This is a genomic window from Pseudomonas sp. 05N431 (assembly GCF_056397005.1).
In genome coordinates this window covers 288,358-403,700 of the sequence record NZ_JBFTMN010000001.1, presented here as the reverse complement: position 1 = coordinate 403,700, position 115,343 = coordinate 288,358, and the positions used below count along the sequence as shown (strand labels likewise).

Below are 115,343 nucleotides of genomic sequence, written 5' to 3'. Positions count from 1 at the left end.
AAACCAAACGGTATCCACCGTTTGAAATGCATGGGTCAGCATTAAATTTTTCAACTCTTTATTGGTTTCGCCTCCCCATTTATTGCGAGCCAGGAAGGTGTATCCGATAGCGACTTCTCGTTTTTCTTCATCGAACTCGTAGTAGCGAGAGGAGCCAATCACCTGGTTGTTGCTGCGCTCGATAACGATAAGCGCGCACTGTGAAGCAAGTGCCTCGTTAAACCACTCGCGAAAAACGGGTTCTTGATAGCGCATGGGGCTTGGATGCTGAACCCAAATCAGGGGATCGGATGCGACGCTGTACAGCGATTCGAAGTCATCAGCTTCTAGTGGGCGCAGCTCTAGCGACTCACCAATAATTGACGGGAGGACAGGTAGCAGTTGCATCATTTTTCCCTTTGCGCTGGATACTTGGTTTGCCCGTTCACTGTCACGTTGGTGCACTCATTGGCTTGATTACCTTAACAGGCATTTATGCAATTTCAACTCATCGTCGGCCGCAGTTGTCACTACTGGCACTTCACTGTTCCAAGCTCAAGATGACAGCGTGATCCGGCCGCACCCATCGAAAGGCCGTGAATATGCGGTCGCTTGCCCTGTTTCGCCTGAGTGAGCAGAAGCTGCTCAATGTAATGCTGGATGGCCAAAGGACGACGTATAGGGGGGTATTCACAATAGTTGGTAAAGCCGTTCCCGCTAGCTTTTGATTGAACGTCAGAACACACTTGTTTTCCAGAACCTGAACGGCTGCCTTAGCCGTTTGCCAGCGTCGACAATCAGCTCAAAGTCAGCGATAAACATTTATCCGCGCAATGCCTTAAAACGTTGCATCGCTTTATTGAGCAATCTATGCCTCCCTATGGAAGCGAACTTATGCAGACCGACAAGACTGAATCACTTCTTCACATAGCCCGCAGCATCGTTGCCAAAGTACCGTATTGCATGGCAATTACCGTTACCGAAGCGGGCCATGCGAATGCTCGTATCGTTGAACCCTATTCATTGAGCGAACACTGGTCGGTGCGTTTCCTGACGGGGCGGCAGTGCCGCAAGGTACAGGAAATGCAACACGCTGGGCGGATGACCCTGTCTTACCAATGTGATGAAGATCATGCGTACGTGACACTGCTTGGACAAGCAAAAGTGCTGGATCACGATCCGGCACTCAAGAGCACGCTGTGGCGGAAGAATTCAGACTTGTGGTTCCCAGACGGACCATTTGACCCGGACGTGGTGGTGATCGAATTGCTGGTCGAGCAGATTGAATTGTGGTGTCTAAAACTCGGCGTGGCCCCACCTCCGCTCGGCTTGCAAGCTGCAATCCTGAAACGCGACGGCGCCAAATGGATTACGCTGGTGGGCTGAACACAGAGACCGTACTCAATGGGCGAAGCATCGAGCTGACCCATCTCGAGAAGAGCGTGCTGACGTGCCAGATCGACGGCGTTCAGTCGTGTACTGCGCGTTGTTCGAACGCCGCCAGTTGCATCGAGTTGGAACGGTTGGATACAGACATGTTCGTCAAAGTCGCCCTGATAATTTTGTTTGTATTCGCTGTTTTCTTCGCCGTGCTGTCCTGGGTGCAACACCTACGACGTAAGCCATTGAATGTTCCGGGGCCTTGACTCAGCAGCCATCGGGCCCACCGGTTGACCTTTTCGTATCTACAACCAAGCCATCACGCCACCATGCCGCGAGCACGTGCCGCGTCGGTGCTGGCTAAAACTGTAGGAATTGTCGCGACACTTGGCGGTAGCGCCCTCTGGGGCACGATTTGATTTCGTATGGGCGGGGCTGTGTACGGTATTTCCATCGCTATTTATGTACGAGCCATGCTCGATCAGTTGCGATTCGTCAGGGGTTACTGCTTGAGGATCAGTACCGGGCTTTGCGAAAGCGGGCTGGAAGATCAAGCAGGCAGTAAGAGCTAGCCAGGCGAGTTTCATTTGGTGACCAATCCTTGGTGTGCGTAGGAAGAGTCTAGCCTAGTACTGGGCTTTTTCGTTTCCAGCTACCCACCGCTAAAGTCGCGCCAAATCTCTATGAGGGAACGACATGAAATTGTTCGTAGGAGCTTTGGCTGTGGCGATGCTGGCAGGGGCGCCTCGTCTGCTATTTCAGTGCGATCCATGTCAATAATTGCAAGATTTTCGTTGTTTAACTGATTTGAGACAAAACCTTCATGGCAATGCGCACCGCTCACTTACAGTGATTCGAAAGTCTTGCGATAGCACTTCATTTGTCGCGTCTGGAACTTCCTCAGGTATTTGTATATTTCGAATGGTTTTAGGCGACTACCAGATTTGGTAGTGGCAGATTATGGCAGGATGTACTACACATCAGCCTCTCTGGAGCTGGATGGTCCGAAAGGCTCAAGCGCCAGTTGAAGTTCATGGGGGGTTAATGTTTAAAAATGTTTTGGTAGAAGTGTTTGTTAGTCACGGCCGCGGGCGGAGTGTCATTTTTCGGTTGTTTTGGGTGGAGGAGGTGATGTGCTGGGTGTTTGTATTTGTTTTTTATAGTGGAAAATCTAAAACGTTGCGCTAGCCTAAGAACTCTCCTCAAGAGGGAGTTCAATCAAAGGAGTGAATGCGATGAACAAACCAGAAGCCAGGCCACAGCTGAAACATGGTCGTGTGATTTCTCCTCCCAGTCGTTCTGCTATTGCTACAGAGGAAGGGCTTATCCTTGACTGGCAAGCTAATGAAATGGAAGGCGGAAAGAACTTTCCATCATTGACGGCTGGTCCATTCCCCAGGCCTTATGAGACTGATCACGGCAGCGATACGCCGCCGGCTGATGGTTATATCCTCAGTGGTGGCAGGACCGATGCTCGTGAGTGCGTTAACTTCACCAATGAAGAAGTGAGCCAGAAGTTAAATCGCCCATTTGCCTGGCCACTGTTGGATGTCGTTCCAGGCCAGACGTTTCATGTCAAATGGGTATACGCCATGCCTCACGTGACTCGGGGTTACCGCTGGTTTATTACCAAGGACGGCTGGGATCCGAAGAAGCGTATTAGTCGTGCTCAGCTTGAGCCAGAACCCTTCTATGATGATTTTTATGCTCAAGTGCCGTTCTACGAGCATGCCGCCGAATTGAAAGCAAAGATTGAGCATGAAGTAAAGTTGCCGAAGGGCAAGCAAGGACATCATGTCATTGTCCTTCTTTGGGTTGTTGCCGATACCGGTAATGCGTTTTATCAGGCGTTTGACGTGAACTTTAAATAACGCTGGGCCATGTAGGGCTCCTTGTACAGTTCTGAAGGAATAGAACAATGTCTAAAATTAATTTTGCATTGCTGAAGTCTAAAGTAAGTGATTCTGCATCGTTGATGCCTGGTATTGCCAATAAAAAAATCCTGATGGGTTTCTGGCACAACTGGCCGGCTGGCCACAGTGACGGCTATCAAGGTGGACAGTTCGCGAATATAGATCTGGTGGATGTGCCCAATGACTACAACGTTGTTGCTGTGGCGTTCATGAAAGGCCAGGGCATTCCTACCTTCAAACCCTATAACCTCTCCGACGACGAGTTTCGTCGTCAGGTGGGTGTGCTGAACAGCCAAGGAAGGGCGGTGTTGATCTCGTTGGGCGGCGCCGACGCTCATATCGAGTTGCACAAAGGGGACGAGCAGCCATTGGCGAATGAAATCGTTCGTTTGGTTGAGGTTTACGGTTTCGATGGGCTGGATATCGACCTCGAGCAAAGCGCCATTGATTTTGCTGACAACAAGACGGTGTTGCCTGCAGCCTTGAAGCTGGTGAAGGATCACTACAAGGGCGAAGGGAAACATTTCATCATCAGCATGGCGCCGGAGTTTCCCTACCTCAGGGTTGGCGGCAAGTACGCTGGCTACATTCAGGCGCTCGAGGGGTACTACGACTTCATCGCGCCTCAATATTACAACCAGGGTGGCGATGGGATCTGGGTTCAGGAAGCCAATAGCGGTCAGGGTGCCTGGATTGCGCAGAACAATGACGAGATGAAAGAGGACTTCCTCTTCTATCTGACCGAAAGCCTGGTAACCGGCACTCGGGACTACATCGCCATTCCTGCGGATAAATTTGTCATCGGCTTGCCGGCCAACGTTGACGCCGCGGCCACGGGGTACGTGATTGATCCTGCTGCGGTGGTCAATGCGTTCAAGCGTCTCGATGCTGCCGGCCACTCCATCAAAGGACTGATGACCTGGTCGATCAACTGGGACGATGGTGTTAGCGCACACAATGTCCCCTACGATTGGGAGTTCTACAATCGCTACGCCCCGTTGATTCACGGTGAGGCAGGTAATGGTGACCGGCCAACGGCTCCGGTGAATCTGTCTTCCAGGGACGTTACCGAAACCAGCGTGGCCTTGAGTTGGGGGGCGTCAGCCGGTCCTCGTCCGATCGAGACATACACGCTGTACCGAAATGGAACTGCAATAGGCCATACGGCAGCTCTAACGCTGAAAGACTCAGGTCTGACGCCGAACACTCAGTACAGCTACTTTGTCACGGCAACAGACTCTTCCGGAAAAGAATCGCTTCCGAGCAAGAGCCTGAGCGTTAGAACCGCTGGAGACATCACCGAGCCAGAGTACCCTGAGTGGCAATTGAATCACCGGTACCACAAGGACGATGGCGTGACTTACGAAGGCAATAGGTACTTGTGCCAGCAAGAGCACACATCGAACTCAGGCTGGACACCACCAGTCGCCTTTACTCTTTGGTCGAAGGTCGCAATCCAGCGGCGCGCATAGAGCGGTATGTGGAGCCCGGCAGAAATGCCGGGCTTTTCTTTGCTGAAGTAGCGTGGCGGTTAGCGGTGGGCTATCAAAGCTAAATGACTGAAATTAAAAAGAAACATTTCTGTTGTAGGGTACAGGCCAGATTCATGAGGGCTAATGAAGTGAACCGATCAGCACGAAACCTGCGTAAAGCACTGGACGCGGCAGCTGCCAATAACGAGGCCGCAGCAGTTGATGTCATGCGGGCGATTGATCAGCTTGGCGACGAATTGCTGCGCCAGCGGTTGCTGGGTGTCGTCCATCGCCTGAATCAGGATGCAAGCGAGTTGCGGCTAGCCAGAGATAATGTCTCTGGTGCGCTGATGAAGTTGGCCTGACTCCGCTGAGGTGTTGCTGCACTCCTGGCTGGATGTGGTGCAGCGGAAAAGGTCAGGCGCAAGCTCGATGATGGTCAGGGCAGCGGTTGTAGACTGGTCTTGATGGCAGTGACCACACGATTACGGCCTTGGTGTTTAGCGTGATACAGGCGTTGATCGGCTACGTGCAGAATTGCCTCGATGGTGTCTCCGTCGCGGCCAGATTGCGATATGCCAATGCTCACTGTGACCACGGTCAACCGCTGAAAACCGCTATTAAAAGAAGTATTTGCAACGCTGGTTCGCAGACGCTCAGCGATTACATGCGCGGCCTCTAGTGAAGTATGAGGTAGCAGTATCATGAATTCTTCGCCTCCCACTCGGGCTACACCGTCATACGGCCGGATCGAATCGAGGCATTTCTGCACGAACTCTTTCAGGATGTCATCGCCAACCTGATGCCCGAAGCGGTCATTGATGGACTTGAAATTGTCCAGATCAAGTGCCAAAACGGAGAACGGCTCACCGCCGCGGTTGGTCCGGCCAATTTCGGCTTCGACCCGCTCTATGAATCGACGCCGATTGTCAGCGCCTGTCAGTGGATCGGTCGCCGCGAGGTGTCCGAGTTCCTGATTCGTGCGCTGGAGCTCCACCAGAGCGTTCTCGGTGTACTCCATAGCCTCGGCAAGACGCACCATCAGTTCCTCTTGGCTGTAAATTGTCGAGAAAGATCGCGTGGTGAGGAACGCTTGCACGACCCCATAGCTCAACAGGAAGAATCCAGCGGCGAAGATCGCATGGGCGAGCCACCACATGTGGTTCCAGGGACGTGCAAGGATGAATGCAACAGATGACAACGCGAACGCCGTGACCGAGATGACAAAAATCACCATCAGTTGCGAGCGGATACGGCGCAGCAGGAGCATTGCCACGTTCAATGTGGAAAAAACCAGGGCGCCACCTTCCAGCGAAAGGCGCACCGCAAGTTCGCCGGCGATTGCCGAGTTGGCGACGAACGCTACTACCAGGTCAACCAGCAGGAACAGTCCTATCCAGGTCAACCACCGGCGGGGCTGCATTCGTTGGTCCGCAGCATCAGGTGGGCGGTGGTAGGACAGCATTCCGACTAACAGCAGTATCGACATGACCAGTCGAGAGGCTGGTCCATAAAGCAGGAAGAGCCAGATATTGTGGTGTGCGAGCCCGGTGAACGCACCATGCAATGCATAGATCAGTACAAAACCAAGGAAACCAAGCGTCATCCATCGCAGCAGCGGCTCTCCCGATGACTGATAGCAGCGCCACGTCACGTAAGTCACAAACAAACCTTCCAGGGTGGCTGCCGTGATCGCAATGATATGGAACGCGTGGTTCTCGAATAGAACGGTGGGGTCCTGGAAGAAGTACAAGTAGCTGATCAGGTAGGCTGGAATAAACGCAAATCCTGCGAGCAGCAGGCAAGCATAAACCCTGATGATGAGACGGATGGCTTCAGGTGGCTCGCCGGTGGCGACGATATTGCTCATGGTTCCCTCCAATGTTGAGTCTACGTAGCAAACATCGGACCGGTATTGGCTCCGAAGCCGCTTACACGCTGCGTTGGATTTAGATTATAGAGCGCGAAATAAACCGGACTCCGGTCTCCCATGGCTTTGGCTCCTGTGGCGATTTATAGCCTAGTCGAGTAATGACAGAGCTGCAGAAGGAGTGGTCCGGATTTGGCATCGAATTCTTTTGTGAAGGTTGCAGCGCAGCAATAGGACATCTTGAGGCAGCAGGAAGGGCTTTCGTTCGGTCGGCAGGACGCCGGGGAGGGATTATGCGTGGCCGGTGCGGTTGAGTCTGCGCATGATTTGAGCCAGCAGGCATACGTCTATTGAAACGATCGTCGGCAGCTTTCCAGGGTGTCCCGTGTTCAGATCAGCCGAACAGGCGCGTTTCTGGCACAACGCCGGCACCGTTTTTCACAAATGTAAGTTAACCCTTGATTACAAAGTATGACTAAAATACGCCCCAGTGGCCTTGAGCTAGCTTTCTGCTCAGGCTCCCGTGCTTGACCGATTCATTTGATAGTTGGATCTCGGACGCTGCGTTCAAGTCAGGCTTGTGGCGCGCGGCATGTACTCTTCTGAACTGTGACGAATTCCCGTGAAACTCATCATTGTCTCCCTCTACGTTTTATCCATTGCGTATGTGCATCTACGTGGTCGCATCCGGCATAAACTGAGTCGTCAGCTGAGTGACCATTCGACGTTTCTGGCGCCGATCAACTGCTTTCTGTACCTGTTTTCGAAAATCCCCAACAAGCCTTACCTGAATCCGGCCGACTTCCCGGACCTGAGTCCCTTGCAGGCCAATTGGCAGGAAATCCGCGCCGAGGGCCAAAATCTGCTCAGGGCAGGGGAGATCAAGCGCTCGGATCAATATGACGATGTGGGCTTCAACTCGTTCTTCAAAACCGGCTGGAAGCGCTTCTATCTGAAGTGGTATGGCGACAGCCACCCGTCGGCCACCAAGCTCTGCCCGCGTACCACGGAACTGGTGCAAAGCATCGGCTCGATCAAGGCAGCGATGTTCGCCGAATTGCCACCAGGCTCGAAACTGGTCCGTCACCGCGACCCATATGCCGGTTCGTACCGCTATCACCTGGGTCTGGAAACGCCTAACGATGAGGGTTGCTACATCGACGTCGACGGCGAGCGCTATCACTGGCGTGATGGTGAGGCGGTGATGTTCGACGAGACTTACATTCACTACGCCGAGAACACCACCCAGCAGAACCGCATCATCCTGTTCTGCGACATCGAGCGCCCGCTGAAATACCGCTGGGCCACAGCGTTCAATCGCTGGTTCAGCCGCAACGTGATGTCCGCTGCTGGCGCGCCAAACGATGCGGGCGATAAAACCGGTGGCATAAACCGGTTTTTCGGCAAAATCTACAAGATCCGTTTGCGCGGCAAAGAACTGAAAAAGCGCAACCGGACGCGTTACTACCTGGAAAAATGGGCGATTTTCGGCGGTTTGCTGGCCATTATTGTATTGATCTGAGCACGATCCACGCGCCAGCAGCCTTTGCTGGCGCGGTGAGGTTTACCGGCCGGTCTGCAGCGCGGTCAATTGGTGTGATATCTGCGCGGGAATATTGTCTTCACAGGGGCGAATCCTGCGCGTAGCGTGTTATCGAAGACCCTATCTGCATGTCCTGGAGGAACTCCACCATGAACAGGTTTGTGCTCGGTACCAGCGCGTTGGCGTTGAGTGGCTTGCTTGGCACTCTGACCCAGGCCGGCGCAGACATTGGCATGCTGGCTGCGACGGTGGAGCATCCCGAACTGCTTGCCCAGAATCTCCCCGACAACTCCGATAATCCCTACAACAACCCGATTCGCCGAGTAAATCCCAACAGCATGCAGGGCACCCAGCCCAGTGCACCGGTCATTCGCGGGCCGAACACCGTGCCGGTTCCCCGCCCACCAACCCTTGAAAACGGCGGGATCGGCAATGGCTACCCGCGCAGCGGCACTGCGCCGGGTGCAGTCAAACCGTATGTCCCGCCCAAGCCAGCCCCCCGAGATCCGGACACCAGCAGTTATTGAGCGGTATTGAGCGTATTGCAGGCGCTGGCTGAGCGGATCCGTTTTTCCAGCCGCAAGGCGTCGGCATGATCCTCGTAGTAGTCGTGAATCAACGCGAAACGCCGGTAGCCGTTACGCTCGTACAGCGCAATCGCCGTCGGGTTGTCAGTACGCACTTCCAGCCGCAGACAGCCACAATTGTGCTCCAGCGCGCAGGCTTCGATTCGCTCCAGCAACTGCTTGCCCAGACCAGTACCTCGGGCCTGAACCGCGATGGCAATCGAGTACAGCCGCGCCCGCGAGGTACCGCGGCGAAACAGCACCAGGGCGTAGCCGAGCAATTGATCCACACGCTCGGCGACGATCAACTGCCCGTGAGCACGCTTGATCATCCACCGAAAGTTACGGCTGTTGAGCCGGTCGCTGGTGAAACAGTGCTGTTCAAGTTCCAGGAGTGCCGCCAGGTCATCCAGTACTGCAAGGCGAAAGACAAGATTCATATGACCACCGTAAAAGTTGCGTAACGAAACGGGACTTTCGAAAAAGTTCGTGCTTAATAGGAAAGGTCTTGTTCTCCAACGGATCAATCACTATGTCAGCGCTACAAGGTCATTGGCGTGAAGTATCGGAGCAACGTTTACCGACAGCAATAACCAAGGCAACTTATTTATCGGAGGCTGCCAGAGCATCCAGTCAGTTGATTATTATTGTCGAGCGCAAGGAAGACTGGGCATCTTACTTTCCCAGTGAAGACATCGTCAGTGCCCAGGAATATCTCGAGCAAACCCGCGGCAGCGAGCAGGGCAAGCGGGTACAGGTGATCAACCTGTGCCGCAGCTACAAGTACCTGGGACACGGTTACTACTGCTCATTGCTGGCCGAAGCCCGCGGGCACAAGGTGATTCCTTCGGTGCGAACCATCAGCGAACTCACTCGTAAGTCTCTTTATGGGTTGGCACTGGATGACCTGGATAAAGCCTTGGATAAGGCGCTCAATAACAATCTTTACAGCGATACTGAAGGCTTTACCCTGACACTCTATTTCGGCAAGACCAATATAGAGCCGTTGCAGGATTTAGCGCGTCAGTTGTTTGAAGTGTTTCCCTGTCCGATCTTGTTGGTAGAGTTTCGTCGGCGTAACGGCTGGCACATCGAAGGCGTAAAGTCTGGCGCGCTACATAAGTTGCGAGAAGATCAGGAAGATCACTTCGCCAACGCTTTGGACAACTTCAGTCGCAAGATCTGGCGCCAGCCGCGTTCACGCCGGCTGGCCCGTTATGACCTGGCAATCCTCCACGATCCGCAGGAAGCGCTGCCGCCATCCAATGCCAGGGCTTTGGAGAGTTTCGTCCGGGTGGGCAAGGGGCTGGGCATCGACGTCGAGTTGATCGAGCGCAAGGACTACGCGCGTATCGCTGAATACGACGGGTTGCTGATCCGCGAGACCACTAACGTCGATAACCATACCTACCGATTTGCGAAAAAGGCCGAAAGTGAAGGCTTGGTGGTGATGGACGACCCGGCATCAATTCTGCGTTGTACCAACAAGGTCTACCTGACTGACTTGCTCAACAGCCATCAACTGGGCATGCCGGCCACAGAAATTCTCTACAAGGAGCGACCGGAAGATTTTGAGCGGGTAGGCGAGCGACTGGGTTTTCCATTGGTACTGAAAATTCCTGACGGCTGCTTCTCGCGAGGAGTGATCAAGGTCGAAAGTCAGCAAGCCTTGCTCGAAGCCACCGCTGAGTTGTTCGAGCACTCGGTGTTGCTGCTGGCTCAGGAGTTCTTCTATACCGAGTATGACTGGCGTATTGGCGTGCTTAACCGCAAACCGATTTTCGCCTGCCAATACTTCATGTCCAAAGGCCATTGGCAGATTTACAACCACAAAGCCAAGGGCCAGGACATCAACGGCGAGTGCCGCACCCTGGCGGTTCATGAGGCGCCCAAGGCCGTGGTCGATCTTGCCGTGAAAACCGCCAACCTCATCGGCGACGGCCTGTACGGCGTCGACCTCAAGCAGTCCGGCGACAAAGTGGTGGTGATCGAGGTCAACGATAACCCGAACATTGATGCCGGTATCGAAGACGCCTATTTGCAGGACGATCTGTATTCGCTGGTACTCGAGGAGTTCGTGCGCAGACTCGAACTCAAGCGTCGTGGGCAGGCCTGGTGAGCTATTGCGTACGCCGATATTGTCCTTAACGAATATGGCGCTGTTAGCAATCTCCTGCTCACGCTCGATGCCCGGAAACAGCACTGATTCTGTTGCTGCGAAGCCCCCGCACTACCAAATACAGCAGCGGCCCAACGGAAACGAATACTGCGGTAATCAGCAGGTATGGCAGCACTGACAACGCTGACTGACCACGGCTCCGGGCATCCTTATACATCCAGATGCCTGCCAGGGTGGCTAGCAGATAAAGGTCGATCACCACTTGGGCAGTATCGGGGCGGGACATCAGGCTGATGCCGAATGCGATGAGTGATTGCTCGGCCTGGAGCATCACCGAAACGGTATAGCCAGCAAAGGCGAGAAGGGCGATCAACGGGAGTGCGACAGACTTCATGCTTTCCTTCCTTGGGACGATGAACGGTTTTCGAAGACTATCGCATTCGACAGAAAACTGGCCATTGACTTGTCTTTCGCGCGCCGCTAATTTCGAGCCATGACTTCCACCGTATCGCTCCGCCAGCCAAGCATTATTACCGCCATTCCTTATTTGGCGGGCTAGCTGACGACTGCACCCAACCCGCCCTAGAGGCGGGTTTTCATTTTCTGTCTCCGGGGCCGTGAACAAAGCCAGGAGACGTTGATGGACACCAACACCGACACGGTCACCGCCAAGCAGGCCCTGCTTGAGCACTACGTGAAAAAAATCCTCGCCGCGCCGGTTTATGAACTGGCAGTGCGCACGCCTCTGCAAGTGGCTCCAGCGCTGTCCGAGGTATTGGGTAACCAGATCCTGCTCAAGCGTGAAGACCTGCAGCCGACCTTTTCCTTCAAGATTCGCGGCGCCTACAACAAACTGGCCCAACTGAGCGACGAGCAAAAGGCTCGCGGTGTAATCACTGCCTCGGCCGGCAATCATGCCCAAGGCGTGGCACTGGCGGCGCGGGAGCTGGGGATCGAGGCGAGTATCGTCATGCCCACGTCAACACCGGAGCTGAAAGTGATCGGCGTGCGCAGTCGTGGCGCGAATGCGGTGTTGCATGGCGAGAGTTTTCCGTTCGCCCTGGAGTACGCATTGAACCTGGCCCGGCAAACCGGCCGGACCTTTGTTTCGCCCTTCGATGATCCAGACGTGATCGCCGGGCAGGGCACGGTGGCCATGGAAATCCTGCGTCAGCATCAAGGCCCATTGGACGCAATCTTCGTCCCGGTGGGTGGTGGCGGTTTGATCGCGGGCATTGCCGCCTACGTTAAATACCTGCGGCCAGACATCCGTATCGTCGGCGTCGAGTCGGAACACTCCGCGTGCCTGCAAGCGGCAATGCTCGCAGGAGAGCGAGTGGTGCTGCCAAGCGTAGGCACCTTCGCCGATGGTGTAGCCGTTGCGCAGATCGGTGAGTATGGCTTTGAAATCTGCCGCCATCATGTCGATGAAGTACTCACGGTCAGCAACGACGAACTGTGCGCGGCGATCAAGAACATCTACGACGATACCCGCTCGATCACCGAGCCTTCCGGCGCGCTGGCCGTGGCCGGAATCAAGAAGTACGTGGCGCAAACCGGTGTCCGGGGGCAGACCCTGGTGGCGATCGACTCAGGGGCCAATATCAATTTTGATAGCTTGCGGCATGTGGCCGAGCGCGCCGCATTGTGCGGCGCTCCGGTGTAAGTCGCTGAAAGGGATTCAGGCGAGCAGCGGACGCAGAAACGTCCGCTCGTAACTGAGGGGCGAGCGCTTGCCCGACTTATTCCTGACGGGCTTTCTCGACCTTGGCCGACGCCGACCAGATCCGGTAGCGCACTTCGACGTCCTTTGGCACGTAGACCACAATCGGCAGTTTGCTGTTGTAACGCAGCCGGAAACCCTCACCGACGACCGGCACGAAGTCCTGTTTGCTCTTACCGTCCGGGCAGGCCATCAGGGTGCTCATCGGGCCGATGACTTTCTCCAGTCGGTAGAACGGATAACCCCAGCCTTCGAGGTTTTTCTCCTCTAACGCGCCACCCAGACGCTGGTGGTTGCAATCTACGGTCAAGGTTTTGCCAGCGAGGATTTCGACCTGGTAGTTGTCTTCACGGGGTTGCGGCGCCAAGTGAATCACCTGGCGGGTAAAGCCGTTTTCAGCCTTGGGGTAGGGGGCAACGTCTTCGAGTTTCGCGGCGCTGGCCAGAGCGGACAGACCGGACAGTAGCACCGCCGACGCGGTGAGAATAGATGAGCGCATGATGCCTCCTTGCTCTTGGTTGAGTCAGTGACCGCGAGCATTCTCACTGCGCTGGCCGCTCAATGCAAACCACGACGGCGAAGCTGGCAACGTGCGGGATGATGAGTGGCAATCATGCGTTTTGCATGAGGCCATCCAGCAGTTCGTCGCAAATCGATGATTTACTGACGGCCCGTCGTGCGAATTCCCGGGCATGACTTATGCTTCATTCCAATGCATGAAAAACACGTAGGAAAAACCGCGAGAGAAGGATAGGCAAGACTGACGGCGGTTAACCCGACGATTGATCGATGGTCCTATAAAAAGGGAGGGTTGTAATGTTTCTTTCTGCCTTGGAACTTCGCAATATCATTGAACACAGCTTTTTGCCTAAACGTTGCCAATGCACCTTGTCACCGGACCTGTCGATGACCGTCAAGGTCTACGACAACCACCAGACGGACCAACTGGATCTGGTGGTGACCGGCATCGACGCGACCGCTCTTAACGGCTGTCGTGAAATCAACGATCTGATCGCTGAATTGCGCCACGACCTGGAGGATCACACCCCCGGCAGCCATGTGCTCGCGTCAAAGGTCCGCGCGCATTAATCCACGGTTTCTGCGAACTCGACGGATACACGCTGGGTCTGGAGAAATGCCAGGCCCAGCGCAATCTCCACTGTCACTGCCAGCAAGATGCCTGGGCCGGCGTGGCCACTGAGCCATTCGCCGACACCCAGCGTGGCCAGCCCGAACCCCCCCACCACGAGACCGCTGCTCAGCGCGCTACGTGAAACGGATGGCGGCGCGTTGCGAGCCAGATAAAACATTACGCCCAATGCCACAAACAACACCGCGCCGCGTCTGGCCACCAACCCGGTTGCGTCCGAGTACCCGACACTCCAGGTCGACAGCATCACCTCGGGCATAAAGCCCCAGACCAGCGCCAGAACAAAACACAGACCAGCGGTAAACGTCGACAGTGTGCGAAACGACAACTGCATGGCGAATCCTTGCGGCAGTAAGGGGGAGGCCAAAGCATAACCTTTGGCCTGGCTCACGCCCATCGCCAAATGCCTGCCGCTGCGCAGCGCCATGACTCAGTTCTGATAGTTACAGGCATCCGACAGCTTGAGGTAGCTGATGTCCTCCTGTTTACCCACGTTGTCGATGAACTTCATCTCTGCCGTCACCACCTTGCAGTCTTGCGTTGTGGGCTCGGTCATCGAAACCACTTTCTTGACGTGCAGCGACATTCCGTAGTGATACGGCACAGGCTGGGAAGGTGCGGAGTCGGCCAGCGCCAGCCCGGTACACCCGGTGCAGGCGAGGGCAGAGGCCACCAGAAAAATACGCATGTTCATGAGAAATCTCCGGTGCAGACGTGAAGTCAGCGCGACACCTGACGATGTCGGCCCTGCCGCGCAGGGCGTCAGAAGATTCTGCGCGAACGCGGTCCAGTTAATTTTAGACCGCAGGATTAACCGGGGGTTAAGCTCGGTGGGGGTTCAGGTGATGGAGCGGTTATTGGTCTCTATCGCCTGCGGTGGCGCCCTGACACCGTTACGATAAAAACCTGAGCGAGCTTCGGCTGCTTCCTACAACGTCATAGGCATCGTCGCCTTTCGCCAATCAGCGGCAAGGGATTACTGTTTGCCGTCGCTGCAAAATCAGCGAACGGGTTTGGTCACCTGATAACAACCGTGCATATGTGTGCCATCATTCGCGCTGCGGACATCTATGTCCTCGTAGTGCGTTGTTATGGCGGCTGTGTGCGGGACGCCTTTAGGCGAGCCGATTGGTTGTTTCGGTTGACCAAGCCTGTACACAGTCCGCCTCCCATCGTTTGGTCACGATGCGGCGGTTACTTATCAAACAACCGAGTAATCCTAATGCCTACGTTAAATCCATTTCCCGATCGTTACCGCGCCATCAAAAGCAGTGTTACCGACTCAAACCCAATGGTCATCGACACCGAGGCCAATCCCCAAGACATACTTGAAGCCGCTCTGAACCGAATCCGTGCCTCCAGCGACCTGTTGGAGACGCTGCACTGCCAGTGCTTCAAACACGGCGATGTCCAGGACATTCCACACATTACTCATGCGCTGTATTTGCTGACTCAGGATGGTTGCGACCTGTTGAAGGTGGCTCAGCAGCGGATGTTGGGGTGGACAGCGCCAGTCTGACTTAACCATTGCACAACAAGCCCATCTCCCGAAAAAAACGGGCTTGTTTGTGCGAATCTTTTTATTGTGTCGTACAGCTTGGTTGATGGCCGTTTGGCGATCCTGAAGTCCTCTGTCTTTCTACTGCACCAACTGCATGAGACGGGGCATCAAAACATCAGTGGGATGCCAATCACGCAACGTCGGCAGCAACCCCTTGTTCCGACTCTTTTCGTAATCGTCGGCACCCTCCGGAACAATCAACTCATCCCACACGAAGTAGACCTTCGCGATGACGCCCGTTTGCACGTAGTACCTGGGCGACTCTCCTTGCACATCCGTCTCGAAATAGGCAGGGAGCGGACTATTTGAAAACACCACCGCCATGTTCACGCGCGTCACAGGACTGTCCGGACCAGCAAGAATCCTTACTTGAACTAGCGAAGTGGGAGGAAACATAGCCATCCAAAGCTCGCCAACTTTCCAAAGATCAACGATGCCCGGAAGGTCCGGTGCGAGCAGAATGATATCGGCTAAGTCCCATTCGTCTCCACCGGCCCGAATAGGCATAATGGGTGTCTGATCAGAGAAGTCGGGAAAGTCTTCACCATACAGCATGGCATCATTTTCGGAGTGGGCTTCTACCTTGGTAGACTCTGTTACAGCGACAGAACTCTGGTTAGCGTTATCACATCCCGCCAACACCAGAAATATTAATACCCATAAATATGCTATAAAATTTGCTCAAACTTAAATTTTAAAAGAGAGGGAGGGCACTTAACTACCCCTCTCTCTCAATGAAGAGTAATTTATTTTAGCGCTTTAATAGGCGGGTCTTGATAGCTACTGTCAATCTCTATACCTGCTTCAATCGCCTTTTTTTCACGAGCATCACGAATGGCTTTGTAGTTCTTAAGAAGGCCCGGCAACAACTCATTCCAGCGTGCCTTGTCTTTTGAGTCATTAAACTCAGGTGTCCAGTATTCGCGCTCTGTTGTAAAGTTCAAACTTACCAAATATGCTCCACGTTCATTAGGGGCGTCATCAGAGTCGCGCCGCTGTGCCCTCAGGGTTAGGTAATTTCCATTATTATAAAAATGCCAATCATAAAAATCGTCTACTTTCAACCACCGATCTAGATCCAGGTGATAGTCAGGATCTAACCATGGATGACTCAGGACATAGTCTCCAAGCACCTTACCAGGCGAGCTAATCTTATCATTTTGCGAACCTGATATCCGCGGATCGGACGGCGCATAATAATGAGTCCAGCCTGCTGATTTTATTTTTTCTAACAGGCTGTATAAGAAAGCCTGATATTCTTTATGCTTACTGCTGTCAGGGAGAGATCTAACGAACAAATCAAGGCTTTCTATGTTGTTCCCTACATCTTTATCAATCGCAATACTCACAGCTGCAACATCATCAAGTATCAAGGCCCCATTGACCTTCACAGAAGGTAGATCAGCATCGCCAAAGGACTTGTCAATTTTGTACCAGCACATGTTCACCTGCGACATGCACTCTTCAGAAAACTTCACAGGGCTTGTGGTCAACAAGCTGTCGATAGATTCCTGCAGTTGAATCTCGACTAACGACTTCTTGCCAGCCATAGAACCACTCCCAGTGTCTGCATCACCACAGGCACCAAGAAAGAAAAATAGTAAAAAGCAGTAAAGCCTCATGCTGCGATTTTCCAAATAGAAACAATTTCGATGGGACAAAAGTGGGGGGCATCGCCGAGCATCAGCTTATGGCCGCTGGCACTGTGCTGGAAGTGAAAGTGAATGATCACAGGTTTTATCGGTGCTCGTACAAAGGGCGAGTGAATTCGCCCTTTTGCAGGTAACGCGAAAGCAGGGCGGGTTTATTGGTCCGACCAGTACCAAAGCGTATCGCCCCAACTGGAATCACTGAAACCAGGCATTATTTCGCCCTGTTGGAAATAACGGCGCGAATTGGCTTGTGCAGGGGTGAACCAATAACCCGCTTTGCTGCAGGGTTGGCCAGACTCAATACGAGAAGGGTGGTTTGTCCTGTCCTCATCTTGATCAAAACGTGCGTACCAACGATCGGTACTTTCCTGCTCGAAGCAATCGCCATATGGCGAGTAGCTGTGAAGCTGGTCAGGATTCGGGATGCGGACATGCTTCACTACGTTATTGACTGCTACGTATGGCACAGGGAGACCATCCTCCAAAGCTCCCAGCTCGGGGAACTGGCCTGCACGTATTATCAAACCATTGTTGTAGTTGATAACTTCAATATCCCCACGACCACTGAAAGCGTGGCGTATAGCGTTTTCGCCGCCCAGACGATCCATAAAAAGCGAGCCCAATACGGTGTACCAGTTCACGCCCTTAATGTGATTAAGCAGCTCCCGCTTGGAGTTATGCACCATGGAGTCCACTTCCAACCCAGAAAACTGCTGAGCCAACTGGTATTCCATAGGCATGTAACTGTCGTAGTCAAAAGGTAATACACTAGAAAGCCCGCTGTAACCGTGTTCGGCCTTGACCTGTTCGCAAAGGTAGACGAGCCATTGCTGAAAGCGGGTTGGGCCATCAGCTTCTTTGAGGATGGACCAAGGCAGCACGAGTTTCAGGTACGAGCGCTTCTGCTCTCCGTGAATCTCAAAGGAATTCAGTGCTGAAAGACTGTATTCAGGTGCTTCTCCGGCAGTCGTGGCACTGCTGATATGCCACTCATATTGTTCGTTAGGACCCGTATTGAGGATTTTGTCTGTCGTTTTCTCAAAACTGCTGGGGGTTAGCTTTTTATATGTCTTATCAAATTGTCCAGTGAGATGAGAGCCGAACTCATTATTGAATCGAGCGAAGCACTCCATCACTTTTTGCTTGCTTTCAGGCGTGTACCCCTCTTTAAAGTAGAGCGTGGCGATCAGTCCCAGCCTAACTACAGGGGTTCCATCGGGTAGCTCAAAGGACAAGTCCGGAGCTCGATCAGTTAGTTTTTCCAGTACGTTCATAGTGACTCTCTTCTAACCGGCAGTGACGGCTGCGGAAACTGCTGCACCGCTCAAAATACTTGCCAATAAGGCCCAAGAAAGCTGGGCTAACCGAATGATTACTAATAAACCTGCGACGATAGTGGTCGGAATGCCCGCTGCTACAACCGCTGCGCCTATAGCGAAAGCCACCACAACAGTAGCTGCTGCGATCCCTAGATCAATGAGGACCTGAAGCCAGTCGACTTGACGCAACAACTCCAGTGACAGATCGGTGTAACGCTGGACTTCTTTCCAGACCGCACGCAGTTGCTCATCAGTCCAGCGAACCACTTTTGCGCCCGTTTCACTGATCCACTCCCAAGCTTTTTGCGACTCGCGACGAACCCATTCCTGGCAGGAGTGCGCTCTTGGCTGTGCCATTAGCTGTGTTACTGTTTAGGGTTGTTCAGTTCAATCAGCTCTCCGTCACTTGTACTAGAGGTTGTTGGTAACTCATCTACTTCAAGATAAGTGTCATTTTTTCCGTAGATCAAATATTTGTGGGAGCTCTCATTGCCCGTGTTCTCAAAAATCACTTGAGTATCCTGTTTGGATATTCGCACCCAGCGAGGACGATTTCTTTCAGCGAAATCGATGCGTGCTATCTGGTCAGTGGTTGAGTCAAAATAATATAAAGCGCCTTGTAGGAAGTTTGAAGTGAACTCACCAGAAATCACTAGTGCTTTTATGTTCGAGTGATTTGAAACGCACTGCCACTGAACTGCGGCACCTCGAGAGGCATCTAAACCTTTGAAGATGAATCGGGTTTTTTGGGAGTGGCGGACTTTATAGATGTAAGAGTCAACGATAGGTGAGCTGCGCAGCAACTCAACCGTGTTTTTGGGGCCTGCCAGTTCGCAACTGACTACAGTTTTTAAAAGAGGTTGTGCGGCAAAGGCCTCAGCACTAAGTGCAATAAGTGCAATACCAAGTAAGAACTGTCTCATTTGACCATGTCCCTCAAAATCTGCATTGAATCGGGGGCTGCATGAAGCTTCTCCGAGGCAGCCTTTATCTTGCGGTAATACACACCGTTCTGTTTGTCACGATAATCCTTGTAGGCCTCAACGATCGGCTCTGCTGCGCCTTTACGTTTTTGCCGTTGGATAAGTATCTCAAGGTATCTGGTGCCAGCGCGTATGTTCGTCCCCTCATCCACAAATTGAGCGCTGTCATGAAATTTATCAGCTTCACGGTATAGCGTCGCTTCATCCGAGCGTTGCGCTTTCGGCTTGCGCAAATTTTCAACTCGATATAACTCACGTACAGCCCCCTTAAGAAGCTGTAGTAAACCGCGAGCGCTGCTGCCAGACGCATGTGCATCTGCGTCAAAGCGGGACTCCATGTAGATGTGACAAATTATTGTGTCGGTGTCGACGGATGACTCATTATTAGCCTCTACCAGCTTTCTGATTTCTTTCAGTCTCTTGCTGTCATCAATGGCCACCAATGCGGAGTTTTTATCCGCCGTAGGAGTCAAGGTTTTCTGGCTGGTGGTCAGCGGTTTTTTTTTCGGCACGTTAAGCATCCCACTGAGGGTTGATTGGAGGGACGTCATCGTAAATTTCAATTACCGCCGTTTCAGCCTCGACGCTCGTTACCTTTCTCGTCCGTCCGTGCTCATCGGTACGGCCTACGAGATTCTTTCCCGATGATGTTTTGATGACATAAGGGAAGTTACTCAGAGGTAAACCGCTGTTCTGGTCAGTAATTAAGAAATCCATGTCGTAATCTATAGTCTTTGGGACTTCTTTACGGGCGAGAAGATTGCCGGATTTTTCACTGGGTGCTGGTATGGGGATCAATGGCGCGAGAATCTGAATACCAGAGCCCGATCCCGGCCCACCCCCGGAATTCACCTTCACCTCAGCCCCACTAATCGTCACACCCCCCGCATCAACCTTGACGAAACTCCCCCCAGCCTTGGCCGTCAGTTCCATCCCGCCTTCCACCACCACCTTTTCACCGGCGTGGTAATGAATCTCCGTCCCCGCTTCAACAAACTGTGCCGTGCCGACCTTCACATGCTGGGTCACGCCCACCGTCAGGTGATCATCGGCTCGGGCCTCGGTCTTGCGATCCAGATGAGTGATGCGATGCTCTTCGGCCTTGAGTTCGGTGAGGGTGTTGGCTTCGACGGTGTCGTGGCGTTCGTTGCCGACGCGGATTTTCTGGTCGTGTTCGACGTTTTCGTCCCAGTCGCGTTGGGCGTGGAGGTAGATCTGTTCGGCGCCTTTCTTGTCTTCGATGCGGAATTCGTTGTAGCCCTTGCCGCCCGGTGAGCTGAGGGTTTTGAAGGTGCTGCGGGTTTTGTTCGCCGGCAGGTCGTAGGGGACGACGTTTTCCTTGTGGTACAGGCAGCCGGTGACCAGCGGCTGGTCGGGATCGCCTTCGAGGAAGGTCACCAGCACTTCCATGCCGATGCGCGGGATGGCGATGCCGCCGTAGGCGCTGCCGGCCCAGCCGGTGGCGACGCGAACCCAGCAGCTGGTCTTGTCGTCGGCCTGGCCGTCGCGGTCCCAGAAAAACTGCACCTTGATGCGGCCGTATTGATCGCAGTGGATTTCTTCGCCTTTGGGGCCGGTGACCACCGCGGTCTGGCTACCCAGGACTTTCGGTTTCGGGTGTTCGAGGGCAGGGCGGAAGTGCGCGTCCCACGGGGTGGCGAGGAAACGGTTGCGGTAACCCTGGTGGAAGTCATCCTTGTTCTGGGTGACGTCGCTGGTGACATTTTCGCCGAGCACTTGCGGCTGTTTGCCTTCGTGAATGACTTCCAGCAGCAGCCAGAGGTCGTTCCACTCGGCGCGTGGGTGTTCGCTCAAGGCCAGGAAATGCCCGCTGACCAGGATCGGTTGATCGCTTTTGCCTTCAGCCAGTTGGTAGTCGCTGCGATGACGTTCGAGGGCGCGGGTTGCCAGTTGCTTGCCGCGTTCGCGGTCGGTGAAACGTCCGGGATAGTCGTAGTCTTCCAGGTCTGGCAGGAATGCACTGCTGGCCGCGCCTTCAGGCAGGATGCGCGGCTTTTCGAAGTCGTAATCGCGGCGGCTGACACGACTGGTGCGGGTTTCCAGGCGCAGGTTGAAGCGCTTGATCACCGGTTTGTCGGCGCTCATGCCGGAGTCTTGCTGATAGGGCACCGGCGCCAGTTTGCGGAACACCGTCTGGTCATCGCCGAACACCAGCTTGTGGCCGCTGGCACTGTGCTGGAAGTGAAAGTGGATGCCTTCTTCTTCGCACAGACGCTGGATGAAATGCAGGTCGGACTCGTCGTACTGCACGCAGTACACGCGCTCGGGGTAGATCGCGCCCAGCTGGAAACTGTAGGCGTCGGACAGAATGCCGCGGGCTTCGAGGACCTGAGCGATAATCTTCGGCACGCTCAGTTGCTGGAAAATCTGCTGGTCATGGTTGTGTCGCAGGTAGTTGAGCTGCGGCGTCAGGCTGATGCTGTAACGCGTCAGGCTTTTGCCCGAATCGCCTTGGGCGATGCGGTAGACCAGGCCATGAATGACGCCTTCGCCGGTAGCGCCGAAGGTCAGGCAGGCAGGTTTGTGCAGCAGCTCTTCAAGCTTCAGATCGGGACGGGAACTGACCAGTTCGATGTCAAAACAGAACGGCTGATTGAGGGCTTCGCGGCCAACGAAACTGAGTACCTGAAGGTCAGTGGAAACACCTTCGAGGGTAAGAGAAATATGGGTAGCGTTAGCATCCAGCATGCCTTTGATTCCGTCCTTTGAATAACCAGGCGGCGATGGTGCAGGATTAAACCTGCTGGTTCAAGGCGCAAATGGACTAGAGGCGGGCTGTGGCAGGTATGGGGAAAACCCCTATTTACAGGGTTCAGGCCAATGAATTCGGGCGTTCGGTAAACAGTGCGAGGTCGTTAAGCGCTATGGGTAACTTATCGGTGGGCAGCAATTGGCAGTCATTTTCAGACTAAAGTCGCCTGTGTCAGCTAGCAGCCATCTGCCACCATTGGCAATCACCCCCGTAACTTTTCACTTCATTGCGGCGAACCCTTTCGCTGGATGAACGCTATTTGTGTTGGCTGATTGTCCTGTCGCAAAGATGCACTGTTGGAGCTTTTTTTCATGCGTCCCCCGTTTCCCCTCATCACACCGTGCCCGGTTCTGGGCTTCGGCGCTTTACTGCTGTGCGCAGGTTTTACCGCGCAATCCCAGGCCAGCGGTTTTATCGAAGACAGCAGCGCCAAAATCGAATCACGCACGGTGTATTTCAACCGCGATTTCCGTGACGGGCATACCTCGAACCAGCAAGGTGCGTCGAAGCGTGACGAGTCGGCCCAGGGGTTCATTCTCAATCTGCAATCGGGCTACACCGACGGCACCGTAGGGTTCGGTGTCGATGCGTTGGGCATGCTCGGGCTCAAGCTCGACTCCAGCCCCGACAGCAGCAACAGCGGTCTGTTGCCGTCCACCGGCGAGAATCCGCGTGGCTCGAAAGACCAATACGCCAAGCTGGGTCTGACGGCCAAAGTCCGGGTTTCGCAAAGTGTCCTGAAGTACGGCGCGTTACTGCCTGACTTGCCATTGCTGAAGTACAACGATGGTCGTCTGCTGCCGACGATGTTCAACGGTGCGATGCTCACATCGAAAGAATTCAAGGACCTGACCTTCACGGCCGCGCGCCTCGACAAGTACACCGCCCGGGACTCCACCGACGCCCAGGACATCCGCGTGCACTGCAAGAACAAGCGTTACGCCTGCAACGTCACGGCTGATCACTTCGATATGTATGGTATCGATTACAAGATCAACGAGCGCCTGACCGCTCAGTACCATTACGCCGAACTGGAAGATATCTACCGTCAGCACTTTGTCGGTTTGCTGGCCAATCAGCCATTAGGCTCGGGCCTGTTGAAGGCTGACTTGCGCGTATTCGATAGTGCCGACATCGGCGCAGCTCGCGCTGGCTCCATCGAGAACCGCGCCTTGAGTGGCATGCTCGGCTACGCCATCGACGGTCACACGCTGAGTGCCGGCTGGCAGCGAATGATCGGAGACAACTCGATGCCGTATCTGGATGGCAGCAACCCGTATTTGGTCAACTATGTGCAGGTCAACGACTTCGCTGCGGCCCAGGAACGCTCCTGGCAGCTGCGCTACGACTACGACTTCAAGGCCATCGGCCTGAATGGCTTGAGCTTCCTGACCCGCTATGTGAATGGCGATCACATCAAGGTACCGGGCAGCGAGCAGGAAGGCCGGGAATGGGAACGCGACAGCGAGCTCAAGTACGTGGTGCAGAGCGGGACGTTCAAGGATCTGAGCCTGCGGTTGCGCAACGCGACGTACCGGACCAACTACGAGAAGTTCGCCCGGGATGTGGATGAGACCCGGTTGATTGTGAGTTACAACTTTTCGATTCTGTAGAGCCTGACAGAATGCCATCGCGAGCAAGCTCGCTCCCACATTGGATCTTCATGTGATGCAAATTCTGCATACACTCAGATCCCCTGTGGGAGCGAGCTTGCTCGCGATGAGGCCCTCACAACTGATGCCGATACGGCAAATCCGGCCCGGTCTTGCTGCAGGTCAGGGCCGCAGCGCTGATGGCAAACCTGAGCATCGCGTCGATCTGTTCGCGGCTCAAGCGCTGCAAGCCGTCGACCGAATCGAGCTGTTGCTCGGTCAGCCAGGTAATCAGCGCAGCCTGGAAGGTGTCGCCGGCACCGACGGTGTCGGCAATGACCACCTTGCTTGCTGGCGCGGACCAGCTGCCGTGGCGGCGGCTGAACACCGTCGCGCCCTGGCCGCCACGGGTCAGGAACACCAATTGGCAGCGATGCTCCAGCCAGCCGTCGATCACACTCTGTGGCTCTCGGCCCGGATACAGCAGGCTCAAGTCTTCGTCGCTGACCTTGATCAGGTCGGCATGCTTTACCAACTCGGCAATCCGTGAGCGCCATAACTCGATGTTCGGCTCGGGATTGAGCCGCACATTCGGGTCGAGGCTGATCAGGCGTTTGCCGCTTTCCCGGCGCACCAGTGCCAGCAGCGTATCGGCAATCGGTTGCACCACCAGCGAAAACGAGCCGATGTGCAGACCGCGCACCTCGTCGTTCAACTCCGGCAGATGGCCAAGCGTGAGCTGGCGATCAGCGCAGCCTTCACCGCGAAAGCTGTAATGCGGTGAGCCGTTGGCCCCGACTGCGACCATCGCCAGGGTGGTTGGCGCGTCGAAGTCCAGCAAATAATCCGCACGTACTCCTTCGTCCGCCAGCACTTGCTGCAAGCGACGGCCGAGGTAGTCGGTGGACAGCCCGGCGAACAGCGCCGAGTCCACCCCCAATCGGCGCAAGCCGACCGCCACGTTGAACGGTGATCCGCCGGCAATTGCCTTGTAATTCACGGTCGAGGCCTGACCGCTGGCCGCGTTTTCGCTGAAGAAATCGAACAGTGCTTCACCACACACCAGATACATAGTTGTTCACTCTTTAAAGGGTTGCGACCTGTTGTCGATAGCGCTCATAGGCCTGTTGGTAGGCCGCTACATTCGCCGCGACGGGTTGGGTTTCGCTGCTGGGGTCGAGGCTGACACAGCGCTCGCACAACGCCAACAGACTTTGCTGGGTGCCGGTCCCGGATTCGCACCACGCCGCTTGAATCGCCGCACCGAGTGCTGCGGCCTCGCTGTGTTCGGTGCACACCACCGGGGTATTCATGATGTCCGCGACGATCTGCCGCCACACCGGGCTTTTCGAGCCGCCACCGGTGAGACGAATGCTGCGGCTCTGCAATCCGTTGTGACGCAGCAGGTCCAGACCATAACGCAAACCGAAGGTGGTGCCTTCAACCACCGCGCGGCAGAGGTTGGCCTGGGTCAGGTTGCTCATGTTCAGCCCCAGCAGGCTGCCGCTGGCATGGGGCAGGGCAGGGACGCGCTCGCCATTGAGGAACGGCAGCATGCTCACGCCTTCGGCGCCAATCGGGGCCTGTTCGACCCGGGCATTGAACTGTGAGAGGTCCAGTTCGAACAACTCACGCACTGCGCTGGTCGCGTTGGTCAGGTTCATCGTGCAAATCAACGGTAGCCAGCCGCCACTGGAGGAGCAGAACGTTGCGACTGACGCGTCCGGGCTGACGTTGGGCTGTTCGGCGTAGGCATACACGGTGCCCGAAGAACCCAGGCTCATGGTGATTGCACCCGGCTGGATATTGCCGGTGCCGAGGGCGCCCATCATGTTGTCGCCGCCACCGCTAGCGACCAGCGCCTTTGGGTTGATACCCAAGCGTTCGGCGATGTTTGGCAATATCGTGCCGACCGCTTGATGCGCCTCCAGCAGTTCGGGCAGTGCCGCTTGCAAACGGCCACTGGGGTCGATGTCGGCCAGTAGCTCTGCGTCCCATTGGCGACTTCGCACATTGAAGTAGCCGGTACCCGAAGCGTCGCCGAACTCGCTGCAGCAGCGCCCGGTCAGCCAATAGTTGAGGTAATCGTGAGGCAACAGAATGTGAGCGATGCGGGCGAAAATCTGCGGGTGCTGCTCTTGGGTCCACAACAGTTTGGACACGGTATAGCCCGGTGCGATGGCCACGCCGAGACGTTCCAACGAACCGCTTTCACCGCCCAGATGCGCCAGCAACCGACCGTTTTCTGCGGTGGTTTCAGTGTCGCACCAGAGCTTGGCCGGGCGCAGGACCTGGCCTTGTTCATTGAGCAGGACCAGCCCATGTTGCTGACCTGAGACGCCAATGCCGAGAATCTCCTGGCCGCTGATGTTGGCGGCAAGCAAGGCCTGGCGAGTGGCGATGGTCAAGGCCTCCAGCCATTGGGCCGGGTCTTGTTCACGACGGCCATTGGCGCTGCTGATCAGGCTGTGGGCGGCGGCGCCTTGACCGAGAACTTTACCGCTGCGCGAATCGAGGATCAGCGCTTTGGTGCCCTGGGTACCGCAGTCGATGCCGAGGAATAATTGCTGGTTTGCCATGGAAGATCCTTGGTGTGTCAGGTAGATCTCGGTGAACCCATTCGCGAGCAAGCTCGCTCCCACAGTAGATCTTCAGTGAACACAGATTTTGTGCTCGACAACGATTAATGTGGGAGCGGGCTTGCCCGCGAAGACGGTAGCAGGTTCACTATCGTGCTTACGCCAACACCCGCTCCAGCGTCCGCGTCACGCCATCTTCACGCAAGCTGTTACAGCACCACTCGAACGCCGCAACAAATTCCGCGGATTGGGGGATCGCCGTGCCAAAGATCTCCTCAACCTCCAGCAACCGCTGAGTGATCAACGCATCATCGGCCACCAGCGCCTGACAGAGCTCGGCACGCGGGTCGGGAATCGGGTAGGTATCGCCATTCTCATCCACGCCCTTCAAATAGATCGCCCACGCTGCCACCACCAACGCCGCACGCCGGGTCTCGCGGCCATCGGCAATCAAGCGGTTGATGGTCGGTACGGTGAACTTGGGAAACTTCGACGAGCCGTCAGAACAAACCCGCGCCAGTTGATCGGCAATCGCCTGATTGGAGAAGCGTTCGACCAGGGTGTTCTTGTACTGCGTCAGGTCAATGCCCGGCACCGGCGCCAATTGCGGCGTTACGTCCAGGTCCATGTAGGCGCGCATGTAACGCACGAACAGCGGATCGTTCATGGTTTCGTGGACGAAGCGATAGCCCTTGAGAAAGCCCAGGTAGGTCAGGGCCAGGTGGCTGCCGTTGAGCAGTTTGATTTTCATCTCTTCGTAAGGCGTGACGTCGTTGGTGAACTGCACGCCGACTTTTTCCCAGGCCGGGCGACCGTTGACGAAGTTGTCTTCCAGCACCCATTGCACGAAGGGTTCGCAGACCACCGGCCATAGATCGTCGATGCCGTGCTCGTCGTGCAGGTGCAAACGGTGAGCCGAGCTGGTCATCGGGGTAATGCGATCGACCATGGCGTTAGGGAAGCTGACGTGTGCAGCGATCCAGTCCCGCAGATCGGCATCACGCAGGGCGGCGAAGGCCAGCAGTGCCTTGCGGGTGACCGCGCCGTTGTGTGGCAGGTTATCGCAGGACATCAGGGTGAACGCTGGAATGCCGGCGGCGCGGCGTTTGGCCAGGGCCGCGCAGAGGAAGCCGAACACGGTTTTCGGTGTGTTCGGATGCGCCAGGTCATGCTGGATCTGTGGCAACTGGGCCATGAACTCGCCCGTGCTGTCGTCGATGCAATAGCCGCCCTCGGTGATAGTCAGCGAGACGATGCGAATGTCCGGGTTGGCGAGTTTGTCGATCAGCGCCTGGGTGTCGTCTTCGGCCAGCAGCATGTCGCTGATGGCGCCGATGACTCGTACTTCGGTGTCGCCGCTATCGCCCAGCTCGAACAGCGTGAACAGGTAGTCCTGGCTGGCCAGGTCATCCCGGGCGCGGCGATCTTCGGCACGCAGGCCGACGCCGCAGATGCTCCAGTCCAGGCCTTCTCCGGTGTTCATCAAGGCATCGGTGTAATAGGCCTGATGGGCGCGATGGAAACCGCCGACGCCGATGTGTGCGATACCGTGGCGAGCCGCACTCAGGGCGTAGGCGGGTAGAGCCACTTCAGCTGCCAGACGGGTGAGGTTGGGTTTGTTCAGTTTCATGTCGGATCTCGGCAATCAGGCAGCGGCGCGCAGCGGTCTGGCCACCGCCACCCCGTTGGCATCGAATAAGTGGCAGTGTTCGGCATCCAGGTGCAGGCTCAGCTGTTCGCCATAACGGCTCGCCAGATCCCCGCGAATGCGCATGGTCAGCGCTTCACCGGAGGCGGTCAGGACGTGGCAGAAGGTGTCGCTGCCCAGGCGTTCGCTGACGTCGGCAGTGACTTGCAAGGTGCAGTCGCCGGGTTGCGCCAGTTCCAGATGTTCCGGACGAATACCCAGTGTCACCGCGCCGCCAATGCTCAGGTTGGCACCGCTCAGCGGCAATGTGATGCGAGTGCCGGCGTCCAGTAGCACTTCACAGTTCTGGCGTTCGACACGGGTGACCTTACCCTTGAGAAAGCCCATTTTCGGGGTGCCGAGAAAGCCTGCGACAAACAGGTTGGCCGGCTGGTGATAGAGCTCCAGCGGCGAGCCGACCTGTTCGATCCGGCCGCCGTTGAGCACCACGACTTTGTCAGCCAGGGTCATGGCTTCGACCTGGTCGTGGGTCACGTAAATCATCGTTGCCTGCAGTTCTTTGTGCAGCCGCGCCAGTTCCAGGCGCATCTGTACCCGCAGGGCGGCGTCGAGGTTGGAGAGTGGTTCATCGAACAGGAAGATTTTCGGGTTGCGCACAATCGCCCGGCCGATCGCCACGCGCTGACGCTGGCCACCGGAGAGCTGTTTCGGTTTGCGTTCGAGCATCGGCCCGAGTTCGAGAATACGTGCCGCTTCGCTGACCTTTTTCTCCACCTCGGCCTTGTTCACCCCGGCCAGGTCGAGGGCGAAGGACATGTTCTTGCGCACGCTCATGTGCGGATACAAGGCGTAGGTCTGGAACACCATCGCCAGGTCGCGCTTGGCCGGGCTGACTTCGGTGATGTCGCGCCCATCCAGTTCGATGGTGCCGGCAGTGACTTCTTCCAGCCCGGCGATCAGTCGCAGCAGAGTCGATTTACCGCAACCGGACGGGCCGACGAAGACCACGAACTCGCGGTCGTTCACTTCAAGGTCGATGCCTTTGATGATGGAAAAGCCTTCGAAACCTTTTTGCAGATTCTTGATTTTCAGGTGGGCCATGACGGGCCTCCGCTTTTAATGATTCGAAAGGGGCGTTATTTCACGGCGCCGAAGGACAGGCCGCGGACCAGTTGTTTCTGGCTGATCCAGCCAAAAATCAGGATCGGTGCGCAGGCCAGCGTCGAAACCGCCGACAACTTGGCCCAGAACAGTCCTTCGGGACTTGAGTACGAGGCGATCAACGCGGTCAGCGGCGCGGCTTTGGAGGAGGTGAGGTTCAGCGACCAGAAGGCCTCGTTCCAGCACAGGATCAGCGACAGCAACACGGTCGATGCCAGTCCGCCCTTGGCGATCGGCAGCAGCACCCGGAGCATTTCCTGCCACAGGGTGGCGCCATCCAGGCGGGCGGCTTCGAGGATGTCTTTGGGAATGTCCTTGAAGTAGGTGTAAATCATCCAGACCACAATCGGCAGGTTGATCAGCGTGTAGATGCTGATCAGCGCGATCCGCGTATCGAGCAGGCCGAAACTCTTGGCCAGCAGATAGATCGGCATCAGCACGCCCACCGGCGGCAGCATCTTGGTCGAGAGCATCCACAGCAGCGTGCCCTTGGTACGCTGGGTTTCGTAGAACGCCATGGAGTACGCCGCCGGCACCGCGATCAGCAGGCACAGGGCGGTGGCGCTGAACGAAATCACCACCGAGTTCCAGGCAAAACTGAAGTAGCCGCTGCGCTCCTCGATGTGCAGGTAGTTTTCCAGCGTCGGTGTGAAGATAAACTGCGGTGGCGTGGCGAACGCGTCGATCTCGGTTTTGAAACTGGTCAGCACCATCCAGAAGATCGGGAAGAAAATCAGGATCGCGATGGCCCAGGCCAGGGTGCCGAGCAACAGGCTTTGCAAGCGGCGGGATTGTTGAAGAGTCATGGCAGGCCTCAGGCTTTGTCAGTCAGGTTTTTGCCGAGCATCCGCACCAGGATGATCGCCGCGATGTTGGCAATCACCACCGCGATCAAGCCACCGGCCGAGGCCATGCCGACGTCGAACTGCACCAGCGCCTGGTTGTAGATCAGGTAGGCGAGGTTGGTCGAGGCGTAGCCGGGGCCGCCGTTGGTGGTGGTGAAGATTTCGGCGAACACCGAGAGCAGGAAGATGGTTTCGATCATCACCACCACCGCAATCGGTCGCGCCAGGTGCGGTAGGGTCAGGTGCCAGAAGATCGCGATGGGGCCGGCGCCATCCAGGCGTGCCGCTTCTTTCTGTTCCTGGTCGAGCGACTGCATGGCGGTCATCAGGATCAGGATCGCGAAGGGCAGCCATTGCCACGAGACAATGATGATGATCGACAGCAGCGGGTAGTGCGCAAGCCAGTCCACCGGTTGTGCGCCGAAGAGCTTCCACACGGCCGCGAGAATCCCCGAGACCGGATGGAAAATCAGGTTCTTCCAGATCAGTGCGCCGACGGTGGGCATAATGAAGAACGGCGAGATCAACATCACCCGCACGATCCCGCGGCCGAGGAACTCACTGGCCTCCAGCAGGGCACTGATCAACACACCGAACACCACGCTGATCAGCAGCACGCTGCCGACCAGCAACAAGGTATTGGTGGCGCCCGGCAGGAAGCCCGAGTCGGTCAGGAAGTAGCTGAAGTTCTCCAGCCCCACGAACGCGTTGTCGCCGGGGTAGAGCAGGTTGTAGCGGATCAGCGAAAAGTACAGGGTCATGCCCAGCGGCACGATCATCCACAGCAGCAACAGTGCCACTGAAGGGCTGACCAGAAACCAGCCGGGGTTGGCCAGCCGGCTTTTCCGCAGTGGCACCGGGATATCCATTTGTGCTTTGAGAGTCGAGGTATTCATGGCGATCAGAACCGATTGAGAACAGGCAAATGAAGATCAAATGTGGGAGCGAGCTTGCTCGCGATGGCGATTGATCAGCCGACATCGATGTTGAATGTCATGGCCTCATCGCGAGCAAGCTCGCTCCCACAGGGGGGCGTGGTTACTTGGGATAACCCGCGCGCTTCATTTCACGTTCGGTGGTTTGCTGGGCCGCCGCCAGGGCCTGGTCGACGCTGGTCTGGCCGATCAGCGCGGCGGAGAACAGCTTGCCGACCTGGGTGCCCACCGCCTGGAACTCAGGAATGGTCACCAACTGGATACCGATGTAGGGCACTGGTTTAAGGGTCGGTTTGCCCGGATCGGCAACCTTCAGCGATTCCAGCGTGACCTTGGCGAATGGCGCGGCATTCATGTAGGCCGCGCTGTAGGTCGAGGCGCGAGTGCCCGGTGGCACGTTCGCGATGCCGTCTTTCTCGGCCACCAATGCGCCGTACTCTTTCGAGGTGGCCCAGGCGCTGAAGGTTTTTGCTGCGTCCTTGGCTTTGGAACTGGTGGGGATCGCCAGCGCCCAGGAATACAGCCAGGCCGAGCCTTTGTCGGTCACTTGATGGGGCGCGTAGGTGAAGCCGACGTGGTCGCTGACTTTGCTTTGGGTCTTGTCGGTGACGAACGAACCAGCGACGCTAGCGTCGACCCAGATCGCGCATTTGCCACTGTTGAACAGCGCGAGGTTTTCGTTGAAACCGTTACTGGAAGCACCCGGCGGGCCGGATTTTTTCATGGTGTTGGCGTAGAAGCTCAGCGCGTTCTTCCACTCGGGACCGCTGAATTCCGGCTGCCACTTTTCATCGAACCAGCGTGCGCCGTAGGCATTGGCGATGGTGGTGATCAGCGCCATGTTCTCGCCCCAACCAGCCTTGCCGCGCAGGCAGATACCGTATTGTTCCTGGTCGGGTTTGTTGAGTTTGCCGGCGAATTCGCCGATCTGCTCCCAGGTCGGATGCTCGGGCATGGCCAGGCCGGCGTCCTTGAACAGGTCGGTGCGGTAATAGGTCATGGAGCTTTCGGCATAGAACGGCAGGGCATAGAGCGTGCCCTTGACCGACAGGCCTTCACGCACGGAAGGGAATACGTCGTCGAGCGCGTAACTGGCGGGCAGATCCTTCATCGGTTCCAGCCAGCCCTTGGCGCCCCACAGTGCAGCTTCGTACATGCCGATGGTCAACACATCGAACTGGCCGCCCTGGGTGGCGATGTCGGTGGTCAGGCGTTGGCGCAGGACGTTTTCTTCCAGCACCACCCAATTGAGCTTGATCTCCGGGTGCTCGGCCTCGAAGGTTTTCGAGAGCTTTTGCATGCGGATCATGTCGCTGTTGTTGACGGTGGCAATGGTCAGGGTTTGTGCGCCAAGGCTGACGCTGCTGAGGGTCATGCAGGTGCAGGCAAGCAGAGCTTTTACAGTGGGTTTCATCGCGCACTCCTCTTCTGAGCCCTGGGGGCAGCAGAAGGACAGTTATTGTTTTTGTGTCTTCCGGAGGTAGGAAGAATCTGAGGCTGATTACAGCCTTCAACACACGCGATGACAAATCGTTGGTAGCACTTGCGCTGATACTTTTTTGCACTGCAAAACCAGGGTCGCAGCTTTAACCGAGATTTTGTTCGGTCAAACGCTGCACCGCCAATCGACGGTAATGGGAGGGCGTCATGCCTTTGAGTTGCTGAAAACGCCGGTTGAAGTTGGAAATATTGTTGAAACCTGACTCGAAACACACATCGGTCACCGGTTTATCGCCATCGGCCAGCAACTCGCAGGATTTGCTGATGCGCAAGCGATTGACGAACTCAATGAAACAGCGCCCGGTCGCCTGCTTGAAGACTCGGGAGAAGTAGGTCGGTTTCATGCCCAGGTGTTCGGCGACTTCCTCCAGTGGCAGTTCGCGAGCGTAGTGGGCAAAGATGTAATCCACCGCCCGGTTGGTGCGGTCGATGTTGTGTTCGTCGGCCAATTGCGGCGTGGTGGCGCCGGACAGCAACTGGTAATCGTCGGTGGCCGCCAGCAACTCCAGCAGAATGAAAAAGTACCCGAGGCGGGTAACGCCTTTGGCGTCGGCAATCCGCTGCATCAGGTCCATGGCCTGGCGGATCGTGTGTTTACAGCGAAACTCGATGCCGTACTGCGCGCGCTCCAGCAGGGGCGTCAGGCTTTTGAGCTCGGCGAACACCTGGTGGCCACTTTCGAACAACTCATCGGTGAAGTTCACCAGCATGTCGCGCTTGGGCACCACTTCGTCTTCGGCCACCTGGCTGATCCAGTTGTGGGGCAGGTTGGGGCCGGTCAGGAACAGGGTTTCGGGATAAAAGTTGCCGATGTAGTCGCCAATGAACACCTTGCCGGAGCTTGCGACAATCAGGTGCAGCTCGTATTCCTTGTGGAAATGCCAGCGTACCAGCGGGCAGGGGAATCCGTGCTGGCGATAGATGATGGACAACCCGTTGTGGTCATCCATCAATTCGTATGAGGGGTCGGTAACTCGGGTGGCTCGGGTCATGGCAGGGCGCTTTTCTTGTTATTGCCAGCCGATCATGCCTGTTTCTTCGCCCGCTACGCCACCTCGGCGTGTCGTGTTGTCTGAAGGGCTCGTATACGGGCTTTCTCCAGGTTCACCGCTCGACAGTAGGAAACAATCCGGCTCTCTTCCAGGAAGTCGACGTTGATAATGTTGCACTTCATCGCCCAGTCACTGTGGTTCGGATCAAACCATGCGTTCAGTTCATCATGAATATCCCTGGGGCCGCCCAGCTTGCTGTAACTGGTGGCCGATAACGACCAGGGCGCCCAGGAGCCTGGAGGTGTTTTCAGGACCTCCCCGATGAACTGTTTCAACTCATCGGATCCGGTAATGCCACTGCCTGTCCATTTATGTCTGATTTGACCGAGAAAGACCTTTCCATCAAGTTCCCTGTGATATCGGGCTGCGGCAAACACTCGTTGTTCAGGGCTGATGTGTTTGAGTTGACCAAGGCTAAGTGACAGGTTGTTGCTGGGAATAAGACGGTGACCCAGCAGGTGGAGCATCATGTTATTGAAATAGACGTAATCGAAGTCATCGCCGTCAAGGCTGTGGAAGTCCAGAATAATGAATTCGTCGGGATTCTCCTTCAGGAAATTGTTTACGTCGGTTATCAAATCTCCCAAGGTTCGAGAGTTTCGGTGGTTATTATGGTGAACACGAAACTTTCCAAGTCCCTCTGCCCCGGATTCATAGACCAGGCGAATGTCGAGGACTCTGGAGCCGCGGTTCAGCTGAGCGTAGAAAGAGTCGTGCTGACAACACAGCCAATGACGGGGTGGGCCGAGCAGCGGATAGGAGGCGCTCCAGTCGCTGCCAGCGTTATGCGTACCGGGTAGAGTCAATTCACAGATGGTAAATGCATCAATGGATGGCGTGGCGGCCATCCAGGTGTTGAAGTGGTTTGAAGTGTCGATCATGACGATGTCCTGCATCAGTGGATAAGTAGCGCCACTTATTGTCGGCTTGATTAAAGTGGCGCTTGCAGGAGGGGTATAAGGCTTGGGGGTTGAATTGCCAATATATTGATTGATGCAAGTTGTTGGTTACTTGTTGTTTTTGGCTTCGATCCATTGCGCCATGTACTGCGTACTTTTGTGAGCGTGATGACGCAACATGCTACCCGTGAAGTTATGACTTCTAAGTTGCGACAAGTGTTGTCGGCAGTACTGCAGTTGCTCGATCAGTGCGGGTCCATGTTCCGCTCGCTGATAACGGTCAGCCAGTAATGCCAGGCCCTTCGACTGGGCCTCGCGCCACAAGGCTTCATCCTTATAAAGCTGGACCGCGCGATCGGCGAACTCTTGCGCTGTACGGGCAATGGCGCCCGGCCATGGATGATCGCTGTGCATGGCTTCAGCGCCGATCGGAGTGGTGACACTCGGTGTACCGCACAGCATTGCGTCAACCAGTTTGCCCTTGATTCCGGCGCCAAAGCGCAATGGCGCCAGACAGATGCGAGCATCGGACATCACCTGCAACGCATCTTCCGCCCAGTTCATGATGTGAAAACCTTGTGCAGCGTTGTGCAGCGCAGTTGCCTTGGGCGGCGTATAGGCGCCATAGAGATGCAATTGTGCCTTCGGGAGCTGTTCGCGGATCAACGGCCAGACCATCGTCTTCATCCATAACACAGCGTCCCAGTTCGGGGCATGGCGGAAATTGCCGATGCTGAGGAAGTGCGCACGGTCCTCGAAGGGGGTGAACGGCTGAGTGAGCGGGTCGATCATCAGCGGGCACCAGTGCAGCAGTTGGCGTGGCAGTTTGAACTGCTCGACCAGCAGCTCGATTTCCACTTCCGAGATCATCAGGTTCAGGTCGCAACGGTACAGCGCGGCAATTTCACGCTTGGCCAGATCGGTATCGGCCATGAGTTCGAACTCTTCACGCAACGCCGGGGCGAACAACTCGCTGAAGTCATTGGCGTCGTCGCTGACCTTCAGGCGATCCTTGAGCCGCTGGTGGCGGGCATGTCGCAAGCTCTGCAGGTCAGAGGTCTCCAGTACGCGCAAGGCGCCGGGGCAATGTTTCTCGACACGCCAGCCGAACTGTTCTTCCATCATGAACTGATCGAACAGCACGATATCCGGCGCCAGATCGCTGATGAAGGCATCGAAACTGCTATTGTTCAGCTCAATCGGAACTTCACGAATACCCAACTCCGCCAGGTCGGCCTTGTGTTCGCCCGCACCTGCCGGGCTGCTGAACGTAATGTCCCAGCCTTGCTGTAAAAACGTTTCAAGGATTTGCATCACGTGTCCGCTGGCTGCGGATGAGCGCGGCTCGGGCCAGACGTAACCAATGACCAGGACTTTGGTTGCGCGGGGCTGACTCATGAACGGGATTTCCTTGATGCAGGCAGAAGACGGGGGAGAAACGAGGGGCGCAATTAAACCACAGCTGATGATGTTTATTGTGCCCGGCAATCGCCCAGCGGTGCCTTATGCGCTTGTATTGACTGGAAGTTTCCTGATTCATGAGTTAGCGTCTGACAGCTGATTCATGGACGTTTTTCGATGACCCAACCCACCGCACTTCAGACCAAAGTCGCCTCGCAGATTCTCATGGCGATCCGGTCTGGCGAGTTAACCCCCGGCAGTCACCTCAAAGAGGTCGAACTGGCCGAGCGCTTTGGCGTGTCTCGCTCGCCGATTCGCGGGGCGCTGGTCTATCTGGCGCAAGAGCAGGTGATCGGACGCTTGCCCCATCAGGGTTACTGCGTGCTGGAAACACCGCTCAGCGATGAGTTGGCCAAGGTCAGTCTGCCGGTCGGTGAGGATGAGGAGCTGTATCAGCGGCTGATCGATGATCGACTGGCCCAGGCGATTCCCGATCAGGTGATGGAGAGCGATCTGCTGCGTCGCTACGGTGCCAGCAAAGCGGTATTGCGCCGTTGCTTGCTGCGGTTGTCCGACGAAGGCGTCATGCAGCGCAAACACGGTCACGGCTGGATGTTTTTGCCCACGTTGAGTTCGGCCGAAAAGCGCTTCGAAAGCTATCGCTTCCGCATGCTTCTGGAACCTGCGGGCTTGCTCGAGCCGACCTTCAATCTACCGCGTGAACGTCTACAGCGTTGCCGTGAAAAGCAGCAGGCGCTGCTCGAAGGCACTCCTGACAGCCTGAGCTTTTTCGAAGCCAACGCCGAATTTCACGAGTTACTGGCTGCAGCGTCCGGCAACAGCTTCATTCTGCAAACCGTGCAGCAGCAAAACCGCCTGCGCCGGCTGACCGAGTTTCATACCGTGTCGAATCTGGAGCGGGTTCGCACCTCCTGCCGTGAACACCTGGAAATTATCGACGCGCTGGAGCAGGGCGATCGAGAATGGGCGTCGACGTTACTGTACCGGCATCTGAAGGTGGCCAGCACCTTGAACGAAGTGCGCAAGCAAAGCTGAACTCAGGCTGCGAGCATGCTCAGGACTTTATCGCGCAACTGCTCGATAGAGAACGGCTTGCCAATCACCGACATGCCTTCCGGCACTTCAATACTTTCCGCATAGCCACTGGCAAACAGTATCGGCAACGCCGGGTGCAGTACACGCGCCTGAGCGGCCAGCTCCCGGCCATCCATCTCCGGCAATCCCACATCGGTCATCAGCAGATCGATGATTTGCGCGCTATCGTTGAGCAGGGCAAGCGCTGCCTTGCCACTGTCGGCCTCCAGCACCTTGAACTTGAGTTCTTCCAGTACGTCGACGATCAGCATGCGCACGATGCTATCGTCTTCGACTACAAGGATGGTGGGCGCTGTGGCGGACATGGTGGCGGCTCTCGGAAGAAGGCGGTCGGTCACGGGTTGATTGTAGTTACCGGCGTGAGTCGACAGAGTAACCGTTCTCTCTGAATCATGCAGAGCGATGCAGGAGATTGCCGGCAAGGTTGTCAAAAAAACGATCCAGGATGCGTTTATGGAGCAAACTCCTTCACTTACGACGGTTCACCAAGGCCATCCAATGACTTCTTCGTCTTCGGTTGATGAGCAAGGTTTTCGCAAACTCCTTAGCCGCAATATCAGCTTGCCGCTGGGTATGGGCGTGCTGAGCGCGGTGTTTTTTGTCTCTTTGATCACCTATCTGTTGTCGGTGATCCAATGGGTCGAGCACACGGACCGGGTGATCAATAACGCCAACGAAGCGTTAACGCTGACGGTCGACCTGGAAACCGGGATGCGTGGTTTTCTGTTGTCTGGTGACGAGCATTTTCTCGATCCCTACGAAACGGCTAAACCGAGAATCATCGCTGCGCTCAAGACCTTGCAGGAACTGACGGCCGATAACCCGCCGCAAGTTGATCGTCTGCGCAGGCTCGAGGCATTGCAGGTCGAGTGGAACGATTACTCGCAGACCATGATCGATTTGCAGCACCGCAGCGGTGATTACCGAGCCGCCGTGAAAGCCGGCCGGGGTAAGCGACTGACCGATGAAATCCGCAAGCAGTACGAAGATGTCATCGATATGGAGCAACAGTTGCGCATTACGCGCAACGAAGAGGTTCGACGCACGACGATCTGGAGCATTTCTCTGTATTTGCTGTTGGTTGCCGGTATCAGTGGTTTGCTGGCTTATGTCGGCCGTCGCGATTTGCTCAGTCTGTCGAAAAAATACAGCGCCAATCTCGCAGCGCAACAGAACAGCGCACAACGTCTGGAACAACAAGCCTGGCTGCGCAATGGCCAGACTGAATTGGCGGAACAGGTGCTTGGGCAACTGACGTTAAATCGGTTGGGCCGCAATATTCTGCAGTTTTGCGCGCAGTACCTCGGCACCGCTGTCGGCGCAATGTACGTCAAAGAAGAGCACGGAGGCCTCACGCGCATCGCCTCTTATGGTTTCTCCCGCGAGCAGGAAGGGCGCGAGCAAGCGATCGACAGTGGCGAGGGCATTACCGGGCAGGTGGCACAACAAGGCCGACTGATTCGTCTGAATGAAGTACCTGCCGGCTATTTCAAAGTCAGTTCCGGGTTGGGGGAGGGCGTGCCGTGCAGTGTGCTGGTGGTGCCGACCCGTGATGACGACCGGGTCAACGGAGTGATCGAACTGGGTTTCCTGCGTGCCCTGACCGAACGCGATGTCGAGTTGCTGGAGCTGATAGCCGGGAATATCGGCACCTCCATCGAAGCAGCGCGTTATCGCCAACGATTGCAGGAAGTACTCGCCCAAACCCAGCAACTCAATGAAGAGCTGCAGGTGCAGCAAGAAGAACTGAAGACTGCCAACGAAGAGCTGGAAGAACAGTCGCGGGTGCTCAAAGAGTCGCAGTGGCACCTGGAGACGCAGCAGGCCGAGCTTGAGCAGACCAATGAGCAACTGGCCGAACAGGCACAGTTTCTGGCCGAGCAACGCGATGCAATGGATCGCAAGAACGGTGAGTTGAACCGGGTCCAGGTACAACTTGAAGAGCGTGCTCAGGAGTTGCAGCGCTCCAGCCAGTACAAATCCGAATTCCTCGCCAATATGTCCCACGAACTGCGCACACCGCTGAACAGTTCGTTGATTCTCGCCAGATTGCTGGCAGAGAACCCACACCAAAACCTCAGCGCTGAACAGGTGACGTTTGCCGAGTCGATCTACTCGGCCGGCAACGATTTGCTCAACCTGATCAACGACATTCTCGATATTTCCAAGGTCGAGGCCGGCAAGCTTGAAATACGCCCGGAGAACACCAGCGTCGCGCGGTTGGTCGATGGCTTGTGCGGCATGTTTGAACCGCTGGCAGCGCACAAGCATCTGGCGTTCAACGTCGAGCTGCAAGCGGATGCGCCGTTGACGGTGTTCACCGATCGTCAACGTCTGGAACAGGTGCTCAAGAACCTGTTGTCGAACGCGATCAAATTCACTGAGAAGGGTAGCGTCAGCCTGACGGTCGCCAGGCAGCCGGGCGAGGGCATTGCCTTTATCGTTCGGGATTCGGGCATCGGTATTGCCAGCGATCAGCAGGAAGGCATTTTCGAGGCCTTCCGTCAGGCCGATGGCAGTACCAACCGTCGTTACGGCGGCACGGGGCTGGGCTTGTCGATTTCGCGTGACCTGGCAGCGTTGCTCGGCGGCTCGATCAGCCTCATCAGCGAACCGGGGCAGGGCAGTTCATTCACGCTGGTGTTGCCTGTGCAGTATGTCGAACCCGGCGATGAGCCGCGCGAACTGCTGAAGATCGTACCGGTCGTTGCAGCTCCCAAGGTGACTGTCGCGCCTGCACCGCTGATTGTCGAAGCGAAGATTCCGCGCTTTGCCGATGACCGTGACAAAGCACCGTTCACCCGCCGTTGCATGCTGGTAGTGGAAGATGAAGTGAACTTTGCGCAGATCCTCTTCGACCTGGCCCATGAACTGGGCTATCAATGCCTGGTGGCTCATGGCGCCGATGAAGGTTACGAGCTGGCTACACACTTCAAGCCGGATGCGATCCTGCTGGACATGCGCCTGCCGGACCATTCCGGGCTGACGGTATTGCAGCGCCTGAAAGAACATGCCGAAACCCGGCACATCCCGGTTCACGTGATTTCCGTCGAGGACCGCGTCGAGGCCGCCATGCACATGGGCGCCATTGGTTATGCGCTCAAGCCGACCACCCGCGACGAGCTCAAGGACGTGTTCGCGCGACTGGAAGCCAAACTGACGCAAAAGGTCAAACGCGTGTTGCTGGTGGAAGACGATGACCTGCAACGCGACAGCATTGCCCGGCTGATCGGTGACGATGACATCGAAATCACCGCTGTCGGCCTGGCCCAGGAAGCACTGGACCTGCTGCGCGAGACGATCTATGACTGCATGATCATCGACCTGAAACTGCCGGACATGCTCGGCAATGACCTGCTCAAGCGCATGTCCACCGAAGATATCTGCTCGTTCCCGCCGGTGATCGTCTATACCGGGCGTAACCTGACCCGTGATGAAGAGGCGGATCTGCGCAAGTATTCACGCTCGATCATCATCAAGGGTGCACGCTCGCCAGAGCGTCTGCTCGACGAGGTGACGCTCTTTCTGCACAAAGTCGAATCGCGGTTGTCCCATGAGCGGCAAACGATGCTCCAGACTGCCCGCAGCCGCGACAGGGTTTTCGAAGGCCGCAAGGTGCTGTTGGTGGATGATGATGTGCGCAATATTTTTGCCCTCACCAGCGCACTGGAGCACAAGGGCGCTATTGTGGTGATTGGCCGTAACGGTCGTGAAGCGATCGAAAGGCTCAATGAGGTGGATGACATCGATCTGGTGCTGATGGACGTGATGATGCCGGAGATGGACGGTTTTGAAGCCACCCTCGAGATCCGCAAGGACCCGCGCTGGCGCAAACTGCCGATCATTGCGGTGACGGCCAAGGCCATGAAGGACGATCAGGAGCGCTGCCTGCAAGCAGGTTCCAACGATTACCTGGCCAAGCCCATTGACCTGGACCGCCTGTTCTCGCTGATTCGCGTGTGGTTACCGAAGATGGAACGTATCTAAGTGCAGAGAAATGCCGACATTGAGCTGCGGTTGCTGGTCGAAGCGATCTACCTCAAATACAGCTACGATTTTCGTGATTACTCCAGTGCTTCGATCAAGCGCCGGGTCAATCACGCCCTGCATCAGTTCGAGTGCAAGACCATTTCTGCGCTGCAGGAGCGGGTGCTGCACGACCCGACGGCGTTCATGCAGTTGCTGCAGTTGCTGACGATTCCGGTCAGCGAGATGTTTCGCGATCCGGCGCACTTCCAGGCCATTCGCCAGGAGGTGGTGCCGCTGCTCAAGACCTATCCTTCGATCAAGATCTGGATTGCCGGGTGCAGCACGGGCGAAGAGGTCTATTCGATGGCCATTCTGCTGCGCGAAGAAGGCTTGCTGGAGCGCACCATCATTTACGCCACTGACATCAACCCACGCTCGTTGGAAAAGGCCCAGCAAGGGATCTTCTCGCTGGCGAACATCCGCGCCTACACCCATAACTACCAGCAGGCCGGTGGTCAGCGCTCGTTCGCCGACTACTACACGGCAGCGTATGACCACGCGATTTTCGACAAGACCCTGTGTGAGAACGTGACCTTCGCCGATCACAGCCTGGCGACTGACAGTGTCTTTTCAGAGACTCAATTAATTTCTTGTCGTAATGTTTTGATTTATTTCAATAAAAAATTACAGGATCGTGCCTTCGGGCTGTTTCATGAGTCGCTGTGCCATCGTGGTTTCCTGGTGTTGGGCAGTAAGGAAACCCTGGACTTCTCGACCTATGGCAAGCAGTTCGAACCTTTGGTCAAACAAGAACGGATCTACCGCAAGCATGCTGAGTAATATCCAGGCCAAATTGTTGATCGTCGACGATCTGCCAGAGAACCTGCTGGCGCTCGAAGCGCTGATTACCCGTGAGGACCGCACGGTGTACAAGGCGCTATCGGCGGACGAAGCCTTGTCATTGCTGCTGCAACACGAGTTCGCCATCGCCATCCTCGATGTGCAGATGCCCGGCATGAACGGCTTCGAACTGGCCGAACTGATGCGCGGCACCGAGAAAACCCGGAGCATTCCGATTATTTTCGTCAGTGCGGCAGGGCGCGAGAGCAATTACGCGTTCAAGGGTTACGAAAGTGGCGCGGTGGACTTTTTGCATAAACCGCTGGATGTCCACGCGGTGAAAAGCAAGGTCAACGTGTTTGTCGACCTGTACCGACAGCGCAAGGCGATGAAGCTGCAGGTCGAGGCCCTGGAGCAAAGCCGTCATGAGCAGGAGGCGTTACTCAAGCAATTGCAGGCCACGCAGAATGAACTGGAGCAGGCCGTGCGCATGCGCGATGACTTCATGTCGATCGTCGCTCACGAGGTTCGTACACCGTTGAACGGGCTGATCCTCGAAACCCAGCTGCGCAAGATGCACCTGGCCCGGGACAATGCTGCGGCGTTTACCCTGGACAAGATGCACGCGATGGTCGATCGCGATGAGCGGCAGATCAAGAGCCTGATTCGTTTGATCGAGGACATGCTCGATGTGTCGCGGATTCGCACCGGCAAGCTGTCGATTCGCCCCAGTCGTTTTGACCTGGCGCAGTTGACGGGTAACCTGTTGCAGAATTTTGCACCGCAGGTGGAGTCTGCCGAGTCGTCGGTGACGTTTGTCGCGCCGCAACCGGTGGAAGGCAATTGGGATGAATTTCGCATCGAGCAGGTGGTGTCCAACTTGCTGACTAACGCCCTGCGTTACGGTGCCAAGCGTCCGATCGAGGTGCGCGTGTACAGCCAGGACGGCGAAGCGCGGATGGAGATCAGGGACCAGGGAATTGGCATCAGTGAGGAAAACCAGAAACGTATTTTTCAGCAGTTCGAGCGTGTGTCGGCGAAAACCGTGGTGGCCGGACTGGGTTTAGGGCTATTTATTTCCGAGCAAATCGTCGCCGCCCATGGCGGATCCATCACCGTTGAGAGCAAGATTAATCAAGGTTCGTTGTTTCGTGTTTGCCTACCGCTGCAGGAAAACAGACAAAACAACGCAACCTCTGCGTGACCGAAGGGTCGTATCAGCAGCTATTGACCGAACAAAGGCTTCCCATGAGTGAAGATGCACAAGACGTCGTATTGATCGTTGAAGATGACCCCTCGATCCTGATGGTGCTGGTCGCCTATCTGTCGGGTGAAGGCTATCGGGTTTTGCAGGCTGTAGATGGCGAGCAGGCTTTCGAAATTCTCGCGAGCAAACCGCACCTGGATATGATGATCACCGATTACCGTCTGCCCGGTGGCATCTCCGGCGTACAGATTGCCGAGCCTGCGGTGAAGCTGCGACCTGAACTCAAGGTGATTTTCATCAGCGGTTACCCGCAGGAAATTCGTGAGTCCGGCAGCCCTATCGCGCAAAAAGCGCCGATCCTGGCCAAGCCGTTCGATCTGGACGAGTTGCAGGTCTTGATGCACGAAATGCTTTCGTAAGCCCCATTCAATACCCCGAGCTGCCGAAGACTGCGATCTTTCCAGGATCAAAGATCGCAGGCTCAGGTGTATCGAGGTGATCCAGTGCACGATTCACCGCGTAGGCAAGCTTAAACACCCGTAGCAGCTGCCGAGCCTGCGAGGCTGCGTTCGAGGACGAAGTCCTCGCCAATCCTGCGCACGCGGTTTACCTGACAGAACGTGTTGCATGATTTTACGACTGCTTCGCCCGAGCGCGGACCGAGCCGAACGCAGCCTCGCGGGCTCGACAGCTGCTACGGGGGCGGCCCTGTAATTGGCTGTTTGATCGTTCCCACGCTCCCGCGTGGGAATGCAGCCCGTGACGCTCCGCGTCACTGGACGCGGAGCGTCCCTAGAGGCATTCCCACGCAGAGCGTGGGAACGATCAGTGCTTTCCTGTCGAATCTTGTGGTCTTTTAGAGTCCCTGCTGCAACGCCGGATCATCCGGATTCATCTGCTCAAGTTGTGCCAGCAGCACCTGAACGTTCTGCAGCTGGCCACTTTCCTTCCAGTAGTTGATCAGTAGCACCCGGGCCTTGCGGTCGGCCGGGTGGCGCTGAACGATTTCCTGAAGCTGCTTTTGTGCGGCTTCGAGTTCTTCCTGGCCGTGCAACGTGGTGGCCAGGTCGTAGCGGTATTCCTTGTTGTCGGGCGCAAGTTCCACTGCTTTTGAAAGGCCGAGCAAGGCAAACTCGCTTTGCCCGTGATGCAGCAGCCACAGCCCCAAGGCATGTTGCAGATAGGCGGAGTCAGGTTGGGCCTTCAACTGCCTGGCGAGCATTTGTTGGGCAGCATCGGCCTGGCCCTGTTTATCCAGGACCTCGATCTGCATCACCAGCGCCGGCAAGTTGCCCGGGTCCAGGCGCAAGGTCTGATCGAGCGCTTGTTGTGCTTCTTTCAATTGGGCGTTGTGCAGGTGCAGGCGAGCCAGTTGGTATTGGGTCTCGGCGGTTTCTGGCTGACTGTTAAGCGAGTGCTCATACTCGTCGATGACCTGCTGCAAAGGGCCGAAGTACAACCCCAGATCATCCGGCGAAAGCCCCAGCAACGCGTTCGCGGTGGCAAAACGCACGACTTGCTCGTGGTCGTCGAGCAATGGCCCGAGCAACAGGCTGCGTTGGCCGTTGGGCACCAGCCCGACGATGCTTTTGATCGCCGCCTGGCGAACCTCGGCCACAGGGCTTTGCAGGTCGGCGTCTGCCAGTTTCAGTGCCTGCGGGCTCGGGTAATTCGCCAGTTCGGCATGCAACAGGACACGGCGCGTGTCCGACAAGTCCGGACGTGCCAGTTGCTGATAGAGCACTCGCGCCGCACCGGGTTGGCCGTTGCGGGCCTTTTCCATGGCGTCGTGATAGCCCTGCTTGATGGCGGGGGGCACCTCTGGCGTCGTACTGCGCAGAGAAAACCAGGCAATGCCGACGGCAAACAAAACAAGCAGGCTGATGAGCAGGTAGCGGCGAGGCATGGGCATGCAGGAGTCCGGAATCTGACAGCGTTTGCAAAGCTGCCAGCATCGGTCAGCTGGCGCTGCGAGTCAAACCCGGGAAGTGGTTCAACGCATACTGGCGTGTTCAAGCCGAGCTGAAACCTCTCCACGTGGCATTGCAGTGACTACGCTTGCTGGAGATGGCTCGACGAGCATTCTCATGCAAGCATTGTTGCAGTACTTCAAGGCGATTCTCCACCCCGGCCCCGGGGTGTTGCTGTTTGCCATGAGAACGATCACCGCCGGGTTGTTGACACTGTACCTGGCCTTTCTGTTTGACCTCGACCAGCCCAAATGGTCGATCATGGCCGTGGTCATCGTCAGCCAGCCACTGGCCGGCATGGCGCTTGCCCGCAGTTTTGGCCAAGTCATCGGCACCACGCTGGGCGCGGCCGTGGCCGTGGTGATCATGGCGATCTTCCCTCAGGCGCCGGTGCCTTTCGTGATGACGTTGTCCCTGTGGCTGGCACTGTGCACCGCCGGTGGCACCTTGTTGCGCTACACCAGTTCTCAGGCGTTTGTGCTCAGCGGCTATACGGCGGTGGTGGTGGGGCTGCTGGCGGTCCCTGATCAGGACGGCACCTTTCTGCTGGCCGTGACCCGCGTGACCGAGACGTTGCTGGCGGTTGCCTGTGTCTGTGTGGTCAGCCTGCTGACCGCGCGTCCGGAGGCCGTGGCCAAGGATTACTTTGCCAGGATCGATCAGGTGATCAAGCTGCTGGCGACCCATGCCAGCGCCGTCATTCGAACCGAAGAAAGCGAGGCCGACTTCCACCGTCGGCAAATGCAGTTGCTTGGGCAGATCAGCGCGCTGGAGGGGGTACGCCGGCATTTGTATTACGACGCGCCGCGTTTGCGCAGTGCCGACGACCTGGTGCAATTGCTTGGCAATCAGTTGCTGTTGCTGACCGCGCGACTCACCGCATTGCGCCATCAGCGCGAGCTGTTGCTCGAGCGCTGGGAAGGCGAGATACCTGGCGAAATCCAGCATTTGCTGAACGAAGAGCTGACCTTTCTCGATGAACTGGCTCGACAGGGGCGCGCGCTGTCCAGCGAAAAGCGGCACCAGTTTGCGGCGTTGCAACAGCGTTTCGATGCACTGGCCTACCGCTCGGAGCAACTGACCGAGCCCTTGAAGGCCACCTTGCGCTCGCTGTCGTGGTCACTGCGTTGGGAACAGGCGCGAATGCTGCAGCAGCTTGAAACGATTCTGGAATTGAGCGACGCGATCCAGAGCGGACGCAAGGCCAGTAGCGTTTTTCGCGGTCAGGCCAATCCGCTGCACCTGGATTTCACCCTGGCGACGATGAACGCCATCCGCGCGTTCTGCGCACTGATGGTGGCTGGCCTGATATGGATCGAAACCGGTTGGGATGGCGCCCGGGCCGGGATGATTGTGGCGGGGATCCTCTGCTCGTTGATGGCGACGTTTCCGCGCCCATTGTTGGCTGCCCAGAGCTATGCCCGGGGCTTGGGGCTGGCGGTGGTGGTGTCGGCGGTGCTTGAGTTTGCTCTGGTGCCGATGATCAGTAACTTCGAACTGTTGGCCCTGTTGCTGGCGCCATTGCTGTATGCCGTCGCGGTGGGGTTGTCCAGTCCGCCGACCACGGGGACGGGGATCGGGCTGGGATTGTCGACGTTTCTGTTATTGGGCCCGCAGAACACCGGGTTGGGGCAGAACACCGCGATCCAGTGGTTTGAATTTGCTGGCGCTTACACTTGCGCCACCGTTCTGGCGTTGAGTGTGTATGCCTTGATCTTCCCCTTCAGGCCTGTTCTGCGTATTCGCCGACTGCATCAGGAGAATTGCGAGCAGGTCTATGCCTTGCTGAAAAAACCGGCCACCGATGAAAACCAGTTTGCCTTCGAGAGTCGTCTGGTCGACCGTCTGACCACGATGCTGGGACTGTTGCCAGCCATTCAGGACAAGCCCGCGCGCGACCTGTTCGAGGTCAGCCTTGGCTGCCTGGCCCTGGGCATTGCCTTGAACCAGCTCAGGCAGCAGGGGCAGAACAACGTGCTACTGAGCTCGCAGACGCAAACCCGAATGTTCGACACCGTTCAGGAAACCGGGCGGCTGGTCGCCGGTCGGCCGAACATCGAAGTGGATCGCGTGATCGACAGCCTGCACGCCTTGGGCGATGAACTGGACGCGCTGCACTGCAGCGTCCATGAACACCTGTGGTCAGTGTTTCGCATGCGCGTGGCGTTGTTGATCGTGGTGTCGTTCCTGGAACGCCACCGTGGTCACTTTGAGCCTGTCACCTTGCAAGGAGTACCTGCGCTTGACCATTGATCTGGAAATAGGTGGTGTCTATCTGCCGCCGATTGCCCAGGCGCTGCTGCTGGGCTTGCCGATTTTCCTGGTGCTGGACTGGATCCTGCGGCGCCTCGGCGTGTTGCAGTTCGTCTGGCATGAAGCCTTGTTCGAAGGCGCGTTGTACGCCTGCGTGTGCGCGATGTTGATTCTGGCGATGGGAGCCTGATGCCTTGAAGAAGATCCTTGCCCAACTCTCGACACTGGCGGTAGTCGTGCTGGCTCTTGTGCTCGGCTGGTTTGCCTGGGAGCACTATACCCGCGCACCCTGGACCCGGGACGCACGGGTGCGTGCCGATGTGGTGACCTTGTCCGCCGATGTTGCGGGACGCATCGTGCGCCTGGGTGTGCAAGATAACCAACATGTGGAGAAGGGGCAGTTGCTGCTGGAAATCGATCCCTCGCGTTACGCCCTGGCGGTGGAACATGCCAAGCGTTCGGTGGAAGTGGCGAAGGCCTCACTGGGGCAATCGCAAGCCACCATCGTTGCCAGCCAGGCGCTGCTCAAGCAGCGTCAAAGCGAGGAGCTGCGTCGACGGACCCTCAAGGAGCGCATGGCGGTCTCTGGCGAAGAGTGGGAAAAATCCAGCACCGAGGTGTCGGTGGCCCAGGCTGATTTGCTGCGCAACCAGGCCAACCTGGGTTTTGCCCAGGCCAACGTGCAACTGGCCATCGCCGCATTGGCCGAGGCTGAACACGATCTGGAGCGCACCCGGGTCGAATCGCCGGTCAGCGGCTACGTCACCAATCTGCTGACCCGGCAGGGCGATTACGCGACCGCGGGCGGTCCGCTGGTGGCGTTGGTAGACAGCGACTCGTTTTATGTCAGCGGCTACTTCGAAGAAACCAAACTGCCACGAATCGCGGAGGGTGACCGGGTCAATATCGAATTGATGAGTGGCGAACATTTTGGCGGCACCGTGCAAAGCATTGCCTTCGCCATTGCCGACCGGGAAAACCTGCCCGGTGGTCGTTTGCTGGCCAATATCAACCCGAGCTACACCTGGGTCAAACTGGCGCAGCGAGTGCCGGTACGGATTCAGATCGACACCGACTACGCCGGCAAAAACACGCTGCGTGCCGGGACCACTGCTACGGTGACTGTCCAGGAAACCCGCAAGTCCGACGATCACCGCTAACACAGGGGAGTGTGGGGAGTCACCAAAGTTTGCAGGCAAAAAAAAGCCCCGCGACCGAATGAGGCACGGGGCAAAGAAATTGGTTGGTTGCGGCCAACCAAAGGAGCTCTTGAAAAGGGGTTACCTGCTGGCGACCGTCTCGGGTTGCCAGCCACCGCCGAGGGCCTTGTAGATGGCGACGATGCCACGGTAAAGATCAACCTCGGCCTGGGCCTGGGAATCTTCAGCGGCCAGGCGCTCACGTTGCGCGTCGAGCAGCACCAGGAAATCCACGGTGCCTTCGCGGTAGCGAATTTGCGCGAGGTCAGCTGCGGCACGGCTCGACTCACTCTGACGAATCAGCGAGATCAGGCGTTGCTGACGTTTACCGTAATCGGAGAAAGCGTTCTCCGATTCTTCCAGCGCTAACAACACTTGCTGCTCGTAGGTTGCCAGGGCGCCTTCGGCGTTAGCATCGGCTGCCCGCAAGCGAGCGCGCACGCTGCCCAGGTCGAAGGCTGCCCAGGTAATACTTGGGCTGAGCGCCCAGGCGCTGGCTGCCGACGAGCCGATCTGCGAACCACGCCCGGCGGTGAAGCCGAGGAAGCCACTGAGGCTGACCCGTGGGAACAGATCGGCCTTGGCCACACCGATTCGCGCAGTGGCGGCGGCCAGCTTGCGTTCGGCACTGCGGATATCCGGACGGCGTTGCAGCAGTTCACCGGGGTCACCAATCGGCAAAGCCTTGGCAATCGCCGGCAAGTTGGCCGGGCTGAGGTCGACGGTCAGTTTGTCTGGCCGTTCACCCAGCAAGGTGGCGATGCGGTTGCGTTGACGCACCTGCACCTCTTGCAGCTGCGGCACGCTGGCTTCGACGGAGGCGAGGCGGGCATCGGCGCGAACCACATCGAGCTGATCGCCGACGCCGGCATCACGCAGGCTCACGGTGATCTTGCTCGACTCTTGCTGGTTCTGCAGGTTGGCCAGCGCGATTTTTTCCCGCAGTTGTGCACCGCGCAGTTGACCGTAAGCGTCCACCAGTTCGGCAATCATGCTGACTTGCAGTTGGTGCAGATCGGCTTCGGCGACTTGCTGATCGGCATCGGCGGCTTCCAGGTTGCGCTGGATACGCCCGAACAGATCCACTTCCCAGGCCATGTCCAGGCCCAGGTCATAGCGCTCGCTGTTGACGCGCTTAGTGGTCTGGCCGGGAATCTGGCCCTTGGCCAAATCGCTGCTGGCACGGCTGGTGACGTTGGGCGTGGTCTGGGTGGCCGCGTCATCACGAAACGCACGAGACGCTTTCAAGCGGGCATACGCCACTCGCAGATCACGGTTGCCCTGCAACGACTGGGTCACCAACTGATTGAGGACCGGGTCGTCGAACTGCTTCCACCAGATACCTTCGAAGCGTGCGCGGTCGAAGTTCTTCTGACCGTTGGCGCCGTCGGTGGCGGCCGTGATGTTGGCCGCCTCGGTAGCTGGGGTCTTGTAGTCCGGGCCGACGGCACAGGCACTCAGGGCCAGTACCAGCAAGCTCGGCAGGAAGGCTTTCAGACTCATTGTTGCGCCTCCAGTTTCAGGGCTTTGGCCGCTTTGCGGGCATCGCTGCGCTCCACAAAACGACGGATCAATACGTAGAACACCGGTGTCAGCAACAGGCCGAAGAAGGTCACCCCGAGCATCCCGGAGAACACCGCTACACCCATGGCGTGACGCATTTCTGCACCGGCACCGCTGGAGAACACCAGAGGCACCACACCCATGATGAAGGCGAAGGAGGTCATCAGGATCGGCCGCAGACGCAGACGGCAGGCTTCCAGTACCGCGCTGAGCGGGTCCAGGCCTTCCTCTTGCTTGTCCTTGGCGAACTCGACGATCAGGATCGCGTTCTTGCAAGCCAGTCCCACCAGTACGATCAAGCCGATCTGGGTGAAGATGTTGTTGTCGCTACCGGACAGAATCACCCCGGTAATCGCCGACAGCAGGGTCATCGGTACGATCAGGATCACCGCCAGTGGCAGACTCCAGCTCTCGTATTGCGCGGCCAGTACCAGGAACGCCAGCAGTACGCAGAGCGGGAACACGAACAGCGCGGTGTTGCCGGACAGAATCTGCTGGTAGGTCAGGTCGGTCCACTCGTAGGTCATGCCGTTAGGCAGTTCGTCCTTGAGCAGTTTTTCGATGGCCTGTTGCGCTTGGCCGGAGCTGTAGCCAGGGGCGGCGGCACCGTTGATTTCAGCGGTGATAAAGCCGTTGTAGTGCATCACGCGGTCCGGGCCCGAGGTGTCGCTGACCTTGATGAAGGTCGCCAGCGGGATCATCTCGCCTTTGTTGTTGCGCACTTTCAGCTGGCCGATCTGATCCGGTTCGAGGCGGAACTGCTGCTCGGCCTGAACGTTGACCTGATAGGTGCGACCGAAGCGGTTGAAGTCGTTGGCATACAACGAACCCAGGTAGATCTGCAGGGTGTCGAAGATGTCGCTGACGGCCACGCCGTGGGTCTTGGCTTTTTCGCGGTCGATGGCAGCATCGACCTGTGGCACGTTCACGGTGTAGCTGGTGAACAGCCCGGCCAGTTCCGGCACGCTGCGGCTCTTGGTGATGATGTTCATGGTTTCTTTGTACAGCTCGTCATACCCCAGGTTGCCCCGGTCTTCGATCTGCAGGCGGAAACCACCGATGGTGCCCAGGCCCTGTACTGGCGGCGGCGGGAAGATCGCCATGTAGGCTTCCTGAATCCCGGCGTACTGGCCGTTCAAGGCACCGGCAATGGCACCGGCCGACTGGCTCGGGTCCTTGCGCTGATCGAACGGTTTCAGGGTGACGAACACGATGCCGGCGTTAGGGCTGTTGGTGAAGCCGTTGATCGACAGGCCAGGGAAGGCCACCGCGCTTTCTACGCCCGGCTGTTTCAGGGCCAGGTCGGACATGCGCTTGATCACATCTTCAGTGCGGTCCAGGCTCGCTGCGTCCGGCAGTTGGGCGAAGGCCACCAGGTATTGCTTGTCCTGGCCTGGCACGAAGCCGGTTGGCGTGTTCGAGAAACCGAGGAACGTCAGCGCCATCAGGCCGGCGTACAGCAACAGGGCGATGCCGCTGCTGCGGATCACACGAGCCACGGTGCCCACGTAGCTATGGCTGGCACGATCAAAGAAGCGGTTGAACGGACGGAACAGCCAGCCACCGAAGATCCCATCGAGGACTTTCGAGAAGCGGTCCTTCGGCGCGTCATGGCTCTTGAGCAACACGGCCGCCAACGCTGGCGACAGGGTCAGCGAGTTGAAGGCCGAGATCACCGTGGAGATCGCAATGGTCAAGGCGAACTGTTTGTAGAACTGCCCGGTCAACCCGGAGATGAAGGCCGCCGGGATAAACACGGCACACAGCACCAGCGCGGTGGCGATGATCGGTCCGGTTACTTCACGCATGGCACGTTTGGTCGCTTCGACCGGTGTCAGCCCGAGGCCAATATTCCGTTCGACGTTTTCCACCACCACGATGGCGTCGTCGACCACGATACCGATGGCCAATACCAATCCGAACAATGACAACGCGTTAAGCGAGAAACCGAACAGGTGCATCACGGCGAACGTACCGATCAACGATACCGGTACTGCCACCAACGGAATGATCGAGGCGCGCCAGGTTTGCAGGAACAGGATCACCACCAGCACTACCAGAATCAGTGCTTCGAACAGCGTGTGCACCACAGCTTCGATGGAGCCGCGAACGAAAATCGTCGGGTCATACACGATGCTGAAGTCCATGCCTTCGGGGAAGCTCTTCTTCAGCTCGGCCATTTTGGCGCGCACTTCGTTGGAGATCTCGATAGCGTTGGAGCCCGGACGCTGGAAGATCGGGATCGCCACGGCCGGTTGGTTGTTCAGCAGGGAGCGCAAGGCGTACTGGCTGGAGCCGAGTTCGACGCGAGCAATGTCCTTGAGGCGAGTGATTTCACCGTTTTCGCCAGAGCGAATAATGATGTTCTCGAACTCTTCCTCGGAAACCAGGCGACCTTGGGTGTTGACCGAGAGTTGGAACGCGGTGGCGTTCGGCGCAGGCGGCGCGCCCAGGGCACCGGCGGCGACCTGACGGTTCTGCTCACGAATCGCGTTGACCACATCGGTCGCAGTCAGGTTGCGCGAAGCGGTTTTGTTCGGATCGAGCCAGACCCGCAGCGAGTAATCGCCCATACCGAACAGTTGTACGTCACCCACGCCGCCCAGCCGCGCCAGTTCATCCTTGATGTTGAGCAGGGCGTAGTTGGACAGGTAGAGCATGTCGTAGCGTTTGTCCGGCGAGGTCAAGTGCACAACCATGGTCAGGTCAGGCGAGGCCTTGTCCACCGTGATACCGATCCGGGTCACTTCGGCCGGCAGCTTGGGCTCGGAGCGGGTGACGCGGTTCTGCACCTGCACCTGAGCGTTGTCCAGGTCGGTGCCCAGCGCAAAGGTGATGGTCAGGGTGATCTTGCCGTCAGCGGTGGACTGCGAGGACATGTACAGCATGTTCTCGACGCCGGTGATGGCTTGCTCCAGCGGAGCGGCCACGGTTTCACCGATGACTTTAGGGTTGGCACCCGGGAAGTTGGCGCGGACCACCACAGTCGGTGGCACGACTTCCGGGTATTCGCTGATCGGTAACTGGAACAGCGAGATGCTGCCGGCGATCAGGATCAGCAGCGAGAGCACCGCTGCGAAGATCGGCCGTGAAATGAAGAATTGGGAAAAATTCATCGGAGTTGTCGTCCCTTAACCGCGTGGAGTCGCAGCGGCGAGTTTCACAGCCGTACCCGGCGCAACCTTGGCAGGTGCGACTTGGGGCAGGTTGCTGGCTTCAAGCGCTTGGCGTTGTTGAGCGAGGGCCGCGAGGGTTTCCTGGCTGGCCATCGGGATCACTTCAGGCGTCACCGGGGAACCCGGACGCACCCGTTGCAAGCCCTTGACGATGATCGTGTCGTCCTTGTTCAGGCCGCTGCGCACAATGCGCAAACCTTCGATCTTCGGTCCCAGTTCGACGGCGCGATAAGCCGACTTGTTGTCGGCGTCCATCACCAGCACGAACTTTTTACCCAGGTCGGTACCGACGGCTTCGTCGTTGATCAGCACAGCGGAATAGGTCCCGCTGCCCACCAGTTTCAGGCGAGCGTAGAGGCCGGGGGTGTATTCGCCCTTGCTGTTGTCAAACACCGCACGACCACGGATGGTGCCGGTTTTCGGGTTGACCTGGTTGTCGACGAAGTTCATCTGGCCCAGGTGTGGGTTGCCTTCTTCATTGGACAGGCCGAGGTAAACCGGAGTGGTTTGACCGCGTTGGCCCTGGCGGGCGAGCTGGGTGTACTTGAGGTACACACGCTCATCGGCGTCGAAGTAGGCGTAAATCTTGTCGGTGGAGACCACGCTGGTCAGCGCGGTGACATCCGCAGTGACCAGGTTGCCGGCGGTGATTTCCGCACGGCTGACACGGCCGCTGATCGGTGCGGTGACGCGGGTGAAACTGAGGTTCAGCTTGGCCAGGTCCAATTGCGCCTGGAGGGCGCCGACAGCGGCACGGGCTTCTTGGGCGGCGCTGCTGCGCGAGTCGGCCAGCTCGGCAGAAATCGCATTGCTGGTGCGCAGGCGCTCACCGCGTTGGGCTTCGTTTTCGCTGCGGGTAGCATTGGCGCGGCTCTGGGCAACCAGGGCTTCGAGGCGGCGGACCTCAGCCTGGAATGGTCGAGGGTCGATCTGGAACAGCAAATCGCCCTTTTTCACAAGGGCGCCTTCGGTGAATGTGACTTCGTCGATCTGGCCTGACACCCGAGGACGAATCTCGACGGTTTCCGGTGCTTCGAGGCGGCCGGTGAAATCGTCCCACTCGTTGACCGGTTGTTCCAGCACCTTGGCCACGCTGACTTTGGCCGCAGGCATGGCGGCAGCGGTGCCTGGGGTTTTGCCGCAAGCGCTCATCACCAGCATGGCCAAAACGGCCAAGGGGAAGCGCAAATGTTTGAATGACTGTTCCATGGATGCATCCGCCACTGTATTGAGATGGGCGGATGATGCTCGGAGGGGCTGTATCAAACGAATCGAATGAGGCAAAGGTAACTATCATTCGGAATGATATAAGCGCGAAGTAAGCCCTCTAGCATGGGGTTTTTGTTAGGTGGCTATCAATTGGCTCAAGCGCAATTCAGTGTTGCGGGGAGTGCAAAGATCGGACGGATTGTCAGGAGGGTCAACTGATATAAGCAAAGAGACGGCCATTGCGGCCGTCTCGATAAGCGTCTTGTGTACCAGGTTCAGTTGATCCCTTTTGGGTTCGGCCCGAAACGGTTGTCGCCAGGCTGACTGTCCTGGGCCATGAAGACAATGTTCACGATAGGTAGCAAGATCCACCAGCCACTACGGTTAGTGTCGTGCATCCGGCGAACGGCTGCCGCCAGACCAGGAAGAAACACGGCAAGGCTATAAAGGTTGTAAATGTACCCTTTACCACCCAGCAAGGCCTCAATAACGATGAGCCCTAAAGAGACCCCGAGGTTGATCAGAATAAACATCCAGTATTCGCGACGGCTGGCGCGGCCTTTAAACTCGGCATATTTCTTGAGCACTTCAAGGTACGGGTTGCCGGTTTCCGGTACAGCGCTTGACGCTGGACGTGTTGGCTGGAACGCCTGAGGTGCGCCACATTGCGGGCAGGTCGTAGCAGTGCTGTGAATTTCCTTGGCGCAACCACGACAAAAAACCATGCTCATATTTTTTCCCTAAAATTAGTCAAACGACAGTCCAACAAAAATAAACGTCGCAATAGCCGATAAGACGACACCGGTGATCGCGAGGTTATTTCCTGATTTTTTTTGGTTAATGCTGATGATGCCGCAAATCAGACCTGTGACGGAGAGGGTTCCCAGTCCAATGAGGGTATCTCTATCCCATTCAGAGTCATCAAGCAGGCTGAGTACGCAGAGGATGCCTAATATTAACGAGAGGATGGCCAGCCACGGTGAACCAACGTCACTCGTTGCAGCTATGGCAACGTGTTGGCTCGCGCCGCATTGGGGGCACGTTGGGGCCGTCTCGTGAATTTCCTTGGCGCACGCACGACAAAAGACCATTGCCATCGTTTTCCTTAACGTCTAATGCTAAATACCCGCCTCATTATCGACCAGACCTGGAAAAAATTTAGGATTATTTAAAATAAATTTTGGCAGGGTTTACTCACTGCTACTGGAGGCTGTCCAGCATCCCCGATGCTGATTGAGCAAACCGTCGCGATCCAGCTCGGCGCTGCCTTGATGGCGTGGTCACAAGCCGGCCAGAGAACGCAACATTGAAAGTGCAGGGCGCCCCTCTCTGGCGCCCTGTCAGAAGCACAAACTCTGAAACGTTTACACAGTAGACCTGGTCATACGCTCATCAATGGGCTTATGCGGTATTTCGGTCGGAATAGGTTTCTTGCCAGTGCAGAATCTGCTGTTGGATATTCCAATGAATAATGTGCTTGTAGAGTTTCTCGACGAAGGCCACTTCGAACCCGGCGGCGACTGCCCACTCGCGACGGTCTTCGAGCATCGCCGCGACCCGCTCTGGAGCGGGGATAGCCCGTTCATTGGCTTTGAATTGCGCAGCGGCTTTTACATAACCCAGGCGTTGTTTCAAGGACTCAAGGATCTGGCGATCATAAAAATCGATGCCTGCCCGAATATCATTGAGGTTTTCGCAGGCTTCAGGTGTTTTAAGTGGCGACATGGTGCTTGTCTCAAGGTGTGTTGAAAATAGCCAATTTCAGATGACGTCGAATCGGGGGCAGGTCTCCCTGACGGAGTTTGAAGGTCGTCGCTCATTCCCCCCTTGTTTGACATGCGCCCTCCCAAATTGCCAGGCATCTGTCTCAATCTCGGTAATGACCTCATCGATCAATGTGTCGATCATTAAGTTGTCGTGATGATGGGGTGTCGTTATCAAGTGCGCTGTATCGCCAGATACCGCCAGGCAATATTTCTTCGCAATCCTCTGCGACGGACAAGGGAACACGACGGTGATGGAGTTCTCGTTGCGCCAGGCATCAATGCCCGCAGCCTGGAATCGATCCACCGCATACTGCGCTTTTTCCAGGCAGTGGTGGATACGCTGGCGCCAGTCAGCGAACGAGTGGCTACGCAGTGCCGCCCACATCATCAACGGTGTATGGCCATTGCGCGAGCCGCTGATGGTTTTGTCATGGGCCAGGATGTAGTCCACTTCCACCGAGATGCGCGCAACGTCCTTGCGTTTGGCCACGACGATCCCGCAAGGAATGGGTGAGCCGATCATCTTGTGGCCGGAAACGCAGATCGAGTCGATGCCATCGGCGAACGAGAAGGGCTGTGGGTGATCGACGAAGGGCAGGATCATCCCGCTCAGCGCCGCGTCTGCGTGCAGGTAGTAGTCATGACGGGCAATGCCCGCCTGCTGCAGACGCTGTTGAATGGTGGCGATATTGTCGATCGCGCCGCGCAGGGTGGTGCCGATATTGGCGAAGATGATGGGGTGGCGTTCCTGGTCGGCGGTTATTTTTGCCATCAGGTCGTCGTAGTCGATCTCACCATTGGCCAATGACTCGACTGCACGGCATTTGATCCGTAGCAACTTGACGATCTTTGCTACGGAGTAATGGGTGTCTTTCGAGTAGTACAGGGTGCCGTTCGGGAACAGTTCGCGACCCAGGTAGCAGCCAAACATGTTGCCTTCGGTCCCCCCGTTGGTGACGTAGCCCCAGCTGTCTTCGAGCGCGATGTTGAACAGCTCGGAGAAGTACGTCATGACGTCCTTCTCAAAGTCGAATGAGTTCAACAGGTAGTTGCTGTACTCGTTCCAATCCCCGCAGTTGTTGATCGAAAAGCGCAGGAAGCGATGCAGCTGGGAGTAATCGAAGTCCGCTGATTCGGGGTACCCGATATTGAAGTACTGATTCGTCACGCAGTGCTGCCAGAAGCGCTCAAGCCTGCTTTGGTCGGCAGTGGATAAAGTCATTCCTAACTCCTTTTAGAGGCCGCCCGGTCAGGCGACTTTTTGCTTGGTGTCTACCAGCGACCACCAACTGGCGAGCGTGGGCGAGGTCGCCAGCTCTTCGAAGCTCACCGCGATGCCGCGCTCTTTGAGCTCCGCAGCGAGCTTCATCACCCGCAAGGAATCAAGGCCGTAGAAAATCAGGTTTTCCTCCGGGTCCAGGTCTTCACAGTCCTCGACAAGTTGCAGTACGCGGGTGTGTAACCAGGCACGGGTGGTTTCCGCCGCCAGGAGTTGGCGTAGTTGCTTTTTGTCGATCTTGCCGACTGCGGTCAGGGGCATGGTCTCGATGAGCCGGATGCGATCGGGGAGTTTGTATTCGGCGATGCCGAGTTCCATCAGGTGGCGTCTCAAGGCGGGTGGTTTGAGATTGGGGTTGCGGGTGACGACGAAGGCGCAGCTCTTTTCCCCCAGTCTGTCGTCGGGCATGGCCACCAGGCCGGCGTGGGTCACGTCCGGGTGGAGGACGATGAGGTTTTCGATTTCCTCCGAGGCGACTTTTTCGCCACCGCGGTTGATCTGATCCTTGACCCTGCCGACGACCCGTAAATCGCCTGTCGGTGTGAGTTCAACGAGGTCGCCGGAATAGTAGTAACCCTCATTGTCAAACGCCTGGGCATTCTGCTCGGGGCTTCGGTAATACCCGCAGAACGTGTAAGGACCGCGAGTGGCGAGCATGCCAAGCTCGCCGTGGGGGACGGGAATGCCTTGTTCGTCGACGATTTTGATTTCGTCATCCGGGCAGATCGGACGGCCTTGAGTGGTGAAGATCTGTTCGTCAGAGTCGTCCAGGCGGGTGTAGTTGATCAGGCCCTCGGCCATGCCGAACACCTGTTGCAACTTGCAGCCGAGCACTGTGGGAACCTGGCGCGCCAGCGAGTCGGCGAAACAGGCGCCGCCGACCTGGAGGAATTCCAGCGATTGCAGTTGCTCTTTGTGCTCCGGCGCGGCCTGCAACCACAAGGCGACCGCACTTGGAACCAGGGCCACGGTATTCACTTCATGGCGCTGAATGATCGAAAAGCAAGTCGTCGGCTCCGGGCTCGGAGCCATGACAATAGTGCCGCCGGCATACAGGACACCCAGGGCGCCGGGCGAGCTGAGCAAGAAGTTGTGCGCCGCAGGCAGGGCGCACAGAAAGCGCGTTTGTGCAGTGAGCTCGCATACTTGCGCACTCGCCCGAGCGTTGTAGTGATAGTCGTTATGGGTGCGCGGGATGAGTTTGGGGGTGCCTGTACTGCCGCCCGACAATTGGAATAGCGCCACTTCGCCCGGTTCGCTGGGGGAGAAGTCCACGTGGTGCTCACTCGGGGTTTTGATCCAGCCGGCGAGGTTGTTTTCGTGACGCGGCTCGCCCAGCAGCAGGGTGATTTCGGGGCTGGAACCCACTTCCTTGAGGTCTGTGATGTAGCTGTCGTCGCGAAAGACTTCGTGCTCGCGAGAGGCGATCAGCAACCTCGGCATGATTTGTTGGGCGTAGCTCTTGAGTTCGAGTTTTCGATGGCTGTAGAGCGCGTTGAGGGGCGCAATCCCGGCCTTGAGCAGCGCGAACAAGACAATGTAAAACTCCGCAATATTGGGCAATTGCACCAAGGCGGTGTCGCCTTTGCCAAGCCCGCTGGCCGCCAGGCGCGATGCCAGGTTGGACGACAGCTGCTCCAGGTCGGCATAGCTGAAACGACGATCACCGCAAATGATCGCCGATGCGTGAGGTTGCGACTGGCTGCGTGCCTGGAGAATGTGTGTGAGTGGTTGGTCGAGCCAGTAGCCTTTTTCCCGATAGCGCTGTGCTCTGTCGAGGGGCCAGTGATTGAATTCTATAGTCATGATGGTCACTACTGAAAAGTTCGTATTAGTGGGCCAAACCGCATGCGCGCAGCATGGTGCCGAGCTTGGTCTGGACTTCTGTCCATTCGGAGTCGGGGCTCGAGGCTTCGACGATGCCAGCGCCAGCGAACAGGCGAACCCTGTTGCGCTTGACGGTGCCGCAACGAATGGTCACCACCCACTCGCCATTGCCTTGGGCGTCGCACCAGCCAACCATGCCGGTGAACAGGCCACGCTCGAAGGGTTCGACGAAGCGGATCAGGCGCCGGGCGCGCTCGGTGGGGAAGCCACAGACGGCAGGGGTTGGATGCAGGCGGCAGGCAAGCTGCAAGGCCGAGACGGTCGGATCCGCCAAGGTGCCTTCGATACGGGTGGAGAGATGCCAGAGTGCGGGCGTGCTGATGAGGGAAGGGCGCTGGGGCACATTCAGCTGTGTGCACAGCTCCCCCAGTTGAGTGGCGATGTCCTCGGTCACGAGGCGGTGCTCGTAGTGATCCTTTTCCGACGCTGACAGCCAATCTGCGTTGCGCCGGTCCGCTTGTGGATCGCTCATGCGTTTGGCCGAGCCTGCCAGCGGGTTGGAAACGAAGTTCAGGCCGTCCTTGTGAACGAGCAGTTCTGGGCTGACGCCGATCAGCGTAGCGCCGTCCGGCATAGGTACACGGAAGTGATAGCCGCTTTGATTCTGGGCCCGCAGATTGTTCTGCATGGCGCCCACATCCACATCCTGCGCAAACACCAACTCACGTTGCACCGAGAGCACCGCCTTGCGCACGTCACTGTGGCGGAAGTTGACGATCGCGTGCTCTACCGCACGTTTGAAACCTTGCTCATCCGGTATGTTTTTTTGCTCGATCAGTTCAGGCAGTGCTGCTACGCCTGTCCGTACGGTGGCGCTTCGTGCTCGCCATTCGGCGTGTTCGGGAATATAGAGGCAAGAGGCTTCAGCAGGATCGAAGGGGATGGCGCCGACGATTATCGGGTTGCTCTGACCGGCCTTGCGCGCCCGGTCTAGGGCTTGCATCACGGTTTTCTGGAACAGGCTATTGGCGTTATCGCCGCCAATGGCAGGTGTTTCGATTCGCTGAAGCATCCCGGCGACTGTTAGTTCTCGATCGCCGGAGGTAAATGAAAAACTCTCTTTTTCATCAATAGCTTGCACCTCATCCGTGTCATTTGCTCTTAGGGTGCCCGATCTCATTTGGGGGGAAGCCTCCGTGGCCTATAGGGTGAAAAATTAAGTCTTGAAATATAATCATTATCGTTTCTATTATGGGACGCTAATCATTTAGATTTGTCAATCACATGAGTGAGCCATGAGAGAGTTAACTTCAATGCAAGCCGCCTGTTGGATCGGGCGCGCTGCTCATGCGTCTTTAGGGAGAGTTTCGGCTCATCTTTATGCCGAGTTCGATGGTCGTTCCATTGACCTGGAACGGCTGCGCACGGCGCTTGAACGGGTATGCCGGCTGCATCCCATGCTGCGGGTCCGGCTGAATGCGGACGGCCTGCAATCCATTGCTTCGATGGACCAGTCACCGCAGCTGGAAGTCGAAGATCTACGCTTGATGACCGAGCCGGAAGTAGCGCGGCATCTGCTCTGCAAGCGCGAGGAGTGGACTCATCAGCAGCTTGATCTGGGCCATTGCCCGGGCGTCCGTTTCTCGGTCAGCCTGCTGGCGGACGATGAGTTCCGCTTGCACGTCGATACGGACATGATCGCCATCGACCCATCGAGTTTTCGCACGTTAATCGAAGACCTCGCACGGTTTTATGATGATCCCGACGGACCGGTTCCACACACGCCTTCTTTCTTCGATTGGCACGACAAGGCGCGTACTGATACCTCGCTCAAAGTCGCCCGGGAACGAGATCGCATTTGGTGGCGTGAGCGCCTGGCTGAAATCGCTCCTGCGCCCACATTGCCGTTTCTCGAGGTTCAGCCTGATCAAGCCCGCAGCCATCGATTAAGCACATGGCTTGGCCCCGATGAGCGTCAGGCACTGCAGCGTCTGGCCCGTGAGCGAAGAATGACCCTGTCGACCTTGATGATGGGGCTTTTCGCCGCGGTACTCGGGGCGCAGACAGGGGACCGAAAATTCCGCCTCAACGTGCCCTCGTTCTGGCGTCCGCCACTGGTGGATGACGTCGAGCGGGTAGTCGGTGATTTTGCCAACGTGCTGATTCTCGATGTGGATATCGAGTCGGCCCGCAGCCCTGCAGCCCTTTGCACGCAGATGGCGAAGAGAATGGTCGACTTGCTCGAACATAGCGCCTATCCCGGGGTGAATCTGATGCGCGATCTTTCTCGCCATCACGGTTCGCCGCAACTGGCGCCGGTGGTGTTTACCGCAGCGCTGGACATGCCAGGCGGCGATCTTCTCTCGGAGCGCGTCCGGCGGGTCTTCGGGCCGATGAACTGGGTAATCTCGCAAGGGCCCCAGGTCGCACTCGACGCGCAGATTGCTTGCGCCGACGGCGGCATATTGATCAATTGGGACATTCGCCTTGATGCTCTGCCAGAAGCCTGGGTGTCGAATCTGTTCGATCGCTTCGTGGCGATCGTGCGTGAGGCGGCAGTCTGCTCCGCTGTCCTGGATCAACCGTTCTCTCAGCGCAGGCTGCCGCTGACCGCTCTTCAGCAGGCCTATCTGCTTGGGCGCAGCCCGCAGATGCCGCTGGGCGGCGTGGCCATGCAGGAGTTTCGCGAGTACCGCGGCTCTGTGGATCCTGCTCTGCTGCGAAGCCGTTTGGCCGGGATGGTCCAGCGCCACGAAAGCCTGAGAACACGGATCGATGCGCAAAAACTCGTGCAGTTTGTCAGTGATGAAGTGCAGATAAACCTGCAGGAAGTCGACCTCACGGCTCTGTCGCCAGAAGATGCCCTTGGCTATGTTGAGCAGCGTCGAGAGGCTTATGCGCATGCGCTGTTCGAACTGGATCACTCACCCTGGAATGTCACGGTTTTCCTGCTCCCGGAAGGTCATCTGAGCGTTTTTGTACGCCTTGATGCATTGATTCTCGATGGGCGATCGATCGCAACCCTCATGGTTGAACTGTTCGACGGTGTGGTCGGCGAGGAGCCGTTCACCGAGGTTACGTCCGAGCCAGAAGACCTCGCCCGCCAACGCAAGGCGGATGCCGTTTATTGGAAAGCCAAACTCGCCTCCGTGAGCGGTGCTCCACGTTTGCCGTGGATCACCCCGCTGGACCAGGTGGGCGCTTCTCGCTATGAGCGACAGAGCCTGTTGGTGCCCAAAGCGACGTTCAGCGCGTTCTGCAAACTGGGAGCACGGCAACGGCTGTTCAAGAATTCCGCCCTGATGGCGCTGGTGCTGGAAGTGCTTTCCCACTGGGTCGATGAGGGAGGAGTGTGTGTCGCGGTGCCTGTTGCTCCGCAAACGAGTGGTGCTTTTGCCAATCGCTCAAGCTTTATCGCGGTCAACTGGAACTCCGATCCAGACGGTTTTGCGCAGCGGGCTACGAAGCTGCAAGTCGATGTGCTGGAAGGTTTGCAGCATCTGGCCTTTTCAGGGGTTGACCTTGCCCGGTTGCTGTTCGAATCCCACGGCCCGGGCCCCGTCCTGCCCGTGGTGATCACCAACGGTTTTTCCTGGCCGGTCTCGCCGACGGACAGCCCCATGAGCCTGTGTGGCGGGCTGACCCAGACACCACAGGTGGCGATGGATATTCGCTTCTCGGCCAACGCCGAGGGTGCCTTGGTGTTCGACATCGACTATGCACGCGAAGTACTGGATCCGGCTGTGGTCAGCGATATCTTGAGTGCCTTCGAAAGGGCGATCGGTCAGATCACCGCAAACGGTGTTTTTGCCATTGATGCCCCGGCGATTATCGACAGGCGCCACTACCGGTTGAATAGCCCGGTTACCGAGGCGTGCCACGCTCCGTTTCTCGGGCAGATCGCGAGCAATATCTTTGATCGTAGCAACGCCAGAATCGCCCTCATCAGCGGCGACCGGCAAATCAGCTATGCCGAGCTTGGTGACGGCGTATGTCGGGTGATCGCTGCATTGAAAGCGCGCGGACTTTCTCGGCACGATGTGGTTGCCATATGCCTGCCCCGTAGCCCAGAGCACACGATGGTGACGTTGGCCTGTGCACTGACGGGCTTGATCTGGGTCCCCATCGATGCTTCGGCACCTGAGGAACGACGGCTTTTCCTGCTGGAAAACTGTCGACCTGATCTGGTGGTGATCACCCAGGGCGAGTCTGTCGAGCATCCTTACGCGACACCCGATGAGCTGCTGGCAGCGCAAGCCCAGGTTCCACCGATGCCGATGATGGAGGACCTGTCGTCAAGCGAAGCGCCGGCCTATTACCTCTATACCTCGGGCACCACCGGAAAGCCCAAATGTGTGGTGCTGAGCAACCGAGCCACCGCCAATGTCATTGGCAGCACCCTTGAGCGCTGGGCAGTCACCGAGCGTGATGTGTTCATGTCCGTAACCCCGCTTCACCATGACATGTCGGTTTTCGACGTGTTGGGCTGCCTGACAGCGGGGGCGACGCTGGTACTTCCTGGCCAGGGCGAGGAAAAGGATGCAGTGCGCTGGAATCAGTTGATTGCCCGGCATCAGGTGACGTTGTGGTGTTCGGTGCCCGCCATCCTGGAGATGCTTCTTTCTTGCCGCGCTGCTCATGACTTGAAGAGCCTGCGCCTGATTGCGCAGGGCGGTGACTACATCAAGCCCGCCGTCATTGCCGAGTTGCGCGCGCTGCTGCCGGCTTCCCGGCTGATCTCCCTTGGGGGGCCGACGGAGACAACCATCTGGAGTATCTGGCACGAAATCACTGCCGATGACCAAGTGTTGATCCCCTATGGAAGGCCCTTGCCCGGTAACCGTTACTTCACCCTTGATTCACAGGGTGAGCATTGCCCGGTGGGCGTTGTCGGCCGAATTCACACGGCCGGTGTCAATCTCGCACTGGGCTATCTGGAAAACGGCGAGCTGACACAGAGCGAGTTCGTGACCGTCAGCGATGAACATCGCCAGGCCGTTCGTGCTTTCCGCACCGGTGACTGTGGTCGCTACCGTCGCGATGGCACCTTGATCTTCGACAGTCGGGTCAACGGCTATGTGAAAGTTCGCGGTGTACGGGTGTCGCTCCCGGATATCGAGATCGAACTGATCAATCACCCATCGGTCAGGCACGTGCTGGTCGTGGATTATGGCGAGCAGCGTCGGGGTGAGGTCTGCATCGGTGCGCTGTATGTCGGCCAGCAGGGTGCGGCAGAGCTGACGGCAACCGAGTTGCGCAACTATGCCCGCCAACATCTGCCGCACTCCCATGTACCCACGCGGTTTTTTAGCGTGGATGAGTTGCCGCTGTCGCAAAACGGCAAGCCTGATCGCCAGCGTGCCCGCAGCCTGCTCACTGCGCCGGCGAATGAAGTGGCCGAGCCTGCCGCCAGGATCATCTCGACCAAGAGAAACAAGGTGCTGGACCTCTACTTGAGTGTACTGGGTCGCCCGTTGGAAGACGGGGTCAATGACGCAGTGGATTTCATCAGCCTGGGGTTGCGTCCCCAGCATTTGAAGGCCATTTCGGCGCGGTTCCAGGAAGACTTTTCGGTGGCGCTTTCACCCGGGCAATTGCTGCGCTGCCGCAATGCACACGACGTCGAACGGCTGCTCATGGCTGAAGGTTCGTGAGCGCCTCTGAATAATATTGAAATGAATGGAGTGGGGCACCACAGCGTGTGCTCCCTTCTATCCAAAAAGCAGTCCCTTTGGAGATGGAACGGATGACGGATATACCCACTGTAGATATTGCCGGTGTTGGCATTGGGCCCTTTAATCTCGGGCTGGCTGCATTACTGTCCAGACACCCGGGCGTGACGGGTATTTTTCTTGATCGCAAAGCGGAATTTCGCTGGCATGAAGGACTTCTCTTGCCAGGCACGACGCTTCAGGTTCCCTTCCTGGCGGACCTGGTGACGATGGCTGACCCCACGCATCCACTGAGTTATCTGAACTACCTGCATCAGCACGATCGCCTGTATCAGTTCTATTACTACGAGAATTTTCAGGTGCCGCGGCGCGAGTACGACCATTACTGCCGATGGGCGTCGCAGCAGTTGCCTGCCTGCCACTTCGGCGAAGACATCTGTGATGTGAGCTATGACGCGAGCGCTGACCGATTCCTGATTGAAAGCCAGTCCGTGTCCGGCTTCAAACGCCGTTACTACAGCCGGGACCTCGCGATTGGCGTCGGCACCGTGCCGTTGTTGCCGAAATGGGCCCGGCTCAAGAGCACGGCGCCGGTCATGCATTCGGCGGAGTTCGGCAAAAGACAGGAGCAGTTGGCGCAGTGCCAGCGGGTCACGGTGATTGGCTCCGGGCAGAGTGCGGCGGAGTGCGTGCTGGCATTGTTCAACGAGTTGACCCCCGAACGGATCGCGGCCGGTGCTTCGATTCGTTGGATCACGCGTTCGCCGGGCTTCCATCCCATGGAGTATTCAAAACTTGGGCAGGAGTGCTTTACGCCATCCTATATGGAGTACTTCCACAGCATTCCACGAGAGCGTCGGCGAGACATCGTTGCGGGGCAGGGGTTGCTGTACAAGGGCATCAGTTTTTCGACCATTGCCCAGATCTACGACCTGATCTACGAACGCTCGATTGGTGGCGCTGATACAGGTCTGACATTGCTTTCCAACTGCGAAGTCGAGACCGTGGAGGATGTCGACGGCACTCTGCGAATTGCCTACCGGCACCGCGAACTGGACCAGACCAGCACCCTTGAGGCCGACGCGATTGTTGCGGCGACGGGATACGGGCATGCCTGGCCGCAGTGGTTTGAACGGCTCAAAGGCGTCGTGCTTGAAACCGATGAATTCGGCGACTGTATCGTCCAGGAAGATTTTACGGCGCGCCGCTGCGACGAAGGCACGGGCCGTATTTTTGTGCAGAACGCGGAGATCTTCCAGCATGGCGTTGGTTCGCCGGATCTCGGGGTAGCGGCCATTCGCAATGCGACAATTGCCAACCGATTACTCGGTCGAACGCACTACCGCTTGCCCAAGCGCTCATCGTTCCAGCGCTACGGCATGCATGAAGCGTAGAGCTTGATGCGCAGGGTCTTGTTAACACTTTTGGCGTTACCAAGACCCTGATTGAGGGTTATGTGCGGATTTGATTCAGGACGACGCCGGCTGCATCTGGCGTTGTGAAGCGTGCAAACACGTGATCGATCATTGCGCTGAGGCGTGCCATCTGTTCGGCGCTGTAACGCTCCGAACGGTAGGTGATCACCAGACGCAGTGAGCGTTTGCCGTCGATCAGTTTTTCCAGGATCTCGAACTGAATACCGAACATCGATTGGTTCTTGTCCGGGTCAATCTGTCGGTAGCGGATCGTTCCTGCGTCTGGCGTGCTCAGCGTACCGTTCAATGCATTGTTGGCATGAATCTGGATATAGACGTCGAACAGCAGGCCGTCCGCAGCCGTCATGCCCAAGGCTTGTTGAATCGTCTCCATCGGCACATCGGCATAGGCCATGGAGTCATTGATCAGGTGGGTGACGTTTTCGACAAGCGTGCCCACTGTCTGCTGAGGATCGAACTGCACCCGGTGCGCGACCATGGTGGTGAAGTAACCGACCGTTTCGTAAAACCCGGGGTCGGTGCGCCCGGAAGCCGATGTGCCGATCACCAGATCCTGCAAGTCACCGAGTTTATGCAGGGACAGCGCAATGGCCGTATAGACCACGCCGAACAGCGACGAGTTGTTCTGTCTGGCGAAGGCATACAGGTTATCGGTGAGGTCCTGGTCAGGTTTGATTTCGAACCATTGAGCCTTCGTCGAAACGGCGTTGGCAGGCGCGCTCGCCTGATGATCGGGGGAGGGCAGTGTCAAACCGCGGGTTGCATCACGCAACATGCTCGTCCAATAGTCGAGATGCTGCTGATTGACGCCGGTACTTTGTTCCAGCACGGCGAACTCGTGGAATGAGCGGGCAGGCGCTTCCCAGGTCGGCGCCTTGTCGGCGGCACGGGCGAGGTAGGCTTGGGTCAGTTCTTCCATCATGACGTTGAGCGACCATTCATCAATGGCCATGTGATGGATCAGCAAAGACAGGGTTTGGCGCTTGCGCTGCGAGTCGTAAATGAAGCGAACCCTGAGGGGTAGTTCGCGGGCCAGGTCGAACTGATAAGCGGCTTCGCTTTCCAGCGTTGCCCCTCGGCTCTCATGGCTGGGCCAGAACCATTTGTAGCGGGACAGTTGCGCGATCGGCACGATTTGCTGATACGCCTCATCGTCTTGGAAATGGAAGGTCGTACGCAGGCTGGCATGGCGTATGAGCAGGTCGCGGAAGGCTTGCTCGAACAGCGCTTCATCCACGTTATCGAGGAAATCCAAGGCAAAGGGCAGGTTGAAAATCGTCCCGAACCCATAGGCGACATAGGCCCGCCCGAGGGAGGCCTGGGCCAGCGCGAAAGGCGCCCGCTGCACGTCTTGCGGCCGGCCTGCCGCAGACGCTGCCGGGTTGTTTTGCGCGATGACGTGGGCCCGTGATGCCAGGGCCTCGGCCGTAGGGGCGCTGAAAAAGTCATTGAACTGGACTTCGATGCCGTGGTTGCTCAACAGCTTGCCAATGATGCGAGTGGCCAGCAGGGAGTGGCCGCCGAAATCAAAGAAGTCATCCGTAGATTGCATGTCCGGCTCCGCCAGGGCACCACGGAATTCGCTAAGGATAATCGTCGCCACTTCACTGCTGTTGGCCACTGGCCGGGCGGTGGGTGCACTGGCTACTGGTGCTGCATCCTTGCCATCTGCCTGACGGCGTAACCACGGGGTGTCGCTGGTCGAGTGACCGACGTAGGCGTTCAGGACCCCGCGATACAGGTCGATGTCCCGGCAGGTCTGGTCGAGGATCTGATGGATCACGAATCCCAGGATAACGTTCTGCCTGGTTTGAATCATCAGCGCCTTGAACGGCGGTTGGCTTTGCGCGTCCCACGATGCCGCTTGCCGCGAGAGCAATTGCTCGGTGGCTTCGGCGTCGGAGTGTGAGCGAATGAGTTCGATGCAGGATTTCCAGTCACTGGCGTGGACCTTGTCCACTTCGCCGTCGTCGTTGAATTGATAGCGTGCATTCAAATCGGGCAGTGTTTCGATGACGGCCTTGATCGCCAACTCGAGCCTTGAAAGATCGACATCAGCGTCGAGCCGCCAGGCGCAGAGGTGTTTGAGGATGCGTTCGGGGTATTGCTGCTGCAAGAGCCAGATATGCTCTTCGTGACCGTTAACAGAGAGCTTCGGTAACGAATCTGGACTGAGTTCCATCATGGAAATTTCCCGCCTTATCAAACTGAACAGTAAGAAGTAGAGGTGGCACCGAGTGCCGACAGACCGATCCTCGGTCTGGTGTAAGGCCCAGGGTTCCGGGCGTCAAAGGAGTTGCGATGAGGTCGCGTTGCAGGGGCTCTGTGAACACCGTATGATGTTAAATAATAATCATACCTATTCGCATTAGTCAAAATCTGATCGCGAAGACCATCGTCTCAGGAGAGGTGTTGTGGACAACGGAGCGTTCGCGTCCCAGGAGCAATTTGAAAAGCTGTATGTCGACCACCACCGCTGGTTGTGCAGTTTGTTGCGTCGCAAGCTGGGCAATTCGGTGGATGCCGCGGATCTCGCCCATGACGTCTATCTCAATCTCATCAGGAAGGGCCGGGTTCCCTCGACCGAGAACTCGCGCCGTCATCTGACTCAAATCGCCAAAGGAATGGTGATAGATCTGTATCGCCGCCGGCATCTTGAGGCCAGCCATCTGGAAGGGCTGATGCAGCAAGCCGAGCCTCAGGTGCCATCAGAAGAGGTTCGCGCGCTGGCATCCGAGGCCCTGTCACAAATCGATGTTGCCTTGCATAACAAGCCACTCAAGGCTCGCGAAGCGTTGCTGCTGTGCAAGTTGCATGGCATGGGCCACCGGGATATCGCAGCCGAGTTGAAGGTGTCGGTGTCCTCTGTCGAGAAATACATCGCTGCGGGCCTTCGGGCCTGTCACCCATTCGCATCGGGGGCGGGCCTGTGATCGGTCGTTCGGTTCACGGCGGTGAACGGATTAATCCGCATTTCGATTGAGGATTTTGCGTCGCCGTTCGGAATAAAGGTACGCAACGCGCAAAACGCTCGAACACAAAGGAAGTCAGGCATGCCTTCAGGCTGTCACCAGTGGTTATTCAGGAGAGCTCATGAGTGATAAAGACAAACCGGCCGCCGGCTCGGTATCCCGGATACTGAAACCCGTACGCGGCCGGCTGATTGTCGCCGCGGTACTGGCCGCGATCGGGACCATGCTGACGATGGTGCCACTGGCCGGCATCGCCCATATCGCACAGTTCTCGATGGGGCAGGCCGAGGTCGCTACCGGCTGGGTCCAGATGCAGAGTCAGGTCTGGCGGGTTGTCAGCGTCAGCCTGGTGTGCCTGTTTCTCGGCATGACGTTGGTTTCGGTGGGCGAGATGGTTGCGCACCTTGCCGACAATCACATCACCGGCCATTTGCGTTTGGCGATTACTCGTCGACTGGCCAAGGTGCCGCTGGGTTGGTTTACCAGTCGGGCTTCGGGTGAAGTCAAACAGGCAATGCAGGATGACATCGGTACGCTGCACAGCCTGACTGCGCACTTCTTTACCACGCTGGGCCGCACCATGGGCGCGATCCTCATTGCCATCCTGTACCTGTTTGCCATGGACTGGCGCATGGCGATTGTCTCCCTGCTGCCATTCCCGCTGTTTTTCCTGTTTTTCTCCAGGGCGACCAAGGCCAGTGGGGCGAACATGCAATCGTTCGGCGCCGGTATGGCGCGTATCAACAACGCAGTGGTCGAGTTCGTCAACGGCATTCCCGTGGTCAAGGCCTTCGGTGTCGAGGGCAAGGCCCATGGCAGCTACCGTGAGGCGGTGGATGCCTTCGCCGAAGCGTTCACCGACTTCACTCGGCCGCTGGTCAGTGCGATGGCCAACGCCCATGCAATGGTTACCCCGGTTGCGGTACTCGGGGTGGTGCTGGCCTTTGGCACTTTGTTGGTGAGCCTGGGCTGGATCACGCCGGTCGAGGTCTTGCCCTTCGCCTTGGTGGCGCCGGGCATCTGTGCGCCACTGCTGCTGTTGAGCTACATCACCCACGATCTGAACAATGCGACCGCCGCTGCCCAGCGTGTGCATACGCTGCTGGAAACGCCGGTACTGGAAACCCTGGCGGGCGAATCGCAGCCGTTGCCCGAAAATACCGAAATTCGCGTCGAGCAACTCGGCTATAGCTACGACGGCCAGAACCCGGTGCTCAAGGACATTGGTTTCACCCTCAAGCCCGGCACCGTGACCGCGATTGTCGGTGCTTCCGGCTCCGGCAAGTCGACATTGGCACGCCTGCTGCTGCGCTTCTTCGATCCGACTGAAGGGCGCATTACGTTGGATGGCGTCGACATCAGGCAGATCGAGAGCGCGCAGCTGTACCGGCGCATCGGTTTTGTGTTGCAGGAAGTGCGCCTGATCCATGCCAGCCTGCGCGACAACATTGCCTTGGGCAGGCCATCGGCCAGCCAGCAGGAAGTCGAAAGTGCAGCGCGCACCGCGAACATTCACGAGCGCATTCTCGCCTTGCCGCGCGGTTATGACTCGGTGATCGGCGAGGATGTGCAGCTCTCCGGTGGCGAGTTACAGCGCGTGAGTATCGCCCGCGCCGTGTTGCTGGACCCGCCGGTGCTGGTGCTTGATGAAGCCACGGCGGCAGCCGATGCCGAGAGCGAGGTGAAGCTCCAGCAAGCGCTATCGCGATTCGCCCAGGGCCGCACCTTGATGGTGATCGCTCACCGGCTCGATACGGTGATGCACGCCGACCAGATCATTCTGATCGACAACGGTACGATTTGTGAGCAGGGACGTCACCACGAACTGCTCGCCCGCAAAGGCCGCTATGCCCGACTGTGGGCGCTGGGCGGCTACGAACAGGCCAAGGAACAGGCGGTGCCGTCATGCTGAAAACCTTTATTCAACTGTTGGGTGAAGATGCCCCGGTGCTGCGGCGCTATCTCTATATGACGCTGGTCTACGGCCTGCTCTGCGGGCTGACGATTGTCACCCTGGTGCCGATACTCACCAGCCTGCTGGGCAGTCAAACGCGCGCAGCGGGGCAATGGTTGATCGCGCTGGTGATCGGCGTAGTGATTTGCTGGGCGCTACGACGCACCGTGGAGAAAGCCGGTATCCGTGTCGGCATCGCCGTTCTCCAGCGGGGCCGCCATCGGCTCGGCGACCATGTGGCACGTTTGCCGGTGGGTTGGTTCACCGCACAAAACACCGCGCGGCTAAACCATGTCGCGTCCCAGGGCATGATGGAAATGGCGCAGCTTCCCGCCCACGTTTTCACGCCGCTGATTACCGGCGTGATCACGCCGGTAGTGATCCTGATTGCACTGTTCGCCTTGCACTGGCAGATGGGCCTGATCGCATTGGTGACGCTGCCGATCCTGCTGGGTGTCTTTGTATTGACCGCTCGCTTGGGGCAGCGTGCCGACCAGGACTTCCAGTACAACGCTGCCCACACCAGCCAGCGCATGGTCGAGTTCGCCCAGGCGCAATCGGTGCTGCGGGCGTTCAATGGCGAGGACGGTGGTACCCGGTTTCTTGAACAGGCCATCGGGCGCCAGCAGCGCTCCGCAAGACAGCTGATTCACGTCTCGGCGATGTCGGTGGTGTTCAATGCCTGGGCTGTACAAGCGAGCTTCGCCGCCTTGCTGGTGGCCGCCGCGCTATGGCTGGGCGAGCTGTCGGGCGCAAGCCTGGAGGCGGGATCGGTCATCGCGGTCATTGTTTCACTGCTGCTGGTCAGCCGCTTTATCGATCCGTTGCTGGAAGTGGCTGGCTATAGCGAGGTGCTGCGTGGCGCGCGAGGGCAGTTGAGAGCCGTGCACGAGATCTTTGCGGTCAAGCCGCTGCCTGAACCGCAGACGCCACAGGCACCGGTCGATGGGTCCGTCGAACTGCGTAACGTGAGCTTTCGTTATGCCGAGGATCAGGCTGATGTATTACAGAAGGTCAGCCTGCGTATCGAGCCGGGCAGCATGACCGCTCTGGTTGGCGCTTCCGGCTCGGGCAAGACCACGCTGGTGAGGCTGATCGCGCGTTTCTTCGACGTGACACAAGGCAGTGTGATCGTCGGTGGTGTGGATGTGCGCCAGATGTCCGGCGAGCAACTGGCCGGCCAGATCAGCCAGATTTTCCAGGATGCTTACCTGTTCCAGGGCAGCATCGCCGATAACATCCGCATCGGCAAACCCGATGCCAGCGATACCCAGGTGATGGAAGCGGCACGACAAGCCGGCGTCGTTGAGATCATCGAACGACTGCCTCAAGGCCTGGATACACCCGTGGGCGAGGGCGGCGCCCGACTGTCCGGCGGCGAACGCCAGCGGATTTCCATCGCCCGTGCGCTGATCAAGGATGCACCGATTCTGTTGGTCGATGAGGCCACTGCTGCGCTCGATGCCGAGAACCAGGCCGCTATTGCCGAGGCATTGGCGCGCTTACGTGGTACGCGCACGCTGATCGTCATCGCGCACCAGCTCTCGACAGTGGCCATGGCCGATCAGATTCTGGTGCTCGATAATGGCCGGATCAGCGAGCAAGGTTCCCACGCGCAATTGAATGCCAAGCCAGGGCTCTACGCGCACTTTCTCGCCCAGCGCCGGGCTGCAAAGGGCTGGCGGATTGCCGGGGCGTTTGGCAGTGAGGACGATTCTTGAGTCGTGCAGCCTTACTGAGCCTGTTTGTTGTGCTCTGTTGCCTTTCGCTGATGGTGGGAGTCAAGCAGGTCTCCTGGACGGAACTTTTCACCTTTTCCGAAGATGCCTGGCTGACACTGACCGCCAGCCGCCTTCCGCGTCTCGCGGCACTGATACTCACCGGGGTAGGACTGGCCGTCTGCGGCGTGATCCTGCAGCAGATTGTACGTAACCGGTTCGTCGAGCCCGCCACGTCCGGTGGACTGGATGCGGCAAAGCTGGGCATTCTGATTTCACTGACGGTAGCGCCTGCCGCGGGTACTGCTGGCAGGATGCTGTTTGCCCTGGCGTTCTGTTTTGCCGCGAGCCTGATCTATATCGCGATCATCCGCCGTATCAAGTTCAAGAACACGGTGATGGTGCCGGTCATAGGCCTGATGTATGGCGGCGTGTTGAGCGCCGTCGCCGAGTTCTACGCCTACCGTCATAACATCTTGCAGAGCATGCAGGGCTGGTTGCTCGGTGACTTCTCGAAAATCGTGCAGGGCAATTACGAGATCATCTATCTGATCCTGCCGATCGTCGCGCTCACCTACCTGTATGCGCACCGGTTTACCGTGCTGGGAATGGGTGAGGGCATGGCCAGCAGTCTGGGCTTGAACTACGCGGCCAATGCGGCGCTAGGTCTGATGCTCGTGGCGGTCACCGTTTCCGCCACGGTCATCACCGTGGGGGCGATTCCCTTTGTCGGACTGGTGATTCCCAACCTGGTGGCGCTGCACTACGGCGAAAACCTGGAGCGAACATTGCCCATCGTCGCCTTGTGCGGCGCTTCGTTGTTATTGGCCTGCGATATCCTAGGCCGCCTGCTGATCTACCCCTTCGAAGTGCCCATAGGCCTCACTGCCGGCAGTGTGGGTGGCGTGTTATTTCTCGTGCTGCTGATCAGGAAGTACACATGAGGCGCGTGGCTACCCGTTATGGTCTCTGGCTGCTGGTTCTGGCGCTGGCGATCGGGTTCCTGTTGTTGGGGGCAGGCTTGGACTTCGACTACGTCATTCCCAAGCGACTGACCCGATTGGCGGCGATGGGCATTGCCGGGGTGTGCATTGCCTATTCCTCGGTGATTTTCCAGACCATCGCCGGCAACCGAATACTGACGCCGGCGATCATGGGGTATGAGGCGATCTACCTGCTGTTCCAGGCACTCCTGATTCTGCTGCTGGGCACCCAGAGCCTGGTGCTGCTGGGGCGTGACGGTAACGTCCTGTTGTCGGTCCTGCTGATGCTCGGCTATTCATGGCTTATTCATCGGTGGCTGTTCCGTGACGGGAGCAACAACGTGTACCTGCTGCTCCTGTTGGGACTGGTACTGAGCATGGTGATGGGGACGTTCACCCAATTTATCCAGCTGAAGATCAGCCCCGGAGAATTCTCGATTTTCCAAGGGTTCAACTACGCCTCCTTCAACAAGGCGCAACCTGGGCAAGTGATCTATTCGGGCGTGCTGGTCGCGGTGGTGTGCGGCATCGCCCAACGAACCCTGCCGGTGCTCGATGTGCTTTCCCTGGGACGTGACCAGGCCATTTCCCTGGGGGTCGACTACCCGCGCAGCGTGCGCCTTCAACTGGCACTTATTGCCATTCTGGTGGCGATCTCGACGAGCCTCGTCGGGCCGACGGCATTCATGGGCGTGTTCGTTGCGAACATCTCCTATGCGCTTGCACGAACCGCTCGGCACCGGGTCACGTTGCCCATGAGTTGCGCCATCGCCATTGGCATTTTCATTGTCGCCCAATACGTGGTCGAGCAGATATTCAACTACAACACCTCCGTCAGCATTCTCATCAACCTGGTGTGTGGTGTGTATTTCCTTGCGCTGATGATTCGAACCCGAGGAACCTCATGATTGCCCTCAATCACGTTTACAAGGCTTATGGCAGCCGGCATGTCCTGAGTGACGTCAGCGTCCGGTTTCCACCGGGGCAGGTTACGTCGCTGATCGGCCCAAACGGGGCGGGCAAGACCACGTTGCTGATGTTGATCGCTCGCCTGCTGGCGCCGACCCGGGGCGAGGTGTTGATTGGCGGGCGCAGCATTCTGGATGTGCCCATTCGCGACTATGCCAAGCGCGTGGCTACCTTGCGTCAGTCCCCGGATTTCAACCTGCGCCTGACAGTCGAGGAACTGGTCGCCTTCGGGCGCTTCCCCTACAGCCGTGGAGCGCTTACCGCCCAGGACCGCGAGGCTATCGATGAGGCCATCGAGTTCTTGTCTTTGCAGTCCCTGCGCCTTTCCTACATTGACGAGCTCAGCGGCGGACAGCGGCAGATGGCGTTCCTGGCGATGACCATTGCCCAGCAAACGGATTACCTGTTGCTGGACGAGCCGCTCAACAACCTCGACATGAAGCATGGCGTACACATCATGCGTGCCCTGCGTCGTTTGTGTGATGAGCAAGGCCGCACAGTGATCCTGGTGGTCCATGACATCAACTTCGCGGCCAACTATTCCGATCATATCGTTGCCATGAAAGGCGGGGGAATTCACTGCCACGGCCCGGTCGCGGAGGTGGTGACCGAGGCGCACCTGCGCGAACTTTTTGATCTGGATTTCGAAATCCTGCAGAGCGAACAAGGGTTTGTCTGCAACTACTTCAACCCATCACCTTCAAGGGAACTGATATGAGCATGGATGACGCGAAAAAATTCTGTGGCGTGCTACTGGCAATGGCCGTAGCGGCCGGGCTGCAGGGATGTGACAAGCCGGCGGCAGAGGCCACGCCACCTGTGAGTGCGCAGGCGCACTACGAGCCGATCAAGATCGAGCATCCTCTGGGCACAACCGTGGTGACCAAACTGCCCGAGCGCGTAGTGGCTTTCGATATGAGCGAGCTCGATACACTCGATCAGTTGGGGGCGCCGGTGGTGGGTATCGCCAAGGACTACGTCGCAAGCTTTCTCAGCCAATACCGTGACGACTCGAATGTCATGGATGTCGGGTCGACTATTCAGCCCAATCTCGAGCGATTGCATGCGCTCAAGCCCGACCTGATTCTGATCTCTCCGCTTCAGGCGCAAAGCTATAAGGATCTCAGCCAGATCGCCCCGACCGTCTACGACGACGTGGACCTGACCAACAAACAAGGCAATTTCATCGGCACAGCCAAGGAGCATTTGACCCTCCTGGGACGCATCCTCGGCAAAGAGGAGCTGGCACGCCAGAAAGTCGCGGAAATGGACGCCAAGGTGGAGCAGACCCGCCGTATCACCGAAGGACGTCCAGAGAAAGCGTTGATCGTGCTGCACAACAACGGCGCCTTCACCTCCTACGGCGTGAAGTCGCGCTACGGCTTCATCTTCGACACCCTGGGCGTGAAACCGGCCAGCACAGACATCGAAGCCGGTCTGCATGGACAGCCAATTTCCAATGAGTTTATCCAGCAGGCCGATCCCGACATTCTTTATGTAATCGACCGAACCGCGGTGATGGAGCATCGTCCGGCATTGGACATCAAGAGCCTGGATAACCCGCTGCTGCGCAAGACCAAGGCCTGGAACAACGGCCGTGTAATCTTTGTCGATGCTCAGACCTGGTATCTGTGTACCGCGAGCGTGACCTGTCTCAATCGAATGGCTGACGAGGTGGTTCAGGGCTACAAGGGCTGATTCACGACGTGTATCTGCAGCACAAAGGGCTGGTCCTGTTCAGGCACCGGCCCTTTTTTGTGGCTTTCGAATTGTGCTTCGGTCATTGGGGGGCGCCATTGATCCAGTCCCTTGAAGTGTTCTTGGTGCAGTACATGCAAATTATTATCATTTGGATTGAGGAATTGGCGTTCTGGTACGGAAACCTAATGAATGCACTCCAATTCTTCGCATCGAAAGGAATCCAGCATGTCGGAACACGGCCGCCCACACAGCGCCAATCCTGATTCATCGCAGGCTACGCAACGCGCTTTTTCGTTTACCTTGAATCGTACTTTCTCTGCCGTACACATGGCGCTGTTACTGGGGCTGACCGGGGGTTCGATGGCAGTGGCTGCTGCGCCTGAGCCGTCAACACAGTCTCCGACGGGCACTGGCGAAGGCAGCCTTGTCCTGTCTGAAACGACGGTGGAGGGCACTATGGGTGCATCTGCCGACCTGCCGCCCGCCTATGCGGGAGGCCAGGTTGCCACTGGCAGTCGAGTCGGGCTGCTGGGCACCAAGGACTTTATGGAGACTCCCTTCAGTGCCATCAGCTACACCGATGACTTCGTGCGCAACCACCAGGCGAAGGACATCGGTTCGGTAATCGGCGCAACCGATCCATCGGTGAACGTCCCCTCCAAACGGGCGATCATCGAAACCTTCTTCATTCGTGGCTTCAATACCTCCGCCAACGACATCACCTACAACGGCCTGATCGGCATGGCGCCGAACCTGCGCGGCGCGACTGAGCTGGCCGAGCGCATCGAAGTGCTCAAGGGCCCGTCCGCGCTGCTGAACGGCATGCCACCGGATGGCAGCGTCGCAGGCAGCATCAACATGGTGCCCAAGCGCGCCGGCGACGAACCCCTGACGCGCCTGACGACCTCTTTTGAATCCAATGGTTTATACGGTGCGCATGCGGATGTGGGGCGGCGCTTTGGCGAGCAGAATCAGTTTGGTATCCGCTACAACGGGGTGTACCGCGACGGCGACACCGCCGTGGACGATCAGAAACAAAACATGCAGCTCAATGCGCTGGGCCTGGACTGGCGCGCCGAACGCATCCGCCTGTCGTTGGACGCCTACAAGCACCGTGAACATCTGGAGGGCGCCAACTATTTCGGTATTTCCTCGATCAACCCCACAGTCACCAGCGTACCCCGCGCGAAGAAGGGTGATTACGCGCTGGCACCTGACTGGGCATACACCACCAACGACACCGAAACCTTTTTGCTCAGAGGCGAGGTCGATCTGAATGACTCGCTCACCGCCTTTGCGGCCTATGGGCAGAGGGAGGGGGGGCGCAACGCCCTGATGACGCGCGAAACGCTGCTCAACAACGCTGGTGATATCAATGTTCTGGCTTATCGCTCGGATGGGCAGGGCACACAGAAATCGGGCGAGGCTGGCCTGAAGGGCAGATTCGACACCGGCCCCGTAGGCCACGAATGGTCACTGGCGGCTACTCAGTACAAGTCGGAGATGAGCTACAAGGATCTTCAGAAAGCCAACTACGTGACCACCAACTACTACAACCTTGACTTTGGCCCAACGCCGCCCTTGGACACATTCGGTGCTGTCACCTCTCGGACCGAAGCCAAGCTGGGCAGTGTTGCTTTTCTCGATACCCTTTCGTTCCTTGACGGCCGTATCCAATGGACGCTGGGCGCGCGACGTCAGTCGGTGGAAAGCTCGAACCTGACACCGGCGCGCGTCAGGACCTCTCACTACAGTGAGAGCCGTGTTTCGCCGGCTACCGCGTTGCTGGTCAAGGTCACCGACGATGTGTCGGTCTACGCGAACTACATCGAAGGTCTGTCTCAGGGGGGGACGGCTCCGACGACGGCAGCCAACCCGGGTGAAATCCTGAGCCCGATTCAGACAAAGCAGTATGAAGTGGGCGCCAAGCTTGACCTGGGTACGTTCGCCACCACGTTGGCCGTGTTCCAGATCGAAAAACCCAGCACCTTTACCGACCCGGTCACCCGCATTTTTGGTGTCAATGGTGAGCAGCGCAACCGTGGCGTGGAATGGAGCTTCTTCGGGGAGGCCCAACCCGATCTGCGTTTGATGGGCGGTGTTTCCTACACGCAGGCGGTGTTGACAAAGGCGCAGGTAGCGGCGAACGAAGGCAATCAGGTGACCGGTGTTCCGAGAATCATCGGCAAACTCGGGGTCGAGTACGATCTGGAAAGGGTCCCTGGACTGACCCTGACCGCAGGCACGAACTACGTAGGCAGCCGCTACGTTACGGACGACCATCGGATGGAGTTGCCGTCTTACACCGTTTTCGATGTGGGCGGTCGGTACACCACCAAGGTCATGTCCAAACCTGTGACTTTACGGGCTAACGTAGAGAACCTCGCCAACCGGGCATACTGGCTCGGTTCCTACAGTGGCGGCGACGGCAGCGGCCTGTCCGGCGGCCTGGGCGCTCCACGTACCCTTCAGCTTTCAGCGTCGGTTGATTTCTGACAGTCGGCCAGCCAAGAGGCAGGGGAGAGTTCTACGACTTTCTCCGGTCTTGGCAGTACGACACGGCACGCGGGATTTCTCGCTGGATTTAACGATAAAGCCCCGATTGATCGGGGCTTTATCGTGTCTGTGGGGCAGAAATCAGATGGCGTAATTGAAGGGCAGCTCACGCACCGACTTACCCGTGAGGCGTGCGACCGCGTTTGCAAGAATCGGGGTGCCAGGGTCTACGTCAACCGTGTAGTCACGGCCATTAATGTTTAGGGCGCTCATAGTGGGACAGCTCTCCATGAATGAATGGGACCGTGTTCCGGGAGTTTGCCAACTGTAGCGCCGTGTTTCCTGGATCGATTGCGCGATCTGCGCCAATGATTGCCCAATTTGACGGATGGGCGGAGCGTTCAAAGCGCGCGACTCACGACGCTAGAAATTCCTGAAGCGGTGATTGAATCAGGTAATGAAAGAGGTAGATCGGGCAATTCACTGGGCTATTGGTCGACGCATACTTCAAACGCTGGATCTACCTGATAGGAATTGTCATGGAAAAGGATACAAAGACTTCTTTCTCGAACTCACTGGACTCACGCCCCCTCAGTCGTCGTGACGTGCTGATCAACTCGGCCATTGTTGGCACAGGATTGGCCGTCAGCCCCTTGTCGTGGGCCACCTCATCGGACCGCAGCCATCGCATCAAAGACACCTTTGATGGAGAACACGTCATGCAGCAGCGCAAACTTGGCAATCTGGTTGTCTCTGAGTTGGGCTCGGGATGCATGAGCATCAGCGCCAACTATGGCCCACCGGCAGACAGGGCTGAAGGCATCAAGCTGATTCGTAGCGCCTATGAAAAGGGCGTCACCTTCTTTGATACGGCTGAAGTCTATGGCCCGTATGCCAACGAGGATCTGGTCGGCGAGGCGCTTGCCCCTTTTCGTGATCAAGTGGTCATCGCCACCAAGTTTGGTTTCGATATCGAAGCTGGCGGTCTCAATAGCCGTCCTGAACATATCAGGGCCGTGATTGAAGGCTCGCTCAAACGCCTGCGTACGGATCATATTGATCTCTACTACCAGCACCGAGTCGACCCGTCAGTGCCGATCGAAGAGGTCGCGGGTGTGATTCGGGATCTGATCAAGGAAGGCAAGGTATTGCATTTCGGCCTCTCCGAAGCGAGCGCCAGCACGATTCGTCGGGCGCACGCAGTCCAGCCGGTGACGGCTGTTCAAACCGAGTACTCGCTGATGGAGCGAGATGTGGAACGAAACGGCGTGCTTGCAGCATGCGAGCAACTCGGGATCGGTTTTGTGCCATGGGGGCCGCTCGGAATGGGCTATTTGCCCGGCACCCTGAATGGTCGAACGACGCTCGATCCGACGATGGACCTGCGAGCTGGATTCGACCGTTTCAGCCCTGAGAACCTGGCAGCCAACACCCCGATCATTGATTTCCTCAAGGCGTTTGCGAAGCGCAAGGGCGCCAGTCCCGCGCAGATCTCGCTGGCATGGCTGCTGGCCCAGAAGCCCTGGATTGTTCCGATACCAGGCACGCGCAGACTGGATCACCTGGAAGAGAACCTGGCATCCGTCAGCGTTCAATTGACGTCCGCAGACCTGAGTGAGATCCACACGGCGCTATCCAGGCTCAAGGTGCACGGCGGTCGAATGAATGAAATGCAGATGCGCGTTGTCGATGAGACGGAGTGAGTGGTGCCCTGGAAGCTTATCTGCTGCGAGAGGTCAGAGCGAAGAGGGTTGAACTGACACAATATTCGTCATTTTAGGCAATGAATACGCTGATTGATGCAGCAAGCAGGAGGGGAGGCTCGACACAATAGGCACTCGTTATAGAAGGAACAATCACATGACTGAGAAAAAAGTTTGGTTCATCACCGGTGCTGGCCGTGGACTGGGTGTCGACATCGCCAAAGCGGCACTCGCTGCTGGACATGCCGTCGTTGCCACCGGCCGTGATGCCGGGAAAGTGCTGGCGGCAATCGGTGAACATGAAGACTTGCTGGCCATCAAGCTTGATGTCACCCGTCCCGATGACGCCCAAGACGCCGTCGAGGCCGCTATCGGCAAGTTCGGACGAATTGATGCACTGGTCAACAACGCGGGAAACTTCTATGCGGGCTTCTTCGAAGAGCTCAGCCCGGAACAGGTGCGCAGCCAGATCGAGACGCTGCTGTTCGGTCCGATGAACGTCGCTCGTGCAGCACTGCCCGTGATGCGCAAGCAGCGATCTGGTCTGTTGCTGACCATTTCCTCCACGGCGGGCATCGCTGGCGGCATGTTCTGCACGGCCTATGCGGCGGCAAAATTCGGCCTCGAAGGATGGATCGAGTCGCTCGCGCCAGAGATAGAACCCTTCGGCATTCGCACGATGTTGGTCGAGCCCGGTTTCTTCCGCACAGAACTGCTGACGGCCGATTCCACCACCTACGCGCTACCCTCCATCGACGACTATGCCCAGCGAACACGAGAGACCGTCACAGCCTGGAGTGGCATGGACGGCAAACAAGGCGGTGACCCTGCGAAGCTCGCTGATGCGATTGTGCAGCTGGCAGGGCTCGACGAGCCGCCGGTTCGTTTCGCCGCGGGCTCCGATGCGGTGCAGACCTTCGAGGCCAAGGCCAATGCGCTACTGGCACAGGCCGACGCCTACCGTCAGTTGTCGTCCTCTCTTGCTCACGATGACGCCTGACGCTCGGTTCTCTCCTTGTTCGCAAAGGACACATTCATGACATCAACACTCTCGGGCACCGTCGCCATTGTCACCGGAGCCAGTAGCGGAATTGGCCACGCCACGGCGCTGGCGCTCGCTGCACGGGGCGCCAGCGTCGCCCTGATTGCTCGCCGCCAGGACCGATTGGATGCTCTCGCTACGCAAATCCAGGCGGCGGGCGGCAGCGCCCTCGCGGTGCTTGCCGATATTACCGACCGCGCCCAATCCGAGGCGGCTGTTCAGACGGTCGTCGAACGGTTCGGGCGGCTGGACATTCTGGTCAACAACGCAGGCCTGATGCTGCTTGGCCCTATTGTCGGCGCCGATCCCGAGGAATGGGAGCGGATGATTGCGATCAACCAGAAAGGCCTGTTGTACATAACCAACGCGGCTTTGCCGCACCTGTTGACTGCAGCCGAAAACGGGCCTCGCCGGGTCGCTGATATCGTCAACATCTCATCGATTGCTGGCCGTGTAGCCTGGGCCAACTATGGCGTGTACAACATGACCAAATTTGGCGTGAACGGATTTACCGAATCCCTGCGTCAGGAGATCACCAAGAAGCATGTGCGCGTGGGCGTGCTGGAGCCTGGCGGTGTCGACACGGAGTTGGGCTCGCATAACAGTGGAACGATGCGCGACAGCATCGATGCGTTCTACGAGAGCACCGAGGTGCTGCAGGCCGAGGACATCGCCGATGGCGTGGTTTACATGGTCACCCGGCCACGCCATGCCGCCGTCAGCGAACTGTGGATCATGCCCACCGACCAGGCTTAAGGTCCACGGTAGGACTCAGTGCATGGTCGCCATGGGTAATTGGCACCCATGGCCCATGCAGGACGGCGGCCTCGGCTTAAGACTGGAGAGCAAGACCCCGGCGGAGATTGCCCTGGCGGTCATGGCAGACATTGTTCGTGCGAGCAACGGCATCGTTCGTGACCAGCTATAGACTTCATGTTTTCAAGGAGAGCACTGTGCAATCTGCTACCAAAAGTCCCCAAACTGCCACCAACACAAGTCGTCTCGCCGGCGTCGTCAGCCAGATTGTGCGCAGTGATTGCGACCTGATCACCGCCGTTCCCGGCCTGAGCCTGCATCGACGCAAATCTTCCACTGCACCTGTGCACTGTATCTACGGACTGGGCATTGGCGTGACCTTGCAAGGCTGCAAGCAGGTCATGGTGGGGGAGGAAGTGCTTAGTTACGCGCCCGGTCAGTCGATGGTTACCAGCGTTGACCTACCGGTCATTTCACATGTGACCCAAGCGAGCGTTGCACAGCCATTTCTGGGCATGATGCTTACGTTCGACAGCGCCACGGTGATACAGCTCGCCGAGCGCATGCGGTTGTCTCAGCGCATGAAGGATGAAGGGTTCCGGCCAATCACCGTACAGGCGCTGGACGCCGCGGTGCTTGATGCGCTGGAGCGTTTGGTCGGACTACTCAGCGAGCCTGAACTGCTTGAAACACTCGCGCCGCTGATCAAGGAAGAGATCATAGCTCGCCTGTTAAACGGTGCTCATGGTGCGCAGTTGCTACATGTCGTCGCCGCGGGTTCACCGAGCCAACACATCGCCAAGACGCTTGCCTGGCTGAAACTTAACTTTCGCCATGCGCTACGCATGGACGACTTGGCGGCGAATGCACACATGAGTCCGTCTACCTTTCGCCAGCATTTCCGCACCGTAACGGGCATGAGTCCGCTGCAGTATCAGAAACAATTGCGGCTGCAAGCGGCTCGACAATTGATGCTAAGTCAGAATGTCGACGCAAGCAGTGCGGGAGGATTGGTGGGCTATGAAAGCTCGTCGCAGTTCAGTCGCGAATACAGCCGTCTGTTCGGAGAACCGCCGCAAAGGGACATAAAACGAATGCGCTGCAGTGAATAAGTTATAGCTGCGAATGGCGATCTTTCGCTGACCGTGAGATCGCCGAGCGGCCGACTCGAGCATCACCGAAGCTTTCGTCTTGTAATGTCTCAAGGTGGAAAGTCATGGTTGGGGGCATACTTTTTAGTGGAGAGAGTTTGCCCCCAATCTTGCCCCCCGCTCGTACCCTCACACGAGTGATCGCGAACGGGGATTCTGACTGAAATTGAGTATGATACTTGGTGGTTTTCGGTGGAACGCTCATTTAAATTGGCTGGGCGGTTTATTCCGCCGGTTGGCTACTGATGCATCTCCGTAACGGACATAGTGAAAACCAGCTTGGATCTGCCAGCGTTGGAATAAGAGTGAGGAACATCGGTTTTCGCCACTGCGGAGCTTCCAGCGGGGATGACCAATTCAGTTTCCCCTACCACACACTTCAGCGTCCCTTTCTCCACATGAAACAGTTCAAGCGTGCCCTGAGGGTGTCCTGGCGACGTGAAGAATTCTCCTGGAAGCATTTCCCAGCGCCATAGTTCGATCATGTTGGGGCCTGTGGTGCCCGCAAGAAGCCGCGCTGACCCTCCGAGGTCTCCAGTCCAGAGAGTGGGGATGTCTTGACTGTCGATAATATGGGCAGAAGGTGCTTCGGTCACATTGACGATGTCTGCAACTGACAGGCCCAGCGCAGCAGCGATTTTGCAAAGGATGCCAATGCTGGGATTCGCCGTACATTTCTCTATTTCAACAACCATTCCCTTGCTCACCCCAGAGCGACGGGAAAGCTCGTCCAGGGTAATTTTCTGCGCCTTTCGTGCTTGTTTAAGCGTGCGCGCGACGGCCAGGCTCACGGTCTGAGCGTCAGCGCCAGGGGCGGTCGATATACCGGTATTTATGGTCATTAGTAATGATCATGAGGAAAAAATGTGCAGGGATTCTCGACTGTTGACGATAGTCTCGTCAATCAACTCGGTGGTTACATTAGGCTAGATTGGTCGATATATTGACTATTTTGGTCGGCAATGGCTAGCATAAGATGACATGTGGATCACTGGAGTTTTTTGATGCTGTCTGTACTGCCGTTAATCGACCAAGCCATTACAGAGCTGGCTCCGGGCTTCAGGGCTCTGAGCATTGTGGTGGAAGCTGCGCCTCTGACCCATCCCGATGTTGCTCAGGCGGCTTTGGACCGTGCTTGCAAGGCGGCACTGTCGGGCGACCCAGCCTGGGGAGAAGCCCATCTGGCAGCATGGGCAGATACCTTTCGAAAATTTGGGGCTAAGCCGCAACGGACTCCTTGCTCAGCCGAAGCGTTGCGTAAGCGGGTTTTACGTGACGGCAGCTTGCCGAGCCTGGACCCCATCGTCGACCTCTACAATGCCATCAGTATCGAGTACGCGATCCCGGTCGGCGGGGAAAACATAGAGGCCTATGAAGGCTCTCCGCAGCTTGTAGTCGCCGATGGCACCGAGCCGTTTGACACCATGAAAGAAGGTGCTCCTGCTCACGAGTATCCAGACGCTGGCGAAGTGGTATGGCGCGATGATAAAGGTGTGACATGCCGCCGCTGGAATTGGCGGCAAGGTGTCAGAACTCGGCTGAGCGCTGATGCAAAACACATGTGGTTCATTCTGGAAAGTTTGCCGGACATGCCGCTTGAAGCGTTGACTGAAGCCGGCGACAAGCTGATTGAAGGCCTGCAAGGGATGATGCCAGGCGTCCAGATTGAGAGTTTGCTGATTGGTCCCGGAGCCAATTAATCGATAGGCGAAAGCCTGGAGTGATGAACGATGTTTACCGGTCTTAGCGCATTTCCTTTGACGCCAATGAATGAGCAAGGTGTGGATGAAAATGCCTTCACTCGTCTTGTGCAGCAACTGGTGGCTGCAAAAGTAGATTCCATTGGTGCTCTCGGGTCTACAGGAAGCTATGCGTATCTTTCTCGGGCTGAGCGTTCTCGAGTTGCGCAGTTGGCGGTAGAGGCGGCGGGGGATGTGCCTGTCATGGTCAGTATTGGATCGGTGCGCACCCGCGACGTGCTGTTGCTCGCCGAGGAAGCACAGATGGTGGGGGTCAAAGCCTTGTTGCTGCCACCCGTTTCCTATCAGAAATTGTCTCAGGACGATGTTTTTTCGCTGTATGAAACGGTTACGGCCAATATCTCAGTCCCGCTATGTGTCTATGACAATCCTGGTACTACTCATTTCGAATTTACTGATGAGCTGCATGGGCGCATTGCCGAGCTACCCAATGTGAGCTCAATCAAAATCCCGGGCGTTCCCGAAGAACCCTATTTGGCCAAGTCGCGTGTGGATCGTCTTCGAAGGCTGATTCCGAGCCACGTTACGATCGGAATAAGTGGTGATGCGTTTGCTGCTGTCGGCATGAGTGCTGGCTGTGACGCTTGGTACTCCGTCATGGGAGGGCTGTTCCCCAACACTGCGCTTGCAATCACGCGAGCCGCATTGTCAGGTGATGCCTGCGAGGCTGCACGCCTTTCTGAGTCATTAAAGCCGCTCTGGACATTATTCAAGCAATTCGGAGGAAGCTTGCGCGTGATAGCGACAGCAGCGGAGCTTCGTGGTTTTACCCACTCTCCGAGCTTGCCACTGCCGCTCAGAACTAAAACTGGGGAAGGGCGGAAGCGAATTGCCGCGGTGATCGACGAGCTTGAACTGAGCTGAATATCGGGTGGGACATCGAAAGAGAAAACCTGACCCATCCTCCTTGATGAGGCAGGAAAACTGGTGCCTAGAGTTTCAAAAACGTTGTGAAATGGTCCTTGTGATCCTGCAGGATTTCCCGTGGCAGGATCGTGCCGATACCCCCTCGATGCTGTAGACCATGGGAAAGTACATGGGCAAGGATTTGTTCCTTGGTCATGTTGCCCGGTTTTCCGTCCTTGAAATTAAACGCCACTGGATCAGACAGCTCCATTGTCGTGACGGATTTTGTGTAGTTAACAAACCATTGATTTGCTCTCGAAAAATCCTCCTCCAACTGACTGATGTCATGCCGTTGTTCGGTGACGACGTCATCAAACTCGTCTGGCTTTCCTTGCAGTCGGGCGATGAACAGTTGATCAACAATATTGATGTGGCTGAGCCAATAGCAGGCCTTCTCCATTTCTACTGGAAAGGACGTTGCCGCTGGTGCTTTCAGGCACTTGAATAGCGCCTCCTCAGACCATGCCTTGTACTGATAAAGCGAGTGCAGCAAGCCCCTGGTACACATGGTGTTCTCCCGAATTTCTAAGCGTTAGTGTCCCTGACCTGTTGGAAACGGTAAGCGACAAGGTACCTTCCTGCAGCGGCGCCGAATGCCGTTGGACAGATTGAATAGTCACTATATTGACTTTTATAGTCAATGGCATGAAGCTGGTAGCAGGCGATAAAAATCGCCGCATTGAATTTCAGCAGAGCACCGCCTTGCGGGTGGCAAGCTCGTAGATGGCGAGAGGGTGTCTAAGATCATGAAGTACGTCAGCACACGGACGCCTGGTAGAACATTCGAATTCAGCGAGGTACTGATGGGCTCGTACGCGCCGGATGGAGGTTTGTTCGTGCCGTGCAAGGTTCCCTGCTTCAAAAGCGAGGAACTCTCCAAGTTGGAATGGCTGCCCTTTCATGAGTTGGCTCGCCATGTGATCGAGCCTTTTCTGGGGGGCTGGATCCCGCAAGATCAGCTGTCTCAGATTCTCGAGGAGATGTTTGACTGCTTCAAAAGCAAAGCGGTTGCGCCGCTTTACCAGACGGCTAGTAATGAGTGGATATTGGAGTTGTTTCATGGGCCAGCAGGCGTCTATCAAGACTTTGGCCTCCAGTTGATGTCTCGCCTGGTTGAGTACTCTTTACTGAAGTCGGGAAAGAAAGCGCTTGTTGTGGGTTGCACGGGGGGAGACACGGGCGCTGCTGCGATTACAGCGTTTTCAGGGATCCAGGGTGTCACCGTAATTGTATTGCATCCTTCCAGAGGAATAACGGAAGAGCATCGACGTCGCTTATTGAGTACTGACGAAGGGAATATTGTAAACGTTGCAGTGGATGGGGATTATTCCGATTGCCATCGGCTATGCGAACAGTTCTTTGAACGCAACAACAAAACGCAGCAGCATCTCATATCGTTCAATTCAGTGAATTGGGTCCGGGTGCTTGCACATCTAACCTTCTATTTCTATTCCGCCCTACAACTCGGGGCGCCTAAGAGAGAAGTTGCCTTCAGCGTGCCAACCGGAAACTTTAGTGCGCTGTATGCAGGTTATATTGCCAGGGAAATGGGGTTGCCCATCCAGCAATTGATAGTCGCCACGAATACTAACGCCGGCCTGCATAATTTTCTCCAGTCTAATCTCTACAGTCGTAATAAAATTCGTATTACCAATACTCCTAGCATGAACGTATCAGTGGCCTCGAATTTTGAACGCTTGCAATGGAGTATTCTTGACCGGTGTGGAGAAAAAGTAGCACGAAATATGGAACTATTAGAAGGCGAGGGTGCTATTCAGCTAGAGCAAGATGAATGGTTGGCGGCGCGAAAACTTTTCGACTCGCTGGCCGTGGAAGATTCGGATGCTTTCAGCAGTATTCATGAGGTATTTGAACAGAGTGGTTATCTGGTCAGTCCCAACACCGCGATTGGCTTGCGAGCCGCTCGTGTCAGCAGGCGCAGCTTGCTTATTCCCATGATTTGTCTGGCGACAACACACCCATCGAAGAGTGCCGCAGTGGCTGATGGGTCAGATGCGTTCAGTGTCATAAAAGGGGTAGGTGCTACTCCTTGGTCTGATGATAAATGTATTTCAATTCCTAATGATGTTGGCGCACTGATGCAGCTCATCGGGACGTTGTCCACAGACACGGAGTCTCGCTCGTTATAAGTTTGGAGTCAGAGATGAAACGTGTTTTAGATAAGGTCGACGAGAAAATATTGGAAGAGCTAACCCGTAATGCGCGGCTTGCTCACAATGACATTGCAATGAAAGTTAACTTGTCCAGAAATGCCGTCAGACTCCGGATTGAACGATTGGAGCGCGATGGATACGTCAGGGGGTATACGATCATTAAAGGGATGCCCTCCACGGATGCCGGGCCCATCAATGCGTTAATCTTCGTTTATCGTAAAGACAGGATGCGTGATGCTGAGGTTGTCCGTTCTGTTGCAGCTATGCCTGAAGTCATTTCATGCAATGTGATGAGTGGTGATCTTGATATTGTATTGACTGTTGAGGCTATGAGCTCAGATCGTATCCATAGGGTCTGGAGTGAAATTTCAGCGCTGCCTGGGGTTCTAAATACCGTAACGTCTTTTGTTTTATCCAGCACCAAGTAGCACGGGCGAAAGCAGAGTGCGCTGTTGTACGAGCATTTTGCTCGCAACAATGTTCTGTTTGCCATATTCGTTAAAGCACGTTAACGGATTACTATTTCAGCACCAAAACATAACAATGAGAATTTTGTCGTGACTGAATATAAAATTGCTCTACTTGGCTTCGGCGGCGTCAATCGCGCCCTGACTCAGCTTATTGCCGATAAGAACTCGCGCTGGGCAGATGAGTTGGGTTTCAAGCTGAAGATTGTCGGCGTCAGCGACCTTTACCTTGGCTCAATTATCAATAAAGACGGTCTGGATGCTCGTGAGTTGGCCGCAGTGCCTGCCACAAAAGGGGGCTTCAGAACCTTGCCAGGCGGCAGTGCTGAACCCGCTAACGAAACGGTCATCCGCTTCTCGGGTGCCGATATCATCGCTGAAGCGACGTTCACCAATCCTGTGGACGGTGAGCCAGCCACTACCTTCTGCCGCTGGGCTCTGGAGAAGGGCGTTAGCGTTGTGACCACCAACAAAGGGCCGGTGGCGCTGTATGCTGAAAGTTTGAAAGCGCTTGCTGAAAGCACCGGTGCCCGGTTCGAGTTCGAAGGTTCTGTGATGAGCGGAACGCCCGTTATCCGTTTGGCCAAGGAGTCGCTTGCGGGTTCGGAAATCAGCGGTTTCAAAGGGATCCTCAACGGTACGTCCAACTTTGTCCTTTCCAGCATGGAAACTGGTCTGGACTTCTCCGAGGCTGTCGCAAAGGCCCAGGAGTTGGGTTATGCCGAAGCTGATCCAACAGCAGATGTGGAAGGCCATGATGTTCGTCTGAAGGTCGTCATTTTGGCGAATGAACTGCTGGGTGCAAAGCTCAAGCCTAGCGATGTTCTGTGCAAGGGTATCTCCGGAATTACCGCCAAAGATATTGCAGACGCAACGAAAGCCAATACCCGATGGAAACTGATCGGCAGTGCGGAGAAGTTGAGTGATGGTTCGATCTCTGCTTCGGTCAGTCCTCAGTTACTGCCATCCAATGACGCGCTTTGCGGTGTGAGTGGAGCAACCAACGCAATCACCTTTAATACCTCCATTCTCGGGCCTGTCACTGTCGTGGGTGCGGGTGCAGGTCGCTTTGAAACTGCCTTTGCCTTGCTCGCCGATATCGTGAGCATCCACAAGATTAAAACCCAGTCAGGTAAGTAATCATGAATAGCTTGAGTCTCTCACTCGCTGCTGATTATAAGGCCATTACGGTACTTAGCCCGTTTGACGGTAGCAAGGTGGGTGAGGTGGCAGACATGCCTGCTTCATCGGCCACCACGATAGTCGACACGGCTAGTTTGGGTGCCTTGATTGCCAAGGACCTGCCGCGCCATGAACGGGCACGCATATTGGAAAAGGCGGCGTTCTCGGTTGAGCGTGATAAGGACGCCTTTGCCAAACTGATTGTGGCGGAGTCGGGCAAAACGCTGAAGCAGGCGAGAAAAGAGGTGTTGCGCTGCGTCAATACGTTGAAGTTGTCGGCCGAGGAGGCCAAACGTAATGCCGGTGAAGTGATTCCTTTCGATGCTTATGTCGGATCCGAATCTCGCCAGGGATGGTTCACTCGCGAGCCCCTGGGTGTAATCGTCGCGATCACGCCTTACAACGACCCCCTCAATCTGGTCGCACATAAATTGGGACCTGCCATTGCGGGGGGGAATGCGGTTGTTCTCAAGCCGTCTGAGCTCACACCTCTATCAGCGATCAAACTGGTGGATTGTCTTATCGACGCAGGCCTGCCTCCAGTTGTTGTGACAGTCGCCACAGGCGGGGCTGCGCTGGGCAAGGCCTTAGTCGCGCACCGGGCGGTACGCATGGTTTCGTTCACGGGCGGCTTCGTCACGGGTGAGCAAATCTCGCGTACAGCCGGGCTCAAGAAACTGGCGATGGACCTTGGCGGAAATGCCCCGGTAATCGTAATGGCCGATTGCGATCTGAATGAAACAGTCGACTCGTGTGTGTCGGGTGCTTTTTGGGCTGCCGGACAGAATTGCATTGGCACCCAGCGGATTTTAATCGAGGCGCCACTCTACGAAGCATTCAAAACACGCTTCGTTGAGAAAACCAGCCAGTTGATCGTGGGTAATCCAGCGGATGAGCAGACGGATGTCGGCCCTATGATTACTGAGGCGTCAGCCAAGCGCACCGAGGAGGAGGTGAATGACGCCATTACTAAAGGCGCGACGTTGCTGTTTGGCAATGTACGCAACGGTTCGCTTTATTCACCCACCGTTCTGGAAAGCGTCGACCGCCACTGCAAGCTGTGGTGCGAGGAAGTGTTCAGCCCTGTCGTGATACTCCAGAGCGTAGGTTCCCTGGATGAGGCCCTGACGTTGGCCAACGAACCGGAATACAGCCTGCACGCCGGGATCTTCACCAATGATTTGAATGTTGCGATGAAGGCAGCCAAACGGCTTGAGGCAGGCGGCGTCATGATCAACGACTCCTCGGACTATCGTTTCGACGCAATGCCTTTCGGTGGTTTCAAGTACGGGAGCATGGGTCGTGAAGGTGTGCGTTTCGCCTACGAAGATATGACGCAACCCAAGGTTATTTGCATTAGCGATGTGAGTGGAAGCTAAACAAATCGTTCGAATTCACAACGAATGACACAACAATAAAATCAGAGGAATCGACATGCGTCCCGATAAGCACAACCTATCAACATTATCTGCAGCGACGCTGGCAGTTCATGGCGGGAATGTCGCGGATGTCACCAGTGGTGCCGTCCGTACGCCATTGGTCATGGCTAACTCCTATCTCTTGCCCGAAGATCCGGCAACCATGGACTGGTCGAGTCCAGACGGCCTTGTGTATACGCGCAATCAAGGCCACAACCAGGTCTGTCTGGAGAAGAAACTCGCAGCCCTCGAGGGTTGTGAGGATTCAGTGGTATTCGCTACCGGTGTCGCCGCGTTACATTCGGTGTTTTTTTCTTTCTTGAAAAGTGGCGACCACGTCATCGTCAGCGATATCACCTACCAAGCTGTTTGGCGACTATTCGCAGAACTCCTGCCTGAACGTTACGGGATCGAAGCGACGTTTGTAGACGTCGGTGATCTGGAATCGGTCCGTCAAGCCATCCGACCCAACACTAAGTTGATCCATACCGAAACGATCGCCAACCCGACCACTAAAGTCGCAGATATTGCAGCGCTGGCTGAGATTGCCCATGCGCATGGCGCACTGATCTCAGTGGATGCAACGTTCACCCCGCCGCCCTTTTTTCGTGCGAGTGAGCACGGTGTCGACTTCGTCGTTCACTCATTGACCAAGTACATCAATGGCCATGGCGATGCCATGGGCGGCGTTGTGATCGGCTCCAATCAGCTGATCAACAAGATCAAAAATGATGCGTTGGTTGACCTCGGTGCGACGATTTCCCCGTTCAATGCATGGATGATTATGCGCGGTTCCGTCACGCTGCCGCTGCGCCTGAAGCAACTGCTGAACACCGCTGAAAAACTGGCTCGGTTTCTTGATGCTGACGATCGTATTGCTTACGTCTACTACCCTGGATTGCCTTCACACCCGCAGCATGAGCTGGCGCGCCGGCAATTTGCGGGTAAGGGCTACGGGGCGGTGATGGCCTTTGCGGTAGAGGGTGACCCTGATACGCAGAACAGGTTTGTTTCAAATCTGCGCATCATCACGTCGGCCGTTTCATTAGGCCATGATGAATCGCTGATAGTGCACGTAGGCGCAGAAGGTCGGGGCGGTTTTGACAAGTACCCCAAAGAGTTTCGTCAGTATGGTCATTTGCGTTTTTCAGTCGGGCTGGAAGATCCGGAAGACTTGATCAAGGATATTACGTTCGCGCTGGATGCAACATTCAAGTGAATTAAATACAGGCATCACGCAGCCAGGGTTTGGTCAACCCGTCTTTACCCCCGTGCTCACGGGGGTCTTTTTTAAAAAGTTAACGTGTTAGCCATATCAAATGCTAACGGTCCGTTCGCTCGCATTTTAGGAGATGCTCGTGGCTTGGGTAAGTTTGATCATTGCAGGAATACTTGAAGTTTTCTGGGCTTTTTCGATGAAACAGTCTGAGGGGTTTACGCGTTTAGCGCCGACGGTTATTACGTTTGTAACAGTGATTGCCAGTTTTGCGCTGCTCTCGTTCTCCATGAAGAGCTTGCCGCTGGGCACGGCTTACACCATCTGGACTGGTATCGGTGCTGTGGGTGCGTTCGCAGCAGGTATTCTCTTTATGGGCGAGCCGGCCACTCTGTTGCGGATTGTAGCGGCCGCTTTGATTGTCAGTGGCTTGTTAATGATGAAACTAGTGTCTGTCTAAAAGGCGAGCATTTTGCTCGTGATAACGTTCAATTTGCCATATACGTAAAATCACGGCACTCAGGTAATGTTTAAGTCGAGGCACTGGCCTCAACAAATAACAAGCATCACGTTTCAATGCTGTCAGATGTTTACTGCCCTTAATCCAAATACAATATCTAGGGATGTACTTATGATTTCGCTAAGAAAGCTGTATGTGATCATGTTCTTTGCGTTGTGCACGAATGCAGTGTCGGCCAAGGAATACACCACGTTGCGTTTTGGCGTGGACGCTAACTACGCGCCGTTTGAGTCCAAGGCGGCTGATGGCAGCCTCAAAGGATTTGATATTGATTTGGGCAACGCGATTTGTGCGAAGCTTCAAGCCAAATGCATATGGGTTGAAAGCGATTTTGATGGCCTGATACCAGGGCTCAAAGCCGGCAAGTTCGATGGCATTCTCTCTTCCATGACCGTGACCCCCGCGCGCGAAAAAGCCATCGACTTTTCAAACGAGCTGTTTTCCGGATTCACCTCCTATGTGTTCAAGAAGGGTTCGGGCCTGAGCGAAAATGCAGCTTCATTCAAAGGTAAAACGGTCGGTTTCTTTCAGGGCAGCATCCAGGAAGCCTATGCCAAAGAAGTGCTGGACAAAGCAGGGGTAAAAATCCAGTCCTATCAGAACCAGGATCAGGTGTATTACGACCTGGTAGCGGGGCGGCTGGATGCATCTCTACAGGACACGTTGCAAGCTCAGTTGGGCTTTATCAACTCGCCACAGGGCGCTGACTACGAAATGAGCCCGTCGGTGGAGAGCCCTTATCTTCCCTCCAAAACAGCTATCGGTATCGCAAAAGGCAATGCAGAACTCAAGGCGTTGCTAGATAAGGCGATCCAGGCCCTGCACAAAGACGGCACCTATGATTCGATCCAGAAGCAGCATTTCAACGATCTGAATCTTTACAGCGGCAAATAATCACCCGGCGCTCGTCCGCTGGATGGGCGCTTTTCGCTATAGGTTGTTGATCATGTTCGAAACACTATTAGGCGCACTGGGGTTCTCTGCATTCAGCCTGAAGGGGTTTGGCCCTTTGCTGCTCGAAGGCGCCTGGATGACCATCAAGCTGTCCCTTTCTTCCCTGGCGCTCAGCGTACTGCTGGGGCTGATCGGGGCCAGCGCTAAACTTTCCAGCCTCAAGCTACTGCGTTTGCCAGCGCAGATCTACACCACACTGATTCGGGGAGTGCCGGATCTTGTACTGATGTTATTGATTTTCTACAGCCTGCAAACCTGGCTGACCGTCATCACAGTGGCATTGGGCTGGGAGTACATCGAAATCAACCCCTTCGTTGCCGGAGTCATCACCCTCGGGTTTATTTACGGCGCTTATTTCACCGAAACTTTCCGTGGCGCAATGCTGGCAGTGCCCCGGGGTCAGGTCGAAGCCGCTACTGCTTATGGGTTAAGTCGCACTCAGCGTTTTTGCTTCGTGATGTTCCCGCAAATGATGCGGTTCGCGTTGCCGGGACTTGGCAACAACTGGATGGTGATTTTAAAAGCCACCGCGCTGGTGTCGATCATCGGTCTGGCTGACTTGGTGAAAGCCGCCCAGGACGCGGGGAAAAGCACCTACCAATTATTCTTCTTCCTGGTGTTGGCTGCATTGACGTACCTCGTCATCACCAGCCTTTCAAATCTTGTCCTGCGCTTACTTGAGCGGCGCTACGCCGTAGGTTCACGGGAGGCGGTGCGATGATCGAGCTTTTGCAGGAGTATTGGAGGCCTTTCTTCTTCAGCGATGGTCAGCAGATAACCGGTCTGGCCATGACGTTGTGGCTACTCAGTGCCTCACTGTTCATCGGTTTTATCGTGTCGATTCCACTGTCCATCGCTCGAGTGTCGCCCAGGTTATACGTGCGCTGGCCGGTGCAGTTTTACACCTATCTGTTCAGGGGAACGCCGCTCTATATCCAGTTACTGATTTGCTACACCGGGATCTATAGCCTGGCTGCAATACATGCGCAGCCCGTGCTCGATACTTTTTTCCGGGATGCGATGAACTGCACCATTCTGGCCTTCGCTCTGAATACCTGTGCCTACACCACAGAGATATTTGCTGGGGCCATTCGCAACATCGCCCATGGCGAGGTTGAGGCTGCGAAAGCATATGGCCTCTCAGGTTGGAAGCTCTACGCCTTTGTGATCATGCCTTCAGCATTGCGTCGCTCGCTGCCGTATTACAGCAATGAAGTCATCCTGATGCTGCACTCGACCACAGTGGCGTTCACCGCCACGGTTCCAGACATTCTCAAAGTCGCCCGTGACGCGAATTCAGCGACCTTTTTGACCTTCCAATCGTTTGGGATTGCGGCACTGATTTACCTGGCTGTGACCTTTGCGCTGGTCGGCCTGTTTCGAATCGCCGAGCGTCACTGGCTGGCTTTTCTTGGTCCGACTCACTGAGCCCAGTATCGACACTGCTGCTCCCAATCCGCATTAGAGGATGATTGCGAACATGTACAAATTGACTGTTGACGGGCTACACAAAAGTTACGGTGACCACGAAGTACTTAAAGGCGTTTCTCTGCAGGCCAAGACAGGCGATGTCATCAGCCTGATCGGCGCCAGTGGTTCCGGAAAGAGTACCTTCCTGCGTTGCATAAATTTTCTCGAAACGCCCAACGACGGCGCCATGAGTCTGGATGGCAAGCCGATTTGCATGGTTAAAAACCATTTGGGATTGCGCGTGGCAGATGATCGTGAACTGCAACGATTGCGCACCCGCCTGGCCATGGTGTTCCAGCACTTCAACCTATGGGGCCACATGACCGTGCTGGAAAACATCACAATTGCACCGAGGCGGGTGCTGGGTGTCAGCAAAAAAGATGCGGAAGATCGTGCCCGGCGATACTTGGAAAAGGTGGGGCTGCCGGCCCGTGTAGCCGATCAATTCCCTGCTTTTCTCTCGGGTGGTCAACAGCAACGGGTAGCCATTGCTCGTGCACTCGCGATGGAGCCTGAAGTCATGCTGTTCGACGAACCTACATCGGCGCTGGATCCGGAAGTGGTGGGCGAAGTGCTGAAAGTCATCCAAGGGCTCGCTGAAGAAGGTCGGACAATGATCATGGTGACCCATGAAATGGGCTTTGCACGCAAGGTCTCGAACCAACTGCTGTTTCTTCATCAAGGCCTTGTCGAAGAGCAGGGTGGGCCAGAGATTCTGGATAACCCACGTAGCGAGCGTCTGCAGCAATTTCTGTCCAATGGATTGAAGTGAAAAACCTTCTACATGAGTAATGGAAGAAACACCCTAAGGGCTTTCGAACCGTTGGGGCGTATCGACGAGGCAATTCTCTGTTGGTGCTGGTTGCATTAGCTGAGGGCAGGGGCTCAGCGCGCAAAAGGCGTTTGAAGCCGTAGTCGGTTCTTGCCCACAGGTCATTGAGTGTCAGCTCATCAGTGGTGCGCTTGATTACTGTCTGCGCATGGTTGCCGGGATATGGAGCATTTCCGCTCACTCACTGAACGCTGGTTGGAGAGTACTGAACTGCATATCGAGAAACTGGCAGCCTATCCGGAGTTGGCAGTTATCAAGCACTCATCGACGCACCTTGGTATCGAATAACAACTACAACACCCCTGGTCTTCGGATAAAACATGATGATTGCCAACTTGAAGTTCAGTCATAAGGTACTGCTTGCTGCATCGTTCGTCGTCGTCGCAGCGTTTTCCTCCTTTACGTTGTACAACGATTCGATCCAGGGCAAAACCATCCACACCAACCTTGAAGACCACCTTGAAGAAATGAGCAAAATCACGGCGAGTAGCGTTCAGGCCTGGCTATCTGGACGGGTATTGCTGGTTGATCATATTGCACAGACGGTTGCCAACGATCCAGCGGCGGAAAGCGTCACGCGCCTGCTGGAGCAGAGGTCATTGCTATCGACGTTTACCTTCACCTACCTAGGCAGTCGTGACGGTAGTTTCACCATCCGGCCAAAGGACGATTTACCCGCTGACTACGACCCGCGAACCCGGCCCTGGTACGCGGACGCGATGACTGCTGGGGGAACCACATTGACTGAGCCCTACCTTGACGTCACTACCGGCCAGTTGATGATGACGATTGCGACGCCGGTTAGTCATGACGGCCAGACTCTTGGGGTGGTGGGAGGCGACCTGACACTGGACACATTGGCGAAGATCGTCAGCTCGCTCGATCTGGGCGGAATTGGTTATGCCTTTTTGGTCAGCGCTGATGGCAAGGTGCTGGTCCACCCGGACAAAGATCTGGTGATGAAACAGCTGAGTGATATCTACCCGCGAAATACGCCGACTCTCAGTACCCGCATCAGTGAGACTGAGCAGGAGGGCAGTCCGCGGATTTTGATGTTCTCCCCGATCAAAGACCTGCCTTCGGTAAATTGGTATATCGGCTTGTCCATCGACAAGAACAAAGCCTACGAAGCGCTTGGAGACTTCCGCGCCTCTGCAATTTTGGCCACGGTGATTGCAGTGTTCATCACGCTGCTTCTGCTGGGCATGCTCATTCGCGTATTGATGCAGCCTTTGAGGCTGATGGGTAAAGCCATGCGTGATATTGCCCAAGGGGAGGGAGACCTTACCCGCCGTTTGAACGTTCACTCCAAGGATGAATTCGGCGAGCTGGCTCACGACTTCAACCTTTTCGTGGAGCGCATCCAACACTCAATACGTGAGGTGTCTTCTGCCACCGAACAGGTCAATGAAGTGGCCAAGCGAGTGATGCAGACCTCCTGCTCCTCCATGACAAACTCAGACGATCAGGCCAATCGTACCAATAGCATTGCAACTGCGATTAATGAGCTGGGGGCCGCGGCTCAGGAAATTGCGCGCAATGCTGGCGAAGCCTCAATCCAAGCCTCGGACGCCCGTCTTCAGGCCGAGGGCGGCCGTCAGGTGGTGACGCAGACGATGGATGCCATGAACGGATTATCAGGAAAAATCCGCGCGTCGTGCAGCAACATTGAAGCGCTCAATGGCAAGACGGAGAACATCGGACGCATACTTGAAGTGATCAAGGGCATTTCCGAACAGACCAATCTTCTGGCGCTCAATGCCGCCATCGAAGCTGCACGGGCGGGCGAGGCCGGTCGTGGTTTTGCCGTGGTAGCCGACGAGGTTCGTAGCCTGGCGTACCACACTCAGACGTCGGCCCAGGAAATCCACACGATGATTGAAGAGCTTCAGGTGGGCGCCCGGGAGGCGGTATCCACTATGAGCGAGAGTGAGCGCTACAGTCAGAACGGCGTGATTATCGCCAACCAGGCAGGTGAGCGACTGGGCAATGTCACTCAGCACATCGGCGACATTGACGGAATCAATCAGTCCGTGGCGACCGCAACTGAAGAGCAGACTGCAGTCATAGATTCGTTAAACGTTGATATCACGAAGATCAAAACCCTCAACCAGGAAGGCATGGAAAATTTCCGGGCTACCTTGCTTGCCTGTGACGAGCTTGAGCGACAAGCCACGCGACTCAAGCAGTTGGTGGATGGTTTTCGAACTTAGGACGTAGCACGGTGCCACTCCAGACAAACAGCGAGCGATGTCATGGATTCAAGCTCGCGAGAACAGCAGCTTTATACCCGCGGCGCCGAAGACTAACCCCAGGGTGCCTTCGATCCATCGGCGTGCCCGTCTATAACCTCGAATCATCGGTGCAGTGGAGAAGACGATCGCATAGCTGCAGAAGATAGTGATGCTCAGTACGGCGCAGCCAGCCAGGATAATCACAACTGTTTCAGGCGTCGCGTGTGGCCCCAGCCCCAGGGTCATGGTTGCGATCCAACCCAGCAGCGCCTTCGGGTTTGTGATGTGCATAAGCAGGCCGCGCCGGTAAAGGCCAAAGCCCGAAACGGTTGTCGCGGTAGCCAGTTCTTTTTGAAGGCGCTCGTCAGCGTTGAGGGCGGAGCGGCCAGCTTTGATGGCGAGGAAAAGCAGGTAAATCCCTCCGACTATTTTGAGGGCGAAGAGCGCCTGCGCGTATTGGGCCAGAATGGCTGATACGCCCGTGGCGGCCATTGATCCCCAGAAAAAAGAGCCACTGATTACACCAGCTGCCAGCATAAGCGCCGGTTTTCTGCCCTGGTGCATGGCGACGCCCATGATGCGCATGTTGCTGGGGCCAGGGCTTGCTGCTCCCACGATGTAGGCGGTGAATACAAGCAGGAGGTGGTGGAAATCAAATGACATTTGGAGCCCCTTGACGATACATGCCAGTCAGCAGATTAAGTGTTTGTAGCGTGCAAGTCATTCCGTCAGTTGCCCAAATCTCAGTCACTCGCCGCTAATGTCTTCTTGGGCCCTTGATGTTGGGGACATCCTTTTAGTACACAGCGTTTGCACCAATAACGCCCCCCAAAAAAAGGCGCTGGAGTAGCGCGGGTTATTGATCGGCAGCAGTGGACTTTTCGGTGACGCTAAATCCAGCTAACGGCCCTTGAAAAAAGAGGCGTCAGCCTCCTTTCAAAGACTCTCAGGGTCGCCAAAGAACATCTGAATCCGCGAACGCAGCCAGCGCTCACCCGGATCGTTGTCCTGCGAGCCGCGCCAGGCCATGTGCAGCTCGAAGGTTCGTGTCGGCAGCGGCGGGTCTTCGGCGCGTACGCCGCCGGCGGCGGTCAGTGCATCGGCGGTGTAGTCCGGCACGGTGGCGAGAATATCGGTGCCGGCCAACAGCGTTCCCAATCCATTGAACTGCGGAACCGCGAGCACTACGTGACGTTTGCGTCCGAGTTTCTCCAGTTCTTCATCGATGAAGCCGCTGAGGTCGCCGGCGAAGGACACCAGGGCATGGGGACGAGCGCAGAAATCGTCCAGGCTCAAGGCGCCAGGTACCGAATCGGCGCGCAGCAGTTTCGGCATGCTGCGTCGTAGGACTTTGCGTTTGGCGTTGGCGGGCAGATCGGTGGTGTAGCTGACGCCAATCGAGATTTCGCCCGACGCCAAAAGGCTCGGCATCAATAGATAGTTGACGCGTCGCACCACCAGCACGATGCCGGGGGCCTCGGCACGCAGGCGCTTCAACAGCATCGGCAGCAGGGCAAACTCGACATCATCCGAGAGACCGATGCGAAACACCGCGGTGCTGGTGGCCGGGTCGAATTCAGCGGCGCGACTGACAGCGGTCGAAATCGAATCCAGCGCCGGAGAGAGCAGGGCGAAGATTTCCACCGCCCGGGCCGAAGGCTCCATGCTGCGGCCGGTACGCACAAACAGCGGGTCGTCGAACAGGCTGCGCAGGCGTGATAGCGCCGCACTGATGGCCGGCTGACCGAGAAACAGCTTCTCCGCCGCGCGAGTCACGCTGCGCTCATGCATGAGGGTTTCGAACACGATCAACAGGTTCAGGTCGACACGACGCAGGTCATTACGATTCATCTGGAGTCCTGGCAGAGTCAGCAAACTTGACGAGAGCGGCCATATGAGAACAATGGCCGGCATGAATCTTACGGGGAAAGGCTGTTACTCTGCACCGAGTAATTCATTTTTCCCACAATGCGGGTTCGGTTTTCTACGTTGATGGACGTATTGCCGGGGCTGCGGAATCAATGACAGGCATGTCGACTATTAATAGCCACTGATGGTCTTGGCCAGAAAGCCCAGATAGAGTTCAGGGCATTAGAGGTTACTTTGACGAGGTTTGCGATGTCCCGCACGATCCGTTTTCACAAGTTTGGTCCTGCCGAGGTGCTCAAATGCGAAGAGCATGCGGCAGCTCTGCCAGCGCCGGGCGAAGTGCAGGTGCGTGTCGAAGCGATCGGCATCAGTTGGTATGACATCCTCTGGCGCCAGAACCTGGCGTCTTCCCATGCCCGGTTGCCATCAGGCCTTGGCCATGAAATGGCCGGCGTGGTCACCGCCGTCGGCGAAGGTGTCGATGATCTGGCCGTGGGTGACAAGGTCGCCAGCTTCCCGGCAGAAAGTCCCAATGACTATCCCGTCTACGGCGAGCAGATCGTTCTGCCGCGTTCGGCGCTGACGCGCTATCCGGATGTGCTCAGCCCGATCGAAGCGGCAGTGCATTACACGCCGCTGTTGGTTGCCTACTTTGCATATGCCGATCTGGCACGGGTCAAACCCGGCCAGTTTGCACTGGTCACCGATGCGAGCCATTGTGCCGGCCCGTCCTTCGTACAACTGGGCAAGGCCTTGGGTGTGCGGGTCATTGCCGCGACCAAAACGGCCAGCGAGCGCGAGTACCTGTTATCCCTGGGTGCCGAGAAGGTGATCGTCACTGAAGAGCAGGACCTGCTCATGCAGATCAACAAGCTCACCGACAACCGCGGTGTCGACGTGGTATTCGACGGCCTCGGTGGTCCGCAGATGTCGATGCTCGGTGACGTGCTGGCGCCTCGTGGCAGCCTGGTGCTGTATGGCCTGCAAGGCGGTAACCAGACGCCGTTCCCGGCCTGCGCAGCATTCCAGAAAAACATTCAGTTCTTCGTGCACTGCATCGGTAACTTCACCGGCAAACCGGAACTGGGGATCATTCAGGACCAGGTCGCACTGCAGCGGGCCTTACGCGATATCAACCAGTTGACGGCTGATCGTGTACTGCTGCCACTCAAGACCCGGGTCTTCCCGTTTAGCGAGTTTGTCCAGGCGCACCGTTACATGGATGAGTGTCCGTGTCACGAGCGAGTGGCGCTTCAAGTAGAACCTGCATGACGCTTGCGCAAGAGTCCGTGTTGACGGACTCTTGCGTTTTTGTTGGACGGGCAGTCCTCTCCTGCCTCTTTGTTCTCTTCCGGTTCAGCAACTGAACTGGTTTTTGCTCCTGATCTGTATCTTCTAATCATCATATAAGCCCTGATAATTGCATGATTAATTTCATCTCAAGGAATGAGTCATGGCTGGGCCTATCTTTTTAACGGGCACGGGTTTGGGTGCTATGCATACGGACCATTGCTCACCTGCACCTTCTGTTAAAACACGGCAAGTAAGCGATTCGCGTGTTAGTTACGGAAGTATTGCCCTGTTCTGGTTTCTTTATTTTTCGTACTCATTGTCTGTGGGACGTTGTCGGAATAGTCCTAGGCCGTCCCCTCGGGCCGCCGGAACTCTTTGTCTCGGGGGTTGTGGGCGGTCGGCGCATTCGCGAGTGTTATTTCTTTAACAATCGTTTCAAATGGTTACCACTATCAAAGTGTTAGCATTTGACAGCAGATACTCACGATAAGCCGTAATCAGCCATCACCAATCGCAGGTCGTACAAGCAAATGATTGTTTGTTCGAAGCCGACTTTTTAATATCAGGTATATGACGATGAGCACAACTCATGATCAAGCGATGAACTATGTCTATCAGCAAGTTTTGCAGCGGTTGCTGAGTTTCTTTTCGCGCGCGGAACGCACTGCATTGCAGCTGTTGATCCAGCGTCTGGTGGTGGCTGCCGGGGGAATGGAGAGAATCGGTACTTACAAGGTGCTGATGATGCACTCGGGAACGCGCGACAGTTGCTACACATTGGCATTCCTGCGTGCCGCACAGTTGAGTATCGCGGGCAGAGCGCCAACGACCTTCCAGCTGCGTGTCGCCACGCTACGTCTGGGCGGGACGACGCCGACGGTCATGGAGCATATCCATGGGAGCTACGGTGCCCTGTTTGTCTACGACGATCCTCGGGTCGAGGTGGTGATGGTCGACAACCGCGAGGTGGTGCCTTTCAGCCATTTGACACCGATGTCTGAGGCTGGCCGCGATTTGAATCGCACCAACATGCTGATGCTCGGCCATTTGCGAGGGGCTGATGGGGTGTTTGAAGCGTGTGGCGACGGCTATCTGGCGACAGGCGAGTTTTACGCGCAGATGGCCCGATGGGAGGGCGGTGTCGATGCGTTGATCAGCGGTGAAACCGTGCGCCAGCAGAAGCTGTTTTTGGCCGGTCTGATGCGCGAGGCACAAAAGGCCAGCCTGCCGGCGATCACTCATCCGGCCTTCAGTTATGAAGGATTGTTTTCAACGCTCGATCAGCTGGGCGGCGATTGTTATCGCGAGCTTTATGCTGGCCATGAAACGGTCGAGTGGCGGCCACGCGAGAGTTTTGAGACGCGACGCGGCGCAGACTACATCGATATCCAGGACCTGGTGACCGGCAACATGGAAGAGCGCTGGCCATTACTGACCGACTTTCTCGGGCTGCAACCGGATGAAATTGACGTTCACCTGCGCGAAAACGAATTCGCCAGTCCTTTGCTCTCTGCCCATTTGCGGGGCTTGCAGGCCTGCTACGTGAACGGCCTGGCCTACGAAAGCGGATTCAGCGAGTACGTACAACGGGCGTTGTTGAAAATGCGTAAACGACGTTTGCCCGAGCGGCTTTGTGAGCAGGTGCTGGAGGTCTACGGCAATCCGCAGGCAACGGTCGAGCTTCGGAGCCAGGCGTCGGCCGAGGCTCAACAAGTACTGGGGCTCAATGAAACACAACAGCTGTGCCTGCTTTTCGCCCCCTTTGTCGACGCCGGTGCCGGGCTCGAGCACTTTTTGCGCCGCTGCCATCCCGGCATGTTGGTGGCGATGCCCGAGCTGCACAAAGCGATGCAGGGCTACACCGCCCCTGAGCAAGTCATGCAATGGATGATCGACGTCAGTGGTTTGTCCGTCAGCCTGATCCGCAAACTCTACGGCATGCGTTCGGTGTCCGGGGGCGGACTCGAGGCGGGGGATTCGGGCTTGAGTGCTGAAGGCGCAGGAGCATCCGAGGTGGGTGACGCGCTGAGTGAACGGTCAGCGAGACGTTGAAGGAGTCCGGTTTGACCGATTCAAAAAACACCTGCACAGCGATTGGCCAGTGTTCATGAAGGGGCAAAGGGAAACCGATTTTGCTTACCAGGCCGTGTACCGATACCTGACCAGCCTGATCAATGAAATGGCGACTGAAGCACCGATCAAACTGCCTTCGCTAAGGCAGCTGGCAGACCGGTTGAACGTGTCGATTTCAACGATTCAGTACGCCTATTCGCTGCTGGAGAAAGAAGGGCGGGTGTATTCGGTAGCAAAGTCCGGTTACTACGCGTTGCCGGTTTCCTTGAACATGTCGTTCAGCAGCGGCAACGATCTGCTTGAAACGGTCTATGTCAGCGCGAGGCGTCCGGGGATGCTGGTCCTGAGTATCGATGAGCCGGCGCTTCTGCAGTCGCTGGACAGTCCACTGTTACTGCTGGAGCGGGAATTGGTGCGCCAGTATCCGCGCCAACCGCAGCTGCACTCGCAGCCGTGTGGCGAGCTGGAGTTACGCACCGCGCTGGCGGCACGCTACACCACTTCACCGGCACGCTGCTGGCACGCTGATGATGTTTACATTGGTGCCGACTGGCGGGGTGTGCTGGAAATACTGATCGCAGTGCTCGAGCTCAAGGATGCGACCGTGCTGGTGGAGTCGCCCTGCGACTGGGCCATTTTGCGTTTGTTCCAGACCGCTGGCGTGCAGGTAATCGAATTGCCGATAGACAGCAACGGCTGCCTTGACCTTGAGTTGCTCGAGCATTTGCTCCAGACCGAGGCGGTTCGCCTGGTGGTGCTGTCGTCGGGCGTGAGCATGCCGCGCGGCAGCCTGATGCCGTCGGACAACCGACAGTCCACCGCTGAGCTGTTGGAGCAACACGGCAGTTGGGTACTGGAAAACGACATGTACGGCGAGCTCGCTCATGAGCCGAATGAAAGTCGTTTTCGCGATGTACTCGATCCTGATCGCCTGATCGTGTTTTCCACCTTCGAAAAACTCATGGGACCCGAGGCGCCTTACGGTTATCTGCTTTCACGGCATTTGAGCGCGCAATTGCAGCGACATTTTTTGCTGCGCTCGTTTCGCCTGTCGCCAATTCGTCAGAAAGCCATCGCACGTTTGTACAGCAGCGGCCGAATCGACCAGCACTTGCTGGTGCTGCGGCGGCTGTTGAAAGAGCGGAAAAGCCGCATGATCCGGATGCTGCAGGACCGTCTGAGCGACTCGCTGGAGTTTGTCGAGCCGGCGGGCGGGGCGACGATCTGGGCGCGCTCGTTACGACCGGTCGATGTGCGGCGGGTCTTCCAGCGCATGCTCAAACAACAGGTGGTGATTGCGCCCGGTGAACTGTTCAGCCTGCATGGGCTGCATTCGCAGCACGTCAGGCTCAGCCACACATTCAGCGGGCAGCATGATCTGGAGGCTGCATTGACGATGCTGGCAGATGCGTTGAGGCTTGAACTCCTCGATTGACCGGGCGTCAATATACCCAGCTGACGTCTGGATAGATTTTGTCTGGATAGATATCGTCGCTCTCTGGTCAAACTGCCAGTAAACTGCCTCCCCATTCCTGAACCACTCTTTTTCAGAGGTTTTGCATGACACTCAGTCCTTTTGCGGGCAAACCGGCACCCGTAGAGTTGTTGGTCGACATCCCGCGACTGGTAACGGCCTATTACACCGGCCAGCCCGATGCCTCTGTTTCGACCCAGCGCGTTGCGTTTGGTACTTCAGGCCATCGTGGCAGCTCGTTCGAGCTGAGTTTCAACGAATGGCACGTTCTGGCCATCAGCCAGGCCATCTGCCTGTATCGCGAAGCCCAGGGCATCGACGGCCCGTTGTTTGTTGGCATCGACACCCACGCGCTATCGACGCCGGCTGGCGCCAGTGCGCTGGAAGTCCTCGCCGCCAATGGCGTGACCGTGATGATTGCCGAAGGCGACGAGTACACGCCGACGCCGGCTATTTCCCACGCAATTCTTTGCTACAACCGCGGCCGCACATCGGGGCTGGCGGACGGCATCGTTATCACGCCGTCGCATAACCCACCGCAAAGCGGCGGTTACAAGTACAACCCCACCAACGGTGGCCCGGCTGACACCCACATCACCAAGTGGATCGAGGCCAAGGCCAACGAGTTGCTCGCCAACAAGCTTGCCGGTGTCAAACGCATCAGTTACGAGCAGGCACTCAAGGCCAGCACCACCCATCGTCACGACTACCTCAATACCTACGTCGCCGATCTGGTCAACGTGATCGACTTCGACGCCATCCGTGGCGCCAACCTGCGCCTGGGCGTGGATCCGCTGGGCGGAGCAGGGGTGCGCTACTGGTCGGCCATTGCCGAGCATTACCGCCTGAACCTTGAGGTGGTGAACACCCAGGTCGACTCAACGTTCCGTTTCATGTCCGTCGACTGGGACGGTCAGATTCGCATGGACCCATCGTCGAGCTATGCCATGCAAGGCCTGATCGGTCTGAAAGAGCGTTTCGACGTGGCGTTCGCCTGCGACCCGGACCACGACCGTCATGGCATCGTCACTCCGTCCGGTGGCTTGCTGGCACCGAACAACTACCTGGCCGTGTCCATCGACTATCTGTTCCAGAACCGTCCGCAATGGCGCGCCGATGCGGCGGTGGGTAAAACCGTGGTCAGCAGTGGCTTGATCGACCGCGTTGCCAAGCGCCTGAATCGTCGTCTGTTTGAGGTGCCAGTCGGTTTCAAATGGTTTGCCGATGGCCTGTTCAATGGTTCGCTGGGTTTTGGCGGCGAAGAAAGTGCCGGTGCCTCGTTCCTGCGTAAGGATGGCGGAGTCTGGAGCACTGACAAGGACGGCCTGATTCCAGCCTTGCTGGCGGCTGAAATGACTGCTCGCACAGGGCGTGATCCAAGCCAGGCTTATCGCGCACTGACCGATGAACTGGGTGAGCCGTTCTCGGTACGCGTCGACGCCAAGGCCAACCCTGAGCAAAAAGCCTTGCTTGGCAAGCTGTCACCGGACCAGGTCAAGTCGACACAACTGGCTGGCGAAGCGATCCAGAGCATTCTCAGCAAGGCGCCGGGTAACGACCAGGCAATCGGCGGCCTGAAAGTCATGACCGAAAATGGCTGGTTTGCGGCACGTCCTTCGGGCACCGAGGATATCTACAAGATCTACGCCGAAAGCTTCATTGGCGACGATCACCTCAAGCAGTTGGTCAGCGAAGCCCAGACACTGGTGGATAGCGCGATCAGCACGAAATAATCGAGGACTCTGTGGCGAGATACCAGTCAGTTAAGGTGCGCAACCTGTGGGAGCGAGCTTGCTCGCGATGACGGTTTTACATTCGGCATCAATGTTTACTGTTACACCGCAATCGCGAGCAAGCTCGCTCCCACATTTGATCTTTGCTGTTTCRAACCTGGTGTTGGCTTAACTGACTGGCATTAGGGAAAGCCCCCTCGCCACAATGACAACACGTAAAAAAGGGTGACCAAAACGGTCACCCTTTGTTCACCCAGCGTTTAGTACCTCAAGCCAGATCCACCAACACGATTTCACTGTCCTCGATGGCGGTCACTCGCAGCACCTGTTCCTGCGCAACTGCTACACCGTCTCGAGCTTGTGCACGCAAGCCATTGACTTCAATGACTCCGGTGGCAGGCACCAGGTACGCCCGGCGGCCGTTGTCCAGTTGATACTCGGCGGTTTCGCCAGCCTTCAGGTTTGCCGCCACCAACCTTGCATCGGCGCGGATCCGCAGGCTTTGGTCGTCGCCGGCCTTGCCGCTGGCCAGGGTCACGAAACCTTCGCGGTGACCTTTGGGAAACGGTTTGGCGCCCCAGGACGGTGCCAGCCCGGTTTCATTCGGGATGATCCAGATCTGGAAAATCTTCGTCGCCGTCGACTCCAGGTTGTACTCGCTGTGAGCAATCCCGGTGCCGGCGCTCATGACCTGTACATCACCTGCCTCGGTGCGGCCCTTGTTACCCAGATTGTCTTCATGGGTGATCGCACCTTCGCGAACGTAGGTGATGATTTCCATGTCCCGATGCGGGTGTTTCGGGAATCCGGTACCCGGTTCAATCACATCGTCGTTCCACACCCGCAGGTTGCCCCAGTTCATGCGCTTGGGGTCATGGTACTCGGCGAACGAAAAGTGGTGATGGGCATCCAGCCAGCCATGATGGGCGCCGCCCAGGGATTTGAAGGGTCTGAGTTCAAGCATGATCGTCTCCTGTAAAGGTTCGTCATGGGGCGGAACACTTGAGCCGCAAAACGAGAACCGGTGGTTGATGGCAAGCATCATCTATCAGTCAACAATCGATAAAAAGCGTAAAAACTGCCTTAATCTGATCGGTTTATTAGATATAAATCGAAGGCTAAACTCTACGTCTCAGCATTCACTTCATCGCTTAAACCAATGATGGATAAGCATTTGACTAGAACTCGCCGGCAAATGAAGACACCATAGCCTGCAACAGCCTCACACCCTGGAGTCAGCGTGCCGCGTCACAATCCCGATCTTCCTTCCGAGCTTTTGCCCCTGGCCGAGATGCCGTTGCTCAAACGCCTGGCCGCACGTTTTTTTGGCCACGGCCTCAATCGCCTGCGCGCGCAGCATCGGGCGTCATGGCTGCATGGCCAGGCCGACGGCTTTCGCAGCGGTCATAGCGCCGGTGTCGACTACGGCTACAAGGAAGGCAAGCTGGATGGAATAGAGGAAGGCCGTCAAGTACTGCTGATTCGCGACAGCCGATCCACCGAGCATCCGGCGCCGCGCATTGATGAAAACCTGTTCGACGACTGGCGGCTGCCGCTGAGTGCAGAAATCAAGAAACGCATGAAGGCCGATGTCGCCCGTTTGTTGCCGGAGTCGGCGCAGCCGAGCGCCGCACAGTGGAAGATGATCTTCAGCGACACCCCGTCGACTTCGGTGATTGCCGGAGCGGGCGCCGGGAAGTCGACGACCTTGGCGCTGCGCATTTTGCTGCTGACTCATTACCTGGGGTTTGAACTCGATTCGTTGACCGTGGTGACGTTCACCCGCGAATCACGCAAGGACTTCATCAACAAGCTGATCGGGCTGTTTTCCGTGTGGGGCCGAGCGCTCTCCCAGAAAGACGCCCGCGACCTGGTGCGAACCTTCCACTCACGCATTCTGCCGATGGTCCGCAGCCTGCCGGGATTCGAGCGGCTGCAAGCCTTCGAAAACCTCAACGGCCGTTCGCTGTTCGATGACGCAGAGGTCGACAGCAACCCGTTCGATCTGCGGATCAACGACACCCAGCGTCAACAGCTCAATGCCTGTTTTCACCGGCTGTTTACTCAAAACGAGCGCTTTCGCGAACTGATCACACCGCTGTCCCGTCATGCCTTGCAGCTCAAGGAGCTGGAGCGCGATCACCCGGATGTGCAAAAACGCATGGCGGTGACCGAGCTGGCGGCCAAGCGCGATGAAGAACTCTGCGATGTCGTCGAAGATCTCTGGATCCGCGCAGGCGCCTGGCCGATCAAAGGCATTGAGCCGAGCCGCCAGACATTCGAGATCAACGGTTCGACCTTCCACTGTCACGGTTACATCCCGACGCTCGACGCCTGGGTGGTTCTAGGCTTCGACCCTCGTGAAAACCCGCAAGTCAGCCGTCCCAGTGCCAAACTGACGGTTCGCGCCGAATGGGCAGTCAAACGCACCCTGTTTCAAGCTTTCTGTCGTAAGCCTTTGATTTGGCTAGATAGCTATGAATCTTCAAAGCGCGTTTTGGCCACGTTGGCAGGGGATGCCAGCGCTGGACCGGGGTTCGATTACAAGGTCAAGGGCGAACTGGGCTCCGCGCCGCTGCTCGATTGTTTTGTCGCGGCGGCCAGCTTTATCGAAAACCTTGGGCTGGATGTTCCGGCTGCCGTGGGCCAGATGAGTTTCGCCAAGGACGATCCGGACCGTTTGTTCTTTGAAGCGCTCAGCCTGTACTGGCGAGCCCTGGAAGATCATTTGCTGGATCAGTCGCCGCCGGTGATGACCTATAACCGGATGTTCGCCTTGTTCAGCGAACATTCGCCAGAAAACTTCAAACTGCTGAGCGACGAGTTGCTGCGACCGATGTCGCACTTGATGATCGACGAATTTCAGGACGTTTCCCCGCAAATTGTCTCCTGGATTCGTGCAACCCTGACGGAAATTCGCAGCCGTGGTCCGGCCATGCACATCGGGCGCGGGTCGCAACGCTCGTCGCTGCTGTGCGTCGGCGACGACTGGCAGTCGATCTATGGGTGGCGCGGCAGTTCGCCGAAGTACTTTATGGAGTTCAACAAGGAATTTCCGTCGCCCGCTACCACGCGGGTAATGCTCAGCGAAAACTACCGCAGCCATCAGCACATCATCGACGCAGCCGAGCATATCGTGCGCGCCGCACCGGCAATTCCCGGCAAAAAAGCCAAGGCCAGTGGCAAGCCTGGGGAACTGCTGCCGGTCAACGTCCATGATCGGGATGATTCGGCCATGGCCAAGCGTCTGACGGAACACTATCGAAACGGTGATTCAATCTTGATGCTTTATCGAAAAAGTAGCGATAAGCCATTGATTGAAGAGCATATTTCACCTGTAGTTAATGCCGATTCTAGCTTGCCGTTCGAGGCTCGACGGCTCAAGCAACTGACCTATCACAGTGCCAAGGGGCTTCAGGCAGACGCGGTATTCCTGCTCGGCGATTGCCAGCACCTGACCAGTTCGCCGTACAAGAATCAGGTCTATCGCATGGCTGGCTTGGGCAAGGACGGCGACGCGGAGCCTTATGACAGTGCGCAGAAAGACGAGATTCTGCGGTTGGCTTACGTTGGCATCACCCGGGCAGTGAAGCACTGCTATTGGTATGTCGATGGCCAGGACAGTCAATCGGTCAATATGCCCAAGGCATCCGACAGGATCGCGCAGGGCAAGCCTTTCTTCGCCGATCAGCGAGTTGGCAAACTGTCGGTCTGAACAGGGCGGCGCAGAAATCTGGAATACCTTCGAACATAAAAAAGCCCACGCTGCGTGGGCTTTGATATCAAAGGGTTGTGGTTCAAGAAGCACTTTTCAGGGCAAGAGGAGGCGCAAAGGTTTCAAGCTCATCCTCCACGGCTTCGATTATTCGCTCGACATCGGCGGCGTTCATCACGGTAGCGCAGGGAATTCCGGCAATGGCGATCATGGTCTCGCCACTGGCACGATCAAACAACCGGGCAATCATGCTGTCCGGGGCATCCATGCTCGCCTCGAATCCCATGGGATGAAAATACCAGCGCATCAGCTGGCAGGCGTTTGGAAACGTGACCTTGCTCAACGACACTCTATTCATGTGTTGCCCGCCTTGTTCATCGAGCGCGTCCTTTAGCCCGTGTTTAGGAGGGATGAGCCCTCATTGGCCCAACCGTTTGAATTTTAAAAATAGCACTCGTTGGTGAAAGAGCCGTGAAATTTTCAGGCCGTTTGGCGATTGAAGCGTTTCCATTGATCTGGATCATGTTCTGTTGATCATCGGGCAAAGCGCTTAATGCCTGTCAGTTAAGGAAGTACCTTCCTTGAAACGAAGCAAGTCTGGTGTGGGAGCGAGCTTGCTCGCGATAGCGCTGGGACAGTCAACATTGATGTCGAATGTAAAACCGCCATCGCGAGCAAGCTCGCTCCCACATTTGATCTTTGTTGTTTCGAACCTTGTGTTCGCTTAATCGATTGGTGGTGGTTGAGTTGAGCATTGAAGCCTTGGCCGAAGTTCGGCAAGCTCGGTTTTTCTGCCGTTGAGTGCCCTATGCCTGCCTATGATGATGGTCCGCTGCAAACTCAGGCCACTGGCGAAACCGTGCTGCGTTATCACTTGTGCTGGAAGCACCGGGACCTGGACGGCGTCATGGCGTTGTATCACCCGGACATCCAGTACAACGACTTTTTCCAGAACCGCACGCTCGGCTTGAGTGAGCTGCGCGAGTACGTGCGCAGCAGCATGCCGCGTGATCCGGATGAGGCGCTGGAGCATTCGGACCGGATTCGCCTGGACGGCAACGCTGCGTTCATTCAGTACCGGGTGACGTTACGCGGCGGCGAAGGCTTGGTGTCGTTTCGCTCCAGCGAGGCGATCACCGTTCGCGACGGGTTGATCTGGCGCGTCAATGAATACGCCTCCCTGGTGCACGAACAGGCACCCAGCAAATCGGCCGGCAGCTCGCGCCCGGCGGTCAGTCGATTGGGGCTTTCGCCGCGGCAGCTGAGCTTCATGGCTGAGGACCTGCAACAGTACTTCGAGCGTCAGCAACCTTATCTCGACCCGGAACTCGATCTGCAACGGGTGGCGAAGGAGTGTGGCTACAGCCGCAATCAGATTTCCTATCTGCTGAACCAGGTGCTCGGCCAGAGCTTTTACCGTTACGTGAACCAGGCACGCCTGCGGCACTTGCTGGCGACGCTGGACACGGCAACGCCGCCGCTACGGATCGACGAGCTGGCGTTCGCCGCCGGTTTCAATTCGCTTTCGGCGTTCTACAGCTGCTTTCGCCAGCACACCGGCCTGTCACCCAAGACCTACGCCAAACAAGTTTCCTTGCGTGCACGCGCGCAAGACAGCCACTGAACCAACGCACTAGGATCGACGCCATCGAAGTTTGAGTGGCGGAGTCTTGCATGCCGGCGTGGCGCACTATCAGTTTGTGGATGGACCAGCTTGAGGAGCCGTTGCTGGCGCGACCGTCGCTTGAGCAGGATCTGGATGTCGATGTCGCAATCATCGGTGCCGGCTACACCGGCCTCTGGACCGCTTACTACCTCAAGCGTCTGGCACCCGACCTGAAGATCGCCATCATTGAAGCCAGGACCGCCGGTTTCGGTGCATCGGGGCGCAATGGCGGTTGGTTGATGGGCAATCTGCTGGGCGAGGACCGTTTACTCGCAGGCTTACCGGCTGAGCAGCGCCGCGCTTCTTTTGATTTGCTGCACCGCATTCCCGATGAAGTGGAAGTCGTCCTTGAGCGTGAAGGCATCGATTGCGATTTTCGCAAGGGAGGGGTGCTTTACTGCGCGGCCCGTTATCCCGAACAGGAAAGCAGCCTGCGCCGCTATCTGGACTCGCTCTACCGTCAGGGCCTGAACGAAGCCGATTACCGCTGGCTCAGCCCCGAGCAACTCGTTCAACAGATCCGTGTCGCCAAACCCTATGGCGGAGTTTATGCGCCACATTGCGCAACGATCCAGCCGGCGAAGCTGGTGCGTGGTCTGGCGCAGACGGTGGAGCGCATGGGCGTCAACATCTACGAAAACAGCCCGGTCACACAGTGGCAGTCCGGCCATTTGCGCACCGCCAAAGCGTCGGTTCGCAGTCGCTGGGTCGTGCCGGCCGTGGAAGGCTACGCCGTGACGCTGGCGCCGTTGGGGCGTTATCAATTACCGGTGCAGAGCTTGCTGGTGGCGACCGAACCTTTGTCTGCCGCGACCTGGGACCAGATTGGCCTGAACCGTGGTCAGGCGTTCAGCGAAAGTAGCCGTCAGGTGACTTACGGCCAGCGTACCGCCGACAACCGGCTGGTGTTCGGTGCCCGTGGCGGCTATCGGTTTGCCGGCAAGCTACGCCACGACTTTGACCTGACCCGCAATGAAGTCGAGTTGCGCCGCTACCTGTTTGGCGAGCTTTTCCCGCAGTTGAAGCATGTCGAAATCACCCATTCCTGGGGCGGCAACCTCGGCATGTCCCGACGCTTCAAGCCGCACATGCTCTGTGATCAGCGCAGCGGCATCGCCTTGTCTGGCGGTTATGGCGGCGAGGGAGTCGGCGCAAGCCATCTCGGCGGCAGGACCCTGGCAGACCTGATCCTTGGACGCGACACCGAGCGGGTCCGTCAGCCTTGGGTCATCACGCAGGGCGGTCTCGACGCGCTCAAAGCCTGGGAACCGGAGCCGCTGCGCTGGCTGGGCTACAACGCGATCATTCGTAGTTTCATCCATGAAGACCAGACCCTGGCCGACCCGACCAGTGCGCCATGGCGCCGCAGACTGGCCTCTCGGGTCGGGGGTTTCATGGAAGGTTTCATGCAGTAAACGCCGTACCTGCGTCTTGATTTTCTGATCCTCTGATCACCCGAAAACCTGCCAATAAAAACGCCATACAGGAATCGAATCATGATCCGTACCCCCAAAGCTTCATCAATGAAGGCTCCGTTGTTGCTGGCGCCGCTGATGCTCGTTGCGTCACTCAGTCAGGCCGCCGAAACCGTCAAGATCTACAACTGGTCGGACTACATCGCCCCGGACACGATGAAAAACTTCCAGGCACAAACCGGCATCGGTTTCAGCTATGACGTCTACGACAGCAATGAAACCCTCGACGGCAAGTTGATGACGGGCAAATCGGGGTACGACGTGGTGTTTCCGTCCAACCATTTCATGGCACGGCAGATCGAGGGCGGGGCGCTGAAGAAGCTCGACAAGGGCCAACTGCCAAACTGGAAAAACCTCAACCCGGTATTGCTCAAGGCCCTGCAAAACAACGATCCGGGTAACGAGCACGGTTTCCCGTACCTGTGGGGCAGCACTGGTATTGGCTACAACATCGCCAAGGTCAAAGCGGTGCTTGGTGACAACGCACCGGTGGATTCCTGGGACCTGATCTTCAAACCCGAGAACATGCGCAAGCTGCAGAAGTGCGGGGTGGCGATCCTCGATAACGGTCCGGAATTGCTGCCGGCCGCATTGAACTACCTGGGCCTGCCGCACCACAGCAAGAACCCGGCGGACTACAAAAAAGCTGAAGAGCTGCTGATGAAGGTCCGGCCTTACGTCAGCTATTTCCATTCATCCAAATACACCAGCGACCTGGCCAACGGTGATATCTGCGTGGCGGTGGGCTTCTCCGGCGACATCCTGCAAGCCGAAAGCCGCGCCAAGGAAGCCAAAAATGGCGTGGACATCGGTTACTCGATTCCCAAGGAAGGCGCAGCCATCTGGTTCGACATGGTCGCGATGCCGGCCGACGCCCCGGATGAAAAGACCGGTTACGCCTTCATGAACTACCTGCTGCGCCCGGACGTCATGGCCGGTATCAGCAATTACGTGCACTACGCCAATGGCAACGAACAGGCCGACAGCCTGATCGACCCCGCCATCAAGAGCGACACCAAGGTGTATCCGAGCCCGGAAATGATGGGCAAGCTGTTTGCCCTTGAAGCCATGCCACTGAACATCGACCGGGTCCGCACACGGTTGTGGAACAAGATTCGGACCGGGAGTTGAGGGGTTACATCTGGTTGAGCATAGCACCAGCCTGAATGTCGTTATCGTTGTAAGTTCCGAGCCTCCTATGAATGGATGAAGGGGCAAGGAATGCCTGTTTCAACGAAGGCTGGACGATTGCGCAAGGGACGGGTGTCGGAGGCTGGGCGGATTTACTTGCTGACTGCTGTCGTCCATCAGCGCCATCCGGTTTTTGCGGATTGGCGCTTGGGGCGGTTGGTAGTGGAGCAACTTAAGCT

Annotated in this window: 97 protein-coding genes and 4 pseudogenes (2 of these 101 only partly in view); 57 read left to right on the top strand and 44 right to left on the bottom strand. The window is 56.9% G+C overall.

All coding sequences use genetic code 11. The features are described 5' to 3' along the window. On the bottom strand, positions 1–387 hold the 5' portion of the coding sequence (locus tag AC1DIG_RS01755; RefSeq protein WP_477765869.1) for a GNAT family N-acetyltransferase. It extends 141 nt beyond the left edge of the window; only the first 387 of its 528 coding nucleotides appear in the window; it begins with the start codon at positions 385–387; its stop codon lies beyond the left edge, outside the window. Positions 388–873: 486 nt separating this feature from the next. Here AC1DIG_RS01755 and AC1DIG_RS01750 point away from each other — a divergent pair, with 486 nt between their 5' ends. Further along, positions 874–1,365: a pyridoxamine 5'-phosphate oxidase family protein gene (locus tag AC1DIG_RS01750; protein ID WP_477765868.1), complete on the top strand. Its 492-nt coding sequence runs from the start codon at positions 874–876 to the stop codon at positions 1,363–1,365. A 299-nt stretch (positions 1,366–1,664) separates the two neighbouring features. Here AC1DIG_RS01750 and AC1DIG_RS01745 read toward each other — a convergent pair whose 3' ends face one another. Next, complete coding sequence (locus AC1DIG_RS01745; RefSeq protein ID WP_477765867.1) at positions 1,665–1,946, bottom strand: DUF3761 domain-containing protein; 282 nt, start codon at positions 1,944–1,946, stop codon at positions 1,665–1,667. A 648-nt stretch (positions 1,947–2,594) separates the two neighbouring features. Between AC1DIG_RS01745 and AC1DIG_RS01740 the strand changes: the two genes are divergently transcribed. From AC1DIG_RS01740 to AC1DIG_RS01730, 3 genes are all read left to right on the top strand, one after another. Continuing rightward, positions 2,595–3,230: a lytic polysaccharide monooxygenase auxiliary activity family 9 protein gene (locus tag AC1DIG_RS01740; RefSeq protein WP_477765866.1), complete on the top strand. Its 636-nt coding sequence runs from the start codon at positions 2,595–2,597 to the stop codon at positions 3,228–3,230. A 47-nt stretch (positions 3,231–3,277) separates the two neighbouring features. After that, a complete protein-coding gene (locus tag AC1DIG_RS01735) occupies positions 3,278–4,744 on the top strand; it encodes a carbohydrate-binding protein (RefSeq protein WP_477765865.1) in 1,467 nt (488 codons plus the stop codon). A 149-nt stretch (positions 4,745–4,893) separates the two neighbouring features. After that, complete coding sequence (locus AC1DIG_RS01730) at positions 4,894–5,109, top strand: hypothetical protein (RefSeq protein ID WP_477766070.1); 216 nt, start codon at positions 4,894–4,896, stop codon at positions 5,107–5,109. 74 nt (positions 5,110–5,183) lie between these two features. Here the strand turns inward: AC1DIG_RS01730 and AC1DIG_RS01725 are convergent, their stop codons facing one another. Then, on the bottom strand, positions 5,184–6,614 hold the full coding sequence (locus AC1DIG_RS01725) for a GGDEF domain-containing protein (protein WP_477765864.1): 1,431 nt from the start codon (positions 6,612–6,614) through the stop codon (positions 5,184–5,186). Positions 6,615–7,236: 622 nt separating this feature from the next. On the opposite strand from AC1DIG_RS01725, the gene lpxO reads away from it, so the two are divergent. Both lpxO and AC1DIG_RS01715 read left to right on the top strand, forming a co-directional pair. After that, complete coding sequence (gene lpxO / locus AC1DIG_RS01720) at positions 7,237–8,136, top strand: lipid A hydroxylase LpxO (RefSeq protein WP_477765863.1); 900 nt, start codon at positions 7,237–7,239, stop codon at positions 8,134–8,136. A gap of 170 nt (positions 8,137–8,306) precedes the next feature. Continuing rightward, on the top strand, positions 8,307–8,684 hold the full coding sequence (locus AC1DIG_RS01715; RefSeq protein WP_477765862.1) for a hypothetical protein: 378 nt from the start codon (positions 8,307–8,309) through the stop codon (positions 8,682–8,684). A 35-nt stretch (positions 8,685–8,719) separates the two neighbouring features. Here AC1DIG_RS01715 and AC1DIG_RS01710 read toward each other — a convergent pair. Continuing rightward, positions 8,720–9,163: pseudogene (locus AC1DIG_RS01710) on the bottom strand (GNAT family N-acetyltransferase); the annotation flags it as partial. A 92-nt stretch (positions 9,164–9,255) separates the two neighbouring features. Here AC1DIG_RS01710 and AC1DIG_RS01705 point away from each other — a divergent pair. Further along, positions 9,256–10,842, top strand: a complete 1,587-nt coding sequence (locus AC1DIG_RS01705; protein ID WP_477765861.1) for a RimK family protein — start codon at positions 9,256–9,258, stop codon at positions 10,840–10,842. Between the two features lie 58 nt (positions 10,843–10,900). Here AC1DIG_RS01705 and AC1DIG_RS01700 read toward each other — a convergent pair whose 3' ends face one another. Next, positions 10,901–11,236, bottom strand: a complete 336-nt coding sequence (locus tag AC1DIG_RS01700; protein WP_477765860.1) for a DUF2834 domain-containing protein — start codon at positions 11,234–11,236, stop codon at positions 10,901–10,903. 246 nt (positions 11,237–11,482) lie between these two features. Between AC1DIG_RS01700 and ilvA the strand changes: the two are divergent. Next, a pseudogene (gene ilvA, locus AC1DIG_RS01695) lies at positions 11,483–12,490 on the top strand (threonine ammonia-lyase, biosynthetic); the annotation flags it as partial. Between the two features lie 94 nt (positions 12,491–12,584). Here ilvA and eco read toward each other — a convergent pair. Beyond that, positions 12,585–13,064, bottom strand: coding sequence for a serine protease inhibitor ecotin (eco, locus tag AC1DIG_RS01690; RefSeq protein WP_477765859.1), 480 nt, complete (start codon positions 13,062–13,064; stop codon positions 12,585–12,587). Positions 13,065–13,381: 317 nt separating this feature from the next. On the opposite strand from eco, the gene AC1DIG_RS01685 reads away from it, so the two are divergent. Next, positions 13,382–13,654, top strand: a complete 273-nt coding sequence (locus tag AC1DIG_RS01685; protein ID WP_019690161.1) for a DUF1652 domain-containing protein — start codon at positions 13,382–13,384, stop codon at positions 13,652–13,654. Here the strand turns inward: AC1DIG_RS01685 and AC1DIG_RS01680 are convergent. Beyond that, on the bottom strand, positions 13,651–14,049 hold the full coding sequence (locus AC1DIG_RS01680) for a hypothetical protein (RefSeq protein WP_477765858.1): 399 nt from the start codon (positions 14,047–14,049) through the stop codon (positions 13,651–13,653). The genes AC1DIG_RS01685 and AC1DIG_RS01680 overlap by 4 nt on opposite strands. Positions 14,050–14,145: 96 nt before the next feature. Next, positions 14,146–14,409 carry a DUF2790 domain-containing protein gene (locus tag AC1DIG_RS01675; RefSeq protein ID WP_477765857.1) on the bottom strand — a complete coding sequence of 88 codons (264 nt, stop codon included), beginning with the start codon at positions 14,407–14,409 and terminating at the stop codon, positions 14,146–14,148. Between the two features lie 528 nt (positions 14,410–14,937). On the opposite strand from AC1DIG_RS01675, the gene AC1DIG_RS01670 reads away from it, so the two are divergent. Continuing rightward, positions 14,938–15,234, top strand: coding sequence for a hypothetical protein (locus tag AC1DIG_RS01670; protein ID WP_477765856.1), 297 nt, complete (start codon positions 14,938–14,940; stop codon positions 15,232–15,234). Positions 15,235–15,354: 120 nt separating this feature from the next. Here the strand turns inward: AC1DIG_RS01670 and AC1DIG_RS01665 are convergent, their stop codons facing one another. From AC1DIG_RS01665 to AC1DIG_RS01635, 7 genes are all read right to left on the bottom strand, one after another. Then, on the bottom strand, positions 15,355–15,831 hold the full coding sequence (locus tag AC1DIG_RS01665; RefSeq protein WP_477765855.1) for a hypothetical protein: 477 nt from the start codon (positions 15,829–15,831) through the stop codon (positions 15,355–15,357). A gap of 191 nt (positions 15,832–16,022) precedes the next feature. Further along, entirely contained in the window at positions 16,023–16,826 is an 804-nt protein-coding gene (locus tag AC1DIG_RS01660; protein WP_477765854.1) for a hypothetical protein, read from the bottom strand. 254 nt (positions 16,827–17,080) lie between these two features. Continuing rightward, positions 17,081–18,202 (bottom strand): type VI immunity family protein, encoded by a 1,122-nt coding sequence (locus AC1DIG_RS01655; protein WP_477765853.1) that lies wholly within the window; start codon positions 18,200–18,202, stop codon positions 17,081–17,083. Between the two features lie 12 nt (positions 18,203–18,214). After that, a complete protein-coding gene (locus tag AC1DIG_RS01650; RefSeq protein ID WP_477765852.1) occupies positions 18,215–18,604 on the bottom strand; it encodes a hypothetical protein in 390 nt (129 codons plus the stop codon). Between the two features lie 8 nt (positions 18,605–18,612). Then, positions 18,613–19,170 carry a hypothetical protein gene (locus tag AC1DIG_RS01645; protein ID WP_477765851.1) on the bottom strand — a complete coding sequence of 186 codons (558 nt, stop codon included), beginning with the start codon at positions 19,168–19,170 and terminating at the stop codon, positions 18,613–18,615. Further along, on the bottom strand, positions 19,167–19,751 hold the full coding sequence (locus AC1DIG_RS01640) for a transglycosylase SLT domain-containing protein (RefSeq protein WP_477766069.1): 585 nt from the start codon (positions 19,749–19,751) through the stop codon (positions 19,167–19,169). The genes AC1DIG_RS01645 and AC1DIG_RS01640 overlap by 4 nt, the downstream gene beginning before the upstream one ends. Continuing rightward, on the bottom strand, positions 19,744–21,939 hold the full coding sequence (locus AC1DIG_RS01635; protein ID WP_477765850.1) for a type VI secretion system Vgr family protein: 2,196 nt from the start codon (positions 21,937–21,939) through the stop codon (positions 19,744–19,746). Before AC1DIG_RS01635 ends, AC1DIG_RS01640 begins: the two co-directional genes overlap by 8 nt. 375 nt (positions 21,940–22,314) lie before the next feature. Here AC1DIG_RS01635 and AC1DIG_RS01630 point away from each other — a divergent pair, with 375 nt between their 5' ends. Continuing rightward, a complete protein-coding gene (locus AC1DIG_RS01630) occupies positions 22,315–23,616 on the top strand; it encodes an OprD family porin (RefSeq protein ID WP_477765849.1) in 1,302 nt (433 codons plus the stop codon). Positions 23,617–23,731: 115 nt separating this feature from the next. Here AC1DIG_RS01630 and AC1DIG_RS01625 read toward each other — a convergent pair whose 3' ends face one another. The 10 genes from AC1DIG_RS01625 to AC1DIG_RS01580 form a co-directional block, all read right to left on the bottom strand. Further along, positions 23,732–24,667: a carbohydrate kinase family protein gene (locus tag AC1DIG_RS01625; protein WP_477765848.1), complete on the bottom strand. Its 936-nt coding sequence runs from the start codon at positions 24,665–24,667 to the stop codon at positions 23,732–23,734. A 13-nt stretch (positions 24,668–24,680) separates the two neighbouring features. Then, positions 24,681–26,174: a xylulokinase gene (gene xylB / locus AC1DIG_RS01620; RefSeq protein WP_477765847.1), complete on the bottom strand. Its 1,494-nt coding sequence runs from the start codon at positions 26,172–26,174 to the stop codon at positions 24,681–24,683. 157 nt (positions 26,175–26,331) lie between these two features. Then, positions 26,332–27,804, bottom strand: coding sequence for a mannitol dehydrogenase family protein (locus tag AC1DIG_RS01615; protein ID WP_477765846.1), 1,473 nt, complete (start codon positions 27,802–27,804; stop codon positions 26,332–26,334). A gap of 15 nt (positions 27,805–27,819) precedes the next feature. Beyond that, positions 27,820–28,923 (bottom strand): ABC transporter ATP-binding protein, encoded by a 1,104-nt coding sequence (locus AC1DIG_RS01610; RefSeq protein ID WP_477765845.1) that lies wholly within the window; start codon positions 28,921–28,923, stop codon positions 27,820–27,822. Between the two features lie 35 nt (positions 28,924–28,958). Then, positions 28,959–29,789 carry a carbohydrate ABC transporter permease gene (locus tag AC1DIG_RS01605; RefSeq protein ID WP_477765844.1) on the bottom strand — a complete coding sequence of 277 codons (831 nt, stop codon included), beginning with the start codon at positions 29,787–29,789 and terminating at the stop codon, positions 28,959–28,961. Positions 29,790–29,797: 8 nt separating this feature from the next. Further along, the gene (locus AC1DIG_RS01600; RefSeq protein WP_477765843.1) at positions 29,798–30,724 is read right to left on the bottom strand and encodes a carbohydrate ABC transporter permease; all 927 of its coding nucleotides are present in this window, start codon (positions 30,722–30,724) and stop codon (positions 29,798–29,800) included. Between the two features lie 142 nt (positions 30,725–30,866). Next, positions 30,867–32,177 (bottom strand): ABC transporter substrate-binding protein, encoded by a 1,311-nt coding sequence (locus AC1DIG_RS01595; protein ID WP_477765842.1) that lies wholly within the window; start codon positions 32,175–32,177, stop codon positions 30,867–30,869. Positions 32,178–32,349: 172 nt separating this feature from the next. Then, positions 32,350–33,255, bottom strand: a complete 906-nt coding sequence (locus tag AC1DIG_RS01590; protein WP_477765841.1) for a helix-turn-helix domain-containing protein — start codon at positions 33,253–33,255, stop codon at positions 32,350–32,352. Positions 33,256–33,308: 53 nt separating this feature from the next. Next, positions 33,309–34,196, bottom strand: a complete 888-nt coding sequence (locus tag AC1DIG_RS01585; RefSeq protein WP_477765840.1) for a phosphatidylinositol-specific phospholipase C domain-containing protein — start codon at positions 34,194–34,196, stop codon at positions 33,309–33,311. A 126-nt stretch (positions 34,197–34,322) separates the two neighbouring features. After that, entirely contained in the window at positions 34,323–35,612 is a 1,290-nt protein-coding gene (locus tag AC1DIG_RS01580; RefSeq protein WP_477765839.1) for a glycosyltransferase, read from the bottom strand. A gap of 180 nt (positions 35,613–35,792) precedes the next feature. On the opposite strand from AC1DIG_RS01580, the gene AC1DIG_RS01575 reads away from it, so the two are divergent. Continuing rightward, a complete protein-coding gene (locus tag AC1DIG_RS01575; protein ID WP_477765838.1) occupies positions 35,793–36,671 on the top strand; it encodes a GntR family transcriptional regulator in 879 nt (292 codons plus the stop codon). A gap of 2 nt (positions 36,672–36,673) precedes the next feature. Here AC1DIG_RS01575 and AC1DIG_RS01570 read toward each other — a convergent pair whose 3' ends face one another. After that, positions 36,674–37,036 (bottom strand): response regulator, encoded by a 363-nt coding sequence (locus AC1DIG_RS01570; RefSeq protein ID WP_477765837.1) that lies wholly within the window; start codon positions 37,034–37,036, stop codon positions 36,674–36,676. A gap of 193 nt (positions 37,037–37,229) precedes the next feature. Here AC1DIG_RS01570 and AC1DIG_RS01565 point away from each other — a divergent pair, with 193 nt between their 5' ends. From AC1DIG_RS01565 to AC1DIG_RS01550, 4 genes are read left to right on the top strand one after another with little or no spacing between them, the layout of a single operon-like run. Then, positions 37,230–40,718, top strand: coding sequence for a response regulator (locus AC1DIG_RS01565; protein WP_477765836.1), 3,489 nt, complete (start codon positions 37,230–37,232; stop codon positions 40,716–40,718). Next, positions 40,719–41,540, top strand: coding sequence for a CheR family methyltransferase (locus AC1DIG_RS01560; RefSeq protein WP_477765835.1), 822 nt, complete (start codon positions 40,719–40,721; stop codon positions 41,538–41,540). Further along, positions 41,530–42,744: a hybrid sensor histidine kinase/response regulator gene (locus tag AC1DIG_RS01555; RefSeq protein WP_477765834.1), complete on the top strand. Its 1,215-nt coding sequence runs from the start codon at positions 41,530–41,532 to the stop codon at positions 42,742–42,744. The genes AC1DIG_RS01560 and AC1DIG_RS01555 overlap by 11 nt, the downstream gene beginning before the upstream one ends. Positions 42,745–42,788: 44 nt before the next feature. After that, the gene (locus tag AC1DIG_RS01550; RefSeq protein WP_054597203.1) at positions 42,789–43,166 is read left to right on the top strand and encodes a response regulator; all 378 of its coding nucleotides are present in this window, start codon (positions 42,789–42,791) and stop codon (positions 43,164–43,166) included. A gap of 437 nt (positions 43,167–43,603) precedes the next feature. On the opposite strand, the gene AC1DIG_RS01545 is transcribed toward AC1DIG_RS01550, so the two are convergent. After that, entirely contained in the window at positions 43,604–44,659 is a 1,056-nt protein-coding gene (locus AC1DIG_RS01545; protein ID WP_477765833.1) for a tetratricopeptide repeat protein, read from the bottom strand. A gap of 175 nt (positions 44,660–44,834) precedes the next feature. Here AC1DIG_RS01545 and AC1DIG_RS01540 point away from each other — a divergent pair, with 175 nt between their 5' ends. Genes AC1DIG_RS01540 through AC1DIG_RS01530 form a run of 3 tightly spaced genes read left to right on the top strand, consistent with a single transcriptional unit; the run spans position 44,835 to position 48,130 of the window. Then, positions 44,835–46,970, top strand: coding sequence for an FUSC family protein (locus AC1DIG_RS01540; protein ID WP_477765832.1), 2,136 nt, complete (start codon positions 44,835–44,837; stop codon positions 46,968–46,970). Continuing rightward, positions 46,960–47,160, top strand: a complete 201-nt coding sequence (locus tag AC1DIG_RS01535; RefSeq protein WP_103314531.1) for a DUF1656 domain-containing protein — start codon at positions 46,960–46,962, stop codon at positions 47,158–47,160. The genes AC1DIG_RS01540 and AC1DIG_RS01535 overlap by 11 nt, the downstream gene beginning before the upstream one ends. A 4-nt stretch (positions 47,161–47,164) precedes the next feature. Next, positions 47,165–48,130 (top strand): HlyD family secretion protein, encoded by a 966-nt coding sequence (locus AC1DIG_RS01530; protein ID WP_477765831.1) that lies wholly within the window; start codon positions 47,165–47,167, stop codon positions 48,128–48,130. Between the two features lie 120 nt (positions 48,131–48,250). On the opposite strand, the gene AC1DIG_RS01525 is transcribed toward AC1DIG_RS01530, so the two are convergent. From AC1DIG_RS01525 to AC1DIG_RS01485, 9 genes are all read right to left on the bottom strand, one after another. Continuing rightward, positions 48,251–49,672 (bottom strand): efflux transporter outer membrane subunit, encoded by a 1,422-nt coding sequence (locus AC1DIG_RS01525; protein WP_477765830.1) that lies wholly within the window; start codon positions 49,670–49,672, stop codon positions 48,251–48,253. Beyond that, positions 49,669–52,848 carry an efflux RND transporter permease subunit gene (locus AC1DIG_RS01520; RefSeq protein ID WP_477765829.1) on the bottom strand — a complete coding sequence of 1,060 codons (3,180 nt, stop codon included), beginning with the start codon at positions 52,846–52,848 and terminating at the stop codon, positions 49,669–49,671. Before AC1DIG_RS01520 ends, AC1DIG_RS01525 begins: the two co-directional genes overlap by 4 nt. Before the next feature lie 15 nt (positions 52,849–52,863). After that, a complete protein-coding gene (mexE, locus tag AC1DIG_RS01515; RefSeq protein ID WP_477765828.1) occupies positions 52,864–54,117 on the bottom strand; it encodes a multidrug efflux RND transporter periplasmic adaptor subunit MexE in 1,254 nt (417 codons plus the stop codon). A gap of 275 nt (positions 54,118–54,392) precedes the next feature. Next, the gene (locus AC1DIG_RS01510; RefSeq protein ID WP_477765827.1) at positions 54,393–54,848 is read right to left on the bottom strand and encodes a DUF805 domain-containing protein; all 456 of its coding nucleotides are present in this window, start codon (positions 54,846–54,848) and stop codon (positions 54,393–54,395) included. Positions 54,849–54,863: 15 nt separating this feature from the next. Then, positions 54,864–55,214: a DUF4190 domain-containing protein gene (locus AC1DIG_RS01505; protein ID WP_477765826.1), complete on the bottom strand. Its 351-nt coding sequence runs from the start codon at positions 55,212–55,214 to the stop codon at positions 54,864–54,866. A 304-nt stretch (positions 55,215–55,518) separates the two neighbouring features. Then, the gene (locus AC1DIG_RS01500; protein ID WP_477765825.1) at positions 55,519–55,842 is read right to left on the bottom strand and encodes an isochorismate lyase; all 324 of its coding nucleotides are present in this window, start codon (positions 55,840–55,842) and stop codon (positions 55,519–55,521) included. 36 nt (positions 55,843–55,878) lie between these two features. After that, positions 55,879–57,105: a histidine decarboxylase gene (locus AC1DIG_RS01495; RefSeq protein ID WP_477765824.1), complete on the bottom strand. Its 1,227-nt coding sequence runs from the start codon at positions 57,103–57,105 to the stop codon at positions 55,879–55,881. Positions 57,106–57,132: 27 nt separating this feature from the next. Continuing rightward, positions 57,133–58,968 (bottom strand): (2,3-dihydroxybenzoyl)adenylate synthase, encoded by a 1,836-nt coding sequence (locus tag AC1DIG_RS01490; protein ID WP_477765823.1) that lies wholly within the window; start codon positions 58,966–58,968, stop codon positions 57,133–57,135. Between the two features lie 25 nt (positions 58,969–58,993). Beyond that, complete coding sequence (locus AC1DIG_RS01485; RefSeq protein WP_477765822.1) at positions 58,994–60,169, bottom strand: isochorismate synthase; 1,176 nt, start codon at positions 60,167–60,169, stop codon at positions 58,994–58,996. A gap of 133 nt (positions 60,170–60,302) precedes the next feature. On the opposite strand from AC1DIG_RS01485, the gene AC1DIG_RS01480 reads away from it, so the two are divergent. Continuing rightward, entirely contained in the window at positions 60,303–64,643 is a 4,341-nt protein-coding gene (locus AC1DIG_RS01480) for an amino acid adenylation domain-containing protein (protein ID WP_477765821.1), read from the top strand. Positions 64,644–64,735: 92 nt separating this feature from the next. Beyond that, positions 64,736–66,055 (top strand): putative histamine N-monooxygenase, encoded by a 1,320-nt coding sequence (gene basC / locus AC1DIG_RS01475; protein WP_477765820.1) that lies wholly within the window; start codon positions 64,736–64,738, stop codon positions 66,053–66,055. Between the two features lie 58 nt (positions 66,056–66,113). Here the strand turns inward: basC and AC1DIG_RS01470 are convergent, their stop codons facing one another. After that, positions 66,114–68,282 carry a condensation domain-containing protein gene (locus AC1DIG_RS01470; protein ID WP_477765819.1) on the bottom strand — a complete coding sequence of 723 codons (2,169 nt, stop codon included), beginning with the start codon at positions 68,280–68,282 and terminating at the stop codon, positions 66,114–66,116. A 229-nt stretch (positions 68,283–68,511) separates the two neighbouring features. Here AC1DIG_RS01470 and AC1DIG_RS01465 point away from each other — a divergent pair, with 229 nt between their 5' ends. From AC1DIG_RS01465 to AC1DIG_RS01430, 8 genes are all read left to right on the top strand, one after another. After that, a complete protein-coding gene (locus tag AC1DIG_RS01465; RefSeq protein WP_427537326.1) occupies positions 68,512–69,030 on the top strand; it encodes a sigma-70 family RNA polymerase sigma factor in 519 nt (172 codons plus the stop codon). Between the two features lie 160 nt (positions 69,031–69,190). Next, positions 69,191–70,981: an ABC transporter ATP-binding protein gene (locus tag AC1DIG_RS01460; RefSeq protein WP_477765818.1), complete on the top strand. Its 1,791-nt coding sequence runs from the start codon at positions 69,191–69,193 to the stop codon at positions 70,979–70,981. Then, positions 70,975–72,744 (top strand): ABC transporter ATP-binding protein, encoded by a 1,770-nt coding sequence (locus AC1DIG_RS01455; protein ID WP_477765817.1) that lies wholly within the window; start codon positions 70,975–70,977, stop codon positions 72,742–72,744. The genes AC1DIG_RS01460 and AC1DIG_RS01455 overlap by 7 nt, the downstream gene beginning before the upstream one ends. Then, positions 72,741–73,685: an ABC transporter permease gene (locus AC1DIG_RS01450; protein WP_477765816.1), complete on the top strand. Its 945-nt coding sequence runs from the start codon at positions 72,741–72,743 to the stop codon at positions 73,683–73,685. Before AC1DIG_RS01455 ends, AC1DIG_RS01450 begins: the two co-directional genes overlap by 4 nt. Then, positions 73,682–74,632: an iron chelate uptake ABC transporter family permease subunit gene (locus AC1DIG_RS01445; protein WP_477765815.1), complete on the top strand. Its 951-nt coding sequence runs from the start codon at positions 73,682–73,684 to the stop codon at positions 74,630–74,632. Before AC1DIG_RS01450 ends, AC1DIG_RS01445 begins: the two co-directional genes overlap by 4 nt. Next, complete coding sequence (locus AC1DIG_RS01440; protein WP_477765814.1) at positions 74,629–75,411, top strand: iron ABC transporter ATP-binding protein; 783 nt, start codon at positions 74,629–74,631, stop codon at positions 75,409–75,411. The genes AC1DIG_RS01445 and AC1DIG_RS01440 overlap by 4 nt, the downstream gene beginning before the upstream one ends. Then, the gene (locus AC1DIG_RS01435) at positions 75,408–76,391 is read left to right on the top strand and encodes a siderophore ABC transporter substrate-binding protein (protein ID WP_477765813.1); all 984 of its coding nucleotides are present in this window, start codon (positions 75,408–75,410) and stop codon (positions 76,389–76,391) included. Before AC1DIG_RS01440 ends, AC1DIG_RS01435 begins: the two co-directional genes overlap by 4 nt. A 228-nt stretch (positions 76,392–76,619) precedes the next feature. Then, a complete protein-coding gene (locus AC1DIG_RS01430; protein WP_477765812.1) occupies positions 76,620–78,890 on the top strand; it encodes a TonB-dependent receptor in 2,271 nt (756 codons plus the stop codon). 141 nt (positions 78,891–79,031) lie between these two features. Here AC1DIG_RS01430 and AC1DIG_RS01425 read toward each other — a convergent pair whose 3' ends face one another. Further along, positions 79,032–79,163: a hypothetical protein gene (locus tag AC1DIG_RS01425; protein ID WP_477765811.1), complete on the bottom strand. Its 132-nt coding sequence runs from the start codon at positions 79,161–79,163 to the stop codon at positions 79,032–79,034. Between the two features lie 446 nt (positions 79,164–79,609). On the opposite strand from AC1DIG_RS01425, the gene AC1DIG_RS01420 reads away from it, so the two are divergent. The 5 genes and pseudogenes from AC1DIG_RS01420 to AC1DIG_RS01400 all read left to right on the top strand — a co-directional run bounded on the left by AC1DIG_RS01420 (position 79,610) and on the right by AC1DIG_RS01400 (position 83,503). After that, positions 79,610–80,593 (top strand): aldo/keto reductase, encoded by a 984-nt coding sequence (locus AC1DIG_RS01420; RefSeq protein WP_477766068.1) that lies wholly within the window; start codon positions 79,610–79,612, stop codon positions 80,591–80,593. Between the two features lie 157 nt (positions 80,594–80,750). Further along, complete coding sequence (locus AC1DIG_RS01415; protein WP_477765810.1) at positions 80,751–81,593, top strand: SDR family oxidoreductase; 843 nt, start codon at positions 80,751–80,753, stop codon at positions 81,591–81,593. A gap of 36 nt (positions 81,594–81,629) precedes the next feature. Then, the gene (locus AC1DIG_RS01410) at positions 81,630–82,391 is read left to right on the top strand and encodes an SDR family NAD(P)-dependent oxidoreductase (protein WP_477765809.1); all 762 of its coding nucleotides are present in this window, start codon (positions 81,630–81,632) and stop codon (positions 82,389–82,391) included. Between the two features lie 70 nt (positions 82,392–82,461). After that, a pseudogene (locus AC1DIG_RS01405) lies at positions 82,462–82,563 on the top strand (XdhC family protein); the annotation flags it as partial. 25 nt (positions 82,564–82,588) lie between these two features. Beyond that, entirely contained in the window at positions 82,589–83,503 is a 915-nt protein-coding gene (locus AC1DIG_RS01400; RefSeq protein WP_477765808.1) for an AraC family transcriptional regulator, read from the top strand. Positions 83,504–83,781: 278 nt separating this feature from the next. Here AC1DIG_RS01400 and AC1DIG_RS01395 read toward each other — a convergent pair whose 3' ends face one another. Beyond that, the gene (locus tag AC1DIG_RS01395) at positions 83,782–84,384 is read right to left on the bottom strand and encodes a helix-turn-helix domain-containing protein (RefSeq protein WP_477765807.1); all 603 of its coding nucleotides are present in this window, start codon (positions 84,382–84,384) and stop codon (positions 83,782–83,784) included. A gap of 162 nt (positions 84,385–84,546) precedes the next feature. Between AC1DIG_RS01395 and AC1DIG_RS01390 the strand changes: the two genes are divergently transcribed. After that, on the top strand, positions 84,547–85,242 hold the full coding sequence (locus tag AC1DIG_RS01390; protein WP_477765806.1) for a B3/B4 domain-containing protein: 696 nt from the start codon (positions 84,547–84,549) through the stop codon (positions 85,240–85,242). Positions 85,243–85,272: 30 nt separating this feature from the next. Beyond that, the gene (locus tag AC1DIG_RS01385; RefSeq protein ID WP_477765805.1) at positions 85,273–86,166 is read left to right on the top strand and encodes a dihydrodipicolinate synthase family protein; all 894 of its coding nucleotides are present in this window, start codon (positions 85,273–85,275) and stop codon (positions 86,164–86,166) included. Positions 86,167–86,233: 67 nt separating this feature from the next. Here AC1DIG_RS01385 and AC1DIG_RS01380 read toward each other — a convergent pair whose 3' ends face one another. Continuing rightward, the gene (locus AC1DIG_RS01380) at positions 86,234–86,716 is read right to left on the bottom strand and encodes a DinB family protein (protein WP_477765804.1); all 483 of its coding nucleotides are present in this window, start codon (positions 86,714–86,716) and stop codon (positions 86,234–86,236) included. 238 nt (positions 86,717–86,954) lie between these two features. On the opposite strand from AC1DIG_RS01380, the gene thrC reads away from it, so the two are divergent. The 12 genes and pseudogenes from thrC to AC1DIG_RS01320 all read left to right on the top strand — a co-directional run bounded on the left by thrC (position 86,955) and on the right by AC1DIG_RS01320 (position 98,654). Beyond that, positions 86,955–88,358 carry a threonine synthase gene (gene thrC / locus AC1DIG_RS01375; protein WP_477765803.1) on the top strand — a complete coding sequence of 468 codons (1,404 nt, stop codon included), beginning with the start codon at positions 86,955–86,957 and terminating at the stop codon, positions 88,356–88,358. A 14-nt stretch (positions 88,359–88,372) separates the two neighbouring features. Next, positions 88,373–88,810 carry an Lrp/AsnC family transcriptional regulator gene (locus tag AC1DIG_RS01370; RefSeq protein ID WP_413695449.1) on the top strand — a complete coding sequence of 146 codons (438 nt, stop codon included), beginning with the start codon at positions 88,373–88,375 and terminating at the stop codon, positions 88,808–88,810. 129 nt (positions 88,811–88,939) lie between these two features. Then, on the top strand, positions 88,940–89,989 hold the full coding sequence (locus AC1DIG_RS01365) for a homoserine dehydrogenase (RefSeq protein ID WP_477765802.1): 1,050 nt from the start codon (positions 88,940–88,942) through the stop codon (positions 89,987–89,989). Positions 89,990–89,991: 2 nt separating this feature from the next. Beyond that, positions 89,992–91,410 (top strand): aldehyde dehydrogenase family protein, encoded by a 1,419-nt coding sequence (locus tag AC1DIG_RS01360; RefSeq protein WP_477765801.1) that lies wholly within the window; start codon positions 89,992–89,994, stop codon positions 91,408–91,410. A 55-nt stretch (positions 91,411–91,465) separates the two neighbouring features. Next, a complete protein-coding gene (locus AC1DIG_RS01355) occupies positions 91,466–92,668 on the top strand; it encodes a trans-sulfuration enzyme family protein (protein WP_477765800.1) in 1,203 nt (400 codons plus the stop codon). Between the two features lie 139 nt (positions 92,669–92,807). Further along, positions 92,808–93,125 (top strand): DMT family transporter, encoded by a 318-nt coding sequence (locus AC1DIG_RS01350; protein ID WP_477765799.1) that lies wholly within the window; start codon positions 92,808–92,810, stop codon positions 93,123–93,125. Between the two features lie 171 nt (positions 93,126–93,296). Then, positions 93,297–94,079: a transporter substrate-binding domain-containing protein gene (locus AC1DIG_RS01345; protein WP_477765798.1), complete on the top strand. Its 783-nt coding sequence runs from the start codon at positions 93,297–93,299 to the stop codon at positions 94,077–94,079. A gap of 52 nt (positions 94,080–94,131) precedes the next feature. Further along, positions 94,132–94,860, top strand: a complete 729-nt coding sequence (locus AC1DIG_RS01340; RefSeq protein ID WP_477766067.1) for an ABC transporter permease — start codon at positions 94,132–94,134, stop codon at positions 94,858–94,860. After that, positions 94,857–95,567 carry an ABC transporter permease gene (locus tag AC1DIG_RS01335; RefSeq protein ID WP_477765797.1) on the top strand — a complete coding sequence of 237 codons (711 nt, stop codon included), beginning with the start codon at positions 94,857–94,859 and terminating at the stop codon, positions 95,565–95,567. The genes AC1DIG_RS01340 and AC1DIG_RS01335 overlap by 4 nt, the downstream gene beginning before the upstream one ends. Before the next feature lie 52 nt (positions 95,568–95,619). Further along, positions 95,620–96,381, top strand: a complete 762-nt coding sequence (locus tag AC1DIG_RS01330) for an ABC transporter ATP-binding protein (RefSeq protein WP_477765796.1) — start codon at positions 95,620–95,622, stop codon at positions 96,379–96,381. Positions 96,382–96,449: 68 nt separating this feature from the next. Continuing rightward, positions 96,450–96,729, top strand: a pseudogene (locus AC1DIG_RS01325) (Lrp/AsnC ligand binding domain-containing protein); the annotation flags it as partial. 35 nt (positions 96,730–96,764) lie between these two features. After that, on the top strand, positions 96,765–98,654 hold the full coding sequence (locus AC1DIG_RS01320) for a methyl-accepting chemotaxis protein (RefSeq protein WP_477766066.1): 1,890 nt from the start codon (positions 96,765–96,767) through the stop codon (positions 98,652–98,654). 48 nt (positions 98,655–98,702) lie between these two features. On the opposite strand, the gene AC1DIG_RS01315 is transcribed toward AC1DIG_RS01320, so the two are convergent. Both AC1DIG_RS01315 and AC1DIG_RS01310 read right to left on the bottom strand, forming a co-directional pair. Then, a complete protein-coding gene (locus tag AC1DIG_RS01315; RefSeq protein WP_477765795.1) occupies positions 98,703–99,338 on the bottom strand; it encodes a LysE family translocator in 636 nt (211 codons plus the stop codon). A 273-nt stretch (positions 99,339–99,611) separates the two neighbouring features. Next, complete coding sequence (locus AC1DIG_RS01310; RefSeq protein WP_054597237.1) at positions 99,612–100,526, bottom strand: LysR family transcriptional regulator; 915 nt, start codon at positions 100,524–100,526, stop codon at positions 99,612–99,614. Between the two features lie 267 nt (positions 100,527–100,793). On the opposite strand from AC1DIG_RS01310, the gene AC1DIG_RS01305 reads away from it, so the two are divergent. The 4 genes from AC1DIG_RS01305 to pgm all read left to right on the top strand — a co-directional run bounded on the left by AC1DIG_RS01305 (position 100,794) and on the right by pgm (position 107,117). Next, a complete protein-coding gene (locus AC1DIG_RS01305; protein ID WP_054597238.1) occupies positions 100,794–101,816 on the top strand; it encodes a zinc-dependent alcohol dehydrogenase family protein in 1,023 nt (340 codons plus the stop codon). 597 nt (positions 101,817–102,413) lie between these two features. Then, entirely contained in the window at positions 102,414–103,889 is a 1,476-nt protein-coding gene (locus AC1DIG_RS01300; protein ID WP_477765794.1) for a hypothetical protein, read from the top strand. Between the two features lie 55 nt (positions 103,890–103,944). Next, entirely contained in the window at positions 103,945–105,345 is a 1,401-nt protein-coding gene (locus tag AC1DIG_RS01295; protein WP_477765793.1) for an aminotransferase-like domain-containing protein, read from the top strand. 125 nt (positions 105,346–105,470) lie between these two features. Further along, entirely contained in the window at positions 105,471–107,117 is a 1,647-nt protein-coding gene (gene pgm, locus AC1DIG_RS01290) for a phosphoglucomutase (alpha-D-glucose-1,6-bisphosphate-dependent) (protein WP_477765792.1), read from the top strand. A gap of 268 nt (positions 107,118–107,385) precedes the next feature. Here the strand turns inward: pgm and AC1DIG_RS01285 are convergent, their stop codons facing one another. Further along, on the bottom strand, positions 107,386–108,081 hold the full coding sequence (locus AC1DIG_RS01285; protein WP_477765791.1) for a pirin family protein: 696 nt from the start codon (positions 108,079–108,081) through the stop codon (positions 107,386–107,388). 276 nt (positions 108,082–108,357) lie between these two features. On the opposite strand from AC1DIG_RS01285, the gene AC1DIG_RS01280 reads away from it, so the two are divergent. Continuing rightward, complete coding sequence (locus tag AC1DIG_RS01280) at positions 108,358–110,832, top strand: UvrD-helicase domain-containing protein (RefSeq protein WP_477765790.1); 2,475 nt, start codon at positions 108,358–108,360, stop codon at positions 110,830–110,832. 82 nt (positions 110,833–110,914) lie between these two features. Here the strand turns inward: AC1DIG_RS01280 and AC1DIG_RS01275 are convergent, their stop codons facing one another. After that, the gene (locus AC1DIG_RS01275) at positions 110,915–111,190 is read right to left on the bottom strand and encodes a DUF1652 domain-containing protein (protein ID WP_477765789.1); all 276 of its coding nucleotides are present in this window, start codon (positions 111,188–111,190) and stop codon (positions 110,915–110,917) included. Between the two features lie 450 nt (positions 111,191–111,640). Here AC1DIG_RS01275 and AC1DIG_RS01270 point away from each other — a divergent pair, with 450 nt between their 5' ends. From AC1DIG_RS01270 to AC1DIG_RS01255, 4 genes are all read left to right on the top strand, one after another. Continuing rightward, entirely contained in the window at positions 111,641–112,456 is an 816-nt protein-coding gene (locus tag AC1DIG_RS01270) for an AraC family transcriptional regulator (protein WP_477765788.1), read from the top strand. A gap of 50 nt (positions 112,457–112,506) precedes the next feature. Further along, positions 112,507–113,913: an NAD(P)/FAD-dependent oxidoreductase gene (locus AC1DIG_RS01265; RefSeq protein WP_477765787.1), complete on the top strand. Its 1,407-nt coding sequence runs from the start codon at positions 112,507–112,509 to the stop codon at positions 113,911–113,913. A 108-nt stretch (positions 113,914–114,021) separates the two neighbouring features. Further along, positions 114,022–115,104, top strand: coding sequence for a polyamine ABC transporter substrate-binding protein (locus tag AC1DIG_RS01260; RefSeq protein ID WP_477766065.1), 1,083 nt, complete (start codon positions 114,022–114,024; stop codon positions 115,102–115,104). Between the two features lie 90 nt (positions 115,105–115,194). Further along, on the top strand, positions 115,195–115,343 hold the beginning of the coding sequence (locus AC1DIG_RS01255) for an REP-associated tyrosine transposase (protein WP_477765786.1). The gene runs 310 nt beyond the window's last position; the window shows 149 of its 459 coding nt (coding positions 1–149); the start codon lies at positions 115,195–115,197; its stop codon lies beyond the right edge, outside the window.

Excerpts from the sequence above, each read along its gene's own strand:
- AC1DIG_RS01275 (WP_477765789.1), bottom strand. The coding sequence starts at position 111,190 with ATGAATAGAGTGTCGTTGAGCAAGGTCACGTTTCCAAACGCCTGCCAG.
- AC1DIG_RS01485 (WP_477765822.1), bottom strand. The coding sequence starts at position 60,169 with ATGAGATCGGGCACCCTAAGAGCAAATGACACGGATGAGGTGCAAGCT.
- AC1DIG_RS01660 (WP_477765854.1), bottom strand. The coding sequence starts at position 16,826 with ATGGCTGGCAAGAAGTCGTTAGTCGAGATTCAACTGCAGGAATCTATC.
- AC1DIG_RS01495 (WP_477765824.1), bottom strand. The coding sequence starts at position 57,105 with ATGACTTTATCCACTGCCGACCAAAGCAGGCTTGAGCGCTTCTGGCAG.
- AC1DIG_RS01505 (WP_477765826.1), bottom strand. The coding sequence starts at position 55,214 with ATGGCAATGGTCTTTTGTCGTGCGTGCGCCAAGGAAATTCACGAGACG.
- AC1DIG_RS01510 (WP_477765827.1), bottom strand. The coding sequence starts at position 54,848 with ATGAGCATGGTTTTTTGTCGTGGTTGCGCCAAGGAAATTCACAGCACT.
- AC1DIG_RS01355 (WP_477765800.1), top strand. The coding sequence starts at position 91,466 with ATGCGTCCCGATAAGCACAACCTATCAACATTATCTGCAGCGACGCTG.
- AC1DIG_RS01630 (WP_477765849.1), top strand. The coding sequence starts at position 22,315 with ATGCGTCCCCCGTTTCCCCTCATCACACCGTGCCCGGTTCTGGGCTTC.
- AC1DIG_RS01370 (WP_413695449.1), top strand. The coding sequence starts at position 88,373 with ATGAAACGTGTTTTAGATAAGGTCGACGAGAAAATATTGGAAGAGCTA.
- AC1DIG_RS01640 (WP_477766069.1), bottom strand. The coding sequence starts at position 19,751 with ATGCTTAACGTGCCGAAAAAAAAACCGCTGACCACCAGCCAGAAAACC.
- AC1DIG_RS01340 (WP_477766067.1), top strand. The coding sequence starts at position 94,132 with ATGTTCGAAACACTATTAGGCGCACTGGGGTTCTCTGCATTCAGCCTG.
- AC1DIG_RS01330 (WP_477765796.1), top strand. The coding sequence starts at position 95,620 with ATGTACAAATTGACTGTTGACGGGCTACACAAAAGTTACGGTGACCAC.
- AC1DIG_RS01285 (WP_477765791.1), bottom strand. The coding sequence starts at position 108,081 with ATGCTTGAACTCAGACCCTTCAAATCCCTGGGCGGCGCCCATCATGGC.
- AC1DIG_RS01415 (WP_477765810.1), top strand. The coding sequence starts at position 80,751 with ATGACTGAGAAAAAAGTTTGGTTCATCACCGGTGCTGGCCGTGGACTG.
- AC1DIG_RS01625 (WP_477765848.1), bottom strand. The coding sequence starts at position 24,667 with ATGTATCTGGTGTGTGGTGAAGCACTGTTCGATTTCTTCAGCGAAAAC.
- AC1DIG_RS01665 (WP_477765855.1), bottom strand. The coding sequence starts at position 15,831 with ATGCTGTATGGTGAAGACTTTCCCGACTTCTCTGATCAGACACCCATT.
- AC1DIG_RS01655 (WP_477765853.1), bottom strand. The coding sequence starts at position 18,202 with ATGAACGTACTGGAAAAACTAACTGATCGAGCTCCGGACTTGTCCTTT.
- AC1DIG_RS01715 (WP_477765862.1), top strand. The coding sequence starts at position 8,307 with ATGAACAGGTTTGTGCTCGGTACCAGCGCGTTGGCGTTGAGTGGCTTG.
- AC1DIG_RS01605 (WP_477765844.1), bottom strand. The coding sequence starts at position 29,789 with ATGACTCTTCAACAATCCCGCCGCTTGCAAAGCCTGTTGCTCGGCACC.
- AC1DIG_RS01425 (WP_477765811.1), bottom strand. The coding sequence starts at position 79,163 with ATGAGCGCCCTAAACATTAATGGCCGTGACTACACGGTTGACGTAGAC.
- AC1DIG_RS01645 (WP_477765851.1), bottom strand. The coding sequence starts at position 19,170 with ATGAGACAGTTCTTACTTGGTATTGCACTTATTGCACTTAGTGCTGAG.
- AC1DIG_RS01380 (WP_477765804.1), bottom strand. The coding sequence starts at position 86,716 with ATGTGTACCAGGGGCTTGCTGCACTCGCTTTATCAGTACAAGGCATGG.
- AC1DIG_RS01265 (WP_477765787.1), top strand. The coding sequence starts at position 112,507 with ATGCCGGCGTGGCGCACTATCAGTTTGTGGATGGACCAGCTTGAGGAG.
- AC1DIG_RS01595 (WP_477765842.1), bottom strand. The coding sequence starts at position 32,177 with ATGAAACCCACTGTAAAAGCTCTGCTTGCCTGCACCTGCATGACCCTC.
- AC1DIG_RS01650 (WP_477765852.1), bottom strand. The coding sequence starts at position 18,604 with ATGGCACAGCCAAGAGCGCACTCCTGCCAGGAATGGGTTCGTCGCGAG.
- AC1DIG_RS01320 (WP_477766066.1), top strand. The coding sequence starts at position 96,765 with ATGATTGCCAACTTGAAGTTCAGTCATAAGGTACTGCTTGCTGCATCG.
- AC1DIG_RS01335 (WP_477765797.1), top strand. The coding sequence starts at position 94,857 with ATGATCGAGCTTTTGCAGGAGTATTGGAGGCCTTTCTTCTTCAGCGAT.
- AC1DIG_RS01615 (WP_477765846.1), bottom strand. The coding sequence starts at position 27,804 with ATGAAACTGAACAAACCCAACCTCACCCGTCTGGCAGCTGAAGTGGCT.
- AC1DIG_RS01635 (WP_477765850.1), bottom strand. The coding sequence starts at position 21,939 with ATGCTGGATGCTAACGCTACCCATATTTCTCTTACCCTCGAAGGTGTT.
- AC1DIG_RS01430 (WP_477765812.1), top strand. The coding sequence starts at position 76,620 with ATGTCGGAACACGGCCGCCCACACAGCGCCAATCCTGATTCATCGCAG.
- AC1DIG_RS01440 (WP_477765814.1), top strand. The coding sequence starts at position 74,629 with ATGATTGCCCTCAATCACGTTTACAAGGCTTATGGCAGCCGGCATGTC.
- AC1DIG_RS01395 (WP_477765807.1), bottom strand. The coding sequence starts at position 84,384 with ATGACCATAAATACCGGTATATCGACCGCCCCTGGCGCTGACGCTCAG.
- AC1DIG_RS01390 (WP_477765806.1), top strand. The coding sequence starts at position 84,547 with ATGCTGTCTGTACTGCCGTTAATCGACCAAGCCATTACAGAGCTGGCT.
- AC1DIG_RS01490 (WP_477765823.1), bottom strand. The coding sequence starts at position 58,968 with ATGACTATAGAATTCAATCACTGGCCCCTCGACAGAGCACAGCGCTAT.
- AC1DIG_RS01550 (WP_054597203.1), top strand. The coding sequence starts at position 42,789 with ATGAGTGAAGATGCACAAGACGTCGTATTGATCGTTGAAGATGACCCC.
- AC1DIG_RS01470 (WP_477765819.1), bottom strand. The coding sequence starts at position 68,282 with ATGATGGAACTCAGTCCAGATTCGTTACCGAAGCTCTCTGTTAACGGT.
- AC1DIG_RS01610 (WP_477765845.1), bottom strand. The coding sequence starts at position 28,923 with ATGGCCCACCTGAAAATCAAGAATCTGCAAAAAGGTTTCGAAGGCTTT.
- AC1DIG_RS01420 (WP_477766068.1), top strand. The coding sequence starts at position 79,610 with ATGCAGCAGCGCAAACTTGGCAATCTGGTTGTCTCTGAGTTGGGCTCG.
- AC1DIG_RS01675 (WP_477765857.1), bottom strand. The coding sequence starts at position 14,409 with ATGAACATGCGTATTTTTCTGGTGGCCTCTGCCCTCGCCTGCACCGGG.
- basC (WP_477765820.1), top strand. The coding sequence starts at position 64,736 with ATGACGGATATACCCACTGTAGATATTGCCGGTGTTGGCATTGGGCCC.
- AC1DIG_RS01570 (WP_477765837.1), bottom strand. The coding sequence starts at position 37,036 with ATGTCCGCCACAGCGCCCACCATCCTTGTAGTCGAAGACGATAGCATC.
- AC1DIG_RS01750 (WP_477765868.1), top strand. The coding sequence starts at position 874 with ATGCAGACCGACAAGACTGAATCACTTCTTCACATAGCCCGCAGCATC.
- AC1DIG_RS01345 (WP_477765798.1), top strand. The coding sequence starts at position 93,297 with ATGATTTCGCTAAGAAAGCTGTATGTGATCATGTTCTTTGCGTTGTGC.
- AC1DIG_RS01520 (WP_477765829.1), bottom strand. The coding sequence starts at position 52,848 with ATGAATTTTTCCCAATTCTTCATTTCACGGCCGATCTTCGCAGCGGTG.
- AC1DIG_RS01500 (WP_477765825.1), bottom strand. The coding sequence starts at position 55,842 with ATGTCGCCACTTAAAACACCTGAAGCCTGCGAAAACCTCAATGATATT.
- AC1DIG_RS01305 (WP_054597238.1), top strand. The coding sequence starts at position 100,794 with ATGTCCCGCACGATCCGTTTTCACAAGTTTGGTCCTGCCGAGGTGCTC.
- AC1DIG_RS01700 (WP_477765860.1), bottom strand. The coding sequence starts at position 11,236 with ATGAAGTCTGTCGCACTCCCGTTGATCGCCCTTCTCGCCTTTGCTGGC.
- AC1DIG_RS01705 (WP_477765861.1), top strand. The coding sequence starts at position 9,256 with ATGTCAGCGCTACAAGGTCATTGGCGTGAAGTATCGGAGCAACGTTTA.
- AC1DIG_RS01295 (WP_477765793.1), top strand. The coding sequence starts at position 103,945 with ATGAAGGGGCAAAGGGAAACCGATTTTGCTTACCAGGCCGTGTACCGA.
- AC1DIG_RS01680 (WP_477765858.1), bottom strand. The coding sequence starts at position 14,049 with ATGCAGTTGTCGTTTCGCACACTGTCGACGTTTACCGCTGGTCTGTGT.
- AC1DIG_RS01540 (WP_477765832.1), top strand. The coding sequence starts at position 44,835 with ATGCAAGCATTGTTGCAGTACTTCAAGGCGATTCTCCACCCCGGCCCC.
- AC1DIG_RS01670 (WP_477765856.1), top strand. The coding sequence starts at position 14,938 with ATGCCTACGTTAAATCCATTTCCCGATCGTTACCGCGCCATCAAAAGC.
- AC1DIG_RS01575 (WP_477765838.1), top strand. The coding sequence starts at position 35,793 with ATGACCCAACCCACCGCACTTCAGACCAAAGTCGCCTCGCAGATTCTC.
- AC1DIG_RS01310 (WP_054597237.1), bottom strand. The coding sequence starts at position 100,526 with ATGAATCGTAATGACCTGCGTCGTGTCGACCTGAACCTGTTGATCGTG.
- AC1DIG_RS01525 (WP_477765830.1), bottom strand. The coding sequence starts at position 49,672 with ATGAGTCTGAAAGCCTTCCTGCCGAGCTTGCTGGTACTGGCCCTGAGT.
- AC1DIG_RS01480 (WP_477765821.1), top strand. The coding sequence starts at position 60,303 with ATGCAAGCCGCCTGTTGGATCGGGCGCGCTGCTCATGCGTCTTTAGGG.
- mexE (WP_477765828.1), bottom strand. The coding sequence starts at position 54,117 with ATGGAACAGTCATTCAAACATTTGCGCTTCCCCTTGGCCGTTTTGGCC.
- thrC (WP_477765803.1), top strand. The coding sequence starts at position 86,955 with ATGAAGTACGTCAGCACACGGACGCCTGGTAGAACATTCGAATTCAGC.
- AC1DIG_RS01385 (WP_477765805.1), top strand. The coding sequence starts at position 85,273 with ATGTTTACCGGTCTTAGCGCATTTCCTTTGACGCCAATGAATGAGCAA.
- AC1DIG_RS01300 (WP_477765794.1), top strand. The coding sequence starts at position 102,414 with ATGAGCACAACTCATGATCAAGCGATGAACTATGTCTATCAGCAAGTT.
- xylB (WP_477765847.1), bottom strand. The coding sequence starts at position 26,174 with ATGGCAAACCAGCAATTATTCCTCGGCATCGACTGCGGTACCCAGGGC.
- AC1DIG_RS01565 (WP_477765836.1), top strand. The coding sequence starts at position 37,230 with ATGACTTCTTCGTCTTCGGTTGATGAGCAAGGTTTTCGCAAACTCCTT.
- AC1DIG_RS01590 (WP_477765841.1), bottom strand. The coding sequence starts at position 33,255 with ATGACCCGAGCCACCCGAGTTACCGACCCCTCATACGAATTGATGGAT.
- eco (WP_477765859.1), bottom strand. The coding sequence starts at position 13,064 with ATGCGCTCATCTATTCTCACCGCGTCGGCGGTGCTACTGTCCGGTCTG.
- AC1DIG_RS01270 (WP_477765788.1), top strand. The coding sequence starts at position 111,641 with ATGCCTGCCTATGATGATGGTCCGCTGCAAACTCAGGCCACTGGCGAA.
- AC1DIG_RS01685 (WP_019690161.1), top strand. The coding sequence starts at position 13,382 with ATGTTTCTTTCTGCCTTGGAACTTCGCAATATCATTGAACACAGCTTT.
- AC1DIG_RS01745 (WP_477765867.1), bottom strand. The coding sequence starts at position 1,946 with ATGAAACTCGCCTGGCTAGCTCTTACTGCCTGCTTGATCTTCCAGCCC.
- AC1DIG_RS01445 (WP_477765815.1), top strand. The coding sequence starts at position 73,682 with ATGAGGCGCGTGGCTACCCGTTATGGTCTCTGGCTGCTGGTTCTGGCG.
- AC1DIG_RS01455 (WP_477765817.1), top strand. The coding sequence starts at position 70,975 with ATGCTGAAAACCTTTATTCAACTGTTGGGTGAAGATGCCCCGGTGCTG.
- AC1DIG_RS01725 (WP_477765864.1), bottom strand. The coding sequence starts at position 6,614 with ATGAGCAATATCGTCGCCACCGGCGAGCCACCTGAAGCCATCCGTCTC.
- AC1DIG_RS01545 (WP_477765833.1), bottom strand. The coding sequence starts at position 44,659 with ATGCCCATGCCTCGCCGCTACCTGCTCATCAGCCTGCTTGTTTTGTTT.
- AC1DIG_RS01260 (WP_477766065.1), top strand. The coding sequence starts at position 114,022 with ATGAAGGCTCCGTTGTTGCTGGCGCCGCTGATGCTCGTTGCGTCACTC.
- AC1DIG_RS01740 (WP_477765866.1), top strand. The coding sequence starts at position 2,595 with ATGAACAAACCAGAAGCCAGGCCACAGCTGAAACATGGTCGTGTGATT.
- AC1DIG_RS01360 (WP_477765801.1), top strand. The coding sequence starts at position 89,992 with ATGAATAGCTTGAGTCTCTCACTCGCTGCTGATTATAAGGCCATTACG.
- AC1DIG_RS01585 (WP_477765840.1), bottom strand. The coding sequence starts at position 34,196 with ATGATCGACACTTCAAACCACTTCAACACCTGGATGGCCGCCACGCCA.
- AC1DIG_RS01580 (WP_477765839.1), bottom strand. The coding sequence starts at position 35,612 with ATGAGTCAGCCCCGCGCAACCAAAGTCCTGGTCATTGGTTACGTCTGG.
- AC1DIG_RS01435 (WP_477765813.1), top strand. The coding sequence starts at position 75,408 with ATGAGCATGGATGACGCGAAAAAATTCTGTGGCGTGCTACTGGCAATG.
- AC1DIG_RS01735 (WP_477765865.1), top strand. The coding sequence starts at position 3,278 with ATGTCTAAAATTAATTTTGCATTGCTGAAGTCTAAAGTAAGTGATTCT.
- AC1DIG_RS01600 (WP_477765843.1), bottom strand. The coding sequence starts at position 30,724 with ATGAATACCTCGACTCTCAAAGCACAAATGGATATCCCGGTGCCACTG.
- AC1DIG_RS01410 (WP_477765809.1), top strand. The coding sequence starts at position 81,630 with ATGACATCAACACTCTCGGGCACCGTCGCCATTGTCACCGGAGCCAGT.
- AC1DIG_RS01315 (WP_477765795.1), bottom strand. The coding sequence starts at position 99,338 with ATGTCATTTGATTTCCACCACCTCCTGCTTGTATTCACCGCCTACATC.
- AC1DIG_RS01460 (WP_477765818.1), top strand. The coding sequence starts at position 69,191 with ATGAGTGATAAAGACAAACCGGCCGCCGGCTCGGTATCCCGGATACTG.
- pgm (WP_477765792.1), top strand. The coding sequence starts at position 105,471 with ATGACACTCAGTCCTTTTGCGGGCAAACCGGCACCCGTAGAGTTGTTG.
- AC1DIG_RS01555 (WP_477765834.1), top strand. The coding sequence starts at position 41,530 with ATGCTGAGTAATATCCAGGCCAAATTGTTGATCGTCGACGATCTGCCA.